Genomic DNA, 115,343 nt, shown 5'->3' on the forward strand with positions numbered 1-115,343 from the left:
CATGCCGCCCTCCTGGTCGATGGAAATGAACAGCGGAATGTCCGGCAGGCTGCGCGGAAGCCGCTGCAAATCGGCGGACAAGGCCGCCAGTTGGGGAACGGATTCCACATTCCGGCGGAAGTATACAGTACCTCCGACATGGTAATCCTTGACCAGCTTGCGAATTTGTTCATCGGCTTCCAGGCTGTGAAACCCGCATATGAAGAGCTGGCCGATTTTTTGGTCCAAGGTTAGTAAGGACAGATCCATACTTTTTCACCCACTTTCTTTAAGTTACGCGCGATTGCTGCATTCGAAAATCCGAGGGCGTCATGCCGGTATATTTCTGAAAGACTTTGGAAAAGTAACGGCGCTCCTGGTAACCGACGGCCAAGCAGATTTGCGCGATCGTTTTGTCGCTGCCGCTTAGCAAATCCTTAGCCATTTCCATCCGCTGCCGAGTTAAATATTCCACAAAGGTTTCGCCGAAATGGTTTTTGAAGAGCAGACAAAAATAGCTGCAGCTGATTCCGAGAAAATCGGCGATCTCCTCGATCCCGAAATCATCGGCCAAATGATCGCGGATGTAGCTCTGCGCCGAGTGCATCAGCATCTCTGCCGATTTCCTGCCGACGTGACATGTCAAGGCTCGATTCAGCAGCGATTTGGCCAACGCGAGCAGATCTTTTAAGCCGAGGGATTCCTGCAGCCGTCCCCAAACGACGGCCTCATCCTCCCCTGTCAGCACCCGCAGTTCACGCAGCTCGCGCATCAGATGGATCAGCACATAATTCAGCATTCGTTCGGCTTCGCCCGTCCGCTGTGTTCCGGCCATGCGCTCCGCATACTGGGTAAGACCGTCGGCGATTCGGTTTAATGCATCCGGGGGGCCATGACGGAGCGCGCTCCCGAGCTCTTCGATATAGACCCAACGGCCGGCTTCCTCTTCTTCCGCGGGAAGCCCGGCCTCCTGTGAAGGCAGGTCATCCGCCCGCAAAAACCATTCCTCCGCCGGCCCCGAGAGCAACAATCGCTGTAGGCGCTGATAGGCGGAGTGCAGGTCCGACCTTGCCAGGCAACCCGCTTCGAGACACATGCGGATCGCCATTCCTCCCTTCTCCCCCCTTACCCACGCTTGCAACCGCTCATAAAAAGGCCGAAATCGTTCCTTTGATAAATCCTCTTCCGTACCCACGGGATAGAGGAGACACCATTCTCCTTCCCTCAACTGGGTAATGATATACTCCCTCAATAAAGGCTGGAACAAATCCTTTAACTGCTGTTTGATTTGTAAATTCCAACTTTTTCGTTCGGTGAAAGACCAGGATAAGGACCTTCCGGCATACCCTTCCGCCTCCAGCAGCAGCAGGCTGTAATGATTGGGCTTCGGAGTTAGGATGGCTTCCCCGTTCCGGCCGGCGCTCCCCTCAGTTCGTTCGGTCTCCCGTTCCTCCTCCTCGTCCCACCACCCCCGGTCTTCCTCCGTTACCTGTCCCAGCAGCGAATAAAGGAGGTATTTTTCGCTCAACCAGTGGGCCATCCGGTTTAAATGCCGCTGCCGGAATTGCCTGTTTCTTTTGTCCGCAATCTGACCCGCCAGCCGCCGCACCGTTTCCTCAAGGGCGTAATAATCGATCGGCTTGCAAATATAATCGCGGACTCCGTACTTAATGCCGGTCCGGGCATACTCAAACTCCTGGTACCCGGTCAGCAGCAAAATTTCGCTATCCAAACCATGTTCCCGGACTTTCCGGATTAAGGTCAGCCCATCCATCACCGGCATCCGGATATCGCTCAAAATCAAATCGGGCCCGTGCAAGAGGGCTGCTTCCAAAGCCTGGTTCCCTTCCCTGGCCAAACCGATCACTTCGAAATGCAAAGCTTCCCAGGGAATCACTTTCGCTAAGTTATTCAGAATCGGCGGCTCATCATCCACCAGCAAAACCTTCAGCTTCATCTCGACTCCCCCCATTCGGATTTCGGGATAACACATTGGATGATCGTACCGCTACCGGGATGCGAACAAATAAACAGGCCGTATCTGCTTCCGTATTGAAACCGCAAACGGTCATAAACGCTGCGCAACCCAAGCCCTCTTCGCTCTTGATCTGTTCCGCTCTTGGCCTCCGGCTGATTACCGGTATCCGCATAGTGGATGAGCGACAACTGCTCCCGGCTTATTCCGATGCCGTTATCCTCAATCCGCAGGATAAGACGCTCCCCTTCGGAGTGCCCGGACACCCGCAGGACCCCTTTGTACGAAATCCCTTCAAAACCGTGTTGAATACTATTTTCCACCAGCGGCTGAAGCGTCAGCTTTAGCACCATACAGTCCATAAGCTCAGGGGGGATGTCGATCCGATATTCGAACAGGTCCTCAAATCTGAACTTCTGAATCTCGAGATAGCTCCGCATATGTTCGATTTCCTCGCGAAGCGGAATCTCTTCTTTGTCCTGAATGCTGATCCGTAAAATCCGGGCAAGACGCAGCACCATCTCGCTTACTTTGCGGCCCTCGTTTTGAACCGCGAGCACATTGATGGATTCCAGCGTATTAAACAGAAAATGCGGCTTAATTTGCGCCTGCAGCACCCGAAGCTCGGCATTCGCTTTTTGATGCTGCTCCTTTTTGACCTGTTCGAACAATGCGTTGATTTTGTCCATTTGGCTGTTAAAGCCTTGCTGCAGCAGCAACAGCTCATCATCCCCCTTTTCGTCCACCCTGGCGTTCAGGTCCCCGTCCTCGACTTTTCTCATAAAGCGCACGATCACGCCGATCGTTCCCGTAATCCGGTTCACAAACAGCACATTGAACAGCATTGCCGTCAGGACGCAAACGAGAATAATCGCCACAAACCATTTGGCAAAAGTCATCACTTCCTGGGACAAATAACGCCAGGAGGTCACGGATACCACCTTCCACGGATAATCCTTTAATCGATGTATGGAGATAACGCTCTCTTCTCCGTTGAATTTGCCGCGGTAACTGAAGGCGTCCCGAGCGCCGACAAGCCTTTCCCGGAGATCCTTATCCAGCACCTGCCCCGTCAGCTCGGAGGGATAATCGTACAGCACCTGCCCTTTATCGTTGACCAGATAAAAGCGCGTATCCCGCAGCTTGCTGCCGAGGGTCATGCTTTGAAATATTTTTTCAAACTCCCAGCTTTTGATCTGGACGAACAATACCCCTACCCGCTTAAAGCTCTCCAGGTCTTTAATCAGCCGGATCTGCGTAAACACGCTGTCCGTTCCGGTAAGTTCGGGGTACTCCAGCGGCGCGATCCATCGCGGCACCCCGTTCAAGTCCACGACCTCCCGGTAAAGGGTATGCTCTTTGAATTCCTCATAGGGCAGAGTCTCGAAATTTTCCTTATTAAAAATCGTAATGACCTGCGATTCCCGGTCGCTTTGGACTTTGTACAAAAATGCATAGTCAATGGCCGGATGATTGTACAGCAGCGAACGGAAATTACGCTGGTTGGCGTTCAGCTCCAGTTGGTCGGCTGCCGTCAAATCCTGGGCGTCCGGGTCCCGCGAGTTCAACGCTTCCTGAAAAACTCCCTTGGCGATCCCGTTATCCGTCACATTATCCATCTCATGAAACACATTCGTAATGCTGTAACCGATCGCCTTCAGCGAGTATTCGGCCTGCTGACTGTATTTCGTCTCGATCGACCGGAACGTCACAATAAAGGTGATGATACCGAGGATAAACAAAGGTATAATAACCAGACCGAGAAACGCCGTAAACAGTTTGATGCGCAGATTCATTGGCGCTCCGCTCCCGATAATGAAGTGCGCAATTCATGAGTTCTTCCCGTCTCTAAAAAGCGCTCTATTAACCTTTGACACTCCCGGCCGTAACTCCTTCTATGATTTTCTCCTGGAGAATGGCATAGATGATCATGACCGGCAGCACGCTGAACACGATGCCGGCGGACATCTGGGCATAGTTCGTATTGTAGGCGTCCCGGAAACCCACCATTCCGACAGGCAGCGTCCGGAGCTCGTCGCTCGACAAGAAATAGTTGGCGAGCAAAAACTCGTTCCAGTTCCCGAGGAAATTGATGATAAAAACCGTGACGATCGCGGGTACGGTGAGCGGGATAACAACCTTGGCGAAGAGTCCGGCCGAGCCCAGCCCGTCGATCACGGCCGCCTCCTCGATCTCTCCGGGCAGCGAGCGCATGAATGCCGCCAGAATAATGACCGAGAACGGAATGGCATTGGCGATATACGGCAGGATCAAAGCCATATGCGTATCAAGGATGTTCAAGTTTCGCATGACGCCGTAGATCGGCAGCAGGAGCGAATTGTTCGGGATGAGCATCCCGAGCAAAATCAGTTGAAACAAGGCGGCGCTGACCCGGTTGTAGCGCATCCGGGTTACGGCAAAAGCCAACATGGCCGCGAACAGGATAGATAAACAGGCGGAAACAACACCGATATATAAACTGTTGAAAAAGTAAGTGTTGATCTTGGCGTTAACCCAAGCATTAACATAGTTATCAAAAGTCACCGAACCCGGCAAACCGAACGGATTCGTCGCGATATCCTGGTTGTTCGTTTTTACGGAAGAAAACAGGACGAACAGGAACGGATACAGGATGATAAGCAAATAACCCATCAGAAAAATATGCGGAACGATTTTTTTAAATGCTCTCATCAGTATTCAATCCTTTCTGTCCGTCTTGCCACCACCAGTTGATAAAGCGCGGTTAGGACGATCGTGAAAATAAAGATCAGCACGGCGATCGAATTACCGTAACCATGCCTGAAGCTCGTAATGGCATAGCGAATCATGTAAGTGGCCATGACATCCGTCGAACCGGCGGGCCCCCCCTTGGTCATGACCAGCACGATATCGGCCGCCTTCATGGCCCCGGCCATGGACAGCATGATGACGACGGAAATGATCGGCATCACGAGCGGAATCGTAATCCGGGTGGCCCGCTGAAACCCTGTGGCCCCATCGATCGCCGCCGCTTCTTCCAGCTCCTTGGGAATGGAAATGATGGCGGCCAAAACCATCACAATATAAAACCCGGTCCATTGCCAAGCATTCGTAATCAAAATGGACAGCATCGCCCAATTCTTATCCGACAGCCAGTAAACCTGCGGGATGCCGAACGCGCTTAAAACTTCATTAGCCAGCCCGAAATCGGGATTGTAAATGAAGCCCCACAATATGCCGATAACGGCCGTGGACATGATGGACGGCATGAACACCGCCGTTTTGTACAAGCCTTTTAGGCGTTTCACATTGGCAATCAGCAGGGAGAAGAGAATAATCAATGGAACTTGGATCAAACAGGAGAACAATATGAAATAAACATTATTTCGTACCGATTTCCAAAAGGCCACATCTTGAAAGGCGGTATAATAGTTCTCAAAGCCGATGTAAGTGACATTCTTGGAAATCCCGTTCCAGCTCGTGAAGCTGTTGTTGATCGCACCCAAAATCGGATAGATAAAGAAGGCGAGAAACAGCACGAATGCCGGAAGCACAAACAATACATAGATCAGCGGATTTCTTAGCGCTTTATTCATAGTAACCTCCGTGGCGGATGCCTAAAATTTTATGAAAAAAGAGCGCCCCCTAATCGAGGCGGGAGGCGCCCTTCATCTACGTCAGTCGCTTTTGGCGGGCCTTATTACTGCTCGGCCGCGTTTGCCGCATCCTGGGCCGCCTGGATATTTTCCAGCATTTTAGCCGGTTCGATTTCACCGCCGATGATTTGCTGGATTCCCAAGCTGAGCGCCGTATTGACCTCCGCTTGCACAAGCGCGTCAAAAGCCGGGAACGAGGTTCCGATCTCACTCACCGCCTTGAAAATATCCTGCATAAGCGGATCGTCCGAAGTGGTCTTCATTTGTTCCAGATCCATTTTCATGGCCGGCAGCACGCCGTCTTCCTTCAGCCCGCGAAGTTGCATTTCCTCCGTCCACATGTTTTTGATAAACTCTTTGACGGCCTGCAGCTTCCGCGGATCTTCCGCAACCTTGCTGGAGAAGCCGTAACCGTTGTTCGCGTCCTGCATCACCACGACCGGGTCTCCTGCTTTCATTGGCGGCATGTTGAAGAATCCGATTTTGCCGACCATATCGCCCGCCTGCGCGGGATCCCGGAACACCGAATTGGCCCAGGAGCCATCCATCATCATGATCGCTTCGCCCGTAATGATCTGATTCCGCATATCCGCATATTCAAAACCGAGCTCGCCTTTCTTGTAAAAACCTTTCTGCACCCACTCCTGGTGTTTGGCTACGGCCTTGACCATATTTTCATCCGTCCATTTCGTTTCGCCCGTTTTGAAGCCGTAAGTAATTTCCGGCCCTCCATAGTAAGACCACAAGTTGTTGGTCGTCATTAGCGGAATCCAAGCATCCTTGGAGGATTGAGCAAATGGAATTTTGCCGTCCGCCTTGATCGTCTCCGCCAGCTTTTCCAGTTCATCCAGCGTGGTTGGTACTTTCAGTCCTTTTTGCTCAAAATACGCTTTGTTATAGAAAAATCCTTCAATCGATCCACCGATCGGCAGCCCATAAATTTTTCCGTCATGCGTGAACGGGGCCAAGGTTGTGAATTTATCTTTGAGGCCGAGTTCCTCCAGAATTGGCGTCAGATCCAGCATCAAGCCTTCTTTAGCGTAAAGGGCGGCATCCGGACTGCCGAAGACGTCGAAGATTTCCGGCGGTTTTCCTGCGGCCATTTCGCCTCTCAACTTCTCCTTCCGATTCACCTCGGAATCTACGGCATCCAGCTTAATCGTGAGTCCCGGAACCGCTTCTTGCGTCTTTTTGACCACATCCTCCAGCAAAGCCAGCCGGAATTTTTTGGATTCTCCCACCTGGGTATGACGGATCGTAATCTCAAACGGTTCCGAGCTGGCTTGCGGTTCCGCCCCTTTGTTATTGGCCGCAGGCTGCTCCCCGTTCGTTCCTGAAGCTCCCTCATTTGCGGCTTTTCCGCAACCGGCCAGCAGCATCGAGGTCAAAAGAAATAAACTTAACAGCATAACGAAGCTCTTTTTCATCTTTCTGTGACCCTCCTCATGATCTGGTTTTGCTACACCTTTATTATAGAAAGCGCATTCTTTGTTGGTAAGGAGGACATTTTTCTACTCAGGGGATAAAATCATCTAACGAAAAAAGAAAACGGCTGAACCTAAGTTCAACCGTTTCATCGTTAATAACCATATTCAATTATTCTGTTCGTTGCGCTGCGAATTCACGATTTCGCAGCGGCTACTTGCTTCCGACCCTCTTCAATCAGCCGATCTGCCCGCTCGATCTCCTCCGATGTCGGCGAAGGAACTCCATCCAGCGGATAATCCCAGCCAAGCTCCTGCCATTTGTAGATCCCCATCTGGTGATACGGGAGTATTTCAAACTTCTCAACTCCCTGCAATCCACCGATAAAGCGGCCGAGGTTCAGCAAATCCTGCTCATCATCATGGATGCCTGGAACGAAGACATGGCGGATCCACATTTTGCGGTTATGCTCCGACAACCACTCTGCCATTCTCAGCATCCGATCGTTTGGCTTGCCGGTAAGCTTGATATGCTTCTCGTTGTCAATATGCTTCAAATCCAGGAGGACAAGATCCGTAACATCCAGAAGGTCGCGAATCTTATCGCCTTCGTTGTAACCGTTGGTATCCAGCGTCGTATGGAGATTCCAACGCTTCTTACATTCACGGAATAGCTCGGTTACGAAGGCGGCTTGCAGAGTAGCCTCTCCGCCGGATACCGTCAACCCGCCGCCTGATGAACGGTAGTAAGGCAGGTAAGGCTCGATTTCGGCCAAAACCTCTTCTACGCTCATCTCCTTCCCGTCCGTCAGGCTCCAGGTATCCGGGTTATGACAATACTGACATTTCAGCAGGCAGCCCTGCATGAAGAGGACGAAACGAATACCCGGGCCATCCACCGTTCCGAAAGTTTCCAATGAATGTATACGACCTTTAAGCATATTTCGTCACTCCTTCTAGGTTTAAGCTGCCGTTTGTCCAAGCTGCTATCTCTACTATATTCCTCTGCTTACATGGAACCGTGGAACGTCCGGTTGATAACATCGAGTTGTTGCTCACGGGTCAACTTAATGAAGTTTACAGCATAACCCGAAACGCGGATCGTCAATTGCGGATAGTTCTCAGGATGCTCCATAGCGTCCATGAGCTGTTCACGGTCAAACACGTTTACGTTCAAGTGGTGAGCCTTGCTGCCGAAATAACCGTCCATCATCGATACCAGATTGGACTTGCGGCCATCCGACTCCTTACCCAGCGCCTTAGGCACGATCGAGAAGGTGTTGGAAATCCCATCCAAGCTGTGTTCGTACGGAAGTTTGGCTACGGAGCTGAGCGAGGCAAGCGCGCCCTTCTTATCCCGGCCGTGCATCGGGTTGGCCCCCGGTGCAAAAGGTTCTCCCGCTTTGCGTCCGTCCGGCGTGGAGCCTGTTTTCTTACCGTAAACTACGTTCGAGGTAATCGTCAAGACCGATTGTGTCGGCATCGCATTACGGTAAGTTTTATGTTTGCGAATCATACCCATAAACGATTCTACAAGGCCGACGGCGATTTGGTCCACGCGGTCGTCGTTGTTGCCGTAGCAAGGGAAGTCGCCTTCGATTGCAAAGTCAACGGCAACGCCTTGTTCGTTGCGGATCGGTTTTACTTTGGCGTATTTAATTGCGCTAAGCGAGTCGGCCGCTACCGACAGCCCGGCGATACCGCAAGCCATCGTACGAAGAATATCGCGGTCATGCAGTGCCATTTCAATGCGTTCATAGCAGTATTTGTCATGCATGTAGTGAATGACGTTAAGCGTATTTACATAGAGCTTCGCAAGCCATTCCATCATCGGTTTGAAGCGTTTCATGACTTCATCGTATTCCAGATATTCGGAAGTGATGGCCGGGAATTCAGGGGCAACTTGTGCTCCGGATTTCTCGTCTTTACCGCCATTGATGGCGTACAGCAACGCTTTTGCCAAGTTGGCGCGGGCACCGAAGAACTGCATTTGTTTCCCGATTTCCATTGCGGATACGCAGCAGGCGATGCCATAATCGTCACCGTAGATCGGGCGCATCAAATCATCGTTTTCATACTGGATCGAGCTGGTTTCGATAGAAACCTTGGCGCAATATTTCTTAAAGCCTTCAGGCAGCTTCTCGGACCAAAGAACCGTCAAGTTTGGTTCTGGCGCAGGTCCCAGATTGTACAATGTATGCAGGAAACGGAAGCTGTTCTTGGTTACTCTTGTCGTACCGTTTACTGCTGTCCCGCCGATCGATTCGGTTACCCAGGTTGGGTCACCACTGAACAGCTCATTGTATTCCGGAGTACGGAGGAATTTAACGATCCGAAGCTTCATTACGAAATGGTCGACTAGCTCTTGTGCAGTTTCCTCGGTAAGTGTGCCTTCGGCCAGGTCGCGTTCAATATAAGCATCAAGGAAAGAAGATACACGGCCCAGGGACATCGCGGCGCCGTCTTGTTCTTTGACAGCTGCCAAGTATCCGAAGTACAACCATTGGAAGGCTTCCTTCGCATTTTCCGCCGGTCTGGAAATATCGAAGCCGTACATTTCGCCAAGTTGTTTCAATTCACCCAAAGCGCGGATTTGCTCGGACAGTTCCTCGCGAAGACGAATTACGTCTTCATCAATCACGTCGACCTCGAGATCCTTCAGTTCTTTTTGTTTTTGTTTAATCAAGAAGTTAATCCCGTAAAGGGCAACACGGCGGTAGTCCCCAATGATCCGGCCGCGGCCGTAAGCATCCGGAAGCCCGGTAATAATCCCCGCTTTACGGGCAGCTCTCATATCGGATGTATAAGCATCAAATACACCTTGGTTATGTGTTTTGCGAATTGAGGTGAACATATCTACAATCTCGCCAGGCAGGTCGAAACCATATGCCTTGCAAGAATTGATTACCATGTTAATACCGCCAAAAGGATGAATCGTGCGTTGGAAAGGAGCATCCCCCTGTACGCCTACGATTTGTTCCTTCTCTTTGTCCAGATAGCCGGGTGCGTGGGAGATGATCGTCGATGGTTTATGAACATCAACATCAAGAACGCCGCCCGCTTCTCTTTCTTTCTTGGACAAATCGGAAATAATATCCCACAGCGCCTTTGTATTGGCTGTGGCGCCTTTCAGGAAGGACTCATCTCCTTCATAAGGTTTAATATTCGTGTCGATGAAGTCGCGTGTATTCACTTCCTTCATCCATTTGCCTTTCTTAAAGCCTCTCCAAGCCGTTTGAACTTCTTGCGTGTTTTGTACTTCTCTCTCAATCACCGACATCTGTAATCCCTCCATATATATTTGAAGTACGCGGCGTTGAAGGATAATGCCGCGCCTCATGATCCCTAAAATTTGTGATAATTTTCACATTTTAGACACCGATAAGTCCTTGATCCGTTGTTGATGATCTCCTCTGAACTTACCAACGTACTAGGGATCATTTATATTTTTATGATATAACAATCCCTATAGAAAGATTGTGACAAATATCACATCAAGTGATATTTGTCACGTTTTCACAGCCCATTGTTCACTTATTCTTCAAATCTTCCATAGAAAGCATCGCGGTATACTTCGGCAAGTTCGCTAACGAGCGGAAGCTTCGGATTGGCCGTAGTACATTGGTCTTCGAAAGCGCGATCCGCCAAATAGTCAACGCGCGATTCGAAGTCTTTCGGATCGAAGCCAAGCTCTTGGAAAGTTTCCGGAATGCCCAGTTTTCTGTTCAGATCGCGAATGGCTTTGATCAAGCTCTTCACGCCTTCTTCCGTTGTGCGGGCCGGCAATCCCAGAATGCGGGCGATTTCTGCATAGCGTTCGTCGGCAACGAAGTTGGTATATTTCGGCCATGCCGCGAATTTGGTAGGTTTCTTGGCATTGTAGCGGATGACATGCGGCATCAGGATCGCATTGGTCCGGCCATGTGCGGTGTGGTACTGTCCGCCCCATTTATGAGCCAAGCTGTGGTTGATCCCAAGGAACGCATTCGCGAAGGCCATACCTGCCAGCGTCGAAGCGTTGTGCATTTTCTCGCGAGCCAGTTTATCGCCGGTCAAAGCCGATTTCTCAAGGTATTGGAACACCAGTTGAACCGCTTTGATCGCGAGACCGTCCGTATAGTCGTTAGCCATAACCGATACATAAGCTTCAATCGCGTGCGTCAATACGTCCATCCCTGTATCGGCCACCGCGGTTTTCGGCAAGCTGTACACGAATTCCGGGTCGATGATCGCTACATCCGGTGTCAGCTCGTAGTCGGCCAAAGGATATTTGGTGTTGCCGTTGATTTTATCGGTGATAACCGCGAACGAGGTTACTTCCGAACCGGTACCCGAAGTCGTAGGGATCGCTACGAATTTAGCTTTTTGGCCAAGACGCGGATATTTGTAAATCCGTTTGCGGATATCCATAAATTTTTGCTTCAGGTTATGGAAATCGGTGTCCGGATATTCATAGAACAGCCACATGCCTTTCGCGGCATCCATTGGCGAGCCGCCACCGAGAGCGATAATGCAGTCCGGCTGGAATTTCTCCATGAGTTCGGTACCGCGCTGTACTGTCGTTGTGGATGGATCCGGCTCTACATCCGAGAATACTTCGATAGCTACAGGCGTTTGGCGTTGACGCAGGTAATGTTCCACTCTTTCCACATAGCCCAGTTTCACCATCATTGGGTCGGTTACGATCAGGACGCGGGAAATGTCCGGCATTTTGGCAAGATATTGGGTCGAGTTTTTCTCGAAGTAAATCTTGCTCGGTACTTTGAACCATTGCATATTCACGGTACGATGATTCACCCTTTTCACGTTGATCAGATTTACAGCCGTTACGTTCGACGATGTCGAGTTGCGACCATACGATCCGCAGCCCAGCGTCAGCGACGGCAGGTTCGTATTGTAAATGTCGCCGATACCGCCTTGCGATGATGGCTGGTTCACCAGGATCCGGCAGGTTGGCATGCGGTCGGAGAACTTCTGAATAATTTCTTCATTATTTGAATGAATGACCGACGAGTGTCCCATGCCGCCGAATTGAACGACTTCCAGCGCGCGTTCGATCCCTTGCTCGGCGTTTTTTACTTTATAGCAAGCGAGTACCGGGCTCAGTTTCTCTGCGGACAACGGGAATTTAGGACCTACGCCCTCGATTTCGGCTACGAGAACTTTGGTTCCGGCCGGTACATCGATGCCGCACATTTCTGCAATTTTAACGGCCGATTGACCTACGATGCTAGGATTGACCGCACACTTCTCGGCGATGATCGCACCGGCGGTCAATTTGGCGGCTTCGTCTTTATTTACGAAATAGCAGCCATTGGCAATCATTTTCTTCTTCACTTGGTCAAAAATCGGTTCTTCTATAATAACCGCTTGCTCGGATGCGCAAATCATGCCATTGTCGAACGTTTTCGACAGAATCAGGTCATTCACCGCTTGATCCAGGTTTGCGCTCTTCTCAATGAAGCAAGGCACGTTACCAGGACCTACGCCGAGAGCCGGTTTCCCGCAGCTGTATGCGGCCTTCACCATCGCCGAACCGCCTGTAGCCAAGATGCAGGCCACATCAGGATGATTCATCAACGCGTTCGTACGATCCATCGAAGGGTTCTCGATCCATTGAATACAATCGGCCGGAGCTCCGTGCTTGATTGCGGCCTCGAGCAAGATCTTCGCCGCTTCCGCGCTACACTTCTGAGCGGATGGATGGAAGCCGAAGATGATCGGGTTACGTGTCTTGATGGCGATCAACGATTTGAAAATCGTGGTGGACGTTGGGTTCGTTACCGGAGTAATCCCCATGATGATGCCCACCGGTTCGGCGATTTTCTGGAAGCTGTCGAATTGGTTGTCTTCAATAACACCTACCGTTTTGTCGTATTTGATGCTGTGGTAAATGTATTCGGTCGCGAACATGTTCTTGATGATCTTGTCTTCATAAACGCCGCGTCCGGTCTCCTCAACGGCCATCTTCGCCAGATACATATGCTTGTCGAGTCCGGCCAAGGCCATCGCTTGTACGATTTTGTCAATTTGCTCTTGATCCATGCTCATGAACGCTTCGGATGCTTTCTTTGCCTTGTCGATCAAAGTTTGGGTGTACTGCTGTGCGTCTGGGGCTGCTTTCGTCGTCGCATCATTCTTAACGGCCATTTCTCTCATCCTCCTAAGTGGGGTTATGGATAAACCTTTTATATATTGTGAATAATTTCACTTTCTGGTTTATCCTTGTGAAGCCTTGCGCTTCTCTTGATGGTTAAAGCATACCACATCCGCTTAAGTTTGTATAGTGAATTTTTTCACGTAGTTTAAAACAATTGCTTTTATTTCATCTTGGTGTTTGTTTTTTCACAATTCGTTTTCATATCTTCCTTACATCACGGGTTTATTCTCCGTCTTGGTTGCCGGCATTTCAATGTATCATGAATCACATGGTTAGTGAAATAAATCAACTTCAAAAAGTGAAAATAGTCACAATGTTGAAATTTCGACACTTTTTCAGTCTTTACAGGCCACTCAAATACGAAGAAACGTTATATAATTAATTTAAATTTTCAGATAAATTTAGGAGTGCAAAGGGGAAATTAAAATGAGTGAAATGGTGAGCGCCACACAACCCCGCGGCAATACTAGCTGCTTTACGGAGCAAAACTTTAACCGGCTACTTGTTACGATGAAAGATAAGACGTATCCCGAAGGAACCCATCTTTTCTGGGAGGGCGACTTTTCCGATAAACTGTTCTATGTTAAGCGTGGCCGGATCAAATTGACTAAATCCACCGACGAAGGCAAAGAGTTGATTCTATACATGTACGGTCGCGGCGATATGGTCGGCCAGGCCGATCCCTTCTTCAGCACCAAGCACAGCTTCACCGCCGAGGTGATCGAGGATAGCGAAATCGGCGTCATCGAGCAGAAGGACCTTGAAATTATGATTTGCCAACACTGCGATTTCGCCATTGACTTCATGAAATGGATGGGTATCCACCACCGCCTGACGCAGACCAAATTCCGCGACCTGATGATGTACGGCAAACCGGGCGCCCTCTGCTCAACCCTGATCCGTCTGAGCAACACGTACGGCGAACAGCATGGCGACAACATCCTTATCAACAAGAAGATTACGCACACCGACCTGTCCAACATGATCGGCGCTACCCGGGAGAGCGTAAACCGGATGCTGAGCGATCTGCGAAAGAAGGACGCGCTGGAATACGAGAACGGCATGATTGTGATCAAGGATTTGGTCATGTTGCAGGATATTTGCCATTGTGAACTATGTCCGAATGAGATTTGCCGCATCTGATTGGACTTCGAAAACAGCCTGGGAGAGATCCCGGGCTGTACGCTGCAGCGTCATCCATTTGAAACCTCAGTTGCTATATGTTTTCAACCAGTCATGCTGCCATTCCTGGAAAGGCTTAAGCTGAATTTCCTCCAGCGTTTTTCCCTCTAGAGACCAATAACCACCCATTAATTCTTCTCCGGATGGATTTGATGTTCCCCCAAAGGGCTTCCCGTCGACTACGTAAACATAAACCTCAACTTTCCCTTGTGCCAGTGGATGATTCTTCACCGTAAACTTTTCAACGTACACCGTTTTACCAAAATAGTTGGAAGGATCAACGGTTTGTAGGCCCCAATAGATCATATGAGGAAGTGTGACTATTTTTTGCTTGGTTAATTGGTAACTATCAACGCGTCCTTCGTAAGAAAGCACCCGATATCCTTTTTCCTCAAGATAGCTTTTGAGAGCGGATTGCTCTTTCGAGATTTGGGTACAACCAACGACTAAAATGAGCAGCAATACAAGCATATACTTCAAGCGCTCCCCTCCCATCGTCGCTCACTCTTATACATATAACGGATTTGGATTCACTAGTGTTGCAGAGAATAAATATCCTTTGACCATAAAAACAGCCCCAACGGATTTATCCCGTTGAGGCAGCCTTTGATATTCATCTATTCGTTTATTTTTTCCGAACTGGCGAGATGAACCAGTAAGCCATGCCGACGAACACGGCGCCGCCCACGATATTCCCGAGCGTGACCGGGATCATGTTGTGAAACCAGCCGGCCAGGCTTACCGTTTCCGGATGGTTCGGCAAGAGCACGGACAAGCTGAGCAACGTCATGTTTGCGACGCTATGCTCATAGCCGCTGGCGATAAAGGCATAAAGACACCACCAGATCAGCACCAGCTTGGAGATGTCGTCCTTAGCCCGGTTCGCCATCCAGATGGCGAGGCAGACGAGCCAGTTACACAAAATGCCGCGGAAGAACAATTCCATTACAGGAGCGCCCATCTTCTTCGCCGCGGATGCAAACAGGAGATGCTCCGGCGCAGCGGTTTTAAAGAGCCCCGAACCTACGATAAGTAAACTTAGGATAACCGCTCCCGCCAGATTGCCGAGGAACACAATCCCCCAGTTTTTCATGGTGTCCCCTACCGTCGTTCTTTTGGCCAGCGTACTTGCCGTAAAGAACATATTGTTTCCGGTAAACAGCTCGGAACCGGCGAAGATGACCAGGGTCAACGCAATCCCGAAGGACATCCCCATGACCATCGTCTGGAACGGGGATTTGGCCGCAGCCAGCGGGGCCCCAACGCTGAAAATCAGGATAATCCCCAAGCCTACGTAAGCGCCCGCCAATAGCGTGGATACGAAATATCTTAGCAGGCTTTCATTCATTTTCTCTTTCTTCTTAACGGCTGCTTCTACAATGGTCTCGACACTTTGCGTAAACATCGTCTCTTCCTCCCCAAGCTCTCTCCTCAAAAATGTACTGCTCTATTGCGGTTGGAGCGCCCCCGCCGCGATCCAGACTTGACCCTCTTCCACCTTCACCGGGATCATTTCCGCACACCCGGTATCCGGGGCCTGGACAAGTCCCGTGGTCAAGTCAATCTTCCAGTCATATAGCGGATCGTACAAATAGTGTCCGGACACGATTCCTTCCGCAAGCGGTCCGCCTTTGGGATGGGGACTCTTGTTCGACGCGGCGAATACCCGTCCGTCCGAGAGGCGGAAGACGGCGATCTGCCGTCCCCCGATCTCCACCACGCGGCCGATTTGAACGAGAAACTCCTCCAATGCTCCGACAGGGTAAAACTCCTTCTCTTTTTCCATGATCACACTCTCTCCTCTCTTTCGCGCGATGCTTATAGTTGGTTACTCATTTCGAGACGGTTGAACAGCTTGCCGCTTTGCTCGTCTTCGCGAAGCATTTTCTTCCATGGATCCTCCACTTGCTTGAGCGCAAATTCAATCCGTTCCATCAACGCTTTACGGTTCTCGGCATCATCCACCACCGCAGCTTTGATGGCATCCAACCCGATACGTTCCACCCATTCCGAGGTTCTTTCCAGGTAGTTCCCGGTTTCCCGGTAGTACTGCATGATAGCACCGACAATTTCAATCAGTTCGTCGTCGGTTTTCACCTTGCAGAGCGAATCCGCAAGCCGCGCTTTAATCCCGCCGTTGCCGCCGACAAAAATTTCCCAGCCGCCGTCGTTGCCGACGATCCCGATGTCTTTCGTGCACGATTCCGCACAGTTCCGCGGACATCCGTTCACGGCCAATTTAAATTTCGCCGGGAAGTCGAGCCGCTCGAATTTGCGCTCCAGCGTAGCGCCCATGCCCATCGAGTCCTGCGTGCCGAAGCGGCAAAATTGCGAGCCGACGCATGTTTTAACCGTGCGCAGCGATTTGGCGTAAGCGTAGCCCGACGGCATATCCAGCTCTTCCCAAACCTTCGGCAAATCTTCTTTCTTCACGCCGATCAGATCGAGCCGTTGACCGCCGGTTACCTTGACGACTTTCACGTCGTATTTCACCGAGACATCGGCGATCCGTTTCAATTCCTCCGGTGTTGTAACGCCGCCATACATCCGCGGAACGACGGTATAAGTTCCGTCCTTTTGAATGTTGGCGCTCATTCTTTCGTTGACGAAACGCGATTCCTTTTCATCCTCATGCGTATCCGGATGCAGCATACCAAGATAGTAGTTGATGGCCGGCCGGCACTTCGAGCAGCCTTCCGGCTGGCTCCAGCCGAGCACATTCATGACCTCTTTGGTAGTTTGGAGTCCTTTTTCCTTAATTTCCGCCACGATTTCATCCCGGCTCAGCGTAGTACAGCCGCAGATGCCTTGTTTTGCGGTTTCCTTGAAACCATCTCCGAGAACATACTGCAGAATTTGCTCCACCACCGGTTTACAGCCGCCGCACGAGCGGGTTGCTCCGGTGCACGCTTTGATCTCATCGACCGTCGTCAGCCCTTGGTTCGTAATGACGTCGACAATCGTTCCTTTCGTTACCCCGTTACAGCCGCAGACAATTTCTTCGTCCGGCATCGTTTCGACCGAGGTCGTCTTCTTGCCACCACCGCCGCAGCACCCGGTTCCCATCAGCGAATCGTACAACTCATCCGTCATCACCGTTTTCTGCTTAATCAGCTTCTGCAGTTCCGCCGAGTCGGTAATGTCCCCGAACAGGACAGCACCTACCATAACGCCGTCTTGCAGCAAAATCTTCTTGTAAGTGCGCTTCCAGTCATCCTTGTTGGCGATCACGGTATGTTCCGGACCATCGATAAATTCGCCGGTCGAGAATACGTCGACTCCCGAAATTTTAAGTTTGGTCGACACTACCGAACCTTCATAAGGAGCCGTCTCCACGCCGCTAATATGTTTGGCAAGCACCATGCCCTGTTCGAAGAGGGGAGCAACCAGGCCATAGCAAACTCCGCGATGCTCGGTACATTCGCCGACCGAGTATACGCCGTCCACCGAGGTTTGCAGGTAGTCGTTGACCACGATCCCCCGGTTCACTTCGATCCCGCTTTCCTTGGCCACGGCCACGTTAGGTTTAATCCCCACGGCCATAACAACGAATTCGGCCTCCAGTTCGGTACCGTCCGCAAAGCGCAGGCCGCTTACTCGGGTATCACCAAGCAATTCCGTCGTTTGGGCGCCCATTTTGAATTTGATGCCCTGACGCTCAAGCTCCGCCTTCAGCATCGACGCGGCCTGGTGGTCCAATTGACGCTCCATCAGATCCTCCATCAAATGAACGACGGTGACATCCATTCCGAGCTGCACAAGCCCCTTGGCCGCTTCCAGACCCAGCAAACCTCCGCCGATGACGGCAGCCGTTCGGCAAGTTTTCGCCGCTTCAAGCATTTGATTGCAGTCTGCGATATCGCGGAAACCGACCACACCTTCCTTATCGCTGCCCGGAATCGGCAAAATGAACGAATTCGAGCCGGTCGCGATCAGCACCTTATCGTAAGGTACGCGCATTCCGTCTACGGTCACTACTTCTTTGGCCTGTTCGTCGATTTTCGATACGGTCGTTCCCGTATGCAACGTAATTTCGTTGTCGCGATACCAATTCAGATCATTCAGCACGATATCATCGATCGTTTTGCTGCCTTCCAATACATAAGAAAGCATGATCCGGTTATAGTTCGGGTGCGGCTCGCTCCCGAAAACCGTAATGTCAAATTTCTTGGTCAATTTCAAAATCTGCTCGACGGTGCTGATCCCCGCCATCCCGTTGCCGATCACCACAAGCTTTTCTCTATCAGTTCCCATTTCGGATTTGCCTCCTTCAAAATGACGCGAACTCTAACTGCATCGTCCTTGTTTTTGTTCTTATGTTTCGATTATATCATTAAAATTTAAATAAATGTGTGATCTATTTCACGATAAATGTGAAAAATATCACAAAATTGTTCATACTTTCTTACAATTCTCTATTGAAAAATAGAAAATCACCCTCCTACCCGGTTTTCACCCCTGCGGCCAATAAATTACTAGCTCTAAACTACGATATAAAAAAAATAAACTTTGTGATTGCAGTCACTTTGATTTTGTCAATTCTACGCCAAAAGCCCCCTGATTCGGAAGCTCGGGAGGCTTTTGACAATAAGTATGATGGCATTCTCAGTTTTTCAATACATCGTGATCAACGTAGCGCTCGCCATTTAGCTCGCTGATAATTTCTATGGCTACCTTCACCCCGTCACCCGCCGTAACAATTGTGTGAACGCTTACACCGGCGGCCGTACCCGCCGCCCATACACGGGGCTTGCTTGTGCGCCCGAAGCCATCGGTTTCGATGACCGTCTTGATTCGCGGCTCGCGGCCCTCCACCAAATTCAGGCCGATGGTACCGGCCAGTTCAGTCAGCGCACCGGTTGCCAGAATCACATGAGCAGCCTCATAACTGCGGCCGTTCTCCGTTTTCACCGTCACCTTCGAACCGCCATTCGTATCGACAACCGTTACCTTCTCCTCGATAAACTTGGCGCCGAATTTTTGGGCTTGCTCCCGACCGATTGTCAGCAGATCCGGACCGGAGATATCCTTGGCCCCATAATGGTTCTCAATCCAGGCTCGCTTCGTCATGCTGGCGTTGCTGTCCAGAACCAGGGTCTCCTTCCCTGCCTTAGCGAGAAACAAGGCTGCGCTGGAACCGGCCGGTCCCGCTCCGATTACGATTACCTCAGCCACAAGTACACCCACTTTCCATATATTTCGTGCCGCCTCCCCGCAGGATAACGGCACGTTTCTTTACTCGATCCACGCCTCCGCCCAATTTTGAACCTGTTCCATTACCGGACTAAGCGCCATCCCTTTCTCCGTAAGCTCATATTCGATGCGTACCGGCGTTTCGGGATAGACATGTCTTACTACAATCCCTTCGTTCTCCAGATCCTTCATCCGCTCGGACAGCATTTTATCGCTCATGGCCGGAATGCCGTTGGATATGTCCTTAAACCGCTTCGGACCGCTCATCAGCGTATGAATAATCAAACCGTTCCAGCGTTTCCCGAGAATGACGAAGGCCGATTCGAAACGCGGACACATCGCAAACTGGTTTTCTTCCATAACGTTCTCACCCCATCGTTGTTAAAACCGGATTTTTCGGTGTTAGCTTACAATTAGTTAGTATATTTCATCATAGCATATTTTTGTGCAAAAAAACACCAAGGGAAAGGGTGTGAATTTTACATGCTCCCAAAAAAACGGCTGCCGGGCGGCAGCCGCTATTGCTAAATTATATTCCCTTTTCCGCCAGTTATACCCACCACATCTCGGATGCCGAATCTTCGATCAACACTTGCTGAAGATTCTTCACCGCTTTGGTGAAACCTTCCTCGGTAGACATCAGGCCGTCTTCATGCTCGATGCTTACTACATAATCATAACCATGCAGACGGAGTGCGCTGATGATGTCCGCCCAGGTCTTCATGTCATGCCCGAAGCCGACGGTCCGGAACTGCCAAGCGCGATCCAGCATGGCCGTATACGGCTGCATGTCCGTAATTCCGTAGCGATGCACATTCACGGGATCGATCGTCGTATCTTTGGCGTGGAAATGATGAATCGCACCCGCCCGGCCGAGAATCGAGATAGCTTGAACCGGATCGATGCCCTGCCACCACATGTGACTCGGGTCCAGATTGGCCCCGATCACCTCGCCCGCCGCCTCGCGTAAGCGAAGAAGCGTAGCCGGCGTGTGCACGGAGAAGCCGCCGTGCAGCTCCAGCCCGATTTTCACATGATGGTCGGCCGCGTATTTCCCCCACTCGGTCCAGTAAGGAATCACTTTGTTCTTCCACTGCCAGTCCAAAATTTCCTGGAAGTCGTTTGGCCAAGGGGCCACGGGCCAGTTCGGATACTTGGCGTCCTCATGATCACCCGGACAGCCGGAGAAGGTATTCACAACCGGAACTTCCAGTTGTTCGGCCAACTGCACGGTTTTTACGAAAACATCGTGAAACTCTTGGGCTACCGCCTTTTGCGGATGCAGCGGGTTTCCGTGGCAGCTTAGCGCGCTGATGGTTAAACCGCGGGATTCCACCGCTTTCTTGAAGTTGCTGAGAGCCGTTTTATTTCCCAACAGTTCGTCCGGATTGCAGTGCGAATTGCCGGGGTGTCCGCCCGTGCCGATCTCAACCGCTTTCAAGCCTTGGGCGGCGATGAGATCCAGTGCCTCCTCAAACGGGCGGCCGCCGAACAGAACCATAAAAACACCTAACTTCATGTCCTTACCTCCTAGATCAAGACGTTTTGTGTGTCCTGTTATAAATTAGTCAAAATATACCGTTTTTCCTGTTTTCGCCGATTCGTAAATCGCTTCAAGAATCTCTGTGACAACGAGGGCCTGCTCCGGTTTTACGAGCGGCTCCTTATCCTCGAGAATGGCCTCCACCCAGTATCTGGCTTCGCGGGTAGCGTCGTTTTCCTGCTGACCCTCGAAGAACGCTACGCCTCCGGACCCGAAATCGACTTTCGTTTCATAAAGCCGGCTCAGCTTTTCGCCGTTCAAACGCAATCCGTCGTTCATATCCGCGCCGCCTTCGGTGCCGCACAGCAAGGTTCTGGCTTCCCCGAAGTCGATGACGTTCAGCGCCCAACTGGATTCCAGCGCGATCGTCGCCCCGTTCTTCATCGTAATGAAGCCAAAAGCGGAATCCTCCACTTTGAATTGTTCCGGATCCCAAGGGCCGAACGCATTGGCCGCATTCGCACGGCTGCCCAGCTTATGGAAGACCGATCCGGTTACGCTTTTCGGTTCGTAGTTATCCATCAGCCACAGCGTCAAGTCCAGCGCATGGGTACCGATATCGATGAGCGGACCTCCGCCTTGCTTCTCCTCGTCCAGGAAAACGCCCCATGTCGGTACCGCCCGGCGGCGGAGCGCCAGCGCTTTGCCGAAGTAGATATCTCCCAGTTCGCCGTTTTCGCAAACTTGCTTCAGGAACAAGCTGTCGTCGCGGAAGCGGTTCTGGTAGGCGATGCTCAGCTTTTTACCGGTCCGCTTGGCCGCATCCAGCATTCGACGCGCTTGCTCCGCCGTTTTGGCCATCGGCTTCTCGCACATCACATGTCTGCCGGATTCCAGCGAAGCGACCGTGATTTCCGCATGGGAGTCATTCGGCGTGCAGACATGGACTACGTCCACATCCGTTTCTTCAAGCAGTTTGCGGAAATCCGTGTATACTTTTGCCCCTTCCGCGCCGTATTCCGACGCCGCCTTGGCCGCACGTTCCTCCACGATATCGCAAAAAGCCGTCATTTGAACCTGCGGCTGTTTCGCCAGGCTTGGCAAATGTTTGCCGTTGGCGATGCCGCCGCATCCGATAATCGCTACTTTCAAAATTTTAGACATGGATTTGTCCTCCCTTGTTTGCATAGTCTCGCAGCCAATCCCTACTCGTTTCGATGCTCTCCATCGCATCTCCCGCGCAATGATCCTGCTCTACGACAAGCCATTCCACGCCTGCGGAAATCGCGGCGTCCGCAATTTCCTTGACCGCCACTTCCCCTTGTCCAAGTTCCACGGTCTCCGCGCTTCCGTCGCTTTTGATTACCATGTCTTTAAGATGAAGCAAAGGCAGACGCCCACTGTATTTTGAGATATACTCCAGCGGGTCGAAACCGGCGTAACTTACCCAGCAGGAATCCAGTTCCATCTGGATCAGATCAGCAGGAATTTTGGCAAATATGGCGTCCAGCACAGGCTGCCCGTCCAATTCCTCGGTCAGCTCAAATTCATGGTTATGATAGAAGAGAACCATGCCTGCATCGGCGCATTTTTTGCCGATCGTCTTCATGTCCTCCAGCACTTCTTCCCAGCGCCCGCGGTCTTTCTCCTCCAGATAAGGCAAAATAAGATAACGGTTGCCGATCGCTTTGTTGAAGGCAATCTCCTCGTCCAAAGCATGAAGAAGCCGGTTGTAAGACGTATGGGCTCCCAGCGCCGTCAAGCCGGTCTCTTCCAGAATCGCCTTGACCTCGTCGGACATCCGCCCGATGAATCCGGCAAACTCCACACCCTGGTAGCCAAGTCCGGCGATCTTCCGCAGCGTACCTTCAAAGTCGCGCTCCATGGCCTCGCGTACGGTATAAAGCTGTAAACCTACTTTAACCATGATCATTCACCTCTTCATTTTCATTTTTTGTGAGCTGCATAGAAACTGCTTATTTTTGGGGTTTTGCAGCAATTTCTCTAGGGTGCATACGTTTACAAGACCAAACTCAACTCCCCGCTCATGAGCCTCTCGGACGCAGACCGGCAAGGGCATACACCTCGACGATCTCGCTCTGGGCGAGGTACGTTAAATAAGCAGGGCTAATGTTCCCGCAGCCGATGATTCCGATTTTCATATTTGTCATTCTCATCACTCCTCCCAGGAAGCGATCGTGGTGTCAAAAGACTCAACTACATGGTATTTCAAATTGTCTTATTGTAAAATGAATAATATGATTGAAACATGAACAATCTGGTCATTATTTTTGAAAAAGCACAGGGGAAAGCCACTTATGGATCACAAAAACCTGCAAATATTGCTAGCTGGTTATTCGCTTCACAGCAAGCCCTACCACATCTTCCAGCCGGAAGGCCTGGAGAGCTACCTGATTCGGCTGCAGGCCTCCGGCCGCTGCCGAACCCGCCTGTCCGGCAGCCTGGAGTTGCTGGAACCGGGAGATCTCTTGCTCGTCGCTCCCGGCCAGCCCTATGAACTGCGGATTGACGCCGAGGAGACGGTGCTTGGGGAACCAGTGGTGAACAGCGGGGACTATCATATTTTTTTGGCCGGGGAATGGGTGGAGTCCTGGTGGAATCGGGAAGATCGTCCGCGAAAAGTCAAGGTCCCCCTGTCCGAAGGAATTCTCGGGGTTTTCCGGCAGATCATGCTGGAGCAGCGGCGGATTTCCAATCCCTCTCCCGAGATCGCCGAATACTATCTAAAGATCCTGTGTATGGATATCGACCGGAATTTGCTGCAGCAGCCGCTGCCAACCACGTATCCAACCTATCTTGCCCACCGGATCAAAAATTATATCGAAGAGAACGCCGCCATTCCGTTCAAACTGGAGGACGCGGCTGCTCACGTCGGGGTCAGCGTTTCCCGCGCCGTCCACCTGTTCAAGGAAACGTTCAATACGAGCATTATCCAATATACTCTTGAGGTCCGACTAAACATGGCCCGTGAGCGAATCATCTTCAGCCCGCTGACCTTGGAGCATGTGGCCGAAAGCTCCGGATTTCCGAGCTATAACTACTTTCACAAAGTGTTTCGCAAACGTTTCGGCATGTCGCCGAAGCAGTACCGCCAGACCGCCCGGAATACCGGCGCCGAACTGAACTAAAATAGGAAACGCCGCCGTCCCTTCCTTACGGAAGCCGACGGCGGCGTGCATTTCAGCGGGTTTCCCGGCCTTAAGTCGGCTGGTTGCCCTGCTTTAACTTCTTATCGATTTGATCCAAACGCTCTTTCTTTCTCTTCATCATAAGCCCGATGCCCACGACCACGATAATGGCGATGATCTCAAAACCGTATTTAATCCATGCCGTAGCGAACCAGTCATGAATCAACGGCTCTTCAACGAGCATTTTCGCGGCGGTCCAAGCCAGGACGGCTGCCCCGATCGTAATAACGACCGGAAAACGTTCCGTAAGCCGAAGAATGAGCGTACTCCCCCATACCATAATCGGCACCGATACGGCCAGTCCGATAATGACGAGAGTGAAATCGCCATGTGCGGCGCCTGCGACGGCCAAAACGTTGTCGAGGCCCATCATTGTATCGGCGATAATAATCGTACGGATCGCCGCCCACATCTGGCTCCCTGCGTTAATTTCGTGGCTCTTGTCTTCGACCAGCAGCTTGTAAGCGATCCATAAGAGCGCAAGCCCCCCGACGAGACGAAGTCCCGGAATATTGAGCAGTTGCAGCACCAGAACCGTCATGATGACGCGAACGATGATCGCACCGACGGTCCCCCACAGAATCACTTTTTTCTGGTCCGCCTTTTGAACGTTTCTTGCCGCCAGTCCGATAACAATGGCATTGTCACCGGCTAGGACGAGGTCGATCAGAATGATGGAAAACAGGGCGGCCCAAAAATCAACACTAAAAAAATCCATGCTCTCTCCCCTTTCTGTCCTATCCATACTCTGGCTTCCGGCGTAAAAAAAATACGCCGTGTCTGTATTGGGCACGACGCATTTTAAGCATCAAAAAGACCTTTACCCAATACTCGCACCGGGCAAAGGTCTCGCTAACAACGAAGGTTGCCAATAAAGCCGGGGCTGAAAACCCGTAATGACGACTTTATTGTATCAGCTACTCCCCTTTGGGAACCATGCATGTTAAATTTGAGACTATTATAGCATGGAGAATAAAAATGCGCTAGATTTTTTCGCCGACAAGTTTGAGAGATAAATGAACTGTTATAGTATTTAAGATAGAATGAGATTGAGAGGAGTTTTCATGAAAAAATGGATCGCGCTGGCGGTTTATGCCGCCGCCTTTGTTCTGGCTTTCGCCTATAGACACGAGCTTGCCGGCTGGTTGACCGCAGGTCCTCCGCTTTGGCTGCTCTTCGTCCTGTCCGCCTTGTTTGCCGTTTTCCCCGTGATGCCTTATCGGCTGGTCATCGCGGCGGCGGGCTTTGCCGCGGGTGCTTTCTGGGGCGGTTTCGTCACCCTGATCGGCTCGACCTTGGCGGGCGCGGTATATTACTGGGGGGCCGCCTACGGTTGGGGAAACGCCGCGCGCGGATGGAGCGACCGGTTCAAGCCGCTGGAACGCATAACGGCGGCGATTGACCGGCGTCCTTTTATAGCGATCGTCGTCTGCAAATTGATCCCGATTCTGCCGCAAACGGCCGTCAACATGTACGCCGGCGCTTATGGCATCCGGTTCCGGGTTTATCTGGCCGCATCCGTTGTGGGCAAACTGCCGGGCGTGTTCTTCTACGCTTTTCTGGGCGCTTCCCTGTTCAATAAACCCTGGGTTGCCGCCGGGGCTATCGCCGTTTATATGCTGTTCATTTTTGCCATTTTAGCTTTGTATAAAAGATGGGCTGAGATCTAGCCCCGGCGGTTTTGGGGTTTCGGCCAAAAAACGATATAATGGAAGCCGGAATCACCCTAACTCCTTTACAAAAACTTATCGCCAAATTGAAACGGAGGGATCAGCATGAATACATCGCAGGCTTCCAATCTGGAGCTGGCTACCTTTGCAGGGGGGTGCTTCTGGTGCATGGTTTCGCCCTTTGAGGAACTCCCGGGCATCCACGGGATCATCTCGGGATATACCGGCGGAAGGACGGAGAATCCGACCTACGAGGAAGTGTGCTCCGAACAAACCGGCCACTATGAAGCCGTACAGATCACGTTTGACCCGGCTGTCTTTCCTTACCGCAAGCTGCTTGAGCTGTATTGGCAGCAAATCGACCCTACCGATGAGGGCGGGCAGTTCCACGATCGCGGCGAATCTTACCGGACGGCTATTTTTTATCATAATGAACGGCAGCGCGAGGAAGCCGAACAATCGAAGCGCGAACTAGCCGAAAGCGGCCGGTTCAGCAACCCGATCGTCACGCAAGTGTTGCCCGCCGCTCCGTTCTACCCGGCCGAGGAATACCATCAGAAGTACCACAAGAAGAACCCGGGGCACTACAAGCGTTACCGCAAGGGATCGGGCCGTGAGAATTTCATCGAACGCCATTGGTCCCGGCCGGCCGATCCCGAAGAGCTCAAGAAACGGCTGACCCCGATTCAATTCGAGGTAACGCAGAACAACGCCACGGAACGCCCATTTACCGGGGAGTTTTGGGACCACACGGAAGAAGGCATCTATGTGGATATCGTTTCCGGCGAACCCCTGTTCAGTTCGCGCGATAAATACGATGCCGGCTGCGGCTGGCCGAGCTTTACGCGTCCTCTTCGCGAGTACAGCATCAAGGAAGAGACCGACACGAGCCACTTTATGGTTCGCACGGAGGTCCGCAGCCGGCAGGGCGACTCCCACCTGGGACATGTGTTCGAAGACGGCCCCGAACCGACGGGACTGAGATACTGCATCAATTCCGCGGCGCTCCGCTTCATCCCGAAAGAGAAGCTGGAGAAGGAAGGCTACGGAGAATATCTTTTCTTGTTTGACTCTGCTTCCGCAAGCGAATAATCGCGGTTTACCCCTTAACAAGGCAAAGCGGCGGCCCGACGGGAAGAATTCATCCCCCGGGCCGCCGCTCTTTTCTCAAATGAATCCCGGGTATCAAATCGGCGATGGAAATTCCAAGACAGCTTTAAGCCCGCTTTGCTCCCCGCCGCTTTCAAGCGTAAGCCGGCCGTGGTGCGCCTGCACGATCCTTGCCACCATGGGAACCCCTAAACCGTGGCCTTGCTGGACAGGTCTCTTTCTCCTCGACGAATACGGCAGCTCGGTAATCTCCGCCAGCTGCTCCTGCGGGATTCCCCTCCCATCATCCCTTATGATCAGACGATAAAATGAGCGGTCCTCGGATAGAGCACCTTCTATTACGATCCTGCAGCCTTCCGGGTTGTGGCGCACGCTGTTGTGCGCCAGATTCTCGATAGCCCGAAGCAGCAATTTCCCGTCTCCTTTGATTTGAAACGCCTCGTCGGCCAGTTTTAATTCAATGTCATAGCGCTCGTCCAAACCGTTATTCAATAAATCAGCAACAACCTGTCTCGCCAACACCGCCAGTCTCACGGGTTTCAGATGCAAAGGCTGCATTTCATATTCGAGCATGGAGACCAGATTCAGGTCGCTTACAAGCGAACGCAGCTTCTCGCCTTGGCGCCGGATAATCCCGGCCTGGTGCCTCTGTTCCTGCGGCAAGTCGGGATGATCCTCCATTTCGCTGGCGTAACCGAGGATCATCGAGAGGGGGGTCCGGATATCATGAGAAATCCCGGCAACCCAGTTGGAGCGCGCTTCATCCCTCGCCTTCAACGCGGCCGTCTTCTTCTGAAGGATTTCCGACGCCAAATTAATGCTTCGGGCCAAATCGCCGAATATCCCTTTGGCGTCGAGCTTGACCGTTTGTTCCCTCGGAAGACGATGCACTCCCTCCACAAGAGGACGTATCCTTCTAATAAGCCGCGTACCGATCAGGACAGAAACTACTAGGGCAAGTGCCACATTGATCAGAAGAAGCGCCAGAAGCCGCAGAGGCAACGATCTAATCCATTCGGGCAGAAAATCCAGTTGATACTTCCAGTGGCTTGTCTTGGGGTACCCTACCACAACCAAGCCATCCTGATGCTTCCAGATATAGACCGGATATTCCAATAAATAATAGCGTGAAAATTGGCTTACCTCGATCAAATTGTAGCTCCGCGGCACATCAGGGGGCAGATGATAGTCCCACGCCACATGGCCTTCCGCTCCGAGCAGCATGGCCCAGGCCTTTTGATGCGAAAGCAGCTCGGATGCGCGCTCGTCCAGAAGATAGCCGCCTTCCTGGTTGCTCAAGCCTTGGGACACCCGCTTGACTACATCTTCGGGAGATGGAGCCTGATTGATTTCCTTAAACACCAATACGCCAAGCAATACGAAGTTAAAAATAAGCACACCGATCGAGACGAGGATGGTCATGGCGACAAAGCGGCGTAATATGCGAAGAACCGCTTCCACTCAACGGGTCTCCTTGACCAGCAGCTTATACCCCAGGCCCCTTACGGTGAGAAGATACACCGGGTTGGAGGGATCCGGCTCGACTTTTTCGCGGATTCGCCTGATATGGACCATTAATGTATTTTCGTAGCCAAAACTGTCGTCTCCCCATACCGCCTGGCAAAGCGCATCGTTTGTGACGATCCGGTCGCGGTGTTCGTACAGCTTCACAAGAATACCGTGCTCCTTTGCAGTTAGCGGCATCTCCTTCCGGTCTCCGCGTATGGTGGCGCCTTCCAGATCGATGGTCAGGTCCCCTAGTCGGAAAACGGGCAGATGCACCTCTCTGGCGGGGGAATATACCCGCTTTAAAATCGCCATCAGGCGCAGAACCAACTCGCGCGGCAGGAACGGTTTCACAAGGTAATCGTCGGCCCCTAGTCCCAGCCCCAGCAATCGGTCTTCATCCTCGCCCCGGGCGGAAAGGAAAAGAACCGGCATACTGGAGAACTGCCTGATGGAAGAAAGAAGCGAAAATCCGTCGCCATCGGGCAGCATGATATCGAGGATCGCGATGTCCGGTTTGTTTGCGCGGCAAATCGCCAGACCCGAAGCGCAATCCGCCGCTGTGAAAATACGAAAAAAGCCCTCTTTTCTCAAAAATCTTTCGATCATCATCCGGATTTCCGGTTCATCATCCACTACTAATATTTTTTTGTCTCTCACTTGCTCCATGCCGTATCACCCGACTTCAATTATACATGAACATGGTGAAGATCTGTGCCGCTCCCATCCATTTAAGGTTGATGTAAGGTTCTCTTTACCCCCGGGAAAGGCGGGTTCCTTAAAGTGGAGTCAAGAAGAAATTCAAATCTAACCGGATTGGAGTCGACTTGCCATATGAGTGCTTCGGCAATCGTGCAAACGCAAAACCTGACCAAAACCTATGGAGGCGTCAACCGCGTAAATAAAGTTGATCTTCACGTGCAGGAGGGGGAGATTTATGGATTTCTGGGACCGAACGGAGCCGGAAAAACAACAACCTTAAAAATGTTGCTCGGACTCATCAAGCCAACGGAGGGAACTCTTCAAATCTTTGGGCAAAGCCTGAGCAAACAACGATCCTTCATTCTTAAGCGTACGGGATCGCTGATCGAATCCCCCTCCTACTACGGACATCTGACAGGATTGGAGAATTTGAAGGTCATTCAACGCCTGCGAAACGTGCCTGACCGCAACCTCGATGAGGCGCTCCGCATCGTACGGCTGGAGAATCAGAAACACAAGAAAACCGAACAGTATTCGCTCGGCATGAAGCAAAGGCTGGGTCTCGCCATGGCCTTGCTTTCTTTTCCCAAACTGCTGATTCTTGACGAACCGACGAACGGCCTGGACCCCGCCGGCATCGGTGAAATCCGGGAGCTCATCAAGTCATTGCCTTCGCGCTACGGTATGACGGTATTGCTTTCCAGCCATCTGCTGTCGGAAGTCGAACAGATCGCTACCACGGTAGGCATTATCAGCGAGGGAAATCTGCTATTCCAGGGCAGTATGGAGAGCCTGCGAAAAAAAAGCAGAACATCCATCGCGCTGAAAACAGGGGACTATGCCGGCGCAGAGCGCTTGCTTCTTGCCCGAGGCTACAATCCGCTCCAAAACGGCAGCTGGCTTGAGCTTGGCGATCTTGAAGATACGGAGGTGGCGGAGATCAACAAGCTGCTGGTCACCTATGACATTCCCGTTACAAGAATCGAGGAGCACCGCAAAAGTCTGGAGGATATTTTTCTGGAGCTGACGGGAAAGGGGCGGAGCTTGTGAACCTGTTACGACTGGAATACTTCAAAATCCGCCGAAAAAAAATAGGGCTCATGATTCTCTTGTTTCTTGCCGTAGAGATGCTATGGACCTTCTTGTCCGTCAGCCGTTCCATTGCCCGCAACCCGGATCATGCCGTATGGGAGTCTGTCCTCTTTACGATAGCCAGCATGAACGGACTGTTTATGCCGATTGTTTCGGCCATCGTCGTCTCCCGTGTTTGTGATATGGAACATAGAGGGGACACCTGGAAAATGCTTGCGGCCACCAATGTGAGCCGCGCCGGTCTGTATGCGGCAAAGTATATGTGCGCCAACAGTCTGCTCTTTTTCGGCCTTCTTGGGCAGGCTCTGCTTATGATCGCGTTCGGTTTTAGCACGAATATGTCGGAAGCTCCTCCTATCGGCATGCTGGTTGGGTTTCTTGCCGGCGCCATGCTGACGACTTTTGCGGTTACGGCACTTCAGCAGTGGATTTCCCTGGCCGTCAAAAATCAGACTTTCGCATTGTGCCTCGGCATGTTGGGCGGACTTATCGGAATGACTTCCGGGCTTTTTCCGGCTGCGTTCAGACATGTTTTGGTTTGGTCTTATTATCTGGATCTTAGTCCCGTTACTTACCGCTATGCCGATTCATCGGGCATCTATATGGTACAGCCTATGGAGTTCGGAATAGTTGCGGCCGCATTGACGATAGCACTCCTGTTCTATACCGCCGGAAGCCTTCACGTCGCCCGGCAGGAAATCTGAGGGGGAAAGTTAATGATACGAAGTGTTTTCGCTGAATGGCTCAAATTGCGGCATTCCCGGATCGGCCTTGCGCTCGCTGTGCTTCCGATCGTAAGCCTGCTCATCGGATGCGCCAATTTTTATTTTAATCAAGGCGTCCTCAACAACGGCTGGTATAGTTTATGGACCCAGGTTAGCCTGTTTTATGGCGAGTTTTTCCTGCCTATTCTGATTGCCATTTGCTGCTCCTATGTATGCAGACTGGAACACCTGAACCGGAATTGGAATGTGATGTTAACCGTTCCCGTCCCGATCGTCAGTGTCGTACTGGCCAAATGGATGGTCGTCGGCCTGTTGATTTTATTCGCCCAACTACTGTTTATGGGCTTCTACTGGCTTGCAGGCACGCTTTTTTCCCTGTCCGGGCCTTTCCCTATGGAGACAGTTGGCTGGATATTGCGGGGATGGTATGCTTCCTTGTCCGTGGCGGCACTGCAATTGGGGTTGTCGCTGCGGATCCGCAGCTTCGCTACGCCTATCGGCCTCAGTCTTTGTGCGGTCATGATCGGTTTGGGGATGTATGTCGCCAAGCTGGGCCTGTTTTTTCCGTTCTCGCTTCTCACAATCGGGATGGGCGCGTTGAATCAAAATAAGCTGACCGACACCCAGAACCTGCTTTTTTGGACGGTAAATTTGGCTTACATGGTGATCTTCTTTTCGTTATCTGTTCGCCGGTTGAATAAGCGGGATATCGTCACATCTTGATAGCCTTATTAAGGCTTGCCTGCCTGAATTCCGCGTATCTTCATAGAAGACCCGGCGGCAGTCGGGGTTTTCGCAAACGCGTAACCTAAGCTTTAAGTTTTCCGCTTCCGTCAGTCGGGTAATGAGATAAAAGATTTTGGATAAAGGAGATGATCGCCAATGCCCTGGAATAAAAATGATTATCCGCCGTCCATGAAAAACCTCAGCCCCCGAGTGCGGAACAAAGCGGTCGAAATCGCCAATGCCCTGCTTGATGAAGGTTATGAGGAAGGACGCGCGATCGCCATCGGCACCGCCAAGGCGGAGGAGTGGGATAAGAATCACCCCGAGGATGAAGAATAGCGCGTCATATATCTAAAAAATGCACAAAAAAACAGCCCGGGCTTCAAGCCCGAGCTGTTTTCTTCTTCATGCCGTAAGGAACACGTCGCGGTGCGGCCTCTCTTCTTCCGTAATGCACGGTCCAGGTGATCATCTTGCCGGCGATCAAAACGGCCATCACGGTGTACATCGTTTCTCTAAACGGTAAATACAGCAGCGAAATGGTAAGAACCACCGCATCGAGAAGAATAAACACCGTTCCGATCTTGATGCCGGACCACTGGCTGATCAGCAGGGACAAAATGTCATCCCCGCCTGTGGCGCCGCCTTTCCGTATAACCAGACCCGCCCCGAAGCCGGTAAGCAGGCCCGACAGAAGCGCCGCCAGGGGTAAATTGGACCCGAGATTTAAATGCAGCGGCGAGAATCGCTCACAAAGTTCATAGAATAATGAGAAAGCCATTGAGGCCAGCAGCGTATTCACGATGAATGTTCTGCCTCGCAAGAACAGCGCCGCAATAAAAATCGGAATGTCCATCAAGATCATCGAGAGCGCCGGAGGCACATCCAGCAAATATTTTCCCAGCAGGGCCAAACCGACAAATCCGCCTTCGGACAAGCCGTTCTCAAAATTAATATGATAATACGCAAATGCCAATATAAACGTACCGAACAACATCGTTATCCATGACTTGACGTCAATCTTCCAACCAGTCCATTTCCTCATTCGGAATCCCTCTTATCGTAGTTTGGTTGACCTTACAGCCACACCCTACGCCAAAGAAGGTCCTGGAGGACTTCATCCTTCGCATCATCACACGCTTCTTTCGTAGGGTTGTGGGCCGTAAACCGACGCTCCACGAAAGAAGCTAAGTATAAGAGAGATCATAACGTTTCCAAATCGTCCTTGGGGAATTCGTCCTTCGGGAACACATGGTATCCTGATCCTTTCTGTTTTTTATCTAATTTTATTATAACACAGACTCCATGATGACTAAACAGCCTGCTCCCGGTAAATATTAAATTATCCCGAAAGTGTGATAATTTTCATTGCGTTTTCTCTGAATTCACATTTCGGAAATTTTTAATGTGACCGAACTCACAATTCTGCTGTAATTGGGCTGCCTATACTGATTACGTAAAGGAATATAGAATATGCTAAAAGAAAGAGGGTTTGATCGTGTTAGATGCCAAAACGATTGAAGTAATCAAGTCCACCGTTCCGGTGCTTGAAGTCCACGGACAGACCATTACCAAACAATTCTATCAGATGATGTTCAAAAACCATCCCGAGCTGCTTAACATCTTCAATCACGCCAATCAGCGTCAAGGCAAACAGCCTACCGCTCTGGCGAACGCCGTTTACGCGGCGGCCGCCCACATCGATCGGCTGGAGGAAATTCTCCCGGTCGTTCGCGGGATCGCCCAAAAGCACCGCGCACTGGGCATCCTCCCGGAGCATTATCCGATCGTCGGAGAAAACCTGCTTGCGGCGATCAAGACCGTGCTCGGCGACGCCGCGACGGACGAAATTATCGATGCCTGGGCCAAAGCCTACGGCGTTATCGCGGATGTGTTCATCGCGGTGGAAGCGGAAATGTACAAAGAAGCCGAGCTGAAAAAAGGGGGCTGGCGCGGCTGGCGCCGTTTCGTGGTGGACCGCAAAGTCAAGGAGAGCGACGTGATCACCTCCTTCTATCTGAAGCCCGAAGACGGTCAGGAGATCGCCGACTATGAGCCCGGTCAGTATATCACCGTTCGCGTCAAACCGGAGGGTCAGGAATTCACGCATCTCCGCCACTACAGTTTATCGGCGGCTCCCGGCCAGCCTTACTACCGGATCTCGGTCAAGCGCGAAGATACTATCGGCGATAAGCCTGCCGGCATTGTATCCACTTATTTGCACAACCGGATTCAAGAGGGCGATCTACTGGAAATCAGCGCTCCGGCCGGAGATTTCACGCTGGACCAAAATCAAACCTTGCCGGTTGTGCTGCTGAGCGGCGGGGTTGGCTTGACACCGATGGTCAGCATGCTGGAAACGCTGCTTCAGAAAGGCGGCAGCCGTAAAGTAACTTACATTCACGCCGCCCGCTGCGGCAGCCACCACGCCATGAAGGACCATATCGACCGGTTGGCCCGGGAGCATAGTGATCGGCTCACCGCCTATCATATTTATGAGACGCCGGCTCCGGGCGAAAGCTGCAACAAGACCGGTTACATCGACCTGCCTTGGCTCCAATCGGTCGCGGGCCCCGAAGCGGATTTCTATTTCTGCGGTCCCGTTCCCTTTATGCGGGCGATCAACCGCGCGCTCAAGGAATGGGGCGTGCCGCAGGAACGGATTCATTTTGAATTTTTCGGACCGGCGGACAGTCTGGAGAATGAATTGAATTAAGCGCCAAATTAAACAACCCCGGGAAAGATCCGCAAGGGCGGTTCTTTCCCGGGGTTGTTTTATTGCGAGGCCGCGTGCTGCCGCAGCAGCCGGTTCACGGTTTCGCGCCGGACACCGATCAATTGCCCGATTTCCTCCTGGGTCAAGTATTCCGTCAGCGGTACGCCATGAGCGTGTTGTCCCAGCCATTTGGTGAGCAATTCCAAACGCTCCGCCGGGGTACCGACGGTCAAATGATCCAGTCGTTCCTGCATAAACCGGACTTTCTCCTGAAGCAGCCGCGCGATCTCCAGCGGCTTCTTCGGATCCTCCTGCAATTCTCTGTACCATTCCTGCGCCGGGATGGCTTCCACCTCGCTGCGCATCAGGGCAATGGCCGTTCCATGTGTCTCTTTTGGCGAAATAAGAGAATGATGGGGAACCGTTTCACCGGGATACAAAATATTGAACAGAACCATATTGCCGTTCTCATGCAGCCGGGTTACTTTAAACAGGCCGCTCTTGATATGGTACAAAAACAGCCCTTCATCACCCTGGCGAAATAAGATTTCTCCTTTATGCAAAATCATGTCATCGCTCCATTTCCCGTAGACACTATCACTTATCATTATAGCAAAAAATATAAATGTCTTCCTCCCGCCTTTCCCTATTCTTGCCTCTTAAATGCGAACAACCCGGAGCCCTTGCGCTCCGGGTTGTGGTATGGCTGAACGCTTCATTCCTTAAGCGATTGTTCCCACAGGCCCTGCTTGTTTCTCCAAGGCTCGTAGCTATGAACCGCAATGCCGGCAAAGGAGGAATGATCCTTCATCAGCTTCACCAGTCTATTCATTTCTCCGATCAGAGAGACGAACGGTTTTTCGTGAAACGACACGCCCGGCCCTTCCTTGCTCTGCCCAACCTCGACTCCGACCCATACCTGTTTCTTCTTGCGGTCTCCTTCCTCCAGGGTCGCCCGGGCCGCCTGATAGATCCGGTCCGCCTCATCCCGATAGGACATGATGGCCACATAGTCAAACTTTTCCAGCATCCACTGGTTTAGCCGTGTTTTGGATCCGGGATAGTTCATATCGTTCAACCAGAAGGGAACAGCGGCGCCAATTTCAAAATCGCTGCCTTTGCCCGCTTCGATCCAGACCCGGATATTTTCCACCCACTGCTCAACGATGGATGCCTTGCGCCGCTCCCAATTATCCAGCAGGTAAGGTTCCACATCGAACTGTATGCCGGCGAACTTTTCCTCCGGTGCCGCTTTCCGGTTGTACTCCTTAACCCATTCGAGGAATTTATTCGCTTCTTGCTGGTATTTTTGCAAGGCCCATTCCGGCTGTCCATTCAACGCATGAACCTCCAAGCCCTCTGAGGAAGCCAGACGTACGAAGTCCCGGTAACTCTCCTCTTTCACGTCCCCGCTGATTTGCAAAAAAATAACTTCTATGCGCTGCTTTTTGGCAAAATGAATGATATCTTCGCCGTTTTGCTGGATCAGCTTCGTATTCCAAAGCCAGGTTGCCTTGGCTTCCGAGGGGGAAGGACGGATGACGAGCAGAAGAAGGGATAACGCGATCCCTCCGCACAGGATCCAAAGCCGTCTTCTCCGGTTCGCTCCAGCGTTTTTCATTTTCATCACCGCCTTCCGTGTCTACGCAAACCCCTTATCCGACGATCAGAGCCTCGCTCGTTTCAGCCACCGATTGTACCGAATGGCCGATTTTGTAAATGTGCGGCAGGCGGAAATCGCGGAATGCGTTGCGCGTATCCACGATCGGCACGCCGAGGTTAGCGATGGCTCCGTAATCCAAGTTGCTGTGGTTGGTCACCAGCACAATGCAGTCGTACGATTTGAATTTTTCCAGGTCGTACGCCACGCTTGGCACACTAATTCCGTGTTTGTCGCGGAAGCTCGTCGCGTAAGGGTCGTAGTACTCCACTTTCGCCCCGCTGTCCTTGTAAAGTTCATAAACCTCCAGAGCCGGCGACTCGCGCAGGTCGCTGATATCCGGTTTGTAAGCCATCCCCAGGATGAGGATGTTCGATTTTTTGATCGACTTCGCGTATTCGTTCAAAATTTTGGATGTTTTGTTAACTACATAATATGGCATATTGTCATTGGTCGATTGAGCCAATTCGATAAACTGGCTATAGAAGCGGAAGCCTTTCGCCTTCCAGGACAGGTACATCGGATCCAACGGAATGCAATGCCCGCCGATTCCCGGCCCCGGATAAAACGGCATGAATCCAAACGGTTTGGTTTTCGCCGCGTCGATCACTTCCCAGATGTCGATGCCCATCCGGTCGCACATCATGGCCATTTCGTTAATAAAGGCAATGTTGACGCTGCGGAACGTGTTCTCCAGAAGTTTGGACATTTCGGCCACTTTTGGCGAACTGACGGGAACGACCGTTTGAACATACTTGCTGTAAAGCGCCGTGCCCAAAGCCAGGCAGGCTTCCGTCGTTCCTCCGATTACCTTTGGCGTATTGAAGGTATTGAATTTCGTATTCGAAGGATCGACACGTTCCGGGGAGAAGCAGAGGAAGAAATCCTCGCCCACGACATACCCCAGCTTTTCCAGCTCCATCTGGATCAGTTCTTCCGTCGTTCCAGGGTAAGTCGTGCTTTCCAAGGTGATCAGGATGCCCTTCTTCATGAAACGTTTGATTTGCTCCACAACCGTTACAATATAGGAGGTATCCGGATCCTGATTTTCGCTGAGCGGAGTCGGAACGCAGATACTGATCGCATCAATCTCACGCAGGGAAGCATAGTCCGCCGTTGGCTTGAACCGTCCCGTGGCCAAGACTTCGCCGAGAGTTTCGTCAGAAATGTCATGAATATAAGATTCCCCGCGATAAAGTTTGTCGACTTTGGCGGCATCCAGGTCAATACCCACTACACGAAATCCTTGCTTCACCATTTCGACAGCCAGAGGAAGGCCGACATACCCAAGACCTACCACACCCAAAACTGCGTTTTTCGATTCGATGGCTTCCAGTAATTTCTGATATTGATTATTCACTGCTCCAACCTCCATTTTTGTCTATATAGATTTTTATTTTAACTTTTGGGAGTACAAAGCTTGCGGATCCATTCTCAACGAATGCAGCGAACGGCGAATACGGGCATCCAGTTCCACAGGTGAAAACGGCTTGGTGATATAATCGTCCACTCCGTTTTGGAAGCAAAGGCTAATCGTCTGCTCCACCCTTTGCTCGGTCAAGACTACGATTCTCGGCACCACGGGAACTTGCAGCTGTTGAATATGATGTATATAGGGCAGACCGTCGATACCATAAAGATTAAGCTCCGTCAGGACCAAATCAGGCTTCCAGGACTCGATCATTTCCAGGGCGGACAAGCCGTTGTCGGCCACCGCGGTTTCGTAGCCCTGCATCTGCAGGCGAATTTCCAGAAACTCGCGGACTGTCGCATCCCCCTCAACAATCAAAACGCGGCTGCGCATGGTTTTCATTTCCTCACGGGTAAAAATGTGGATTTCCCCGGAAGCCTGATGCTTCACCGAGTCTTCCATCTTAATCAGCACTTCCTGCGTGAGTTGCTTTTTCTCGGGAAAGCTCGTCAGGGTTATCCGCGCATTCAAATCCGGAATGCTCTCCTGCAGCCGCTGTTTGAGTAGCAGCCCCTGAAAGTGCACCGCGTCCAGCGTCTGCCCCGGGAAAAGGATGAACAGGGAGCCCGGCTCTTCGCCGCCCCAGAGCTTGTGGTTCACCCCGGGTTGGGATTCCAAAATGCCACGCACTTGCTTCTCCAAGTAAGATGGCCCGCCTGCGCAAGAAATGAACAAAATCCCGTTGGTTTCATAGGTCGCTTCCTTTACGCTTTGCTCGATGTCCATATATAAGCTGGTCTGCTCTTGCTTACTTTGCAATGCCGTATTCAGCATCTCTCATCCCGCCTTCTTTCTATAATAGATTTTTGTCTCAGCCAAGGATTTGGCCGGTTCTGACCTCTGCATCAACTCCCTTCAGGGAATGCGGATTACGCCGGTTTGGCCTTGTCGCTCTTCTCTTGCCAGCTTTGCCGGGTCATCGTCCCCCAGGAGTTGTTGTTGCGCAAATATTGAATGTGCCCTTGAATCCGCCACAGCCCGCCGAGCTGGGCGTATCCGAAAAATTTAAACATGGAATAAAGCATCATCCGAACGAGGTCGGACAGCTTGCGAAACCGTTTGAAAGCCAATTCCTCCAGCAGCAGCGCCCCGATACTGAGCAAATAGCCGCTGAGGAAGTTGATCAGCCAGAAAACCGCGAGTACTCGCCAATGCGTCATATCCATCATCGTGTAACCGATCAGTGCCAGAAGACCCGTAATCTTGAAGTAAGGGTTCAGCGCCTCAAAAATAATGTTGTAAGGCATCGTCAGCAGGCCCATCACCTTGTACCTCGGATTGAACGCCATGTCGTAGTTTTCGATCATATTTTTAAGATTTCCCCGGCCCCAGCGTTTGCGCTGGTTGGAGAGAATCCGGTACGTGTCCGGAGCTTGGGTCCAGCAGACCGCCTCCGGACAGAAGGCGACGCGGTATTTCAGTTTGTTTTCCAGCATATAGCGGTGCAGCTTGATAATAATGTTCATATCCTCTCCGGGATATCCGCCCCGGTAGCCCCCGACCGCAATGACGTAATCTTTGCGGAAAAGACCGAAGGCGCCGGACACGATGATCAAGCCGTTGATAGAGCTCCAGCCGATCCGGCCGCCAAGGAAGGCCTTGAGGTATTCGACCGCCTGGAACATCGGCCACATTTTACGCGGCAGCGATATTTCCTTGACCGCCCCGTTCTCGATCACGCAGCCGTTTGCGATGCGAACATCGCCGCCGATGGCCACGGTTTCTTCCGGGTTCTCCATATACATCCGCGCCATCCGGATCAAGGCGTCCTTCTCCAGCAAGGAGTCCGCGTCAATGGAAGAAATCAGCGGATAGTGGGACAAATTAATGCCTGCGTTGAGCGAATCGGCCTTGCCTCCGTTCGGTTTATCAATTACATACAGATGCGGATACTGAGGATTGTGATAGACCGCTTTAATCGGCTGGCAGTCGATCGAGTTTCGCATCTCCGGATTCGGCAGCAGCTCAAGCCCGAATTCTCTCCGCAGCACGCCGAGCGTATCATCGCTGGAGCCGTCGTTGATGACGATGACCTCATAGGTCGGGTAATTCAGGGTCATTAGACATTTCACATTTTCAATGACCGTCAGTTCCTCGTTATACGCCGGAACCAATAGAGAAATGGACGGCACCAGCTCGGACCCGGAAAGCGTATTGTACTTGGAATACGCCGCCCGACGGAAAATCGTCATAATATTGCGGAACGAAAAAGTCATGATCGAAAAATAGAGTACATTTACGGTCATCACGTAGTACGTCGCAAATAGGCCGTAAATGAGCAAGATATCCCTAAGCAGTATAATCCCCTCCGACCGCTGCGACCTGCCGAACCGGCTTTGCGTCGGCAACGCCGAAATACCGTTCGTACAGCAGCTTCTTTTTGTTGTGGGCAACCATCTGATCCAGCTTCTGATGTTCGCCCTCTTGCGCCATCGTCTTTTCCACATAATACAAAGCGGTTTCGCGCTCGACCCCGGAACCGTGCTTAGCGATTTGGCACAGCACCTCAAATCCGGTTTCACCCAGCTTGGCCAAGCTTTCCGCACTGTTGTTGCGCACCCGCCAATGCGGATCCTGCAGAGCCGTACGGAGCAGCGGCATGCTGCCGGCGGCATGCATATTGCCCAGCGCTTTGGCTACGGCGGCCCGCACTTCCCAATCCGTGTCCGACATCAATTGACGGATCGTTTCGTCCTTCAGAACGGGATTAGAGCTTAAATAAAGTTTGACCGCGCTTGCCCGTACCTCTTTCTCCTCGGCTCCGACCAGACGGTCCAGCGAAGGGACAACCTCTGGCACGGCCTGCCCCCACATGGCGACGAGCGCCACTTTGACAAAGTCTTGATTGTCGTCATCCAGCAGCTTCAGCAGAAGCCGGCTGGCATCCAGGCTCGTTTCCGTCAGGATATCCGCCGCCAGATTATGAATCGGCTTGCCGTGCCGGAGCAGATGCTTCAGCATCTCCGTAAGCTGCTCCTCGCGTTCCGCGCACTTGGCGATCGAGCGGGCGATCACGATCGACAGCGGGCTGTACTTTTGCTGCTCCAGCATGAGCAGCATTCTCGGCACGGCTTCCGCCGCCCGCATTCCGCCGAGGCGGTAAGCCGCCGCGATCCGCCGGCCGTAGAGCAAGCTGTCCAGGAGCTGGATATCGTCGTCGACGAACCCCGCATCATGACACAGCTTTATCAGCTTGTCGCGCAAATCGCCTTTCAGCTGCTCGATCCATTCCATCAGCCTTTGCTGAATGACCCGCCGTTCCAGTGGGGTCAGCTTGCCCGGAGGCAGCGGCAATTCGGAAACCCCGTTTAAGTGGGTTTGAACAAATCTGAAATATTCCTGATGTTTCTGCAGATACATCTCCGTCTTCTTTGCCGTGCGGATCGCTCTGATCCGGCTCCAGAACAACGTCAGTATCCCTGTGAGAATTAATCCTAGGCAACCGTAAACGAAATAGATCGCTACGGTAAGGTGCGAATACATAAAGAATAGCTCCTCCTTCCTGATACAAGCACGATGGTCTGTGTCGTCATAGCTATGGGGATCTGTGATCCGGCAGAGTTTCGTAAAACTCCTTCAAAGCATAGTAGCCTGACTTTAAATGCTCCGTATATTTGACCGTTTCCCAAGGGGACCAAGTATATTTCGGCTGTCCGCCCAGATCGAGCGTTCCGCTTGCGCCTCCCGGCCAGGATACGTTTCCGCTGGCCCGGTCTTTGATCCACGGAACGAAGGTAATGCCTTGCGTTTTCGTCGTGGCGAAGGTGCGGTCTTTCTTAAGCGGTCCGTAATCGATCACCTGCAAAGAGCTCGGATCCGCGAAGCCCAGCAGCATCCATGGAATGCGCAGCTCTACCTCATTGCCGCTGTATTGCCATGAAGTCAGCGAGTTGAACGCATCGCTGTTCCGGTCCGATGTGCCCCTAAACAGCTTGCCGACCGTCATATCCTTGAACGGGTTGGCAAAGCGGGTATCGGGAGGCGTCATCGTCAAACTCACCGCCAGTTTCCATGGCTGGAACTGTTTCTTCCGTTCCGCAGTCGGATCCTCCAGCATCCAGTAACCGTATCGACCGTATAAGCGCTGGTGGAAATCGTAGCTCGGAGCTACTTTCACCTGGGTTTCTTCGTCCGCCCCGACCACGATCATGCCTTCCAGACCTTCGCTCAGCGATTTGCCGGGCAGTTCGGTTACCGGCTGGTCGCCGCCGGGCAAAATATCAGTGCCCAGGTACACCTGACTGCTTTTCGGATCAAACGGCTTTTCCAGCGTCATGCCCACATAAACGTAAGCTTCGTCATGCGTTACGCGGAGCTGCTTCATGCCGGGGGCAGGATTTTCCCACGACTTAACTTCCCCTTCGCCCAAAGCGGCCCAGTCGTTCAAGTTACCGTCGATGACAATTTGGTCCTCTTTGCCGGGTCCCAGCGACAGCAGACCGAAAAGTTTTTCGTTGGTCAGCACGTTCAGCCAGTACGAGCGCCGGTCTTCCGGAATTTCAAAGCGCATCGTGTTCCACGTTTTCTTAAACCATTCGTCCTGCCACATGAACAGAATCGCACCCGCATACCCCTCATCGTAGATGTCCTTGGTCAAAGACACGTTGATTTCGCCCTGCTCCTCCTCACTGTGGCCGCCCTGATTTCGTCCGCCGCGGCCCAAGTGCGATACGCCGAGCGAAGAAGGAACACCGTATTCCGTAACCATGACCGGGATATCCTTGTAATGCGCCTTCAATTGCTTCAGATACGCCTTGTACGTGTTATAATCGTTCCCCTCCGGAATCGTCTCCAGCGTTTTATCAAGGTGGAAGAAATCCGGATAGTACGGGTAGACGTGATACGCCGCAAAGTATCCCGCTTCCCAGTGGACCGGCTCGATTTTCGTCGCATCGACGCTGGCCAGATCCTCTTCGAACAGCGGTTCCCCCGGATGCTTCAGCACGTCCGTCGTCACCCAGTTAGTAAAGGTGATCGGGTGCTCCCAATCGTATTTTTTCTCCAATTGGGCCGTATGGTCAACCAGTTCGGCGAGCCAGCTTTCGAACGGACTTGCATCCGCCTTGGCCGAAAAGTGCTTGCCTTTGTAAGGTTCCGTTCCCGCATGCACTTTGTTGGTATTGTCGACCATCTCGGGATCCCATTCGGTTCCGATGTGCCAGCCCATCAGAAAAGGACCTGCGTTGGCGGTATATTTTCCTCCCGATTCTCCGGGAACCGGGTCGATATTCAAATCGCCGTATACCGCTTTGACCGCCTTTTCGATCTCCTTGTGGAATTTTTCCTTAATCCCCGGATTGTACGCGTCCTGCAGCTCGATCAGCTGTTCCTCCGGAGACCAGATTCCCTGTATAAAATACAACGGGTCGTCTACTTTATCCCGGTTGTATTTCACCAGCGACTTATAAAACACCGGATTGTGTACCGTATAAATCCGGATAACGTTGGCGCCCATATCGTCAATTTGCTGGAACCAACGCAGATAATCCTCTTCGGTGATCGGGAATTCTCCCGGAAAATGCCCGGGAACCGTCGCGCCCAAATTAACGCCCTTTACGAAGATCTCCTTCCAGACCCCGTCGCCCCGGTATTCCATGAACTTGTCTCCCGAGGTTTGGAATTTCATGTTAGCCCCATCGGAAGTGGCGGAGCTGACAGGGATCGGCGGCTTCATCCATAAGTATAAAGCAATCCCCCCGGCGATCAGGGCCGCGCCGAGCGCAATCCAAATGGCTAGCCTTTTTCGCGCTAATCTTGTCATCGGTCCTTAAGAGATCAATAAATCGCTGACCCCTTTTTTTCACCTCGCTATCTTTTTGTATGCAGGCGATGATCAGTACGGTCCCTCACACACCTCCACTCCTGAAATTACTTCTATCATTACCCAAGTGAACATGGAATGTAACTAGGCTGATGGAAGTGTTTTGTTTTTGGGTCCTTTCCGGGAAAACCGCCGCGTCTTTGGCACCTATTTCCCAAAATTAGGAATCCCCCTGTCCCAACCGCCTGCCTGGTTTGTTCGTGAAAACACTTTTGAAAACCCCTACATTTCATGAGATATTTCCAAACGATTGTTTTCACGAGAAGTAGCCTGAGCCTTTTCGCCCTAGTTAGACGCAACAAATAATTCGAAGTTTCGCTCTTTTTTTACACGCATTTCCATAAAGGTTACAAAATTGATACCTAAGTCTTAGCTGAAAATCGCATAATACCGCGGATTTTTGCAGGTTTGAAGTTTACAGTCCATGTGATAAAAAGCATACCTTGGTCCCATTTTAGGCCCTTTGGTTGATTGACCCACCTTCACCCCATTTTCGGTCGATCTGCATTTTATCCGGATTAGCGACTTCCTTCCCAGATTTGCAGAGGACTTCATTCCCGTTTTTTTCTTTCTCTGCGCCTCCTGCTCCAATCCCTGGACAAAAAAAGAACAGCCCTTTGGCTGTTCAAAGTTCTTTTCCGTTTCTTCTCCCGTTGTCATTCCGCCGAAACGATATCCGTAAACGCGATCCATTCCACGTCCTTACCCGTATTCAGCCGGAAACGGCGCTCCCCCGGCCGCACTGCCTCCACAACTCCCCGGACCCGCCGGCCCTCGAATTCTCCGTAAAGCTTCAAGCCAATCTCTCGATGCTCTCTTAACGACCGGGCAATCCGCCGGGAAATTTCCTCCATCTCCTGCTCATCCAATAGGACACGCGCATGTCGGTGTAATCTGCGGTTATATTCTAAAATCGCTTCTTTATGCTCGGGGAGCATCATTCTCGACGACTCCCACAGCCCGTTGCCGTGCAGCTTTCCTTTCACCGGTAATGCCCTCCTATCTTGCCGGCCCGATCCCGGGCCTGGCCTGGTGCGGTCAGGGAAACCGCCCGCAATATCGCCGATTCCCCGTATTTCCGTTTGATTTCATCCGTGGCCTTCTCCAAAGCCTGATATTTGGGGCGCTCGTCAAAAAGCAGCAGCTGATACTCATCGTCCCGCACCAGCCCCGACAGGGTCACCCCCACCTTCCGCACGGGCTGGCCGTCCCAATGTCGGCGAAAAAGGCTCATCACCGCAGGATAAATCTGGTTGGTGATATTCGTCGGATCCCCCAGCTTCATCTGGCGGGAAAATCCCGTCGGATGATCGAAATCCGCTCCCCGGCAGCCCACGCTCACTACGCCGCCCATGTACCCCTTGTCACGGCAGCGCCGGCAGACAAGCTCGGTCAGCTCCAGGAGCGGGACCGCAATTTCCCGGAGCGTGTGGTAATCGCGAGGCAGCGTCATTTCATGGCCGACGGATTTCTCGCCCTGGTGGCTGCCCGGATTCACAGGCGAAGGGTCGATCCCGTTGGCGATGCGCCACAGCACTTCGCCGTTTACGCCCCAGCGCTGCCGCAACCGGGATAGCGGCGTCGCCGCAAGCTGTCCGATCGTGCGGATGCCCATCCGCTGAAAGTGGCGCTCCATCCGGGACCCGACCATGAACATATTCCGGATCGGCAGCGGCCAGAGCTTCTCCGGCAACTTTTCTTTAGACAGAACAAAGATGCCGTCCGCATTTTTTTTGGCGAAATTATCACAGGCCATTTTACTGACTGCCTTGTTATAGCTAATGCCAAACCGGGTATATACCCCCGTCCTTCTCCGAATCTCCTCCTGAATTTGGCGGGCCAGCAAGATGGGATCGCCGAACAAGGCAAGACTCCCGGTAACATCCAGATGCTGCTCATCGATGCTGTAAGGCTCAACCAGGTCCGTGAACTGCTTCATAATGTCCGTAATCTGCATCGAGACCTGGATATACCGCTCCATCCGCGGCCGCATCACGACAAGGTCCCGGCATTTAGCCAGCGCCGTGCCCAGCGTTTCGGCCGTCGTAATCCCGTACTGCTTGGCTTTGGGGCAGGCCGCAAGCACGATACCGGAGCGGCGCTCCGGATCCCCGGCGACGACCAGCGGGCGGTGCTTGTATTGGGGGTGGTCCGCTTTTTCCACGCTCGCATAAAAGGACTGGCAGTCTCCCAGCATCACGATTCGCTCGTCCGCCTTCATGACCCTATCCCCATCTCCGCAATGTCAATGCCCAAATAAGCGCAAAACCGCTGCAGCATCTCCGCTCTGATGAGCCCCCACAGCATAGAAAATTCATAATGGTAGCCCCGGCAGAGATACCGCGCTTCCATTCCCAATGAAGTACGCCGTTCTTCGTATACCTTCATCCCGTGTTCCCTCATTCCTTTCCGGGCTTGGGCCAAGTCGGCGGTAACCGCCTCCTGCAACAGCCGGATCAGAACACCGTAGACCTCCGGCATTTTCAAGCCCGCCCTGCCCATCGCGATCCGGTCCCGCTCCAGCACATCCAGCATCAGGGGGAGCAGCAAGTAGTCCTTCACGAATTCCGCCTCTTCCGGCGTTTGCCAAGGAATTTTCTTCATGCGTCCCCACTCCTAACAACCCATCCCATACTTTCACCTTCCATAAGAACGTTTGTTCTTATTATATTCATAATACGAACAAACATTCCCTTTGACAACAGGTTATTGCTGGATATAAAGCAGGGAACTGGGGCTACAGACAATACGCATAAAAAAAGCCGAGAACCTGTTGTCCTCGGTTCCCCGGCCTTTGTTTCTCTCCCCGCTAATCAGTGAGCGGTCAAAATAAGCGGTCCATCTGCGGTCAGCGCCACGGTATGCTCGTACTGGGCCGAAAGTTTGCCGTCCGCCGTCCTGGCCGTCCATCCGTCCGCATCGATTGATATCCGGAAAGTTCCTTCGTTGATCATCGGCTCGATCGTAAAAACCATGCCTTCCTTGAGCCGCACGCCTTTTCCGGCGACCCCGACATGCTCGTAGCTCGGCTCTTCATGCAGCGAGCGGCCGATCCCGTGGGCCAGAAGGTCGCGGACTACGGAATACCCGTGCGATTCCGCGTGCTTCTGGATGGCCGAGGTAATATCCCCGAGCCGGTTGCCCGGAATCGCCTGCGCAATGCCCAGCTCGAGGCATTCCTTGGTGACCTTGAGCAAGCGCTCCACGGCAGGACTGGGCTTGCCGATCGTATAACACCAGCAGGAGTCGCCGAACCAGCCGCCGTATTCCGCCACGATATCCAGCTTGAGCAGATCGCCTTCCTGCAGCGGTCTGGAGGACGGAAAGCCGTGAGCTACCACATCATTGACCGAGGCGCAGGTTTCCGCGGGGAATCCGTTGTAGCCTTTGGTAAACTGCTTGCCGCCCAATTTAATGATGTGCTTGGCGACAAAATTGTTGATCTCGAGCGTGGTGATGCCAGGCTCGATCAGTTTGGCGACCTCTCTGTGGCAATCGGCCACAATCTGGCTCGCCGCTTTCATTTCTTCGATTTCCCTGGGGGATTTCAACATAATCATTGCCTTCGCTCCACTCTACAAAAAATGAAATTCAAAATAAAAATCCCGCGATCTGGACCGCCTCGTCGCGCAGCGTCCCCCGGCGGAGTGGGGCCAAGGCGCAGCCGGTCAAAGCGGCGAGCAGCCATTCGGCCCGGCGGCCGGGATCCCCGCCGTCCGCCGCCGCTTGCGGGCCGGTGGGGAGGACGCCGAGAATCGCGGCCAACGGGCGCAGCACCTGCTCGCGGAAAGCGGCCGCGAGCCGCTCCGCCTGCGCTTCGGGAAGCGGGCGGAATTGCTCGCTCCCCAGGCGGCAGGCCAAGTAAAGGGCATGGTCGTCCGCCCAGGCCTGGAGCAGTTTGACGGCGAGGGCCCTCTGCGGCGGCTCCGCTCCGTTTGCGGCCGTGCGGGGGGCGGCCTGCGCGTCCGCGTAAAGGCCCCGCCCGGACACGGCCGGCGCCCGAGCGCCGCTGGCGGCGCCGGCCACAGGTAGCCCTGCCGCCAGCATCTCCTCCGCCCGGCTCATCGCCTGCAGCAGCAAATCATGCAGGAGATCGGTTTTATTTTTGTAATAATGGTAGACCGTTCCGTAGCCCAATCCGGCCTCAGCGGCCACATCGCGGATCTCCATCAGCAGGCCCCGATCGAGATAAACATCGGCCGCCGCCCTTAATATCTGCGACATCCGAAGGTTCCGGATCTGTTCGTTCTGTTCCTTCGTCCGAGGGGTCATGGATGTGTCACCACCTGCGTTTTATTTTCGACCTACTACCATGTCAATTTAAAAATACAACAAATCTTCTCTCTACGCAAGGGCAATTCTCCAACCTAACCTTCATTTTTACATGCCCATTAAATTTATCGTTCCCGCATCTCCGGTTAAAATCCCGTTAACGCACTACCTAACCTTTACACCGGACAGACCCATCGCCCCAATTCCCCTTACCTTCCGTTAATGAAAAATCAGCCGGAACATTCCGGCTGACCGAGTTTGCCGACAATGGCTTCGGCAAGAAGACATATGTTTGAAGTCTAGCGAAACATGCTCCACAGCCTGATCAAGTGGAGCGTGCTCTGCGGATCGATTCTTTGGGCCACAACAAATTGAACGATCTGCTCCTCCTGGACGCCGCTCAACCTTTCGTTCAGCAGCGCGGCTGCCGATTTGACCAGCCGGCGAACCTTGACACGATCCTGCAGGTCGGCTTTGGTCAACCCTTCCACCAGTTTTTTCACCCGCTCTTTGGTCGCCGGATTCTTCATTTTCAGCTTGACCCGTTCCACCAGCTGCGGACTGATTCCATATTGATGATAACTCAACGGCACTCTACACCTCCCGTCCCTCAAGGCCTTCTCTCTACTTATATGCGGGAATGGCTGTACATAGTGCCGAAAAAAACAGGGACGGCGTCCCTCCCTACTGCGTCGGATCGCAGACGAAAATACCACGCCCCTGATGGCGTGGTATTTTGGGGATTGCCGGGCTAATCGATCAGCTCGCCCTGCAAAATCTGCTCCCGCCGCAAAAACTCCCGCAGCGGTTCATACTGCGGCGACGTCCAGAAGGACGGGTCGCCGACCAGCCGGGCGGCATCGTCCCGCGCCGCCTCCAGCACGGCATAATCGCTGACCATGTCCGCGATTCGAAACTCCGGAACCCCGCTCTGCTTGGTGCCGAAGAAATCCCCGGGACCGCGCAGCTCCAGGTCCCGCCGGGCCACTTCGAAGCCGTCGTCCGTATCGGTCATGACCTTCATCCGTTCCTGACCGACCTCCGACTTCGGATCGGCGATGAGCACGCAATAGGACGCGTGCTCCCCCCGGCCTACGCGGCCGCGCAGCTGGTGCAGCTGCGACAAACCGAAGCGGTCGGCATCCATGACGATCATCAGCGTCGCGTTCGGCACGTCCACGCCGACCTCGACGACCGTCGTCGAGACGAGCAGCTGCACTTCGTTGTCGTAGAAGGCGCGCATCACTTCGTCTTTCTCCGCGGCCGTCATCCGTCCGTGCAGCAGGCCGACCTTGAAATCCGGGAAGGCCTGCTGCATGCCGACATACAGGTCGATGGCGTTCTGCACATCCAGCTTCTCCGATTCCTCAATCAGCGGACAGATGAGATAGGCCTGCCGTCCCTGCGTGATTTCCCGCGAAATAAACCCGAGGACCCGGTCCATCATCTCTTGCTTGACCCAGTAAGTCAAAATCGGCTTCCGCCCTTTCGGCCGTTCCGACAGGGTGGATACGTCCATGTCCCCGAAAGCCGTGATCGCCAGCGTCCGCGGAATCGGCGTGGCGGTCATCGTCAGCACGTCCGGATTGAAGCCCTTGCGCCGCAAGATGCTCCGCTGATTTACGCCAAAGCGGTGCTGCTCATCCGTGACGACCAGGCTGAGTGAACGAAAAAACACATCCTCCTGAATCAGCGCATGCGTGCCGACGACGATATCCGTCATGCCCATCTGCAGCGAAGCCAGCAAGTCCTTGCGCTTCCGTCCTGTCACGCTGCCCGTCAGCAGGCCGACGGTAATGCCGAACGGCTCGAACAACCGGGTCAACGAGCGCATATGCTGCTCGGCCAAAATTTCCGTCGGCACCATAAAAGCACCCTGGTGCCCGGATTTAACCGCCGCAAACAGCGCGATCGCGGCTACCACCGTTTTTCCCGAGCCGACATCCCCTTGCAGAAGCCGATTCATGCAATATGGCGAGCGCATGTCCTTCAGAATCTCCAGCTCGACCTTTTTCTGCGCATCCGTCAGCTCAAAGGGCAGGCTGCGCACGAATTCGCGCACGGTCGCATTGTCGACCTCATGCTTGACGCCGTCCATCCGCTCGTGGTTCATGGCCCGGTAGGCCTGGAGCTTCAATTGGAACAGAAACAGCTCCTCATAGACCATCCGGCGGCGGGCCTGCTGGCCTTCCTCGCTGTCCTGGGGCTGGTGAATCCGCTGGATCGCCCGGCGCCGGGCCATCAGATCATACTGACGCAGCAGCTCCGGCGGCAGATTCTCCGGAATCATCTCCCCATACTGCTGCAGTGCCTGCCCGATCGTTTTGCGCATCCACGCCTGTGTAATCTTGCCGCCGACGGAGTAGACCGGCTGCAGGCTCCCGCTTCGCATCGTCCCTTTATCCGGGAATTCCGATTCGGACACCGTCATCTGACTGCGCCGCAAATCCCATTTGCCCGTCAAAATAATATCCCGCCCCGCCGTCAGCTCGCTCCGCAGGAAATGGCGGTTGAACCACGTCGCCGTAAACATCCAGTCCTCGGCTACCATCTTGCAGGTCATTCTGGATTTTTTGCCGTAACGCTGCAGCACGGGGACGCCCATAATTTTGGCCTGGACGGTAATTTTATCCCCGTCCTTCGCCTCCGTTAAAGAGCGAAGCCGGTAGTCTTCGTAACGGAACGGATAATATTCGATCAAATCGTTCACCGTAAAGATGCCAAAGGCGTGAAGCTCTTCTGCTTTAAGAGCACTCACGCCGTTGACTTGCTTTACCGGGATGTCGTTTAAGTTCATCTAGATCCCTCGCTTTAACAACCCTGATGCATGATATCCCGCGAAGGGTCACGCTCCATCCGGGGTTCTAGGCCGGCCACACGAACACGGCCACGGTTCCCGGTCCCACATGGGTGCCGACCACCGCTCCAATGCTTGTGCGGACTACCTCATGCAATGTAAAGTGTTCGGACATCAGCCGGATGATCTCCTCGGCCCCTTCCGGGTTTACCGCGTCGCAGACCGCGATATGAACATCCTTGTGATCACCAAAGTCCTTTTTGAACAGCTCGATCACGCGGGATACCGCCTTTTTGTGACCCCTGACTTTGTCGACCGCATAAATAATGCCTTCCCGGTCTACCGACAAAATCGGCTTAATGTTGAGCAGCGTTCCCAGAATGGCCGCCGCCTTTCCGATCCGGCCGCCCTTCTGCAAATATTCCAGCACATCCACCAGAAAATACAATCTGCGTCCTTTGCCGACGCGTTCCACCTCGGCGCGGATTTCCTCGGCGGTTGCGCCCTGCTTGGCCATCCGGGCGGCCAGAACGACCTGAAGGCCGAACCCGTATGTCGCGCACAGCGAGTCGATGACCGTGATATCGGCCGGCTCCCCGGCCTCCTCTTCCAGCATTTCCTTGGCCAACCGGGCCGACTGGTACGTTCCGCTCATGCCGGAAGAAATATGGATCGAAATGATCGGGGAACCGGGGTGCTTCCGCATCAGCTCCCGGTATACCTCAACATACTGGGACGGAGAGGTTTGTGAAGTCGTCGGCAGTTCACGGGACTTGGTAAGTTTATCGTAGAACTCCGAGGCGGTAATGTCGATGCCTTCCAGATAGGACTCGTCTCCAAAGGCGAGCCGCATCGGCACGATGTGAATCCCATATTCCTCCACCATGCTCTTTGGAACATCGGCCGTACTGTCGGCAACGATAACAGCCTGCTTCAAATAGAATCCCCCTCTTCTCTTTCCCCGCCTTAAGATTCGACAGAGAACAGATAATAATAAATCGGCTGGCCGCCGTTGTGTACTTCTACTTCAACATCGGGATAAGTATCATGAATCCAGGCGGAAAGAAGTCCGGTGATTTCCGGAGTGGCTTCTTCCCCGACCAGAATCGTAACGATTTCGTCTCCGCCGGCCAGCATTTTCGCAAGCAGCGCTTGGCTTGTCTCCAGCAGCCCTTCCTCCGTGCTTACAATTTTGGAATCCGTAATGCCGATATAATGGCCCGCGGTAATTTCCAGGTCGTCGAACACCGTGTCCCGCACAGCGTAAGTGACTTGTCCCGTCTTTACATGCTGCACGGCGCGGATCATATTGTCCGAGTTGCTCTCGGCGCTCTCCTCTTCCTGGAAGGCAAATGCCGCGGCAATTCCTTGCGGAATGCTTTTGCTCGGAATGACCGTCACGCTGCGCTCCCCTTCCAGCAGATCTCTGGCTTGTTGCGCCGCAAGCACAATGTTGGAATTGTTGGGTAGGACAAAAATGTGCTGTGCCGAAATCGAATGAATGGCCTTCACGAAATCCTCGGTGCTCGGGTTCATCGTTTGACCGCCCGACAGAACGACGTCGACGCCCAGGCTTTTGAAAATATCCGTAATCCCTTGCCCGGAAGCCACGGCGATAAATCCATAAGGTGCGATCTCGTGGGCCGGCAGTTCGGCCGGATCATTTTCGCGGACCGGTTCGGCCGGGATTTCGGCAAACAGTTCCGGCATCGGTGCCGCATCCATCCCCGCGGTCAACAGATCGCGGTGCTGCTCGCGCATATTCAAAATGTGAATCTGCGTAATTTCCCCGTAGCGCAGTGCCAGATTCAGCACTTCGCCTGGCTCTTTGGAATGGACATGGACCTTGATCACTTCGTCATCGGCGATCACGATAATCGAATCGCCGTTCACTGACAGCGCTTTCCGGAACTGATCCTCATCGAAATTGCTCCCCGGTCCGGCGCCCAGCTTACGGTTGATGAAAAATTCCATATCGTATAAAAACTCGATATCCTCAGTATCCAATTGGGCTTGTGCGGACGCGTGATGGGCAGGATGGTTGACGGCCGCTGCCGGCGCCTCAACCGGGCGCGCCGGAGACAAGACTCTGCTTGCCGCTTCCTGAGCAGGTATGTACGGCTGCACTTTGCCGGTCAATTGCTCCAGAAATCCCTCATAAATATATACCAGTCCCTGGCCGCCCGAATCGACGACGCCTACCTGTTTCAAGACAGGCAGAAGCTCCGGCGTGCTGGCCAGCGCTTCCTTGGCTTTGCCCAGGACTTCGGTCATCAGCTCGGTGATATCCGTGGTGCGACGGGCATAAAATACCGCATGCTTGGCGGCTTCCTTGGCCACGGTAAGAATCGTTCCTTCCACCGGCTTCACCACCGCTTTATAAGCGGTATCAACGCCGTTTTGCAGAGCTGCGGCAAACTGAACAGTATTCAGTTCATCGTAAGCGGCAACGGAACGGCTGAAACCGCGGAATAACTGGGAAAGAATAACCCCTGAATTTCCACGCGCGCCCATCAGCAACCCTTTGGACAAAACGCCCGCCCGGCTGCCTACGCCGCCCGTTCCGTTATTTTTCAGCTCGGCCACGCCGGCTGTCATCGTTAGATTCATATTGGTCCCGGTATCCCCATCGGGAACCGGAAATACGTTCAGGGAGTTGACATGCTCGGCATGCCGGCTCAAACGCTCCGCCCCGGCAAGGACCATGGCGGTAAAATCTGTTCCATTAATAGAACGCTTACTCAAGAGAATTCCCCTTCCTAGCTTGATACACGTACGCCTTGAACGACGACGCCCACCTCGGCCACCTCAAGCCCGACGACTTCATTCAACACGTATTTCACTTTTTGTTGGATGTTGTGTGCTACCTCGGAAATTTTCGTGCCGTAACTGACTATAATATAAAGATAAATTGCCAATCGGTTATTATCCAGCTTGACTTCCACACCGCGGGCCAAGTTTTCGCGCCCCAGCAATTCGGCGATGCCGTCTTTAAATTGCTTTCGGCTTGCCATTCCCACGAGTCCATAACATTCCATGGCGGCCGATCCGGCGATAACCGCGATCGCTTCATCCGAGATATCGATGCGTCCATATGGAGTATCCAATTGTATAGCCACGTCTGCACTCACTCCTCCCTTGAAATTATTATGGACTAAACAATATTGTACTATAAGAATAAAGAGAAATAAATAAAAGATGGGAATAGCCCCGAAATAATGTTTGCGGATCGGTTGACGGAGCTTTTTTTACTATGATATTATATTTAAGTATTGTTTTATGAGGTTTCCTCTGCCTGTAGGCAGGGTCCAGGAAATCACCCGCCCTCACGGCCGGGTTGAACAATAACCGTGAACTTGATAATGAACCTTATTTCAAGACAGGTGTATTTGGAACAGGAGGTGTAATGAAATGTCTCGCAAATGCTATGTAACAGGCAAAAAGCCAAGCAGCGGTAACCATGTTTCCCATGCCAACAACCGTAACCGTCGTTCTTGGGGCGTGAACGTGCAAAAGGTACGGATCTTGGTAGACGGTAAACCGAAACGCGTATATGTCAGCACCCGGGCTTTGAAATCCGGTAAAGTGACTCGCGTGTAAGGCTCAAATAAGCATATAGACAAAAAGCACCTTTTCTAGTAGAGGTGCTTTTTTGGTGCTTCCCGATTTCTCTGATCCGTTTCAGGGATGCGCCTGCCCTAGTTTTTGTGAAACGTGTTCAAAACAGCCTTAACAAAACCTCCCAAAAATTTAGGCAGCTTGAATGTGTAAAATTTCATCGTTCACCCTCCCCATCATTCTCATGCCTTCACCCATATTGTATGTTTCGCGCCTCTTCCTCGTGTATTTTTTCCCGCAAAAAAAAGGCTACATGAGAACTCTGCTCATGTAACCCATTGTATGCGCTATGGCGCAGCCCTATTCCACTGGACAACTACTTCACCCGGTTTCTGATTTCCGCGATTGCCTCGCGCCGATCAGGCCGTCCGAATACCGCGTTTCCCGCAACCAGCACATCCGCTCCCGCTTCCGTCACGAGCGGCGCCGTTTCGGCCGAAATGCCGCCGTCGACTTCGATGCGCAAATGGTTCAGCCCCAGCTCCTGTTTCCAAGCGTGCAGTTGGCGGATTTTCCGCAACGTTCCCGGAATAAACGCCTGTCCGCCAAATCCCGGATTCACGGTCATGACCAGCGCCAGGTCGATATCCTCCAGCACCTCGCGAATCGCCGCGGCCGGTGTGGCCGGATTGATAGCTACGCCGGCTTTGACACCATGCTCCTTAATCAGGTGAATTACGCGGTGCAAATGCACGCACGCTTCGGCGTGTACGGTGAGCACATGGGCGCCGGCATCGGCAAATGCCGGAATGCATTGCTCCGGCTTCTCGATCATCAGATGCACGTCAAGCGGGAGATTGGTCAGCGGCGCAATCGCACCCATGACGAGCGGTCCGAACGTCAGGTTCGGCACGAAATGGCCGTCCATGACGTCGACATGAAGCCAATCCGCTCCTCCGCGCTCTACGTCGGCTACTTCTTCGCCGAGTTTGGCAAAATTCGCCGATAAGATGGATGGGGCAATATAGACATTGGACATGAAGCTAATACCTCCGTTTTTTGTCTTTCATCTCTTCATGGAACTGCACATAGTGTTCGTAGCGGCTTGAGGCGATGGCTCCCTCGGCGGCGGCTTCCCTTACTTTGCAGCCCGGCTCGTGAAGATGGCTGCAGCCCCGGAATTTGCACGCGTCCGCATAATCGTGGAACTCCCGGAAACAGGAGGACAGTTCTTCAATCCCGAGCTCCAAAAAATCAAGCTGGCTAAACCCCGGCGTATCCGCCACATACCCCCCGTTTTCAAGCTCGATCAGTTCCACATGCCGCGTGGTATGACGGCCGCGTCCCAGCTTCATGCTGATTTCGCTCGTTTCCAAGGAAAGGCCCGGCAGCATGGCGTTCAGCAAAGAGGATTTCCCCACGCCCGATTGTCCCGAGAACACACTGATTTCCCCGGCAAGGCTGGCCTTGACTTCCTCTGTCCCAAGCCCGGTCTTTGAGCTTGTAATCAGAACCTCGTAGCCGATTCGTTGGTACATTTCCTGCACCTGGGCGGTCAGATCCTGAATATTGCCGTCCTCCGATTCTCCCAGCAAATCTTCCTTGGTCAGGCAAATCAACGTTTTAAGGCCGGCATGCTCGATATGGACCAGGAACTTGTCCAGTAACTGCAGGTTCAAATCCGGTTCCTTCAAGGAAAAGAGCAGCACGGCCAGCTTCGCATTAGCGATCGGAGGCCGGATCAGCTCGGTTTCACGGGGCAAAATTTCATCGACTGTCCCCTCGCCGTTTTCGGTAGGCGAATATAGAACCCGGTCGCCTACCAGCGGGGACAAGCCCTTTTTCTTAAAAATCCCCCGTCCGCGGCACTGGATGGTTTCTCCGGGCGCCGCGGCGTCGGGCTTCACATAGTAATATCCGCTCAATGCCTTAACAATCAAGCCTTCAGGCATATAGGCTGGCCTCACTTTCGCGTCGATCTGCCTTATTTGTCTTTGTTGCCATTTCCCTTACCTCTTCCGTTTGCTTTGCCGCTATTCTTCTCAGCTTTGGCCAACGAATTGGCTTGGATCATGCCGGTGTCCGGAATGTCGTCCATCGGTTCCTCATATTCGGACTGTTCCTCCGTCTGCTCGCTTCCCGGAAGCGGCAGAACCGGCACGGTTCCCTGTTTGGCATCGATATAGGATACAGGATAAGCCTCCAGGAACGCCCCGTCACGGTATACCTTGACGACCCCGTCCTTGTTCGGAGCGAGGATCATATTCACCGACAGGTACTGCGGTTTGCCTACTTTCGTGGTCCCCATATCCTGATTCTCTCCCCGGGCGTCCTCGACGATCAGCCCGATTTTACTCATCTGGCCTTCGGCGGCGGGAGCGACCGGCACCTCAAAGGTATATTCGATCGCTTCAGGCGGGTAGCCCGAGCTGATGAACAGCGTCACTTCTTTGCCGGGCTCGACTTTTTCGTTAGGATTATACGGCCATTGCTCCACCACTTTACCGGCGGCAATTTCGTAGCTCTGCTTCTCCTTGATCCCGTCTTTCGCCAGAACGAGGCCTAGCTTCTTCAGTTCCGCTTCCGCCTGCTCCCGCGTCATATTTACGAGATTCGGCATAACCACCTCTTTCGGTCCCGAGCTGACTTTAAGTACGATACTTACTGCCTCCGGATCGTAATCGGTGTTGGCATCCGGACTTTGTCCGAACACTTTGCCGGCTTCCACCTCATTGTTCTGTTCCTCGACCTTGCTGATACGGTCTTCATCAATCCCCAGGCCGGTGAGTTCCGCGACTGCTTCCTCGTAAGTATAAGTGCCCCCCGTCAATGAAGGCATTTTCTTCGTCTCGATCGGCTTGGCCGTACTTACCGTGAAATCGAGAGTTGAGCCTTCCCTCACAATCGTTCCTTCGGGCTTGCTCTGTTCGTAGACGAATCCCTCGTTTACGCCTTCCTTGTATTCCCGTTTAATCGTGCCTACCGCAAGACCTGCGTCAGTAAGACGACTGCTCGCATCCTGTTCAGACATATTCAATATGCTTGGCACCTTGACCTCAGGAACGGTCACCATTTTGTTCACATACCAAGCAACGCCGAGCATGGCGATAAGTAAAATGACAGTAAGACTTATCCACAAGATGGCTTTTTTCTTGTCGGCGGATTTCTTGGCGGTATTTCGCGGCTCCTCCGGAGCCTGAGCGTCGCGCGATCGCTTCGTGCCTCCGGCAGCCGACGCACTTTGCGGCTTGATCGCCGGCACAATGCGCGTACTGTCCTCATCCTCCTCGTCGGAGAACGAGAGCTTGGACTCCAGCCGTCTTTCCGGCAGCAGGCAAGTCTCCAGGTCACGCAGCATCTCTTTCGCCGACTGGTATCGCTCGGCAGGGCTCTTGCGCATCGACTTCAGAATGATATTCTCCACGCTCTGCGGGATCATCGGATTGACGGCCCGTGGCTCGTCAAAATGCTCCTGAAGGTGCTTCAGCGCCACGCTGATCGGACTTTCCCCCAGAAAAGGAAGGCGGCCCGTAAGCATTTGATAGAGCACGATCCCCAGCGAATACAAATCCGATTTCTCCCCGGTAGCCACGCCTTTGGCATGCTCCGGCGAGAAGTAGTGTACGGATCCCACGACCGACCCGGTCTGGGTGATGGTCGCCGAGGTTACCGCGCGGGCAATCCCGAAATCCGTCACTTTTACGCGCCCATTTTTGCCGATCAAAATGTTATGAGGTTTAATATCACGGTGAATAATCTGGTTCTGATGGGCATGATCCAGCGCGTCCGCAATTTGCGAAGCGATCCGTACGGATTCTTCCACCTGCAGAGGCGCACGTTCCTTGATGATCTCGTTTAAGTTTTGGCCCTCCACGTATTCCATAACGATGTAATGGACATCCTCTTCCTGCCCTACATCATAAACGCTGACGATATTCGGATGGGATAAAGATGCGGCCGATTGCGCTTCCCGGCGAAAACGTCGAATGAACTCCTCGTCATTCACAAATTGCTGTCGCAGCACTTTTATGGCCACGAAACGGTTTAACAGGATATCCTGCGCCTTGTAGACCAGGGCCATCCCGCCGCCTCCGACCCGCTCGATTATCTGATAACGACCGCCCAATTCGTGTCCGATCATGTGTTCCACTCCTTTACCCCGTCTTCCCCGGAATGCTCCAGCAAAGCCACGGTGATGTTATCGTCGCCTCCGGCGATCAAAGCAAGCCGCAGCAAACGGTCGGCGCGATCATTCAACTCCAGATCCTCCGCTCCGAGCGTTCGGGTCATCTGTTCCAGGGTTACATAATTGCTGAGCCCATCGCTGCAGAGCAGTAAAATCTCGCCTTGCTCCAAGGAAACGGGGTACAGGTCAACGGCCACTGTCGGGTCGGTTCCCAAAGCCCGGGTTACCACATTTCTGTGGGGATGCACCTGGGCTTCCTGCTCGCTGATCTGTTTGGTTTTCAGCAGTTCGTTGACCAAAGAGTGGTCCTCGGTGAGCTGGACCAGCTCGCCCCGGCTGAATTTATAAACCCGGCTGTCGCCGATATGTCCGATTCGGCCCTCATTTTCGCCTAGAAGCACGGCGACCACCGTCGTTCCCATATTGCGGTATTCTTCATGCTCCGAAGCTTCACGATATACGACTTCATTCGCATGTAAAATCGCCCGCTCCAAGCTCTCGCCGCATTCCTCGGCCGATAGGCCGGAGGGCAGTTGATGCAGATCCTGGACGATGGTATCCACCGCCAGCTTGCTCGCTCTGTCCCCGGCTTGATGTCCGCCCATCCCGTCGGCCACAATGGCTAACGTGTACCCCTGTTCCAACCGCTCAACCCAGGAGCTGTCTTCATTGACCGAGCGCACCCGCCCGATGTCACTCACAAAAACAGTCTTTATCAAATTTGATCACCTCGCACCAGACTCCATATGCTTCGCCCGCAATTGACCGCAGGCAGCCGCGATATCATGGCCTTGCTCCCGGCGGATCGTGACGTTGATGCCCTTTTCCGCCAAAATGCGTTGAAACTGAAAGATGTCATTTCTTGATGTCCTGACATACTTACGTTCCGGCACATGATTGACCGGAATCAAGTTGACGTGGCAGAGCATGCTCTTAAGAACACTTGCCAGTTCCTCCGCATGTTCCGGGCGGTCGTTGACGCCCCCGATCAAGGCATATTCAAAGGTAACTCTTCGTCCCGTTTTGGCGATATAGTAACGCAGCGCCCCCATCACGTCATCGAATGGAAAACGGCGGTTGACCGGCATCAGCTTGGATCGCAGCGCATCATTCGGCGCGTGAATCGAAATCGCCAGATTGATCTGTGTATCTTCATCGGCAAATTTATAAATATTCGGGACGATCCCGCTCGTTGATACAGTAATATGCCGTTGACCGATGTTCAAGCCCTTTTCGTGAATCATAATCCGCAAAAATTTCATCGTGGCCTCATAATTCTCAAACGGCTCGCCCGTCCCCATAATCACTATGCTGCTAACCCGTTCGCCTCGGGGATCGAGAATTTTTTGGGCTTGGACAACCTGGGCCACAATTTCTCCGGGCGTTAGGTTTCGTTTGAGCCCCCCCAAGGTGGAGGCGCAAAACGTGCAACCCACCCGGCAACCCACCTGGGTCGTCACGCAAATGCTGTTGCCGTAGTTATGTTTCATGATAACCGTCTCAATTGCATGGTCGTCATGCAATCCGAACAAGAACTTAACGGTTCCGTCCTTCGATTCGTATTTCGTGATTTCATTGAGCGTCACAAAAGCAAACTGCTCGTCAAGCTTTTGGCGCAGCGTTTTGGACAGATTGGTCATTTCATCAAAAGAATTAACCCGCTTCACGTAAAGCCAATCAAAAATCTGACCCCCGCGAAAAGCCGGTTCCCCCTGGGCTACCGCCCACTCCTGAAGTTCTTCCAAGCTGTAATCATATATAAAGGGTTTCATTCTCACACACCTATTCGTTTAAATTTACAATCGTTTTGCCCTACTCATTCTTCCTATTTTAGCATAGATCACGGTGACACTAAAGAGCACCCGTACTTCCAGGCCGAACCCCCCAGTAAATCCTTTCCTAAATTAGAGCAAAAAGGCCGGGGCTTCAGTCACAAAACCATCACCCCGACCTTGCCTTTTGGCAAGCTTTTCAGTTGTAGTTTCTGTACCCGCCGGCTTTTAATGCGTAACCAGGGAACGAAAGTCGTCCCTGCTGGAACGGTCCGCTTCATAGAAGACAACGTCGCCGTCCATGAAAGAGAACCTACGGCCGTAGGAGTCCGTCTCCTGACGCCCAAAGCCCTCCATGTCAAACCATTGGTTCATCAACGGGGCATGGATGTATTGCAGGTGAGGTCGGCCATTTTCTTCGTTTCGGACCGTCTCCACATTAAAATTGACGACGATGTACCCATTCCGCAAAAAAATCGGCGACCGATCCGTGAGACCGTTATGGGTCCTTCCAAATTCGGCAACATTCGTTCCCGCTTTGACGGCATAAACGTCGGCGGGAAGACTGTATTCGCCATACCATTTCTGCACGGACGCGTTGGCTCTTGCCGGGTCTACCCCCGCAGGGATTCCGCGTTTGGGCCCGATCAGTGTACGGATGCGGGAGTTCAACTGCAGCAAACTAAACCGGCCGACAGGCGATTTCTGCCGCGCTATCTTCTGCATATAGATTTGTACATATTGACTTCTGCTGATCCCCGCAATCTGGTCAAACGAATAATCGTGATCGTATTTATACAGGGCCGTATCGATCAGTTCTTCGGCAGGAACATGGCGCAGCCGGTCGTTCAAAATAACATAGCGCTGTACACGGTCCCCGGCCGAGCCGATTTTAACATAGCTTCGCTGACCCGCGTGATAATATAAATCCACCGGGATCCTTGACCCGTCTTGGGCGCCGACAAAATAAAAGGACGGAGTTATCCGGATGGAATCCCGCAACCCAAACATGTTGCCCTTCGTTTTTAGGTCGAATTTAAAATGATATCCGGTTTTGACGACCGCATTTCGGTAAAGTGGATGGCTCCCCGGCCGGATAGGCAGCGTAAAAGGCGCCAGGTTTCCCCGCTTCCCCCCATCGATACCATTGAGTCCAACCCAATAGGCGGCACCTGTAGGCGCAGCAGCGCCGGGGGAAGCCCGAAAAACCGTCTCCCAATTGTAATCGGCGATGTCCGTAACCCGTAAATCATAAACCCGGCCGATTACGTCAACCGGTACCGTATCATAGGCGACATGGTGATTCAGATCCAGATTGGCGTTGATCTGTCGGCTCGCACCACCAGGAGCATTGTGGGCCACCGTCATAAACTCGACCTCATAATACCCTTCATCCACCCAAACCGGAAGATAGAACAAAAAGGACTCCCGGGCCTTGTCCACCTCGATCCAAGTATTTTTCGGATAAAACACAGTTCGGCTCTCACTGTACACGTCGAAAGGGAAACGCACCTGCTTGCTCCCGATATACTTAAAGTAATCATTGTAGCCGTACCCTTTATAGTTGGTGTGCTGTCCGCAGTTTGGCATCTCCACCGTAAACGGCCTGTCCAAAATCACCGCCGAACGCCCCCGTGCAGGGTTGGTCTTCTGATTGTGGGCACGATCGTCCGAAATATCCGGATACATGACCACAGGGGTATGCACCGTAACCGGGTTGATTCCATAGATGGGATAGCTCACGTCGGCCCCGCCATTGATATTACCGCTCATCAGGGAGTAATAAATCGTACCGGTACTAGGCTGATCCGCCCGGTTTGTTTTGCTCATCGGAATGAGGTTGCCCGGAGAATACAGCACATTCTCGCCGATTCTGGCGGCCACGGGAATTTTTCCCGGCATTAGTCCCGTTTGTTCGGTTGGAGAACCGTTCATAACCGTTCCGCCGTTAAAAGAGAAAGAATCATTCTGGACCTTCACCTTTTTAACGACGGATTCCGCATAGGACTTAAGATTCTCCGTCGGTACACCGGGTTTCGAGCGGCCGCCTGAAATACTCCTTGACGGAGCCTCTACGCTGCCAGGCGGGGATGGCGGCGTAAACCCGCTGGTTTTAGAAGTTGCAAAGCTGGGAGGTTGATAGCCCGCAGGCCGAATTCGAATGCCGCCCCCCTCAAAAGCATAATTCCAAAGCGCGGCCTCGCTAATCTTATAGACTTCCAGGTTGTCGATGACCCAATAAGAATAGGACCTTTCAATCGTATAATCGTAAGACCTCTCCACAGTATCCGACTGCGGATTAGGTGCGGTGTAGGTTGATCCGTCCGGCCGGGTCACCTTTTTCCCGGGATCCCAGGAAAGGTGATACGTCCGGTTTACAGTGACAGGAAAAGTACATTTCCCGCTCATCTCGACAAACCTATTTTGAGATAGATAGCTCTTGGCAAGGACGTTCCCGTATAGACTCTCCGTCGTCGGAATACCATCCAAAACCTCAAACCTCTCCCTTCCGCGCGAATCCGCCCGAATAACCCCGGAAGGATCGGGTGAATTCAAAGTGGCCTCCATTACCTTTCCGGGCACGGGAACCGTGCAGCCGCCTTGGGGAGGAGGGCCATTAGGTGTGTAATAGAAGTAGATATAGTATATCGGGAAGGTTCCATCGTAAGTAAATTGCTGAGGATCGCCATTACTTATAGATCCACCAGAAGGAGCTGAGACTGTGCTCTTTTTATATCCTTCATACTTATAATTTAAAGTTTGAGGACTATGAAAGTATTGGTAGAGTCGGTCTTTAATTAGCTTCTCTGTCCGGTCTCGAAAACCATCTATTCCATCAAGAGACTGGCCGGTAGTAGTAAAGTGTTTTATTACCGCCTCACCCTGCTGGGGTTCCAATTCAATCGTCAACATAGTCGGGAAATAATACCTATAACCTATAACTCCAGGCCCTAGTTCTTTTGGGGATTCGTTTGAAACATCCTTGGAAATATTACCGTTCAACGTTGTAGTCAATGAACCATTAACATTTACCCGAAAATTTACAGTGCTAGTTCCTAGACCATTTACAGTTCCGTTTGAGGATGAGGAAAATTGAGTGCTTATATAATCAGCCATTCTGCCCCATAAAAAATCAGGATTTTCGGAAGTATATCTGGATGTATTCCAAATGTTTTCACCATTACTCCAATCAAGCGGGTTATGAAAGTCATTGACCTCAACTTTCTTGATCTTTCTATTAGGAAAATCAAATGAATAGTCAAAATATATTTTCACGTGGTCACCGGGTCTTCCTTCTTTAGTCCAAGTAGTTCCGTGCCATATATCATATGAAAATAATGCTACAAAGTAATAAACATTTGGATTTGTAGTATCCTGTGTAACAGGCAAACTACTAGACTCAATTTTGTTCGGAGAGAAATGTGAAGCGATTAGGACAAAAATTAAGGCTGACAAGGAAGCAATTATGAAACGAACCCTCATAAAATTATCTCCTTATAGCAAAGGGCATTTAATCATTACAACTGAATCTACAGGTTCCCGCAAATAAATATACTCAACATCTTTTAATTTGTAGTTCTTGTAATTTGGATCATTAAACATGTCATTTCCGTTTACTATAGGATAACTCGAAGTTCTGGTTCCATCCGAATTCTTAATCAAGAGTCCCTTACGTTCTTGCCTTTGTCTTGGTTGTGAGTTCTCACTCAACAAGTACGTAGTAAAACCATTAAAAGAGGCTCGAATTTGTACCCCCTCAACATCCCCTTGTTTGATTGGCCATATGTCATAAATCGTTAAAGTATCATTTATTTTTAAGGGAAGCTGCAAATATGAAATAACTCTGGCATCAGAATATGCTTTTCCTTCAACATCCTTCAGTAACACATCAAAATTCTGAAAGTACTTCCTGTAAGGCTCCAGTGGCTCTGTCTTCACTATATCTTCCAACCTAGGTATTACTCTCTCACCAATCCAGACCCAATTACCGACAGAATCCCAAACCACATTCTCACCTAAATTCTCACTTATAAATCGAAGGGGTACATAAGTACGCCCCTTAATAGCTGTTACCTGTGAGTCCATTGTTACCAATTCACCACCAATGGATGCGGACTTACTGCCTAATTCAAGTTTGATTTTTCTCTCTTCCTTTTCGTAAAGAATAGTGTTTTTCTTAAACTCAACCTTCGCATTAAGAGCTTCTCCTATTCCACGCAGTGGGATCAATATTCGGCCATTTTTTGATACGGGATCACCGCCGTCAAAAATTACTTTTTTACCATTTACCAAAACAGATAGTTTAGGGCTTCCAACGATAGGCTCGGCCCCATTCGCAATTTGAGTCATGTAACTTTGATTAAACGCAAATACCAAAGAAAAACAAAGGAAGAATTTTACCATTTTTCTCATCCTCAACACATCCCCCATCTTTTCTTCATTCCGATCTCTCATACTAATTCGTGAAGCAGGTCACAACCACCTCCTTATAAGTTACACTTTTGATAATATAAGGGAATTTTCTCACATAAAAAAACACACCCTTATGTATCGCATTGCGATTCTAAAGGTGTGCTTCACCAATTCCATTATATACCAACTCGTATGTCTCGTAAATGGCTAGATCAATCAAACTAATTGTTTTGCCTAACTGACTTTGATTGCTTTAATGTGCTGCAGCATGCATTGAAAAGAGACAAAACCCAATTAACGGGATTTCCTCACTTTAATTGGGTGCGTAGCCAGCACCACAGATGAATTAGCTGGAGAACCTCCCGCTAATTTTCAGGAATTGGCTAGTTCGGCGGCTCAAGTCGCGTAATAGCTGGAGTTTTTCCAGCTAAATCCGATCCAAGGGCCTAAAGCCGATATCTTAACGTGAGGTTTTCCCGTTATTAAGCTTACTAATCATTAACACGTAATCTTACTAGCTTTTCACAAGCCGCGCAATGTAAAAACCGTCCGAATGCGCGTCCTGCGGCAAAATTTGCAGACCCATGGAGCTTCGGGCTTCCGCCTCTGGTATAGCTCGTCCTCCATCCGGCTGTTCCTCGTCCAATGTGAATTCCGGATGACGGTCCAGAAAGTCCCGTACCATGTCCTCATTCTCCGCCTTTTCGATCGTACAGGTGCTGTAAACCAGTACGCCGCCAGGCTTGACCAGCCCGCAGACGGCATCAAGCAGCTGCCGCTGAACGCCGGCAATCTCGTTAATATCCCCCTGGGTTTTGGCCCATTTCAAGTCAGGTTTGCGGCGAATGACCCCCAGGCCGGAGCAAGGAGCGTCCAACAGAAGGCGGTCAAAAGACTCCGGAGCAAACTGGTCCGCGAGCTTCATCGCATCCCCGGACACGGTCCGCACATTGCCGAGGCCAAGCCGCTCGGCATGCTCCTCGATCAGCTTGGCTTTGTGGGGATGGATATCGTTGGAAACGACTTCCCCTTTCCCTTCCATAAGCTCAGCCATGTGACAAGTTTTTCCTCCCGGAGCGGCACAGCAGTCGAGCACGGACATCCCCGGCTCCGGGCGGACGGCCCGCCCCACCAGCATGGAGCTTTCATCCTGCACGGACAGCAGGCCCTGCCGGTACCATGGGGTCAGCGCCATATTTCCTCCGCTCCGGACGAGGATCCCGTCCGGCGATAGCCCGGAAGGCGCCGCTTCAAGCCCCGCCTCCTGCATCCGCTCCAGCAGCGCCTCCCGGCTAATTCTGGCCCGGTTGACCCGGACGCTGACCGCGGGAGGCTCATTGTTGACCCGGCAGATCGCCTCCGCCGCAGCTTCTCCGTATTGTTCCACCCACCGGGCAACAAGCCATTCCGGATGGGAGTGCTCCAGGGCGATCCTTTCCACGGGAGGCAGGTCCTTCGGCAGCGTCAGCTCGCTTTTGCGCCGCAGCACATTACGCAGCACGCCGTTGACCATCCCGGAGATTCCCTGATGCCCGCGGCGCTTGGCGATGTTCACCGCCTCGTTCACGGCCGCATGCGGAGGAATCCTGTCCAAATAATAAATCTGGTAGAAACTGAGCCGGAGCAAGTTACGAACCCACGGCTGCAGCTTGGCCAGCCCCTTGGTGACAAACGATGCCAAAAAATAATCGATCGTGTTCAACCGGGAAATCGTCCCATAGACGAGTTCCGTAGCCAGACCCACATCCGCGCCGGTGAGGCCCGACTTCTGAATCGCGCCGTTAAGAAGCAGATTGCTGTAGGCTCCTTCCTGCTCCACCGCCGTTAAAACCTGAAGCGCCGTATCCCGCGCCGAAGCGCCGCCGGCCTTGCCCCGGCCCTTTCCGCGATTTCCGCCTTCGGCCGCGCTCATGCGAGAACCGTCCCTTTTTTCATCACGCCGCCACGGATAAACTCGGAAGCATCCATCGCCTTCTTACCGGCAGGCTGAACCCGGGTGAGCAGTACCGAGCCGTCGCCCGTCTGCACTTCAATCCCGGCGGGAGACAGGTCCAGCACCGTTCCCGGAGCTTGTTCGGGAGCGCCCACCGAAACGCCAGGCTTCGCGACAGCCCATACCTTGAACACTTCCCCGTTCCAAGTTGTAAAGCCGCCCGAAAAGGGCACCAGTCCGCGCACCCGGTTGAAAATCTCGCGGGAAGTCGCATGCCAATCGATTTTTTCGTCTTCCCGGGTCAGATTCGGGGCATAGGTGGACTCCTCGTCATTTTGCGGAATCCGCTCCGCCGTTCCGTCCAGAATCATCGGCAGCTGCCGAATCAGAAGCTCGGCCCCAACCACGCTCAGCTTCTCGAAAATCGTCCCCGCCGTATCCTCATCTTCTATCGGCACGACCGCTTTTGCGATCATATCCCCGGTGTCCAGGCCCTCGGCCATGTACATCAGCGTGACTCCCGTCTCTTTTTCGCCGTTAATAATCGAACGCTGAATCGGCGCCCCGCCGCGGTATTTCGGCAAAAGCGAGCCGTGCACATTCAGACAGCCATACTTCGGCAGATCCAGAACCGATTTGGGCAAAATCTGCCCGTAAGCGGCCGTCACGATCAGGTCGGGCTTCAGCGCCGCAAGCTCTTCCACCGCTTCGGGAGCGCGCAGACGCTGCGGCTGCAGCACGGGCAAGCCGTGCTGCAGAGCCGCTTCTTTTACCGGCGTGGGGGTCAGCACTTTTTTTCGCCCTTGCGGACGATCCGGTTGCGTCACCACCCCCACCACGTTATATCCCTCCTTCAGCAGCGCCTCCAGGGAGGGAACCGCAAACGCGGGTGTTCCCATAAATACGATATTCACGGAAGAAGTCACTCCTTCTCTTCCCCCTCCGGGGTAATTTCATAGACACGCTCGGCGATATCCGTATACAATACGCCGTTCAAATGGTCGATTTCATGCTGAAACGCCCGGGCCAGCAGATCGGATCCCGTATAAGTCACTTCGTTGCCGTTCCGGTCCAGCCCTTTCACGGTCACCGTTTGAGCGCGGCGGACATCCCCGCGGTATCCCGGAATGCTCAGGCAGCCTTCGGGTCCGAACTGTTCCCCTTCCTTCGAAACGATCACGGGGTTAATCAGCTCGATCAATCCGTTCTCATCCCCAACATCCACCACGATCGCGCGTTTTAAAATACCGATTTGCGGAGCGGCTAACCCGACGCCCTCGGCCTTGTACATCGTTTCGGCCATATCGGTCAACAGTTTTTGTACGTTCGGCGTAATTTTTTTGACTTCTTTGGCCACCTGATGCAGTACCTCATCGGGTTCCAATACAATAATTCTTAAAGCCATGCTGTCCACCATCCTAACTCTCGAGTTGTTTCTTCTATCATATAAAAAATATGCCCGATTTGATATTTCTACATCAACATCTGCGGATCCACGTCAATACTGATCTGCAGCGAGGCGTCCCGCAGCTGGTCCAGGGTTTCCCCCGCCGTCTCCCGCACCAAACGCACCGCGTCAAGCGCCCCGCGGTATTTCACCATGCATTGGAACCGGTAGCGGTTCTTGATGCGCGGGATCGGCGAGGCGACGGGACCGAGAATGTCGAGCGCCTCCGCCGCAAACCGGTCGAGATTGCCGTACCAGCCGAGCCGCTGGGCTTTAAGCCGCAAATCGCCGGCAAAATTCTCGGCCATCCGCAGCAGCACCGGCAGCTTTTCATGGGACAACGTGACAAGGATCAGCCGGCTGTACGGCGGATAATGCATCGCCTTCCGGTGGTTCAACTCCTCGCGGACGAACGAAGTGTAATCATGGCCGCTGGCATGAACGATGGAGTAATGATCCGGCATATAAGTCTGGATAAACACCTCCCCGGGCAGTTGATGCCGCCCGGCACGGCCCGCCACCTGCGTAAGCAGTTGGAACGTCTTCTCCGCGGACCGGAAATCGGGAAAATTCAGGGCCGTGTCCGCGGCGATGACGCCGACCAGCGTCACCTCCGGAAAGTCGAGGCCCTTTGCCACCATCTGCGTGCCGAGCAGGACGTCTCCCTTTTTCTCCCGGAAAGCTTGCAGCAGCTTCTCATGCGACCCCTTTTCCGTCGTCGTGTCTACATCCATCCGGATGACCCGGATGCCGGGAAACAGCTTGGCGAGCTCTCCCTCGACCCGCTGCGTCCCGGTCCCAAAGTAGCGGATGTGCTCGCTGCCGCATTCCGGACAGATCGATGGCGCCGGTGCGGCATACCCGCAATAATGGCAGCGCAGGTTATTTGACTTCTGATGGTACGTCAGGGAGATGTCGCACTCCGGACAGCCCGCCACATAACCGCAGGACCGGCACATCACGAACGTCGAGTGGCCCCGGCGGTTCAAGAACAGCACCGTCTGCTCTCCGCGTTCCAGCCGGGCGGCGATGCCCGCATGCAGAGCCCGGCTGAACATCGACCGGTTGCCGTCGCGCAGCTCCTCGCGCATATCGACGATATGCACGCCGGGAAGCCGGCTTCCGGCAGGCCGCTGCTTCATCTCCAGCAGCAGCGGGGCGAACTGCTCGTCCGCCTGGGAACGCGCCGCATGATAGCTTTCCAGCGACGGCGTAGCCGAGCCCAAAATAACGGCGGCGCCATATTGACGCGCCCGGTACACCGCCACATCGCGCGCATGATATTTCGGCGTCTCTTCCTGCTTATAGGAAGTTTCATGCTCTTCGTCCATGACGATCAGCCCCAGATCGGCAAAAGGCACGAACACGGCGGAACGAGCGCCGATCGCCACCTGAACCCGGCCTTCGCGGATTTTCCGCCATTCATCGTAGCGTTCTCCGGTGGACAGACGGCTGTGCATCACCGCCACCTTATCGCCAAAGCGTCCTTTAAAGCGCTCCACCATTTGCGGGGTGAGCGAGATTTCCGGGACGAGGACGATCGCCTGGCGGCCGAGCGATATGCACCGCTCAATCGTCTGCAGGTAAACCTCCGTCTTGCCGCTGCCGGTTACGCCATGAAGCAGAAACACTCCATGACTCCGCGCATCCAACGCTTCCGTTACCTTGCGGTAAACCTGGTCCTGCTCGGGCGTTCGCTGCAGCGGCTCCGAACCTTGAAAACGGCGGTTCTTGTATGGATCGCGGAACACTTCCGCCTCTTCGATCACCGCGTAGCCCTTTTCGGCCAGTTTTTGCACGGTCCCGGCGGTCACCCGCAAGGTCTGGAGCACTTCCTGAAGCGATAGCGGGACCCGGACTTCGAGCAAAAATTCAAGCACTTCCTTCTGGCGCCGGGCTTGCGCGCTGAAGGAAGCGAGCGCCGCCTCCGCCGCCTCTCCCGAGACGGATGCGGCGACGGTTTTGATCATTTTTTTTCGTAACTTATCCTTGATCATTTGAGTTTCGGACAGCAGCCCCCGTCCGATCATGCCCTTGATCTCTCCGGCTCTGCCGGGATAACGCTTGCTCAGATGTTCCATAGTCACCTGGCCCGAGGCCTTCACGTAAGCGAGTATCTCTTCCTCCTCGCCGGTAAGCAGCACAGGACCGGCAAGTCCGCCGCTCTCCCCGTCAAAAGCCGGATCCCCCTCACCGTCGTCCGTCTCCGGAACGGTTACGTACCTTTCCGCCTTGCCTTTAAGCGCTGCCGGAATCATCGCCTGCAAGGCGGAAATCATACTGCACGCATACTTGCGGCTCATCCAGCCGGCCAACTTCACGAGATCCTGCGGCAGCGGGGGCGTCAGATCGAGCAGCTCCTGGATCGGCTTCAAACGCTTCGAATCCATCTCCGTATCCTCATGCAGCGACAGCACAAATCCCTGAACCGTCCGGCGTCCGAAGGGGACGCCTACCCGGCTTCCGATTTCGATCCAGCCCTGCATCCCGGCCGGAATCAAATAGTCAAAAGGCCGATCGGTTTCCCGGCTCGGCACATCGACAATCACTTTCGCTATTCGGTAACTCATTCCGCAGCTCCAGCCAGCCTGGAAGCAGCCAGTTCCATAATCCGCAAACCCAGCTCCTCCTTGGACAGCAGCGGCAGCGAAGTCACAAGTCCGCTTGCGTCGTAGAGGCTGACGACATTGGTGTCGGTGCCGAATCCCGCCCCTTCCCGGGTCACATCATTGGCAACCAGCAGATCGCAATTTTTTCGCTGGAGCTTGTCCATCGCGTACTGCTCCACATCGTTCGTTTCGGCGGCAAAGCCGATGAGGAACTGCCTGGTCTTTTGCTTACCCAGCGTTTCCAAGATATCGATGTTTTTAACCAGCTCCAGCGTCATGGTTTCGCCGGTCTTTTTAATTTTGCGATCCGCCGGCGTTTTTGGCCGGTAATCCGCAACGGCCGCGGCCTTCACCAAAATATCCGTATCGCTCCACTCGCCGAGCGCCGCTTCGTACATGTCCCGGGCCGACTCCACGGGGACGACCCGCACGCCTGCCGGCGGAACAAGCCGCGTGTTGGCGGCGATCAGCGTGACCTCCGCGCCGAGTTCCACAGCGGCTTCGGCCAGCGCATAGCCCATTTTACCCGACGAATCGTTGGAAATGTAGCGGACCGGATCGATCCGTTCGATCGTGCCCCCCGCGGTCACAACGACTTTTTTACCGGCAAGAGGAAGAGCGGACCGCCGCTCCTGACGCGCAAAGAACCCCTTCACCACGTCGACGATCGTCTCCGGCTCCTCCATCCGTCCTTTCCCCGTATAACCGCAAGCCAGCAGGCCTTCCCCCGGTTCTACCAGCAGAACCCCGCGCGAAGCGAGCTCCGCCAAGTTGCGCTTAACGGCAGGATGCGCGTACATATGCACATTCATCGCCGGAGCCAGCATGATCGGCGCTTCCGTCGCCAGCAGCGTGGTGGACAGCATATCGTCGGCCAGCCCCGCGGCCATTTTGGCGATAATGTTGGCTGTAGCCGGCGCGATCAGCACCAGGTCCGCCCAATCGGCCAGAGCGATGTGGGCGATAGCGCCCGGATCTTTTTCATCAAATGTATCGGTATAGACCGGATTTTTAGACAATGCCTGGAGCGTCAGTTCGGTAACGAATTTCGTCGCGGACTCTGTCATGATCACCTGGACTTCCGCCCCCTGCTGCACAAGTTTGCTGCACAGCGAAGCGGCCTTGAAAGCAGCGATCCCTCCGGTAACGCCAAGCAGAACCTTCTTCCCTTTTAACAATGTCCTTCCCCCGCTTTCTCCCAAGACTTAAAACTTCATCCGAACGAAAAAAATAACAACCTCGCGGTTGTCCTGAAGAGGTTGTTATTTTATGCCTCGACCCGCGAGGTCCAGAAATCTATTTATTTTCGTCCGGTTCCGTGGTCGGAATTTCTTGTTTCAACCGTACGTAATCGCCGTAAATCTCCTCCAGAGCAACGCCGACCTGCTTGTGCGATTTCGGCTGCTTCAGCTCGCTCTTGGCTCCTTCTCTCAGCAATCTCGCTCTGCGGGATGCCGCCACAACCAGCGAGTATTTGCTGCCGACTTTCCCGAGCATCTTATCAATCGATGGATACAGCATTAGGAAAACACCTCTTCTTTTGGACTCAAATGCCTAATTGCAATTCTTTCGCCTTGTTTTTAACCTTACAATGTTCGGCAACGATGATGGATTCTATTCTTTTGCAAGCCAAATCGATTTCATCGTTGACGACGGCGTAGTCGTAATTCTCCAACAGGCCGATTTCGTAAGCAGCTACGGACATCCGGTGATCGATCGTCGCCTGGTTCTCCGTTCCCCGTCCTTGAATCCGTCCCTTCAACTCGTCAAGCGAAGGCGGAAGCAGGAACACAAAAACGCCCTCCGGAAACTTCTCCTTCACCTTGAGCGCGCCTTGGACCTCGATCTCGAGAATGATATCCTTGCCGCTCTCGAGCGTCTGCTCAACGAAGTCGCGGGGAGTCCCGTAAAAATTGCCCACATATTCCGCATGCTCCAGCAGTTGATCCTTCTCGATCATCTCCAGAAACTGCTCGCGGGTCTTAAAAAAGTAATTCACGCCGTTCTCCTCGCCGAGGCGAGGACCCCGCGTCGTTGCCGATACGGAATAGACGAGCCCGGGCATGCGTTGCCGCAGTTCGGTGCACACTGTTCCTTTACCTACACCCGAAGGTCCTGATAATACAATGAGTAACCCTTTAGCCATTTTTCTCTCCATTTTATTCGTCGTTGTCGTCATCTTTCGCGGACAGGCGGTGTGCTACCGTTTCCGGCTGAACCGCCGACAGGATGACATGGTCGCTGTCGGTAATGATGACCGCACGCGTGCGGCGACCGTAGGTAGCGTCAATCAGCATATGGCGATCCCTTGCCTCTTGAATAATCCGCTTAATGGGAGCCGATTCCGGACTCACAATGGAAATGATCCGATTGGCGGATACGATGTTTCCGAAGCCGATATTAATAAGTTTAATTGCCATCTAAGGTATTTCCCCCTATTTTACTTGACTCACCAGTGTCAAATGTGACGTTATTCGAGATTCGCGGCTTGCTCGCGAATTTTCTCCAGTTCCGCTTTCATTTCAACGACACGGTTGACCAGAGCCAAATGATTGGCTTTCGATCCAATCGTATTCGTTTCCCGGTTCATTTCCTGTATCAAAAAATCCAGCTTGCGCCCCACCGGTTCGGTGGAACGGAGCAGGGTCCGGCATTGTACGAAATGGCTGCCTAGACGGGTGAGTTCTTCGTCAATATTGGACCGGTCCGCAAAAACGGCGATCTCCATGGCGAAGCGCTGCTCGTCAAAAGCGCCCTCCACCAGCTCGGTTAAACGACCCTTGAGCTTGGTCCGGTAGTCGCTCACGACCTGAGGCGCATAAGTCCTCAGTTCGGCGTGCAGCTCTTCCAGCCTGGCAAGCCGCTGCTCCAGGTCGGCCGCAAGATGCAAGCCTTCCTTTCCGCGCATATCCAGCAGTCCGCCCAGCGCCTCTTCCAGCCCGTCATGAAGGACGTCTTCCCAACCTTCGCCGGTAAAGTCCCCTTCACCAAGCGGATCGGGCGGGATTAAAACATCGGGCAGCGAGAGCAGGTCCTTCGCACTGAACGAAGCTTCCAACCCGTACTTGGCATGCAGCTCTTCCGCCGCCCGCAAGTAGGCTTCCACCCTGCCGGAATTCAGGACAAAAGGAAGGGAACTCTCATCATCCCGCTCCTTGCCGATATATACATCAACCCGTCCCCGCTTGACATCCCGCTGAATCCGTCGCCGAAGGCTGTCCTCATAGCAAGCCCATTCCCTCGGCAAACGTAGCACGATTTCGGCATAGCGGTGGTTGACGGACTTTATCTCAAATTGAATCATATATCCGCCGAAGACTCTGGCGGCGCTGCCGTATCCTGTCATACTGTGAGACATAGGCATCACATCCGTTATCCTATTGTAATTGATAATTATGAACGAGACAAGTGGGACGCCTTCTGTTTCGATTTCTCGAGAACGTGGCGGGTTAAAGCCACATTCATCTCATAAAACATGAAAGGTGTCATTAAATAAATTCCATTAAAATGCTCCATCGCGGTATCGAGCAGTTCCTTGGCGATCTCCACGCCCATGGCCCGCCCTTCGGCGCCCTGAAGCCCGTCCATGCGGCGGCGGACCTCATCCGACAGCTGGATGCCCGGTACTTCATTATGAAGGTACTCGGCGTTCTTTCCGCTGGCCAGCGGCATGATGCCGATAAAGATCGGGATATCCAAATGGGCTGTCGCCTGCTTGACGGCAACGATAAGCCCGGGATCATAAACCGGCTGGGTCATGATATAGTCCGCGCCCGATGCGATTTTCTTCTCAAGCCGCTCGACCGCCTTGTGCAGATGTTTGACGTTCGGATTGAAGGCCGCTCCGACCACGAATTTCGCCTTTTGTTTCAGCGGCTTGCCCGAAAAAGCCACGCCCTCGTTCAGCTGTTTGATCATCCGGATAATTTCAAAGGAAGTCATGTCGTACACGGAGCTGGCTCCCGGCAAATCCCCGAACCGGGCCGGGTCTCCTGTCACCGCCAGCACATGGTCGATACCGAGCGCGTCGAAGCCCATCATATGCGACTGCGTACCGATCAAATTGCGGTCCCGGCAGGCGATATGGATCAGCGGTCTCAGACCGAACTTGGACTGCACCAGATGCCCGAGCGCCATATTGCTCATCCGCGTTACGGCCAGGGAGTTGTCCGCCAGCGTCAGCGCATCCACTCCCGCTTCCTTCAAGGCGGCGGCGCCTTCCATAAATTTGCCGATATCCAGATCCCGCGGAGGGTCCAACTCGACGATAACGGTATGGCGTTCCTTCACAAGCTCCGTTATGGCCGGGATTTTTCCGTCTCGGGAGGAGCCGCCGTCAGCCCCCTCCGGGATTCTTACAAAAACGGCGGATTCGCTCGGATTCGGCAGCGGCTTGCCTTCCTGCAGCGGGATGGCCTGGTATGACGCCAGCGCCTTCACCGTCGCGGCGATATGCTCGGGCGTCGTTCCGCAGCAGCCGCCGATCAAACGGGCTCCCAAATCCCCGAAAGCGGTCGAACATTCGCCGAAATACTCCGGGGTTGCTCCATATACATACTCCCCATCTACATAGTCGGCCAATCCCGCATTAGGGAAAACGGATAGCGGCACATTGAGCGGGCCGCCCAGCCGGGACATCACGCTCATGATTCCCTTTGGTCCCGAGTGGCAGTTGAAACCGAGCACATCGGCGCCCTCCTCCAGCAAAATGCCGAATGCGTCGGAAATCGTATATCCATCCAGCGTGCGGCCGACCTGGTCAACCGCAAACTGGCAAATAACCGGAACGTCCGTCAAATAGCGGGCCCGCCCCAGAGCAATACGCATTTCACCCAGATCATAAAAAGTTTCCAGCAATATCGCGTCCACTTGCTCGTCCAGCAAAGCGGCCATTTGCTGTTCGTAGTACCGGTTCAGTTCCTGATCCGTTACGTTAACACGCTTCCCGCCCCGAATCGAACCGACCGCTCCGGCTACGTACGCGCGCCCGGCCGCCGCTTTTTTGGCAATGCGGACCGCGGCCCGGTTAATCTCCTCCACCTGGGCTTCCAAACCGAATTTGGACAGCTTGTAATAGTTGGCGGAAAAACTGTTCGTCTCCAGCATCTCGGCTCCCGCCTCGATATACCGGCGATGGACGTCCCCGATGACTTCAGGCTGAAGCAAATTCAACTCCTCAAAAGAAATGCCCACGGGAAAACCGAAATGGTACAAGTAAGTACCCATGGCACCGTCCCCAACAATGACTCCGTTCTCCCATCTTTCGCGCAAATCAGGTTTCATCCCCGTACCTCCAAAGCCCGTAATGTTATTATAAATGCCGGTTCTCGGCTCCTACTGTGCATAATTTCATTCTAATGTATCATAAATCCACCGGATTGATAAGAATTCCGTCTGACAAATGATTTTACCGCCGGACAATAACCGGCTCAAAAGCCGGGCCGAAGCGCCTCAAAAAAAACGGACAGCCTCCGGCCGCCCGTTTCTTATTTTCTAAATCTCAATACTCCCTTTATATACCGTCTCCGCAGGCCCTGTCATATACACGTGGTTATCCCGTTCATCCCATTCGATGAACAAGTCCCCGCCCTTCAGTCCGATCCAGGCCGCGCGGTCCGTCAGCCCGTTCAGCACGGAGGAAACCAGCGTCGCGCAAGCCCCGGTTCCGCACGCCAAGGTCGGCCCCGCGCCGCGTTCCCACACGCGCATTTCCACCCGGTCTCGCGAGGTTACGGTCGCGAATTCCACATTGATTTTTCGCGGAAAAAAGGGGTGCACCTCCAGCTTCGGCCCCCAGGTACCCAGATCGAAGTTCGGGGCATCGTCCACGTAGATGACGCAATGCGGATTGCCCATGGAGACGGCCGTAAACTCGAACCGGCGCCCCTCCGCTTCAATCGGCCGGGCGAGTACCGGGTTCCCCTCCAACGTGGTCGGTACGGCCAATCCGTCCAGAATCGGCTCGCCCATATCCACCCGGACGGTTTGAACGACCTCCTCCTCGATTTGCAAAGAAACCTGCTGCACACCGGCGCCCAGCGTTTCGATGGTAATCCGGTCCTTATCCGTGTACCCGTGGTCATACACGTATTTGGACACGCAGCGGATGGCATTGCCGCATTGTTCGGCTTCCGTGCCGTCCGAATTGATAATCCGCATCCGGAAATCCGCTTTCTCCGAAGGAAGGATGAAGACCAGCCCATCCCCTCCGACACCGAAAAACCGGTTGCACCATGCTATCGCCAGCTCCGAGACCCGCTCCGGAAGCTCCTTCTCTCCGTAAAATACGAGAAAATCATTGCCTAGTCCATGCATTTTAGTAAATTCCATATATCTTTCCACCCCTCACATGCATTGCCGAGCTGAGCTTGCTCCATGGGATTAGTCTATCGGCTTGAGGGGTGGAATGGTATTGATTCTATGCACGAAGATTTGTACTTTTCACCGTGGCCATCGGACGGGGGCCGTTGTAATTCCGGCGCCGTCTGCCGGACCATACGCTGCCCGCGCCGAGCAGGAAGGTCGGGATGCCGGCGGCGACGAGCGAAATGGCCCATTCGCGCGTACCGAGCGGTACCGTTTTGAAGATCGGCTGCAGCGCCTCGATATACATCACACCAAGCAGAAGCAGCACGGACGAAAGAACGGCCACGACAAGGTAGCGGTTTTGCAAAATATTGCGGTGGAAGATCGATCGCGAACTGCGGCAGTCGAAGACGTGAATCAGCTGTGCCATGACCAGCGTCACGAATGCAACCGACTGGGCTTCGGCCAATTGGGCCGGATCGTTCGGCGCTATCCGGTAAGTCAGCCAGAACGCGCCGAGCGTACACAGGCCGATCAACAAGCCGCGGCTGAGGATTTTCCAGCCGAGCCGCCGGGCGAAGATATTTTCGTTCGCTCCTCTCGGCTTGTGTTCCATCAAATCCTTCTCGGGCTGGTCCACGCCGAGGGCCATCGCCGGCAAGCCGTCCGTGACAAGATTGACCCACAGAATCTGAATCGGGAGCAGCGGCAGCGGCAAGCCCGCCAGCATGGCGAAAAACATCGTTAAAATTTCGCCTACATTCGAGGCCAGCAAATAACGGATAAACTTGCGGATATTTTCGTAGATGCTTCTCCCTTCTTCTATCGCGGCTACGATCGAAGAGAAGTTGTCGTCGCTTAAAATCAGCGACGAGGCTTCCTTGGACACATCGGTCCCCGTGATGCCCATCGCAATGCCGATATCGGCGGCTTTGATCGCCGGCGCATCGTTGACGCCGTCCCCCGTCATCGCGACGACATGCCCTTTGCGCTGCAGCGCTTTGACAATGCGCAGTTTATGCTCGGGAGCCACGCGCGAATAAACATAGGTCTCGTCGACCCGCCGGTCCAGCTCTTCATCGCTGAGCGTTGCCAGTTCCTGTCCGGACATGGACACGCCTCCGCGCGGCAAGATGCCGAGCTCCGCCGCGATCGCTTCCGCCGTAAGGCGGTGATCCCCGGTGATCATCACAGTTTTGATTCCTGCCCGGCGGCAGACGGCAATGGCATCCCGCGCCTCGCGGCGGGGCGGATCGATCATGCCGGCCAAGCCGACGAAGATCAAATGCGATTCCACGGCGCCTTCATCCGCCAACGTCTCATGCGGCTTCAGCTCGCGGTAAGCCAGCCCCAGGACGCGCAGCGCGCCGCGGGCCATCTCCTCGTTCTCCGCCTGCACCCGGCTGCGCAAGGTGCCCGTGAACGGAACGACCTTGCCCTCCCAGAGGATATAGGCGCATTTATCCAGCAGCATATCCGGAGCTCCCTTGACGAGAGCCATCTTTCCGCCCTGGTGGGCCACCACGACCGACATCATTTTTCGTTTCGAATCGAACGGAAACTCCTGCTCCCGGTGATATGACGTGCTCAAGGCGGCGGGGGTAAGTCCCATTTTGGAGGACAGGACAACGAGCGCCCCTTCCGTCGGATCCCCCTTCATAACCCAATGGGTTCCCGGCGGTTCTTCCTTGTTTTTTTTGCGGCCACGCACATCGGCATCCTCTTCGGAAATTACCGCGTTGGAGCAAAGCGCGCTGACCTGCAGCAAACGCCGAAGGCTTTGATCCATTTTGATGTCGATCGGCTGCTTATTCTCCAATATATGTCCGACCGGTTCATAGCCCTCCCCGGTGACCTCCAGCGAACGTCCTTCCAACCACAGCCGGGTCACCGTCATCTTGTTTTGCGTCAGCGTTCCCGTTTTGTCCGAGCAAATGACCGAGGCGCAGCCCAGCGTTTCAACGGAAGGCAGTTTACGGACAATGGCCTTGCGCTTGATCATCCGCTGCACGCCGAGCGCCAGCGCGATCGTGACGATCGCCGGCAAACCTTCGGGAATCGCCGCCACGGCCAGACTTACCCCGGCAAAGAACATCGCGCCAGCAGGCTGTCCGTGCAAAATCCCGACGACCACGACGAGCACCGTGAGAGCCAGCGCCAAGTAAATCAGTATTTTTCCAAGCTGCTCAAGCCTTCTTTGCAGCGGCGTTTCCTGGGTATCGGTATTTTGGATCAGGTCGGCGATTTTGCCCATCTCCGTATCCATCCCCGTACGAATTACCACGCCCCGGCCGCTTCCCCGTGTAATCATCGTGCCCATAAAGCCGATATTCTTCTGATCGCCCAGCGGCACATCCGCTTCGCGAATCGTTTCGGCATGCTTTCCGACCGGATGCGATTCCCCGGTCAATGCCGATTCCTCGACGTCGAGGCTGTGGGCGGTCAGCCAGCGGATATCGGCCGGTATCCGGTCCCCGTTTTCCATAATCACGATATCGCCGGGAACGAGATCCTTCGCGGGGATATGGCGTACCACGCCTTCCCGGAGCACATTGGCATGGGGGGCCGACAACTGCTTCAACGCCCGCAGGGAACGCTCCGCCCGGAATTCCTGCACAAAGCCAAGCACCCCGTTCAGGACGATAATCGCTATAATGGTAACGGCGTCCAGATATTCGCCGAGGATGCCTGAGATCAGCGTGGCGCCCATCAGAATGAGCATCATGAAATCCTTGAACTGGTTTAAGAACAGCAGCCACGGGGAAATGCGCTGCCCCTCCGCCAGCTCGTTTGCTCCGTACTGCTCCTGTCTGCGAGCCGCTTCCTCCTGGGTCAGGCCCTGTTCACGGGTGACGCCGAACCGTTCAAGAAGCTCATCGCCACTCCACTGGTGCCAGTTTTTTTGTTCCATCCTCCCAATTCCCCTCCCGTATTTTATGCGGTATACAGCGTGAAGGCTTTTCCACCTAGGGTAAATGTATTCCGGCCAGTCCCAAATTATCACAGCATGGCCCTTAAGTTTTTGCCGGAAGTATGGCATCATAGAGGGAAGCACGGAGTAATTTATATTGAAATAAGACGGGAGATTATATTGTTATGGCACTTGACGGAATCGTTACCCGATCGATCGTTCACGAACTGCAAACCATCGTGGGCGGACGCATCAATAAAATACATCAGCCCTCATCCAGCGATATCATTATGCAGCTTCGCTCCGCCGGCGGAAACAAGCGCCTGCTGCTGTCGGCGAATCCGACTTACCCCCGGGTGCATCTGACGGAGGAATCTTTTCCGAATCCGCTGGAAGCGCCAATGTTCTGCATGCTGCTCCGGAAGCACTGCGAAGGAGGCATTATCGAAGCGATCCGGCAAGTCGGGATGGAACGGATCATCCATATCGAGGTGCGCCAGCGCGATGAGCTCGGCGACGTTTCGGTCAAACGCCTGATCGTGGAATTGATGGGCCGGCACAGCAATATCATTCTGGTGGATCCGGCAACAGGCGTACAGCTCGACGGCATTCATCACGTGACCCCCGCGATCAGCGGGTACCGCGTCGTTATGCCGGGTTTCTCCTATACGGAGCCACCGCAGCAGAACAAACTGGATCCTCTGCATACGGGTAAAGAAGGCTTCTTCAGCGCCTGGCAAGCCGCTGCCGAGCAGAACGAAAACGGGGGAACCGGCTGGATCGTCGGCGCCTATAGCGGCCTGAGTCCGCTGATTGCGGAGGAGATCGGGTACCGCGCCTACGGCGGCGATCGGCCACCGCAAGGAAGCGGGGATCCCGGGAAGCTCTGGGCCGCCTTTGACCAGCTTATGGAGGATGTGCGGAACCACCGATACACGCCGGTGACCGGGGATAACGAAGCGGGGAAGCCGGTGTTCTCCGCCGTCCGGCTGACGCTGATCCGAGGGGAAGCGAAAACTTACGGCTCCATCAGCGAATGCATGGAGGATTATTTCGGGGAAAAAGCGCTGCGTGATACCGTGAAGCAGAGGACCAGCGATCTGCTGCGTTTTTTGCAGAATGAACGGAACAAAAATATCAAAAAGCTGTCCAACCTGGAGAAAGATTTGGGGGAAGCGGAGGATGCGGAGCGTTACCGGATCTGGGGCGAGCTCCTGCTGCCGTCCCTGCATATGATCAAGAAAGGCGATCGTACGGCCGAGTTGATCAACTATTACGACGAAGAGCAGAAGACGGAGCGGATTCCGCTCGATCCGCTGCTCACCCCGTCGGAGAACGCCCAGCGTTATTTTAAAAAATACAACAAGTTCAAAAACAGCCTTGCGGTCATCGACGAGCAGATGCAAAAAACGCGGGAGGAGATCGTGTACATCGAAGAGCTTCTCCAGCAGTTGTCTTACGCCTCGCTTAACGATGTCGACGAAATCCGCGAGGAATTGATTCAGCAGGGATATTTACGGGACCGCGCGAAAAAAGGCAAAAAGAAGAAAAAGAACGACCGCCCTACCCTGCATGTCTATACCTCTTCCGAGGGCTTCGAAATTTGCGTCGGCAAAAACAACCTGCAAAACGAATACCTCACCAACCGGCTCGCCGGACCGAACGATACCTGGCTGCATACGAAAGACATTCCGGGTTCGCATGTGGTTATCCGCGGCAGCGGTTTTGGCGATGCGACACTGAATGAAGCGGCCCAACTGGCGGCCTATTTCAGCCAAGCCAGGGAATCGAGCAGCGTCCCGGTGGACTGCACCCTGATTCGCTACGTCCGCAAGCCGAGCGGGGCCAAGCCCGGCTTCGTCATTTACGACCATCAGCGCACCTTATTCGTGACGCCGGACGAGCAGTTGATCAAGAGCCTGCCGAACGCGGTGAAGAACGGCTGATAACGCCGGAAATAAGCATGCGAAAGAACCTTCCTAAGCGCAGACCTGCTGTGTTAGGAAGGTTCTTTGTTCAACGGCCGCCGGGCTCCGCGGCGTTTTTCAATTGTCGGACGCACTCCCCGTCGGCGTACCGGCTGCCGAGATCGCCGTGAAAGACGACGCCCTGCCGGGCTCCGTGATAATCCGAACCGCCGGTAGCGATCAGTCCGTATCGCCGCGCCAGCGCAAGATAACGTTCCTCGGCCTCCGGCCCGTGGTCGGAGTGGTACACCTCGATTCCCGCCGGCCGCCCCCGCTCCACGATCGCTTCCACCAGCTGGTCATCGCCGTACAAACCCGGATGGGCCAACACCGGCACACCTCCGGCCTCGCGAATCCATATCATTGCTTCCTCCGGCGAGATCCGTGGCAAGGAAGCGTATCCGGGCTTCCCTTCTCCAAGGTACCGGTCAAAAGCATCCCTCATATCGGCGGCCAGCCCTTTGCGAACCAACGCGTCGGCGATGTGGGGACGGCCCAGGCTTTCATCCGGCCGCAAGGGCCGCCCTAGCCCCGCTTTGACTTCGTCCAGCGTGATGGAAATCCCCAGGCCCTGCAGTTTTTCTATGATTTGGACGTTCCGGGCCTCACGGGTCTCCCTTAAACCGGCGAGTCTCTGCAACAACAACGAATCGTCCGTTTTGATAAAATACCCCAATACATGAATGTCTTTTCCGGATGACCGGGTACTGATCTCCACCCCCGGAATCACGGTGATCCCCTGCCGCTCGCCCTCCGCCATCGCTTCCTTGATCCCCGCTACCGTGTCGTGGTCCGTGATCGCCAGCCCAGCAAGGCCATGTTCTCTGGCCAGGCGAACGTTATCGGCGGGGGCATTCATCCCGTCCGAAGCGCGCGTATGGGTATGCAAATCGTATCGTTCGCGCTGCCCCGTTTCGTTTTGGTTTTGCATCTTTTCTGCTCCTCCTTCGGTATGCTGCTCCAAGACTCGGATCTAGAACGTTTTTTTGAACCCGCGCAAATACGTTAAAAAGGTAACCGCCGAGACCGGCAGCAGCGTAGATTTTAAATGGATGGAATAAAATTGCCGTTTGAACTCGGCATCCTCGATATCCACGACCTTCAGGAGGCCTAGGGCCTGCTCATGCTTCACCGACGACGGGGAGATGATCGTGACGCCAAGGCCCGCTTCCACCGCCGATTTCACCGCGCCCGTGCTGCCCAGTTCCATCACCGTTTCCATCCGCTCCGCCGCGATGCCCAACCGTTCCAGTTCGGCCTCCATCACCTGGCGGGTCCCGGAGCCTTTTTCCCGCAGCACGAAGGGATAATCCATGACCCCACTCAGCTTCACCCGCTCCTCCTTCGTCAGTGGATGCCCGGCCGGAACGATCAGCTTCAACTCATCCTCCATCACGGGCTCAGACACCATATCGGGGTGATACACCGGTGCTTCGACGAGGCCGAAGTTCAACTGATGCCCGACGATTTCCTCAATAATCTGGGTCGTATTCATGACCTTGAGCGCAATGGAGATATCCGGGTATTTCACCGCGAATCCTCCGAGCAGCCTGGGCAGTACATACTCCCCGATTGTCAGGCTGGCCCCGAGCTGCAGCCTTCCTTCCAGCATCGAGGCGTATCGCGACATGGCCCTCTCGGTTTCCCGCATCAAATCGATGCTGCGCTTGGCATAGGGAAACAGCGTATGCCCCGCTTCGGTCAGCTCGATTCTTTTCGTGGACCGGACCAGCAATTTGCTGCCGAAATGATCCTCCAGCGCCTGAATCTGCATCGTAACCGCCGGCTGGGTCATGTGAAGCGCCTGGGCCGCCGCCGAGAAGCTTCCCCGCTCCGCAACCGTATAAAAAATATGAAGTTGATGATAGTTCAACGCCATCCTTGCCCACTCCTTCTTCTCCCCTACCATACCACGAGAATGAATACAAAAAAAAGCATGCCCCTGTTGGAACATGCTCATTCTATTTACGTTTCCGTGTATTCTTCATCAAGGTCATGCGCCGGGAATGCCGCAGCCAGGAATAGTAAGATTTCAAGTCGCGAAGCTCGATCGTCTCCGACATCCTGCCCAGAAAGGTGACGATAATCATTTTGTATACCGGCTTGGCGTGCTCCTTATACAGTCCGGGAATCTCCGTAAACTCCGCCACGAACACCAGATCGTCATCGACGAGGTAAACGTCCTCCCCGTTTCGGTAGTACGGCTTCATCCTGCCTTGCTTCAGCCATCCCCATGCCCAGCGGGCTATCTCATGCGTCGCGGGATTGCGGCGATCGATCCGATCCTGATATCTTAACTTGGCATGATGGGTAATAACGATGTCGGCGATGGCCTTGTCGCCCAATAAAACAGGCTCCCTTCCGTAAGTTGCCCGCCGCTCCGTAACCGTGTTTCTCATTTGCGCACCTCGAGATTTAGGACTTTTTAACTAAGTACAATTACCCATTATATTACAACATAACTTACCGTTCGACAAGATTAAAGAAAGGAAATTCCCAGGAAAATTTGCCCCCATGGATCCTGCAAAAGTCAGGCTTTCCGGCTGGTGCTAACGCCTGCGGGAAGTCTAACGGCTGTGGCAACCGCTATTTTGTGAAAAGTAACCCTTTCAAAATTCTAACGGTCGCGAGCGCCGTTATTTCCTAGATTTACTCCTATAACAGCCCGGTTTATGCGAAATAAGCGCCGTGGCGACCGTTAGAATTGGAAATCGGCGTTTTCCGGGTAAATAACGGCTGTGGCAGCCGTTAGCGTAATTTCGTCTTGTCAAGGTTGATTTCAGCGCTAGTGCGCATCAGCCTCTTATTCACCGGTCCGGCTGCAAAGGAAAGATAACCGCCGGCAAATCCACCTTGCTTTATCAATAAGGAATGACCCGCTTATGGCGATAGGCGTTCCCCCCGGTCAAAAAAAGAGCGGCCCGAGGGCCGCCCTTTCCTGCAAACTACAAACCGTAATAACGGGTTTTGTCCGGAACATCCTTGCTGTATTCCGTCTTGATTTCGTTCCGGTAGGAACGTTCAATTTTACGTACATAGGGGAGTTTGCGGACGTTCTTCATCGTCTCCTCCGCCCGGTCCGCGTTAACGTACATGACTACATAATGCATCCGCCGCGACAAATAATGCACGCTTCCGTATTTCTCCAGATTTCTTGCCGCTTTCAGGTCGCTGACCCAAATAATATAACCGGTCCGCTCCGGAAACATGATTTCTCCCCCTTCTCTTCAACATAATGCACCTGATGATCCTCGGAGCCGATCCTAGCCGCAACCGCACGATCCCCCGCCACCGCAGCCTCCGCCCTTCGGATTCGGATCATTGCTCGGCACCTTGATGCTGTCCGAAACGGAATAAGCGATGATTTCGGACATCTGGTGCAGGATATCGTCCAATTCCTTCTCTGCAGCTTTAAAGCGGCGGACCGCTTCGAACCGCTCCAACTCCAGCTCCACCTCGGTCACTTTGTCTTTGGCTTCGTGATAATTGGGGTGAAAATGGCCGAATCGCTGCGTTTCTTCAAAAAGCTCCTTCTTGGCAGCCAATTTCTTGACGAGGGCCCGTATATCGGCATCCTCTTCAACCCGGCGTTTCCAGAACAAATAGTCGGAAACCGCGGCGGATTTATTTATCAAATCGCCTAATTCATAGGCGTTTGTCAGCAGCTCGGCCATATCGACCGTGTTGATCTCCGTTACGCTCATGAATTATCATCTCGATTCCTTACAAGAGTAGTCCACCAAAGCGGTAGACGAGATAATCATACCATAATCTTGTGCCAAGAAGAAGGGGGAGCCCCCGGCGATCAAGGGATATCGGACATCATCAGCCGCATGGCTTCACAACGGTCCGCTGTCAGTTCGAGCTCCTCCTGCAAGGGACCGTTACCGTCTCCCCGCTGAGTGGGAGGTTTCAGCAGCCGTCCGACAACCGTCCACTTTTCATCGCCCTTCAAAGAAAGCGGGTAAAACTCCTCAAGCGAACCGTTCATTTTCAACTCTACTTTAGTCCTCCAGCCGATGGCCTGCTCCATTATTTTTCTTGCCGTTGAGGCGTGATAGTGCCGCAGCTCCTTCAGCCACATCCCCGGTACATCCTCATATCCCGGAAAAAGCTCCGAAATCTGCGGAATCGCCTCGGACGGCTCATAAAAATGAAGATTCCGGCCGTTAAAAATCCAGGCCCGCTCGGGCTGTGTCCCTCGCAGTGCCGTCAGCGCATGCCCGGCCCCTTCTTCCAGCCGGGGGTAGTCCGGCGCGACCGCGCCGGAGCCGCCTTGCTTGGGCGGAGCCAATCTCGCTTCCTCCAGCACCCTGCGGACTTTGGCGGCCTGAGCGGCATCCACAATAAAATCGCGTGGGCCGATCCGCTCCAGAAGCCCGGCGAGTGCCGGCAAGACAGCCACCATGCCCGCCGCCGCCTCGTCGGCGCAGCGCAGCAGCAGCCGCTCCTCGAACGAGGTCCGGCCCAACTCCCGGGACCACTGCTCAAGCGCCGATCGGACGTTGTCCGGCACCGCCTCCGCGTGGGCCTCCAGCAGTTCCAGCACCGCCCCCGGGAAGCGTCCCAGTTCGGCCGCTTTGGATACACTCTGTCTGCTCAGCCGATAGACGGACATCCTGTCCATCGTCAGATTTTCGCAGCAGGCTTCCAATTCCCAGCGTACCCGATACGATACGTCCGGGGGCACCAGAATCTCGAAATCCGGCTGCACAATGATGAAAGGGGGCGAAGACGGCGTAGTCCCGCCCGGCTTGCCATCCCCCGCACCTCCGCCGGGCAGGGCCCTCCCTGCGGCCGATTCCTTCTTGGGCAAGCGCCGCAAATCCGGCTTTTGCCGCCAGCGGAAGCACCCTTTGTCTTCCCCGTGGGTTCCAAAATCCAGCCAGCCGAATCCGGCCAGCGCTTTAAGCCACTTCTCCATCCATCCTGTGAGAAATTCGGGGAGGCTGCCGGGAAGCAGCCCGATGGATTGCAGCGACTCGAATACGCTGCCAAGCGAATACCACATGCCCTCCCGCAAGTCCGGCTGAATCAGTCTGTATACGCAGTGCTGTACGGACACATCATCGGGAATATACCGATGAAGCAGCTCCCGGCACAACAGAGCGTCCATCTCCTCTTGTTCCAGCGCAAGCCAGGCCGACAGTTCCCGGGAATTCAGGCTCCAGCTTGCGCGCTCCTTCATGATCAGCTCCAAGGAAAGCAGCAAATCGAGCACCACGGCCAGTTGGGGAGGATAGACGTCATGATGGGGATAACGCAGATCAAGGCCGGCAATATCGTTTTCCTGCAAGTACAGATAACCCGCCAGCTTGCTAACCGACCGTTGGTGAAGGGTTCCCTTGGAGGTGACGGGCAGCCCGTTCCGGCCGGCCCAGGCCAGAGCCCGGAAAAGGTCCAGCGCCAGACCGGGACCGGCTTCTCTTTGCAGGCGGGCATCGGAAGCGGCCAAAGGCTCCGGCTCGGGAAAATGCGCCTGTTCCCACAGATCCGGCAGCAGTTCCGCCGGGATGTAGTACAGCATTTCGCCCCACGCCTTTTTGACCGCGGCCAACTGTCCGCTCCGCAACAGCCCGGGGAGGGCCGCTCTCAGATCGGCTCCGGTCAACTGGCCGACCGCCGCCTCATCGAGCTTCTCCAGCTTGAACGGAAGTCCGGCGAACCGCCGGAAAATCGCTTCGATCATGCGCCTTCCCCCCGCTCTCCCGTCACGGCGTATTCATACCCTTGCTCGATCAAGAACAGTTGGCGGCGCAGCGCAAAATCCTGTTCCCGGGTTTCCTCCGAAACCAGGGTGTAAAAATAAGCTCCCCCTCCATCCTGCTTGGGCCGCAGTATTCTTCCGAGCCGCTGCGCCTCCTCCTGGCGGGAGCCATAGCTTCCGGAAATCTGGATCGCGACGGACGCATCCGGCAAGTCCACGGCAAAATTGGCCACCTTGGAGACGGCCAGCACCGGGATCTTCCCCTCCCGAAACCGGGCGAACCATTGTCCCCGTTCCTCCTGCGGCATACTGCCGGAGATAAGCGGAACACGGAGCGCCGCAGCCACCTCACGCAGCTGGTCCAAATACTGGCCGATGATGAGAATTTGCCGCCCTGCATGACGGTTTACCAGTTTCAGCACCATTTCGGTTTTTCGCGGGTTCTCCGCCGCAATTCTGTACTTCTCTCTTCCCTCCGCGCTTAGATAGCGCTCCCGGATGGAATCCGGCAGGCTTACGCGGACTTCCCGGCACTCCACTTGAGCGATGAACCCCCGCTCCTCCAGCGCCTTCCAGGGAACCTCGTAACGCTTCGGTCCGATCAGCGAAAAGACGTCCCGTTCGCAGCCATCCTCCCGCACCAGGGTGGCGGTCAAACCGAGCCGGCGAGTCGCCTGGATATCGGCCGTCGCCCGGAAGACGGGGGCGGGGAGCAAATGCACCTCGTCATAGATGATCAGTCCCCAATCCCGCTGATTGAACAAGCTCATATGTTTGAATTCATCCTCTTTTCTACTGCGGTGGGTCAGGATCTGATAAGTCGAAACCGTAACCGGACAGACCTGCTTCTTCTCCCCCGAGTACTCTCCGACCGCGCCCTCCGGCAGCGTCGTTTTATCCCGGATTTCGGCAATCCATTGGCGTACCGAAGTAACATTGGAGGTCAAGATCAGCGTTTCGCTCTGAAAATGGGCCATTGCCGCCAGGCCGATGACCGTCTTCCCCGCGCCGCATGGCAGTACGAGGACGCCGCTGCCTCCGCCGTCGCCTCCGCAGGCAAAAGCGTCGACCCCGGCTTTTTGATAGGTTCGGAGGACGAAAGATTTCCCGCTTTCCGTCACGTCCCGCAGGGCCATGGGCAACGATTGGCCGTGATGATACCCGACCTCGTCCAACACCGGGTATCCGAGACGAGCCAGGGACTGCTTAAGCGCTCCACGCCATACCTGGGGCAGAAAACAGCGGTACTCGTTACCCGGTTCGAGCTTGTACGGTGCAAGAGCCTTCTCCTTCAACAGCCGGGTCATCAGGCCTTCCTTGCCGCCCACGTATTCCAGGCACAACCGTCCCGGCTCTTCCGCCCTGTACAGCTTGAGACTGCCGAATCTAGAAACCCACATCCGGATCTCCTCGTCCACTCCGCCCGGCAGCTCCCATCGGGACAACCCCCGCAGCTCCTCCAAAATCTCCTCCGCCGTCATTCCGGCAGCGGCGGCGTTCCACAAGGACAGCGGGGTAACGCGATATGTATGATAATAAGCCGGGCTCTTCACCAGCTCCGCAAAAATAGCCAACCTTTCCCGGGCAGGTTCATAGCCGGGATGGTTTTTTTCGAGCAGAATCGTCAAATCCCGCTGCACAATGCACGATCCTTCCCTGTTCATCGGGAGCCTCCTTTTCACACAGATAAAAAAACAAGAAGCCCGCAAGCCGGTCGGCCGCGAACTTCTTCTCCCGCGCCTCCCCGTTAGCCGGGGGCCGGCTGTCTTAATGCACTTGCTCCGATATTTCCGACAACGCCTCGCCGGCATTGTCGGCGAAGATGCCCCGCACGGCGAGGTCGCCGATCGAAACGACCCCGACCAGCATTTCCCCCTCGGTAACCGGCAGCCTCCGGATTTGCTGCTCGGCCATCAACTCGGCCGCCTCGTCCACCGAGGTGTCCGGCGTAGCCGTTCTAAGGCCGCGGGTCATGACGGTCTCGACCGCGGTGGAACCCGGATGCTTCTCGGCGATGCCCCGGATCACCAGGTCGCGGTCCGTAATGACCCCGAGCAGCCGGGTGCTTCCTTTTTCGCAAACCGGAATAAAACCGGTGTCATGCTTCTTCATTTTGACCGCCACTTCAAAGACGTTGTCTTCGGGAGACACCGTTACGACATCTCGGGTCATAATTTCGTTGACTTTTCTCATGTTGATCCCTCCTTCGGTCAATAGAATTCCAAAGGGGGAGCCGGTTTATGCGCCCGATGCGGACGCATGCTCCGCCAAGTAGGAATCGGCCATCGCCACCAGGAGCAAGGCGGCATGCAGCATCGCCTCCTCATCGATATCGAACCTCGGGTGATGATGAGGGTAGACCGCCCCCTTCTCCGCGTTTCCCGCCCCAACCAGCATGAAGCAGCCCGGGATTTGCTGCAAATAGTAGGCGAAATCCTCCGCCGGCATAATCTTTGGCGAGACAGCGGGCTTTAAACCCGCGGCGGCGGCCCCGGACTCATAAAAGCGCTGAAACTCGTCGGGATGATTAACCAGGCACGGATAACCCATCATATATTCCACGGCGGCCGTAGCCCCATAAGCTGCCGCCGTGCCCGCAGCCAGTTCATGGACCCGCGTCCGGATCAGCTCCCGCGTGTCCGCGTCGAAGCAGCGTACGGTCCCCGATAGCCGGCAGCGGTCAGCGATCACATTCTGCGCCGTCCCCCCTTGAATCGACCCGATGGTAACCACCGCCGGATTGAGAGGATCGACCGAGCGGCTGACTACGCTTTGCAGTTGCAGAACCAGCGCTGAAGCCGCTACGACACTGTCGATCGTTTTATGCGGCATCCCGCCGTGCCCGCCTTTCCCTTGAACGTCGATGAAGAACTCATCCGTGGAGGCCATCAGAGGACCGGCAGCGCTCATCGCCGTTCCCGCGGAAATCGGTGTCCATAAATGGACCCCGTAGATCACATCCGCTCCGTCCAGTGCCCCAGCCTCGATCATCGACACCGCGCCGCCCGGACAAACTTCCTCCGCCGGCTGGAACAACAGCCGTACTTCTCCGCTCAGTTCTTCCCTCCGGCCGCTGTAATATTCCGCCAAGGCCAGAAGAACGGCCGTGTGGCCGTCATGGCCGCAGGCGTGCATGACTCCGGGAACGCCGGACGCGTAATCGCAGTCCTTTTCGTCCTGAATGGGCAGCGCATCCATATCGGCTCTCAGTGCCACCGTTTTACCCGGGCGACCGCCTCGAATCCGGCCGATGATGCCGAAGCCGCCGACGCCGGCAGTTACCTCCACGCCGAGTCTTTCCAGCCGCCCCAGCACAAAAGCCGATGTTTCTTTTTCCATAAAAGACAGTTCCGGATGCCGGTGCAAAAAGCGCCGGTCCTCCACCATGCCTTGAAATAAAGCCCGAAGCGCTTCGCTATCCATTCGCCCACTTCCTTCTTCTAAATCGCTGATTTCATTGTATCAGAAAACAGGCCTTCTTAATATGCGCGGTCTTCGGATGCAAAAGGCCGAAACTTCACTTTTCATAAGGCTTTCCGTGCTTGCACAAGAGGTGGAAACATACTATCATGGGGAGAGAACTCATGACTTTTTTACGAACATTATTTAAGGAGGCCTTCCGACAGATGATAGTTGAAAATACAGGTTTGGATGGACTGAAGAGCGATTTGGCCTATTTGGACGAATCTGCCGAGAAAGTTGGCTTTATTCGCTGGCAGTGGGAATACTATCGTGCTACATACGATTATAAAATCGAATACAACAACGACGAATACTACCTTCGCATCAATACGCGAGCGATTGAAGGCAAGCTGGAGCGTCCGGAGACAATTCTGTCCATTGAAGCGGTCTATATGGGGCGGGCCACTTTCCCACACGGGCTGGAATATGAATCCGAAATTCCGGCGCTCGTCATGAAGACGGCGACGCATAAAATCGCGGAGTTGAAGGAACTCCTCGAGGCTTAAGCCCGGCTTTCATGAGAGACAACAAAGAAGAGCCCCGACGCGGAACCCCTGATTTTCAGCTTCTCGTACTGACGCTGCTTATGGTGGGGTTCGGGATTGTGATGGTGTTCAGTTCCAGCTCCAGCATCGCCATGGTCAACAAAAATTTCGGCTACGATCCGATGTATTTTACCAAACGCCAAATTATCTTCGCCTTTGCCGGCCTGATCGGCATGTTCATAGCGATGAACATTCCCTATGAGAAATATAAGAAACTGTTTGTACCGGTTTTTATATTCGCCATTGCTCTCTTGATGATCGTTCCGTTCTCCGGCGGCATCAACGGGGCCAGCAGTTGGCTGAACGTCGGCTCGCTCGGGATTCAGCCCACGGAGTTGGCCAAGGTGACGACCATTATGTATTTGTCCGCCCTTATTTCCAAGAAAGGCGAACGTTTTCGGGATCTCCGCACCGGCTACATTCCGGTCATGGTTATCGTGGGCTTTGTAGCCGGTCTGGTCATGCTTCAGCCTGACCTGGGTTCCTGTATGATTCTCGTCGCCACGGCGGGCCTGATCATCTTTGCGGGCGGCGCCAATCTGAAGCATATTATGGGCTCCATCGCGCTATTGGTTCTGGGGGCGAGCATCGTGATGGGGGTCGGAGCGCTTTGGGACAAGATTAGCCCAAGCGACACCGCGGCCGCGGGGAGCGACTACAAGATGGGACGGATTCAGGCTTATCTGAATCCGTGGGCAGATCCGCAGCATACCGGATATAATCTTATTCAATCCCTGACGGCTATCGGACATGCCGGCGTCACCGGCACCGGTTTTGGACAAGGCATTCAGAAGCTGCATTATCTTCCGAACGCCTATAACGACTTTATCTTCTCCGTCATCGGAGAAGAGTTCGGCTTTCTGGGGACGTTGATTTTCCTGCTGTTTTACATTTACTTTATTTGGAGGGGGCTGCTCGTCTCCCTTCGCTGCCAGAGCGCCTTCGGAACTTTGATGGGCGTGGGAATCATGGGCCTGATCGCGATTCAGGCTTTCGTCAACATCGGCGGCGTCACCCGTACGATTCCGGTCACGGGCGTCACGCTCCCGTTCATCAGTTATGGGGGTTCCTCTCTGCTCGTGATGATGGTAGCCATGGGCATCGTTTTGAGCATTTCCCGCCAATCCGCCCTTCCGGCCAAACAGGAGCGCACGAAATCCGTGGTCACGAAGGAATCGGCTAGTTATGATTGGAGCCATCGCAGACGGCGTCAAGGCTAACGAACATACGCGACAAAAAAAGACTTCAGGAATTTTCCTGGAGTCTTTTGATTTTGCAGTGAAAAAATGCCGCAGGATCTTCTCCGCTCGTGTTGTTAGACCTCGTCGTCTTTAAAGGCGACGCCTTCCACCTTCACGTTTACTTCCACCACTTTCAATCCCGTCATGTTCTCAACGGCTTCACGGACATTCTGCTGCAACATCCGGCAGACTTCGTGGATCGGAGTCTCATAAAGCACGATGATTCGCAGATCGATCGCCGCTTCCAGTTGACCGACTTCTACGGTGACGCCTTTTTGCACATTTTTACCGCTTAGCCGCTTGGCCCATCCTTCGGACAGCCCGCCGGACATCGCCGCAATACCGGGGGTTTCCAGGGCCGCCATTCCCGCGATTTTGGAAACTACATCATCAGAAACCCGAATAACCCCCAAATCCAGTTGCAATTGCTCGGTCATGGTATATCCTCCTTCAAACCTCATTATTACCCATTGTAATTGCTAATTTCTTATTAAGCAAATATGGACCAATTTTCGCGTTTCGTTTATAATCATCACGTTATTGGTTATATTGAACTTGAAGTGTAGTTATTTCCTACACAAGCCGGTCTACTGCCAATGCAAAATAAAACAACAGGGGTGTAAAAATGAAGAAATATTTGTCTCCAGGTTTACTCATTCTTTTCTTCGTACTCAGCGCCATCGGTCATTACGCCCACTGGCCCGCCACTTTGGAATTCTTTATCGCCGCGATCGCGGTTATTTTTGTCGCGGGGTTTCTGGGAAAAGCGACGGAGAGCGTGGCCCATTATGCCGGACAGCGGCTGGGCGGCTTTCTGAATGCCACCTTCGGTAATGCGGCCGAACTGATTATCGCGATATTGCTGGTAAGGGAAGGCCTCTTTGATATGGTCAAGGCCAGCATCACCGGCTCGATTATCGGGAATCTGCTGCTCGTCCTCGGACTTAGTCTGTTCGCGGGCGGATTAAAGTTCAAGGTGCAGAAATACAACGTCACATTGGCCGGAATGAACGGCTCTCTAATGATCGTCGCCATTATCGCCTTGTTCGTGCCGGCCATATTCCTGAACACGCATGTGCTCCATGAGGAAGACCGGACCTCGCTAAGCCTTGTCGTTGCCGGAATTCTGATCGTGGCCTACCTGCTGTGGCTGGTGTTCTCCATGATCACGCATAAGAACTACTTAGCCGATGTGACGGAAAGCGCGGATCAGGAGCTCCCTCACGAACACGAACCCGCCTGGTCCAAGAAAAAATCGATTCTCTACTTGGTGGTTGCCACCGTCATGGTCGCCTTGGTTAGTGAATGGCTGGTACATACGCTGGATACGCTCACTTCACGCTTCGGGCTCAGCGAAATCTTCGTCGGCGCCTTCGTCGTTGCCATCGTGGGGAACGCTGCGGAACACAGCGCGGCTATCATGCTGGCGATGAAAAACAAAATCGGGGCCGCGGTGGAGATCGCCGTCGGCAGCAGCTTGCAGATCGCCCTCTTTGTCGCGCCGGTCCTCATCTTCGTCAGCCATTTGTTCGGCAGACCGATGGACATCGTGTTTACGGTGATCGAACTTGCGGCCATCGGGGTATCTGTCTTTATCGCCAAATCGATTACACAGGACGGTCAGACCAACTGGTACGAGGGGCTGCTTCTGCTGGCTGTTTATTTGATTCTCGGCGTGTCATTCTTTCTCGTCTAATAAAGACCGCAAAAAAAAGCGCATGGCCCTTTTGAAGGGTCATGCGCTTTGTGATTTAACCGCTGTATCAGGCTAAACTACTGCTGCCTATTGTTCATCGCTTCGTAAAGCGAAGCCAAGTTCCGCTCCAGCTTGCTCAGGATTTGTTTGCCTGTCGTTTCCTGAACGAGTCCGACGCGCACCGCATAATCGACTTGTCTGGAGAAACCGTACATCTGGGTATCCAATACTTCCTCATAGAGAGGGCAGTAACGTGTAGCCAGATTCTCCATCTGCACTTCGATCAGCTTTTCTATTTTATCGGCATCTTCTTTCAGAAGATTCAGCGCCTTGAGATTCAATTGCTCCTGCAAATCAGATGAAGTCATGTTCATCCCCCCTATGTCCTCCAAGTCTCCACACATTCATATTCTTAATATTAGACGAAATCGGGGGCCAATACAAGAACCTCGCCAAATAATCGCCGCCCGGGAACTCTTGACAATCGGCGCATGGACAAATAAAAAAAGCACTTCTGCCAAAGAAAGGCAGAAGTGCTTCTTAGACCCGCTTACTCGGCCACTACCTTCACGTCCAAACCGTGTTTCGCGAATACTTCCGATACCGCCTTCTTGGCTTCATCCGCGTCCGGCCCGTGAACATGCAGTTCATAGCTCTTGGTATTCACCAGGGTTGTGAAAAGACCCAGAATACTCTTAACATCGATATACTTGTTGTCTGCCTGCAGCACGATGGATGAAGTAAACTTCCCCGCCGTTTGAGCAATTTCCACAACTGCTTGATTATTTGTGGCCATAGCGATCCCTCCGTGTCAACTTTGAGATAAACATATTATCATGATACATTGAATCCGCTTTCCAGGCAAGGAATTTTCTCTTTATTTCAGGTTCTCCGGATTCAAGGCTTCGAGTTCCGGAATGACAAAGATTCCGTCTTTACGAATCAGGCGATCGTCAAAGTAAATTTCGCCGCCGCCGTACTCGGGACGTTGAATCAGGACGAGGTCCCAGTGGATCGACGAGCGGTTTCCGTTATCCGTGTCTTCATAGGCTTGCCCCGGGGTGAAGTGCAGGCTGCCCGCAATCTTCTCATCGAAAAGAATATCCTTCATCGGATGCAGGATGTACGGATTAAAGCCGATCGCGAATTCACCGATGTATCTGGCGCCTTCATCCGAATCGAGAATGTCGTTCAGCCGCTTCGTATCGTTGCTCGTTGCCTCTACAATCTTGCCGTTTTCAAAACGGAACTTGATGTTCTCGAACGTAACTCCGTTGTACAGGGTAGCCGCGTTATAGCTGATCGTCCCGTTGACGGAATCCCGTACGGGCGCGGTGTATACCTCGCCATCCGGAATGTTTTTCTGCCCGGAGCACTTTTCCGCCCCTATGCCTTTGATGGAGAACGTCAGATCCGTACCCGGTCCGGTGATGCGTACTTTGTCCGTGTTTTTCATCAATTCGGCAAGCGGGTCTTGGGCTTTATCCATTTTGGCGTAATCCAGATTGCACACGTCGAAATAGAAATCCTCAAAAGCTTCCGTGCTGACGTTGGCCAGTTGGGCCATGCTGGCGTTCGGATAGCGGAGTACGACCCATTTCGTATGCTTGACCCGCTGCTCGCTATGTACGGAATGTGAATACAGGGCATTGTACATCTTCATCTTGTCTTCCGGGACATCAGAAAGGTCGTTGACATTGGAACCGGCGCGGATACCGATATAGCAATCCATCAATTTCATCCGGGTCAGATCGTATTCCGCCCATGTCTTCATGCCTTCTTCGGTGGCGTATTTCAGTTGCGTGCGCTGAACGGTTTTGTCCGTAAGTTCTACAAACGCATGGCCGCCCTTTTTACCGATCTCCTCAATCACGGCTTTAAGCAGGTCGCGTTCTTCCCCGATCATTTCCACCAGTACGTTTTCCCCCGGCTGGACGTTTACCGAATAACCTACCAAATTCTGCGCCAGCTTCTGGATTCTTGGATCTCTCATTACAGCTTCATCCTCCTCAATGTAACGGGCTCCCATAAAGCCCGGCGGATTCAATACATGGATCCTAGTATATGTTGAACAATGGTTAATTCTTCTTACTTATTGTAGCACGGTGTTTGCCCGAAGTCAGCCTCGGGGGATTATCGGTAGTTTTCAAAGCGGTTATCCGTCAGCAGGATCTCCCTTTCTTTAAGCCCCAGCCTGTTCGGGTAAACCAATTCGGTTTCCGAGGTCAACCGGACCGGCAGCCCGTTATGACGATCGATGGTCAGGTGGAACACCGCCCTGGCTTCGGATTGATCGAGCATCGTCATCAACCGCTCTCTTCCGTTCATCCATTCCCGGTTCAGTTCGGCTTCCAGCCGGGCGCGGCGCCCCGATTCAACCTGGGTCAGGCGATCCTCCCAGCCTTTCTTCACCGCGTCCATCTCCCCCGCCAGCTTCGCTTTGAGCCGGGTTCTGGCCTCATCCGGGTCCAGCTCGATCCGCAACACTCTGGTCCCCCGGGCCGCTCCTGTTTCCGAGGTCATCACTTTCTGTGCCGACCGAATCTCTTCCAGCTGGTCCAACGGGTTCAACCGGGCGAGCCCTTGGATGACGGCATCGCCGCCTTTGGCCTCAAGACTCCAGTTCCCCCTCTTCCACAGCAGGTTCACTTGATAAGCCTTCGCCTTGGACTCCGCAGCCCGCGGCATCCGGCCTTTTCCTGCCCCCTCCGCCGGAACGGGAAGGACCGTGGATATTTGCAGACGGCGATGATCCCTTAATTGTCCCGAGTAAGCGAAGGACTCCGTCAGTTTGTTGTCCTCTCCGCGAAACAACGCCGCATCGCCCCGAAACGTAAGCGAGTCGCATCCGGCTAGACCCGACCAAGTGACACGGTACCATTGCTCGGGGGTTTTATTGTCACGAAAGCCGCAGGAAACCAACAAAAGAACGGCAAACAGCAGAGTTACGAAACTATAGTATACGGTTTTCATTTTACTCTTGCGCCCCTCTACTTCCGGCAGACAGGATGATCCGGAAAAACGTATTTACGCTGTAGCCTTTCCCGCCCGATAGAATCTATGCGCAAACAAAAAGAACGTCCCTTTAAAGACGTTCCCGCCATCACGCTGCTGTTTGCCTATTCCTCGGGGCTAAGGCCGATTTGCGTTTGATTCCGGCCATTCTTTTTCGCTTTGTAAAGCGCCATATCCGCCAGATAAAAAAGTGATTCGACGCTGATTTTATCACTCTCCCGGTTCCATTCCGCAATGCCGCAAGTAACGGTAACCCGGGGTTCACACTCCGCGGCCACCTGAAGACGAATCGTCTCGGCGATCTGGTATCCACTGCGAACGTCCGCCCCCGGCAAATAAATGGCGAGCTCTTCACCGCCCCAGCGGGCGGCGATATCCGTTTTGCGCACCGTACGCTGAATGATCGAACAAACCTGCTGCAAGATTTTATCCCCGGTCTGGTGGCCGTACGTATCGTTGACTTGCTTGAACAGATCGATATCCACAATGATGAGGGACCCGCCTTCATCCTGCTTCTGAAAATGCTGTATCCGGTCATCCAGATAGTGCCGGGCGTACAGCCCCGTAAGCATATCGTGATTGGCCATTCTCTGCACCTCGGCATGCAGGGATGCATTGGCAATCGCCAGACCGATGTGGGAGGACAGCACCTGCAAGAGCCTGTAATTCTCATACGAGAAAAAGCGTGCCTCCCGGTGGGCCAGCATAATCGCTCCCGTCACCTCTCCCCGCACCATCAGCGGAGCCACGATCAGCGAGTTGGAATCCGTCTCGTCCATCAGCTTGGAGCTGATCTTTCCGTAGGCCTTGTAATCGGACAAAATCACCGATTCCTTCGTTGTCAACACGAGACCGCTATAGCCGTAATTCTTGGGAAAAAACGATTTGGAGAGGGCCGGGACGTTACACGCCATAACTTCAAATACTTCCCCGCCCTTGTCCAGTTGAGTGATGCAGCAAAACTCCGCCCGGAAGATGGAAAGAAGCTCCTCGGTAGCGAATTTGAAAACTTCCTTCAGCCGTAAACTTTGATTCAGGCGCTTGGTCAATTCGTTAATAAGCCGGAGCTCGCTGACCAGAAGGTTCGACTGCTCATACAGCTTGGCGCTCTCAAAAGCGGACCCCGCGATATCCGCCAGCATACTGACCAATTGAAGGTCCACCTCTTCAACATCCCGGGGAGGCGTAACCAGGTGAAAAACGCCATAAACCCCCTGTTTGCCCACAAGCGGGACCGCGATTTCCAGGCAATCTTCCCCGTTGTCTTGACTTCCCCCCGAACGGAGCGTCACGCCCTCCATAAAGGCCCGGGCGCAGATGTTATCCCGGGTCTCCCGCAACTGCAGGGATTTAACCCGGGGATCCCGACTCAGGTAATCCTGGGACATCAGCAATTCGACTCGGGCTTCCGGAAACAGTCCGGCGATTCGGCCGAATACCTCGGTAAGCACGGAATCCACTTCTTTCTTATCGTGCAGTTCCTGAATGACCTGAAACAAAATGGACCTGCGATATTCTTCCCGCTTGGCCAGCCCTTGCACATGCAGCAAATCGGAGATAAACAGCGTCTCGAGCCCTTTATAGAAGCAGGTCTTGAAAAACTGGGCCGCCATCACGACCCAAGCTTCGGCGAAATCCGCCGCCGCCGCGCCATAAACCGTACATCCCAGTACGGCGAACAGCTCGTTCGTATGCCTGGTCAGCACCGGGGCCGCTATGCAGAAACCCTCCGGAAAGCGGGAGATTGCCACTTGAATTTCCCTTAGGCAACTTCGGGTCACCTCGTCGATCGATTGCTCCGTTTCAGGAATCCGGGAATCCCCGCTACGATTTACGAACTCCCCGGCCGAATCAGCAACAAACCATTCCACCCGGCAGGAAACCGGCGGCTGCGGCAGCTGGGAAGCCCAATCCCGGCAGGCATTCTCAAGCAATGCCATAATGTATGGGTAGTCATGGGTCGTAATATCCATCAATCCGAGCCAGTTAATAGGATCCTGATCTTCCTCGGGATTCCAACTCGGCAGAGTGTAGGTCGGTGTTGGCATGAACGCTTGCATCGAGTCGTCTCTAGTTTGTTTTGTCATGTAAAAGCTCCTTTTCGCCGCACCCAGCCCGCAGCGAGATAATTTAATCGAAGCCGTCTCACTCTGCCTTTAGTTACACGAGTATCATAGTAATATTTGTTCCGTTCCTTGTTTATATGTTTATTTTACTATCTTCGTAGCCGTTTTGCATTATAATTTACTTCATTTTCAAAGTAATATTAGGTCCAAAGGCCTATCGTCAAAATCCTTTATATTTAAACAAAATCCACCGCTTGACATTATCCGCCCGTTTCTTATAATATATATTGTTGATAAAGACTGGATAGAGTCTTTGATTAGGGGCGTAAATCATGCGAAGCACCCTCTCGGTTTTTGTTGCTGACAAGACAGCGGCTGAACTTTCTTGTCAGAGAGCGGATTATCTATCCTCCGCCCGCCCAAACAAAGCCCGCGCAAGTAGAACCCTACTTAAAATTTTATGATAAAAGGAGTCTACCTATACAATGGCACGTTACACTGGTCCTAAATTTAAACTCAGCCGCCGCCTTGGCATTTCCTTGAGCGGAACAGGCAAAGATTTGAAACGCCCTTTCCCTCCGGGACAACATGGCCCTAACCAACGGAGAAAGGTTTCCAACTACGGTATGCAGCTTTTGGAGAAGCAAAAACTGCGCCACATGTACGGTTTGGGAGAAAAGCAGTTCCGCACTTTGTTTGCCAAAGCGCAAAAAATGCCGGGTATTGCCGGTGAAAACTTCATGGCGTTGCTCGAAAGCCGCCTGGACAACCTGGTATACCGCCTTGGTTTCGCTAACTCCCGCGCGGGTTCCCGTCAATTGGTTTCCCACGGTCACATTACCGTAAACGGCAAGAAAGTGGACATCGCTTCCTACCGTGTAAGCATCGGCGATGTAATCAGCCTTCGCGAAAGAAGCCGCGGCTTGTCTTCCGTTAAGGAAGCTCTGGAGAACCGCACGCACCTTCCGGCTTACCTTGAATACAACGATACGGCTATGGAAGGCAAATACATTCGTTTGCCGGAACGTTCCGAGCTGTCGCAAGATATCGACGAGAAACAAATCGTCGAGTTCTACAACCGTTAAGATTTGCACAAAAAAACCGACCCAAGTCGCTCCGACTTGGGTCGGTTTTTTTGTGCAAATTTCTCTATCCCGCCACTCCAGCGATTAACGGGAATTTCTCCCGTTAATTTTGCTAATTTTACCCACTCGGCACGATTTAGCAGGATTTTCTCCAGCTAATTCTATGCCTGAGAGGCGATCAAAGCCTCGACTACGTAAATTAGCCGGAGGTTTTCCAGCTAATGCGAAATTCGAGCGGCGTATGACCGAATTAACGGGAGGTATTCCCGTTAGTCGTGCTATATTGAGTGTGCGAATCAATAGTTCAACTATACAGTGCTAACTGCAACAAAACGGAAAAGACCTGACCCGGACACTTATCCGGATCAGGCCAATCAGGCATTACAAATATATTTTTCGCAATTTATTTAACCAACAGCTTGGCGAATTTGCGTTTGCCGACCTGAATGACTTCTCCGCCGGACAGAGCGATCGCCGCGTTTACATCGGTCAGCTTCTCCTCATTGATTTTCACGGCGCCCTGCTGAATGCTCCGTTTCGCCTCTCCGTTGGATGAAGCGAATCCGATTAACGTCAACAGCTTGATCAGTTTGATCGTTCCGTCCTCCAGTTCAGCGGCAGACACCTCAATCTCCTCGATATCCTCAGGCAGCGCGCGCTGTTGGAATACAGTAACAAAATGCTCCTGCGCGGCTTCCGCGGCGCCTACGCCATGGTACATGCGGACGAGCGTATGCGCGAGCTTCATCTTTGCGTCGCGGGGATGAACCGTCCCCGATTTGACGCCCTCGCTCAACGTCTCCAGCTCCTCGTTCGTTAAATCCGTAACCAACTCGTAGTATTTGAGCATCAATTCATCCGGAACCGACATCGCTTTACCGTAGATTTCATTCGGCTCCTCATCGATGCCGATGTAGTTTCCGAGGCTCTTGCTCATCTTCTGCACGCCGTCAAGCCCTTCGATGAGCGGCGTCATGATGGTGACCTGCGGCTCCTGGCCGTATTCCTTCTGCAAGGTTCGGCCCATCAGCAGGTTAAACTTCTGATCCGTTCCGCCTAGCTCGATATCGGTGTGCAGAGCGACGGAGTCCATTCCCTGCATCAGCGGGTAGAAAAATTCGTGAATGCTGATCGGTTGACCGGTGGAATACCGTTTGGTGAAATCATCCCTTTCCAGCATCCGGGCCACCGTCACCTTCGCGGCCAGCTTGACCACATCCTCGAACGTCATCGGTGCCAGCCACTCCGAATTGAAGTGTACCTTGGTCTTCTCCGGATCCAGAATTTTAAAAATTTGCTGGCGGTACGTTTCGGCATTCCGCTGCACATCCTCTTCCGACAGCTGTTTCCGGGTTTCCGATTTCCCGGTCGGGTCTCCGATCCGGCCGGTAAAATCACCGATAATCAGTTGAACCTGATGTCCCAGCTCTTGGAATTGGCGCAGCTTTTGCATGACGACCGTGTGGCCGACATGGATATCCGGCGCGGAAGGATCCAGCCCCAGCTTCACTTTCAGCGGCGTTCCCGTAACCACCGATTTCATGATTTTCTTCTTTAATTCGTCCTCCGGTACGATTTCCACCACGCCGCGGGAGATCACCTTGAGCTGACGGTCGACCTCCGCTTGTTGAGCCTGTGTCAATTCTTCCCACTTCATTCTTTCATTCCTCCACATATGATTGTGATTTGATTTTTTTGTGCGCCGAAAACGACAAAAAAGCTCCTTCTCATCCCAAGGGACGAGAAGGAGCCGCTCGCGTTACCACCCTAATTAAAACCGTGCTTCGCCACCGCCGCCAATCGGGCGGGCATGTCGATGCCGCGGTTTTCACCTCATTTCCATAACGGTTTCCCGGTACCGGACTACTGACAGTGTGCGCGTGGCCCATGTGCGTTCCCCCGGACGGCTCCAGACGGTAATTCAAAGGAGATCCGCCCATTCGGTTCGCAGCGACCACCGATTCTCTGAGCGGCGGGATTCCGCCTTCTACTATGTCTATCCAAGCCTTTAGCGATATACAATTAGCTATTTTATATCACAGGTACATTTCCAAAGTCAAACGGAATAATATGCGAAAACCTTGGCGAATACCTGGCAAGTAGGGTGGAAAATCAACCAAATCCCCTTTTTTATGCTATAATGTTGCTGTTAAAAAGGAGGAGCATCCATGGTTCATGAGAACGAAAACAATTCCGGAAAGCTGCAGAGAAAAAACCGGAACAACAAGCCTTCCGCCAAGCCTGCTCCCAAACGCAAACGGGGACGCTGGGTATGGTCCACCCTCGGCTGGCTTGTGCTGCTCGGTTTTGCCGGAGCTTTGTTTGCCGGAGGGGTTGTATTCGGATACGTCTCCTCGATCGTCAAAGACGAGCCGGTGAGATCGCGTGCCGATATCGAGCAAAAAATCAACCATAACGACATAACCGGATTCGCCTACTTCCGGGACGGCCAGCCGATCGGCCAGCTCCGTTCGGAAGAAGACCGGCGGCCTGTCGCTTACCAGGAGATCCCTTCCTCCGTGATCGATGCGGTCATCGCCATTGAGGACAACCATTTTCAAGAACATAAGGGCATCGACTTTAAGGGAACCCTGCGGGCCGTGAAACAAAAACTGCTCAAGGAAGACATCCAGACCGGCGGCAGTACGCTGACCCAGCAGTTGGCGCGCCGCGTATTTTTGAATCTGGACCGGACGGATAACCGGAAGGTCAAGGAGATTTTGCTGGCTTTAAGACTGGAGCGTTTCCTCTCCAAAGAAGAGATCCTTACGGCGTATCTGAACAAGGTTCCTTTCGGCAACGGTTCGAACGGATATCAAGTCTATGGGATCAAAGCGGCGGCCAAGGGAATTTTCAACATTACCGACCTGAAAGATCTGAACATTGCGCAGGCCGCCTATTTGGCCGGGATGCCGCAGCGGCCATCGGCCTATTCGGCCTTCAACGGCAAGGGCGAGTTTAACGAGGAGAACTTTGACCGCGCGATAAAAAGACAACAGCTTGTGCTTCAGCGAATGCTGGAGGAGAACAAAATTACTCGAGCTCAATATGACGAGGCGCTGACGTTCGATATTAAGGCCTCTCTCGCGCCCAAGACGAAGAAGGCCTATGAAACCTTCCCTTACCTGATGCTTGAAACGGAGCGCCAGGGGGCGATTGTGGTCGCGATGATGAACAACCCGGGGATGTCCAAGGAGGAGATCGCCAAAAATCCGCAAATCCTCGAAGAAGCGCGGCAGGAACTGCTTACCGGCGGATACCGGGTATACACCACGATCGACAAGCAGGTATACAACTCCATGCACAAGGTTGCGGAGGATAAGGATAACTTTTCGCCATACAGCAAAACCAAAGGGTTGGAGCAGGTCGCCGGCATGATGATCGATAATCGCACCGGGGCGATTCTGGGCATGATTGAAGGCCGTGATTTTCACACGGAACAGATGAATTACGCCACGCAAATGGTGCGTCAACCCGGCTCGACGATGAAGCCGATCGCCGCCTACCTGCCGGCCATGGAGGCCGGATTGATTCAACCGGCCAGCATCATCGACGATTCGCCGGTGATTTTGCGGGACGGTTCGAAAGGCTATCATATCCCGGTCAACTCCGGCGGCGGCTATAAAGGACTCGTTACCGCCCGGACGGCGCTGAACGAATCCCGCAACATCCCTGCCCTGAAGGTGTTCAACGATGTAGTCGGCATCGATAAAGCCTGGGATTTCGCCAAAAAACTCGGCATTACGACGCTGGATGAGCGGGATTATACCGCGCAGACGGGAGTTCTCGGCGGTTTGCGATACGGGGTAACGGTCGAGGAACTTACGAACGCCTACAGCGCCATCGCCAATGGCGGAGAGTTCAACGACGCCTATATGATCGGCAAAATTGTGGATTCGCAAGGGCATATCGTTTACCAGGAGAAAGCCGAACCCAAGCGCGTTTTTTCCAAGCAAACCGCTTACCTGATGACGGATATGCTTAGAACGGTGATTACCAGCGGTACAGGTAAATCCATCAAAAGCGATTTCAAGAATTACAGAAAAATTCCGATCGTCGGCAAAACGGGAACGACACAAAACTACGCCGATGTCTGGTTTATGGGTTACACGCCGGACGTGACGCTCGGCATTTGGATCGGTTACAAAGAGCCTAAGAACACCCTGTCCGATGCCGGCAAATCGCGGGCCCGCTCCATCTGGGCCAAGGTGATGAACGAAGTCACCGAGCATGAGAAAGACCTGTTCGTCACACCGGAATTCACCAAACCGGACGGCATTGTCACCGCCACGGTATCCGGTTTCAGCGGCAAGCTGCCGACCAAGCTGACCCGGGAGGCCGGCAAGATGGTCACGGATATTTTCAATGCGAAATACGTCCCTAAAGAATCCGACGATGTCCTGGTCCGTATGAAATATATCACCTATAACGGAGTTAATTATATTCCGAAGTCCACCACACCTTCGGACATGGTCCGCGAGAAGGTAGTCATGAAGCGGGAGAAACCTATCAAAGAGTTGATCGACGACTTGCAGAAAGCATTCGGATCGATGCGGGGCGGTCACCGGTCGCTGAGCTACTATATTCCGAGGGACGCGGGCGAGGATGCGCCCACGAAGCAGGATCCCCGGACAGATGACGGGGCGCCGCCGACAGCGCCAAGCAATGTGGCGCTCCAGTCGGGAAGCGTGAGCTTCAGCAAAAGCACCCAGAAGGACGTAGTCGGCTACCGCTTGTACCAAGCCGTAAACGGAGGCACCTTCAAGTATACCGGGCAAGCCGCGTTGGCCGGGGAATCCACTTCGATCAGCGTGGGAGAAAAGGGCGGCTATTCCTATTACGTTACGGCGGTCGATGTGGCGGGCAAAGAATCCCAGCCTAGCGCCATCGTCGGAGCCAACCAGACGACTCCACCGGAGGAGAACGAAGGCGAACTCACCGATCCCGCCGGGGAAGCCGAGGAAGGGGACGGCACAGCGCCGGACCTCACGGTTGCTCCCAGCACGCCGGGTCAGGTTGAAACACATGTCAGCGACAAAGATGTAACGGTGAGCTGGGGAGCGAACGCTTCCGCGGAATTCGTATCCGGCTACAATATCTATGTCGCCGAAAACGCGAGCGGGCCGTTCAACAAGCTGGGCAGTACTTCAAGCACCCAGTTCAAGTTCAAGCATGAAGCCGTCAGCGGGTGGATTCAGATCACCGCGGTGAACGAGGTCGGTGAATCGACGCCTTCGGCCGCGGTTCAATACGGCAAGTAAACAAATAAACCTCCCCTCCGTCCATGGATTGCTCGTATCCATGGAACCGGAGAGGAGGTTTTCTTAATTAAGCGGCTCAATCCTCAATCGTGGACAAATCGCCTGCCGGCAGATTGAGCTCCCATGCCTTCAGGACGCGCCGCATAATTTTACCGGAACGGGTCTTCGGCAGTTTATCCTTAAACTCGATCTCCCGCGGGGCCGCGTGCGCCGACAAGCCTTCCTTCACGAACCGGGCGATCTCCGCTTTCAACTCCTCGGATGGCGTGTAACCCTCACGAAGCGAAATGAATGCCTTGATGATCTCGCCGCGCGTCGGATCGGGCTTGCCGATCACGCCGGCCTCGGCTACTGCGGGGTGTTCGACCAGCTTGCTCTCCACCTCGAAAGGCCCGATCCGTTCCCCGGAGGAATTGATGACGTCATCGATCCGCCCCTGGAACCAAAAGTATCCGTCCTCGTCCACATAGGCCGTATCACCGGAAATATACCAGCCGGGGATACGGAAATATTCCTCGTACTTCGGCGCGTTGTTCCAGATCAGCCGCATCATCGAAGGCCAAGGCGTCCGCACAGCCAAGTTCCCCATCCGGTTCGGCGGCAGAACTTTGCCGTTATCGTCAATGATGGCCGCCTCGATGCCGGGAACCGGTTTTCCCATCGACCCCGGCTTGATCGCCATCGACGGATAATTGCAGATCAATTGCCCCCCGGTCTCGGTCATCCACCACGTATCATGGATACGGTGTCCGTAAACCTTATGCCCCCAACGGACCACCTCGGGGTTGAGCGGTTCCCCGACGGACAAGATATGCCGCACACTGGAGAGGTCATACTGCTTGACGATATCCTCCCCGGCCCCCATCAGCATCCGGAATGCCGTCGGCGCGCTGTACCAAACTGTAACCTTGTTCTGCTGCAAGGTTTCGTACCAGTCGCCGGGGCTGAATCGTCCGCCGCGAACAACATTGGTTACGCCATGCAGCCAGGGGGCGAAGATGCCGTAGGATGTACCGGTGACCCAGCCGGGATCGGCCGTGCACCAGTACACATCATCCTGGCGAAGATCAAGGACGACCCTTCCCGTGTGGTAATGCTGCAGCATGGCGTTGTGGACATGATAGACGCCCTTGGGCTTTCCGGTCGATCCGGAAGTATAGTGCAAGATTAAACCATCCTCCCGATTGACCCACTCGATTTCCGTCTCCTCGGAGGCGGCTTCCATAGCCAGATGGTAATCTACAATCCCCTCTTGGGGAGCCACATCATCTCCTACCAGAAAAATCGTCTTCAGCAAGGGAAGCTCATCCCGCTTGACCCGGGGCAGTAGTGCTGGCGTGGTCACGAGCGCTGCCGCCCCGCTGTCCTCCAGACGGTCCTTGACGGCCGTCTCCATGAAAGCTTCGAATAGCGGGCCGACCACGGCGCCGATTTTAATAATGCCAAGAATACTGACATATAATTCCGGGCTGCGCGGCATAAATACAAATACACGGTCCCCTTTGGAAATCCCCTGGCCGCGGAGCACATTGGCGAACTGATTGGACTTGCGCTGCAGGTCCGCAAACGTATACGACTCGTTCCGTGTCGAATCGCTGAACAAAAGCGCAGGGCGGTCACCCTGGCCGGCATCGACATGCCGGTCAATCGCTTCATAGGCAAGATTGACCTTCCCGGTCACATACCAGGAGAACTGCTTCTCCACATCCTCCCAGTTGAAATTCGCATACGCCGCTTCATAATTACCCAAATTCGATGAAGGCGCGTCCGTCGAAATAATTTCACCTTGCAATTGGCTCATCGTTCCATCCTCCCTTGATCTTTGCAAAACATATAATAGAATAGATCAAACTCATGAAAACGGATACAAAGTTGATTGCGTAAGCAGGACAATTTTTGTTCGGGGAATTGGACAAATAGTTGAATCGAAATAATGTTACAAAAATCACGATGTCAAGTTATATTTATGAATAAATTATGTCGGAAATCATTATATCACACGTCTTTTCCCCCGGCTATACTTTTCAATTTTGCATTTTTCTGCTATATGTTAGGGGAACGAGCAAAGGAGGCGGCAATGATGGAACACCGAAAAACGTATATCCGCCATACCCTGCCCCAAACCGATCGTGAGCTCATTTTGGAAGGTCCTGTTACTCCTTCTCATTTAGCCTCGCTTCGGATGCACCCGGATCTCGACGCTTTCCGCCGTCCCGAAGAACAGCTGGAAGCGTTGATTGAGATTGCGGGACTGCCGGAAGGGCGGATTATTATCGCCCGGGACCAGGAGGTCATTATCGGCTATGTAACGTTCCATTATCCCGACGAGATGGAGCGATGGTCGCAAGGAAATATGCCCGATTTGATCGAGCTCGGGGCCATCGAGGTTTCCAATGAATACAGATCCCGCCGTATCGGGTCAAGTTTGATTCGTACCGCTTTTGAGGACGGTCAGATGGAGAAATACATCGTATTTACGACGGAGTACTATTGGCACTGGGATTTAAAAAGCAGCGGCCTTTCCGTCTGGGATTACCGTAAAATGATGGAGCGGCTGATGCAGACCGTCGATATGGTCTGGTATGCGACGGATGATCCGGAAATTTGCTCCCACCCCGCCAACTGCCTGATGGTCCGGATCGGCAAAGAAGTTCCGCTCGAATCGAAGGAACAGTTTGACCGGATTCGTTTCCAGCAGCGCTTCATGTATTAACCAAGACTTACGTGAAAGGACGCGTGACGCCATGTCTGGAAACGCTTTATTTGTCCATCATGAGCAATCGATGAATTACCGTTTCCACGATCATCACCCGTTTCACCCGATCCGGCTGCGGCTGACGCTGGAGCTTCTGCAAGCCTGCGGCGCGCTGAGTTCCGGGCAGATGCTTGTCTCCCGTCCCGCCACGGAGGAGGAGCTTCTCTGGATTCACCAGCCCGCCTACGTCGAAGCGGTTAAGGCGCTCAGCGACTCTCCGCCTGATCCGGCGTGGACGGAGCGTGCGGAGCAGTACGGCCTGATGGACGAGGACACGCCGTATTTCCCCGGCATGCACGACGCGGCCTCTTACGTTGTGGGAGGCACGATCACCGCGGTGGACGCGGTCCTGTCGGGCCGGGCGGACCACGCTCTGCATTTGGGCGGCGGTCTGCACCATGCCCTGTCCGCGAAAGCCGCCGGCTTCTGCGTCTATAACGATGCCGCCGTGGCCATCGCCTACGCGAAACACCGCTTCGGGGCCCGGGTGCTGTACGTGGACACCGACGTTCACCACGGCGACGGGGTGCAGTGGAGCTTCTATTCCGATCCGGATGTGTGTACATATTCCATTCATGAAACGGGAAAATATTTGTTTCCCGGAACGGGATTTCTTCATGAACGGGGTGAACATTTGGGCTACGGAGCCTGCTTGAACATTCCGCTCCAGCCCTATACGGAGGACGCCTCCTGGATGGAGTGCTTCGAAACCTCCATTACGCGGCTGGCAAACTATTTCAAGCCGGATTTGATCGTCAGCCTGCATGGCTGCGATGCCCATGCTTTGGATCCGTTAAGCCATATGCACTGCAGTATGGCCATATACAGCGAGATGCCGGCGATTCTCCATCGGCTGGCCCATACGCATTGCGGGGGGCGATGGGTCGCCGTCGGCGGAGGCGGCTACGATATGTGGCGGGTCGTTCCCCGTGCCTGGAGCCTGCTTTGGTTGGAAATGAGCCAACATCCGCTGAAACGGGTGCTTGACCGGGAAGACCGGCCGCAAACCAAGCTGCCGCAGAGCTGGGCCGAGAAATGGCAGAGTCAAACGCCGACGCCCCTCCCCGCGTTTTGGCTCGACGATTTAACGCGTTGGGAGGCGATTCACCGCAGGGCGGAAATTACGGCAAAAAACCGCGAGAATCTCGCGGTTGCGCTTCAGGATTATCCGCCGGCCCCCTAAAGCAGGGTCTTGATTAGTTTAGAGAATCCACATGTTGGATCATGTCTTCAATAATCTCAAATGAGCGCTTAGAAGCGATCACGGTAAACTCGGCGAAATTCACGTCCGCCGTTCCGTCCGCTTTGTCGGACATCGAGCGCAGCATCACATAAGGCACGGCGTTCATATGGCAGACTTGACCGATCGCCCCGCCTTCCATCTCCACGCAGGTTCCGTCCATGCTTTCATAGAGAAAGCGGACGACTGCCGGATCGGCGATAAACTGGTCACCCGACAAAATTCTCCCGACCCTGTAGCCGTTTTCCCGGCAAACGCGGGAGCAAGCTTCCTCCGCGAGCTTGATCAGCCGGGGGGCGGCCGGAAAATCGGACACCTCTTGAAACGGAGTCACCCCGCGGGGGAATCCGATCGGCGAGCAGTCCATATCGTGCTGCTGGCATGACGACGAGATCACGATATCGCCGATATCCAGCGAAGGATGCAACGCGCCAGCCACCCCGGTAAACCAGATCATCCCGACGTCAAAACGGTCGACCAGCACCTGCGTGGTTATCGCGGCATTCACTTTCCCTACGCCGGATTTGCACACCACGACGTCTTTGCCGTGGAACTTCCCTTTCACAAAGGAAAGCCCCGCCTGAGCTACCGGTTCCTTGGCTTCCATGCCGTCCAGCAGCAGCGCCAGCTCTTCATCCATCGCCCCGATGATTCCGATTGTTTTCAGCATGTTCAATCGCTCCTTTATCGATTTATGTAAGCTTAACTTGCCCTACAGCCTAAAAAAAGCTCCTTCATGAGGAGCTTTTTTCCGTTATAACCTTTTTCATATATTTGTCTATCTAATCTTCTCTATAATTGAAAGCAGCCTAAACGTGGCTGACGGACAACCGCAAAATCGTTTCGTGCGGCAAAATGACCCGAGGATTCTCCACGGTTTCTTTCTTCATCAGTTTCGTCAGAAGGCGCATGGCTACCGCTCCCAAGTCATACATCGGCTGGGCGACCGTCGTCAACTGAGGACGCACCATGGAAGCCATACGAATATTGTCGACGCTGATGATCGAGAAATCATCCGGCACTTTCAAGCCTTCATCCTGAATGCTGTGAATCGCACCGATCGCCATCTCGTCCGTAGCGGCAAAAATCGCGGAAGGCCGTTTCTTGAGCCCCAGGAAATATTTCATCGCTTCCACCCCGGATTCATACCGGTAATTGCCGATCCGCACAAGATCCTCGTCATAAGGAATTCCCGCGGTTTCCAGGGCGCGTTTGTACCCTTGGAAGCGCGCATAACCGTTTGCCGGATCCTGCAGCGTGCCGCTGATCATTGCAATGTGCCGATGGCCATGGCGAACCAGCGTGCTGACCGCATCGAAGGCCGCTGCTTCATGGTCGATATCCACCGAGGGAATCATCCCGTCTTCGTCGCTTGTTGCGCAGAGAACGATCGGGACAGCCGAAGTCTGAAACGCCTGAACATGCTCTTCCGTCACGGTTCCGCCCATGAACAGAAGCCCGTCCACTTGTTTCTCAAGCAACGTGTTGATGACCCGAATTTCCTTCTCTTTCTTCTTGTCCGCATTACATAAAATAATATTATAGTGGTACATGTTCGCGATATCTTCGATACCTCTTGCAATCTCGGCAAAAATCGAATTCGAAATATCTGGAATCACCACTCCGACCGTTGTCGTCTTCTTGCTGGCAAGACCTCTTGCCACCGCATTCGGACGATATCCCAAACGTTCAATCGCTTCGTACACTTTTTTCCGAGTTTGCGGCTTCACATTGGGATTGTTATTCACAACCCGGGAAACCGTAGCCATCGAGACGCCCGCTTCACGAGCCACATCGTAAATGGTAACCGTCACATTATTCTCTCCATTGCCAATAGATTTTCACTCATTACTCCGCGAGCCCAATGTTTCAATTAAATTTATGATACGACAAAATACTACTTTGTGCAATGATAACGCTTCATTTACACAAGAATTCCTTGCAGGGCCTCTGCGGTGATCCTGGAATGCGAAGTATGCCATACCGCTTGTCCGTCCTTTACCAAAAGAGCCTGCGGCGATTCATGCTTGACGGCGAGAACCTCGGCGGCCTCATTGGAGACCTCGCGGTCCTCCACTACATAAATCAGTCCGTATGTAATCTTCTCGTTGGGAGAGCCCTTCAGATAGTTCTCCAATTCCCGGTAGGCGCCGGAACTGATCGGGCAGCGCGTACTGTGCTTAAACAGCAGCAGCGGCTGACTCGCCGAATGTTCCAAGACACGGTGCAGATCCTCTTTTGACGTGATTCTCCTCAATTCAGGCATCTCGCATCCATTCCTTTCAGAAAATCAATTTTCATTTTCCTAAATCATATCTTACCAAAAACGGCACGCGAAATACAACTCATGGCGACAAATTCATTAAGATTATCTTTTATTTCGTGCTCAAAAACTGACGATCTTTTACAAACTTCGACAAAGTTGCCAGCCTTGCCGCGATTTCTTTCATCCAGTTTTCATCATTCATCTTTTGCGCACAGCCGTATAAATCAAGCAGCAGATTGATGCGCTCTTCACAATGCTGTTCCAGCATAGCTTCAAACAATACGGAGTCCGCCTTCGTCCATTTGCGGGACAACTCATAAAGCACATCCGCAAGTTCATTGACTTCGGTGAAAAATACGCGTCCTTTAGCGTTCTGTTGTTTCAACTGATCCAGCAAGTCCAGCAGATCCGGCTTGACGAACGGCAGCACTTCGTAGAAGTTGCAGTCTTCGCATTCAAAGATCGGCACCCGATCGATTTGAAATTTGTTTTCAAACACGACCAGCCGGAATCCGAAATTCATTTTTTGTCCGCAGCGGCAAAGCCTGCGCATAGGAATCACCTCATAAATAGTCCATCACGTTTTGAGTCGGATAAAGATTCCAGCGCAAGAAGGATTATCCTTGCGCTATGAGCATGAAGAAGAACATCATTTTTGATACAATTAAAATATTGAAAACGATTTTCGTCAAGAGAAAAAGCAGACAGGAGGAGACGAATTTGAGATTATCTGGTAAAAAGGTGATCGCCCTGGTCGATGAGGAATTTGAGGACTTGGAGCTGTGGTACCCGATTTATCGCGTTCGCGAGGAAGGGGCCGAGGTGCATCTGGCCGGGTTGGAGAAAGGCAAAAAATACATCGGCAAATATGGAGTCCCCGCCGTGACGGATATGTCGTTTGAGGAGGTCCGTTCCAGCGATTACGACGGGATCCTTGTGCCCGGAGGCTGGGCTCCCGATAAGCTGCGCCGGTACGGGAAGGTGCTGGAGGTCATTCGGGAGTTGAATGAAGCAAAGAAGCCGATTGGGCAAATTTGTCATGCGGGATGGGTTCTGATTTCCGCCGGCATCCTGAAAGGCGTCACCGTCACCTCCACGCCGGGAATTCGCGATGATATGGAAAATGCCGGAGCCGTATGGAAGGACGAGCCCGTCGTGGTCGATGGACATATCGTCTCCGCCCGGCGCCCGCCCGATTTGACGGAATACGGAAAGGCATTCGTCGATGCTTTGGCGGACTCCGCACAATAGTTTTAGCAAACAGTTAAGCTGAGAAAGACCCGGGAATCGTCCCGGGTCTTTCTCAGCTTTTCATATATTCGATGTGGCCGTAGCACCGCCTAGCGGCCAAGTACCGGGTCCTTCCCCAAATAGCGGGTAAGCTCGGCTTCGATTTCCTCGCTCGTCGACAAGCCGTAGCAGTAACGTCCCTCTTCCTCGGCTTCCTTCACCGAACTGTTTAAAATCCGGTGTTTAACCCGCAGCAAGGACTGCGGCGACATACTGAGCGTATCGACCCCGAGGTACAGCCAGATCGGCAGCACTTTTTCGTCGCCGGCCATCTCGCCGCACACGCTGACCGCTATGCCGGCTTCCTTTGCGGCCGTTACGGTTTGGCGAAGCATGCGAAGCACGGCCGGGTGGTAAGAGTTGTACATGTGGGCGATCTTTTCGTTCATCCGGTCGACCGCCAGCACGTACTGGACCAGGTCATTCGTACCGATACTGAAGAAATCGGCTTCTCTGGCGAGCAGATCGGCTATGGCTGCCGCAGCCGGAACTTCAATCATCACGCCGACTTCCACTTCGCCGGAATACGGCAGCCCGCGATCGGACAGCTCCCGCTTAGCTTCTTCCACAAACCCTTTGGCCCGTTTCAATTCCTCCAACGAGGACACCATCGGCAGCAAAATTTTGATTTGGCCGTAAACACTGGCCCGCAAAATCGCCGTCAACTGGATTTTGAACAGCTCTTTGCTGTCCAGACTGATGCGGATTCCGCGATAGCCGAGCACCGGATTCTCTTCCTCCGGAATCGTAAAATACTCCAGCTGCTTGTCTCCGCCGATATCCAGCGTGCGAATGACGACCGGGTGGCCGTCCGCCTTCTCGACAATTTGGCGGTAAACCTCAAACTGCTCGTCTTCGCTCGGGAAAGCCGGGCGGTCCATGTACAGAAATTCCGTGCGGAACAGCCCTACGCCCTGAGCTCCGTATTTGATCGCCTGCTCGAAATCCTTGACCGAGCTGATATTCCCGGCCAGCTGCATCCGGTAGCCGTCCCTTGTCACCGCATCGACGGAAGCGAGCAACTGCAGCTGCTCCTTGCGGCGGCGCTGCTTCTCGGCGATCTCGGTGTACCGGTCGATAATTTCCTGCTCCGGATCCAGGTAAAGCCAGCCTTCATCGCCGTCGACGACGAGCAGGTCCCCGGTCTGCAGCGGTTTCGTCAGCTTATGCTCCAGACCGGATACCAGCGGAATGCCCAGCGCCCGGGCCATGATCGCGGAATGCGAGGTTTTGCCCCCGGCCATCGTTACCATCCCCAGCACGTTCTCGGGATTCAGATGCACGAGCTGGGACGGTGACAATTCCTTGGCTACCAGAATGTAAGGCTGGGTATCCGACGGCAGCGTAATCTCCGGCGTTCCCAGCAAATGCTTCAACAGCCGGTTGCCGACATCCTTGATATCCAGCGCCCGCTCCTTCATATATTCATCATCCAGCAGATCGAACATCGTGACAAAGTGATCGATCGCTTCCTTTACCGCAACCTCGGCAGCCTTATACTGCCGTTCGATAATGCCCTGAATCTCGCTCATAAATACAGGGTCTTCCAAAATGGCGATATGCGCATCAAAAATGCTGGACTCCGCGACCCCCACCGTTTCCTTGATTTCGTTCTTCATGAACTCAATCTCGGTCTTGGAGGTTCGGATCCCCTCATATAGTCTCTCGAACTCTTTGGCGAGATCCACCTTCTCCATCCGGCGATCCGGCACATCCCACTCCCAGGCGGGCAGCACGAACGCCTTGCCGATGGCGACGCCAGCCGCTGCTCCGATACCCTGTATCATGTTTCGACCCCCTAAGTCCTTACTGTGAAGTATAGGATACCCTCTCTCTAATACTTTATGGTAAGCCCAGCTTCGTAAATTTGTCAAAGGAATTTACGCAAAGAAGGCATCCCCGCCATCTCCGATGACTTCAGGACGCCCATCCTTTATTTATTACAACAAATTACCTTTTGCCGATCAAAATGCTGTCCTCCACTTTAATGCACCGGTCCATAATCACTGTCAGACCGCCTTTCGAGGCAATTTCATACGCTTCATCGCTCGCGATGCCGAGCTGAAGCCAGAGCACATGCGCCCCGATTTCCACCGCTTCGCGG

General features: G+C 53.5%; 103 protein-coding genes (2 of these 103 cut by a window edge). 19 read left to right on the forward strand and 84 right to left on the reverse strand.

Annotation, left to right across the window (positions count from 1 at the left end; genetic code table 11):
- From nagZ to adhE, 9 genes are all read right to left on the reverse strand, one after another.
- Positions 1-249 carry the 5' end (the start) of a beta-N-acetylhexosaminidase gene (gene nagZ, locus V4U88_RS02850; RefSeq protein WP_334071709.1) on the reverse strand. The gene continues 1,383 nt to the left of window position 1, outside the view, so 249 of the gene's 1,632 nt are visible here — the first part of the coding sequence; the start codon lies at positions 247-249; the stop codon falls past the left edge of the window.
- A 19-nt stretch (positions 250-268) separates the two neighbouring features.
- Positions 269-1,936: a response regulator gene (locus V4U88_RS02855; protein ID WP_334071710.1), complete on the reverse strand. Its 1,668-nt coding sequence runs from the start codon at positions 1,934-1,936 to the stop codon at positions 269-271.
- Positions 1,933-3,750 carry a cache domain-containing sensor histidine kinase gene (locus tag V4U88_RS02860; RefSeq protein ID WP_334071711.1) on the reverse strand — a complete coding sequence of 606 codons (1,818 nt, stop codon included), beginning with the start codon at positions 3,748-3,750 and terminating at the stop codon, positions 1,933-1,935. Before V4U88_RS02860 ends, V4U88_RS02855 begins: the two co-directional genes overlap by 4 nt.
- Positions 3,751-3,817: 67 nt before the next feature.
- Positions 3,818-4,645 carry a carbohydrate ABC transporter permease gene (locus V4U88_RS02865; RefSeq protein ID WP_334071712.1) on the reverse strand — a complete coding sequence of 276 codons (828 nt, stop codon included), beginning with the start codon at positions 4,643-4,645 and terminating at the stop codon, positions 3,818-3,820.
- Positions 4,645-5,529 (reverse strand): carbohydrate ABC transporter permease, encoded by an 885-nt coding sequence (locus tag V4U88_RS02870; protein ID WP_334071713.1) that lies wholly within the window; start codon positions 5,527-5,529, stop codon positions 4,645-4,647. Before V4U88_RS02870 ends, V4U88_RS02865 begins: the two co-directional genes overlap by 1 nt.
- Positions 5,530-5,633: 104 nt before the next feature.
- On the reverse strand, positions 5,634-7,016 hold the full coding sequence (locus tag V4U88_RS02875) for an ABC transporter substrate-binding protein (RefSeq protein ID WP_334071714.1): 1,383 nt from the start codon (positions 7,014-7,016) through the stop codon (positions 5,634-5,636).
- 194 nt (positions 7,017-7,210) lie between these two features.
- Complete coding sequence (pflA, locus tag V4U88_RS02880) at positions 7,211-7,954, reverse strand: pyruvate formate-lyase-activating protein (RefSeq protein WP_334071715.1); 744 nt, start codon at positions 7,952-7,954, stop codon at positions 7,211-7,213.
- A 68-nt stretch (positions 7,955-8,022) separates the two neighbouring features.
- Positions 8,023-10,293 carry a formate C-acetyltransferase gene (gene pflB, locus V4U88_RS02885; RefSeq protein WP_334071717.1) on the reverse strand — a complete coding sequence of 757 codons (2,271 nt, stop codon included), beginning with the start codon at positions 10,291-10,293 and terminating at the stop codon, positions 8,023-8,025.
- A gap of 254 nt (positions 10,294-10,547) precedes the next feature.
- Positions 10,548-13,163, reverse strand: coding sequence for a bifunctional acetaldehyde-CoA/alcohol dehydrogenase (gene adhE, locus V4U88_RS02890; protein WP_334071719.1), 2,616 nt, complete (start codon positions 13,161-13,163; stop codon positions 10,548-10,550).
- A gap of 436 nt (positions 13,164-13,599) precedes the next feature.
- Between adhE and V4U88_RS02895 the strand changes: the two genes are divergently transcribed.
- Positions 13,600-14,316: a Crp/Fnr family transcriptional regulator gene (locus tag V4U88_RS02895; protein ID WP_334071720.1), complete on the forward strand. Its 717-nt coding sequence runs from the start codon at positions 13,600-13,602 to the stop codon at positions 14,314-14,316.
- Positions 14,317-14,382: 66 nt separating this feature from the next.
- Here the strand turns inward: V4U88_RS02895 and V4U88_RS02900 are convergent, their stop codons facing one another.
- The 10 genes from V4U88_RS02900 to V4U88_RS02945 form a co-directional block, all read right to left on the reverse strand.
- Positions 14,383-14,826, reverse strand: a complete 444-nt coding sequence (locus V4U88_RS02900) for a hypothetical protein (protein WP_334072056.1) — start codon at positions 14,824-14,826, stop codon at positions 14,383-14,385.
- Between the two features lie 154 nt (positions 14,827-14,980).
- On the reverse strand, positions 14,981-15,760 hold the full coding sequence (locus V4U88_RS02905; RefSeq protein WP_334071721.1) for a formate/nitrite transporter family protein: 780 nt from the start codon (positions 15,758-15,760) through the stop codon (positions 14,981-14,983).
- Positions 15,761-15,802: 42 nt separating this feature from the next.
- Positions 15,803-16,141: a nitrite reductase small subunit NirD gene (gene nirD, locus V4U88_RS02910; RefSeq protein WP_334071722.1), complete on the reverse strand. Its 339-nt coding sequence runs from the start codon at positions 16,139-16,141 to the stop codon at positions 15,803-15,805.
- A 32-nt stretch (positions 16,142-16,173) separates the two neighbouring features.
- Positions 16,174-18,609, reverse strand: coding sequence for a nitrite reductase large subunit NirB (gene nirB, locus V4U88_RS02915; protein ID WP_334071723.1), 2,436 nt, complete (start codon positions 18,607-18,609; stop codon positions 16,174-16,176).
- Positions 18,610-18,960: 351 nt separating this feature from the next.
- On the reverse strand, positions 18,961-19,530 hold the full coding sequence (locus V4U88_RS02920; protein WP_334071724.1) for an FAD-dependent oxidoreductase: 570 nt from the start codon (positions 19,528-19,530) through the stop codon (positions 18,961-18,963).
- A gap of 60 nt (positions 19,531-19,590) precedes the next feature.
- Complete coding sequence (locus V4U88_RS02925; protein WP_334071725.1) at positions 19,591-19,908, reverse strand: winged helix-turn-helix transcriptional regulator; 318 nt, start codon at positions 19,906-19,908, stop codon at positions 19,591-19,593.
- Between the two features lie 190 nt (positions 19,909-20,098).
- Positions 20,099-21,067: a sugar phosphate isomerase/epimerase family protein gene (locus tag V4U88_RS02930; protein ID WP_334071726.1), complete on the reverse strand. Its 969-nt coding sequence runs from the start codon at positions 21,065-21,067 to the stop codon at positions 20,099-20,101.
- Positions 21,068-21,112: 45 nt separating this feature from the next.
- The gene (locus V4U88_RS02935) at positions 21,113-22,195 is read right to left on the reverse strand and encodes a Gfo/Idh/MocA family protein (protein ID WP_334071727.1); all 1,083 of its coding nucleotides are present in this window, start codon (positions 22,193-22,195) and stop codon (positions 21,113-21,115) included.
- Positions 22,188-22,958, reverse strand: coding sequence for a sugar phosphate isomerase/epimerase family protein (locus tag V4U88_RS02940; protein ID WP_334071728.1), 771 nt, complete (start codon positions 22,956-22,958; stop codon positions 22,188-22,190). The genes V4U88_RS02935 and V4U88_RS02940 overlap by 8 nt, the downstream gene beginning before the upstream one ends.
- A gap of 118 nt (positions 22,959-23,076) precedes the next feature.
- Entirely contained in the window at positions 23,077-23,202 is a 126-nt protein-coding gene (locus V4U88_RS02945) for a hypothetical protein (RefSeq protein ID WP_334071729.1), read from the reverse strand.
- 147 nt (positions 23,203-23,349) lie between these two features.
- Here V4U88_RS02945 and V4U88_RS02950 point away from each other — a divergent pair, with 147 nt between their 5' ends.
- Positions 23,350-24,180 (forward strand): AraC family transcriptional regulator, encoded by an 831-nt coding sequence (locus V4U88_RS02950; RefSeq protein ID WP_334071730.1) that lies wholly within the window; start codon positions 23,350-23,352, stop codon positions 24,178-24,180.
- Positions 24,181-24,250: 70 nt separating this feature from the next.
- On the opposite strand, the gene V4U88_RS02955 is transcribed toward V4U88_RS02950, so the two are convergent.
- Positions 24,251-24,958 carry a TerC family protein gene (locus V4U88_RS02955; protein ID WP_334071731.1) on the reverse strand — a complete coding sequence of 236 codons (708 nt, stop codon included), beginning with the start codon at positions 24,956-24,958 and terminating at the stop codon, positions 24,251-24,253.
- Positions 24,959-25,304: 346 nt separating this feature from the next.
- Between V4U88_RS02955 and V4U88_RS02960 the strand changes: the two genes are divergently transcribed.
- A complete protein-coding gene (locus V4U88_RS02960) occupies positions 25,305-25,910 on the forward strand; it encodes a TVP38/TMEM64 family protein (protein WP_334071732.1) in 606 nt (201 codons plus the stop codon).
- Between the two features lie 105 nt (positions 25,911-26,015).
- Positions 26,016-27,002 carry a peptide-methionine (R)-S-oxide reductase MsrB gene (gene msrB / locus V4U88_RS02965; RefSeq protein WP_334071733.1) on the forward strand — a complete coding sequence of 329 codons (987 nt, stop codon included), beginning with the start codon at positions 26,016-26,018 and terminating at the stop codon, positions 27,000-27,002.
- A gap of 93 nt (positions 27,003-27,095) precedes the next feature.
- On the opposite strand, the gene V4U88_RS02970 is transcribed toward msrB, so the two are convergent.
- Positions 27,096-28,481: a sensor histidine kinase gene (locus V4U88_RS02970; protein ID WP_334071735.1), complete on the reverse strand. Its 1,386-nt coding sequence runs from the start codon at positions 28,479-28,481 to the stop codon at positions 27,096-27,098.
- Positions 28,482-29,195, reverse strand: coding sequence for a response regulator transcription factor (locus V4U88_RS02975; RefSeq protein ID WP_334071736.1), 714 nt, complete (start codon positions 29,193-29,195; stop codon positions 28,482-28,484).
- Between the two features lie 165 nt (positions 29,196-29,360).
- Between V4U88_RS02975 and V4U88_RS02980 the strand changes: the two genes are divergently transcribed.
- From V4U88_RS02980 to V4U88_RS02990, 3 genes are read left to right on the forward strand one after another with little or no spacing between them, the layout of a single operon-like run.
- A complete protein-coding gene (locus tag V4U88_RS02980; protein WP_334071737.1) occupies positions 29,361-30,278 on the forward strand; it encodes an ABC transporter ATP-binding protein in 918 nt (305 codons plus the stop codon).
- Positions 30,275-31,024, forward strand: coding sequence for an ABC transporter permease (locus V4U88_RS02985; protein WP_334071738.1), 750 nt, complete (start codon positions 30,275-30,277; stop codon positions 31,022-31,024). Before V4U88_RS02980 ends, V4U88_RS02985 begins: the two co-directional genes overlap by 4 nt.
- 12 nt (positions 31,025-31,036) lie before the next feature.
- Positions 31,037-31,768, forward strand: a complete 732-nt coding sequence (locus V4U88_RS02990) for an ABC transporter permease (protein WP_334071739.1) — start codon at positions 31,037-31,039, stop codon at positions 31,766-31,768.
- Here the strand turns inward: V4U88_RS02990 and V4U88_RS26925 are convergent.
- On the reverse strand, positions 31,724-32,011 hold the full coding sequence (locus tag V4U88_RS26925) for a CGNR zinc finger domain-containing protein (protein WP_416367247.1): 288 nt from the start codon (positions 32,009-32,011) through the stop codon (positions 31,724-31,726). The two genes, V4U88_RS02990 and V4U88_RS26925, sit on opposite strands and share 45 nt — an antisense overlap.
- Between V4U88_RS26925 and V4U88_RS02995 the strand changes: the two genes are divergently transcribed.
- Entirely contained in the window at positions 31,928-32,110 is a 183-nt protein-coding gene (locus tag V4U88_RS02995; protein WP_334071740.1) for a hypothetical protein, read from the forward strand. The genes V4U88_RS26925 and V4U88_RS02995 overlap by 84 nt on opposite strands.
- A 43-nt stretch (positions 32,111-32,153) precedes the next feature.
- Here the strand turns inward: V4U88_RS02995 and V4U88_RS03000 are convergent, their stop codons facing one another.
- Entirely contained in the window at positions 32,154-32,816 is a 663-nt protein-coding gene (locus V4U88_RS03000; protein WP_334071741.1) for a YitT family protein, read from the reverse strand.
- Positions 32,817-33,269: 453 nt separating this feature from the next.
- On the opposite strand from V4U88_RS03000, the gene hmpA reads away from it, so the two are divergent.
- On the forward strand, positions 33,270-34,487 hold the full coding sequence (gene hmpA, locus V4U88_RS03005; protein ID WP_334071742.1) for an NO-inducible flavohemoprotein: 1,218 nt from the start codon (positions 33,270-33,272) through the stop codon (positions 34,485-34,487).
- Between the two features lie 59 nt (positions 34,488-34,546).
- Here the strand turns inward: hmpA and V4U88_RS03010 are convergent, their stop codons facing one another.
- From V4U88_RS03010 to V4U88_RS03090, 17 genes are all read right to left on the reverse strand, one after another.
- Complete coding sequence (locus V4U88_RS03010) at positions 34,547-35,056, reverse strand: Crp/Fnr family transcriptional regulator (protein WP_334072057.1); 510 nt, start codon at positions 35,054-35,056, stop codon at positions 34,547-34,549.
- Positions 35,057-35,202: 146 nt separating this feature from the next.
- Positions 35,203-36,108, reverse strand: coding sequence for a hypothetical protein (locus V4U88_RS03015; protein ID WP_334071743.1), 906 nt, complete (start codon positions 36,106-36,108; stop codon positions 35,203-35,205).
- Between the two features lie 34 nt (positions 36,109-36,142).
- Positions 36,143-37,507: a nucleotide sugar dehydrogenase gene (locus V4U88_RS03020; protein WP_334071744.1), complete on the reverse strand. Its 1,365-nt coding sequence runs from the start codon at positions 37,505-37,507 to the stop codon at positions 36,143-36,145.
- Between the two features lie 33 nt (positions 37,508-37,540).
- Positions 37,541-38,392 carry a response regulator transcription factor gene (locus V4U88_RS03025; RefSeq protein ID WP_334071745.1) on the reverse strand — a complete coding sequence of 284 codons (852 nt, stop codon included), beginning with the start codon at positions 38,390-38,392 and terminating at the stop codon, positions 37,541-37,543.
- A 95-nt stretch (positions 38,393-38,487) separates the two neighbouring features.
- Positions 38,488-39,864, reverse strand: coding sequence for a glycosyltransferase family 2 protein (locus V4U88_RS03030; protein WP_334072058.1), 1,377 nt, complete (start codon positions 39,862-39,864; stop codon positions 38,488-38,490).
- Between the two features lie 43 nt (positions 39,865-39,907).
- Positions 39,908-41,101 (reverse strand): HEAT repeat domain-containing protein, encoded by a 1,194-nt coding sequence (locus V4U88_RS03035; protein ID WP_334071746.1) that lies wholly within the window; start codon positions 41,099-41,101, stop codon positions 39,908-39,910.
- Positions 41,102-41,153: 52 nt separating this feature from the next.
- Positions 41,154-43,379 (reverse strand): hypothetical protein, encoded by a 2,226-nt coding sequence (locus V4U88_RS03040; RefSeq protein WP_334071747.1) that lies wholly within the window; start codon positions 43,377-43,379, stop codon positions 41,154-41,156.
- Between the two features lie 716 nt (positions 43,380-44,095).
- Positions 44,096-44,425: a YolD-like family protein gene (locus V4U88_RS03045; protein WP_334071748.1), complete on the reverse strand. Its 330-nt coding sequence runs from the start codon at positions 44,423-44,425 to the stop codon at positions 44,096-44,098.
- Positions 44,422-45,660, reverse strand: coding sequence for a DNA polymerase IV (locus V4U88_RS03050; RefSeq protein WP_334071749.1), 1,239 nt, complete (start codon positions 45,658-45,660; stop codon positions 44,422-44,424). Before V4U88_RS03050 ends, V4U88_RS03045 begins: the two co-directional genes overlap by 4 nt.
- Positions 45,657-46,043, reverse strand: coding sequence for a hypothetical protein (locus V4U88_RS03055; RefSeq protein WP_334071750.1), 387 nt, complete (start codon positions 46,041-46,043; stop codon positions 45,657-45,659). Before V4U88_RS03055 ends, V4U88_RS03050 begins: the two co-directional genes overlap by 4 nt.
- A gap of 209 nt (positions 46,044-46,252) precedes the next feature.
- Positions 46,253-46,999: a type I methionyl aminopeptidase gene (gene map, locus V4U88_RS03060; protein ID WP_334071751.1), complete on the reverse strand. Its 747-nt coding sequence runs from the start codon at positions 46,997-46,999 to the stop codon at positions 46,253-46,255.
- A gap of 31 nt (positions 47,000-47,030) precedes the next feature.
- On the reverse strand, positions 47,031-47,711 hold the full coding sequence (locus V4U88_RS03065) for a TetR/AcrR family transcriptional regulator (RefSeq protein ID WP_334071752.1): 681 nt from the start codon (positions 47,709-47,711) through the stop codon (positions 47,031-47,033).
- A gap of 299 nt (positions 47,712-48,010) precedes the next feature.
- Positions 48,011-48,298 (reverse strand): stage VI sporulation protein F, encoded by a 288-nt coding sequence (locus V4U88_RS03070; protein ID WP_334071753.1) that lies wholly within the window; start codon positions 48,296-48,298, stop codon positions 48,011-48,013.
- Positions 48,299-48,462: 164 nt separating this feature from the next.
- Positions 48,463-50,508: an ATP-dependent DNA helicase RecG gene (gene recG / locus V4U88_RS03075; protein WP_334071754.1), complete on the reverse strand. Its 2,046-nt coding sequence runs from the start codon at positions 50,506-50,508 to the stop codon at positions 48,463-48,465.
- Between the two features lie 67 nt (positions 50,509-50,575).
- Positions 50,576-51,445, reverse strand: coding sequence for a DegV family protein (locus tag V4U88_RS03080; RefSeq protein WP_334071755.1), 870 nt, complete (start codon positions 51,443-51,445; stop codon positions 50,576-50,578).
- Between the two features lie 29 nt (positions 51,446-51,474).
- Positions 51,475-53,253: a DAK2 domain-containing protein gene (locus tag V4U88_RS03085; protein WP_334071756.1), complete on the reverse strand. Its 1,779-nt coding sequence runs from the start codon at positions 53,251-53,253 to the stop codon at positions 51,475-51,477.
- 14 nt (positions 53,254-53,267) lie between these two features.
- On the reverse strand, positions 53,268-53,627 hold the full coding sequence (locus V4U88_RS03090) for an Asp23/Gls24 family envelope stress response protein (protein WP_334071758.1): 360 nt from the start codon (positions 53,625-53,627) through the stop codon (positions 53,268-53,270).
- Between the two features lie 292 nt (positions 53,628-53,919).
- On the opposite strand from V4U88_RS03090, the gene rpmB reads away from it, so the two are divergent.
- A complete protein-coding gene (gene rpmB, locus V4U88_RS03095) occupies positions 53,920-54,108 on the forward strand; it encodes a 50S ribosomal protein L28 (RefSeq protein ID WP_044479170.1) in 189 nt (62 codons plus the stop codon).
- Between the two features lie 98 nt (positions 54,109-54,206).
- Here the strand turns inward: rpmB and spoVM are convergent, their stop codons facing one another.
- From spoVM to V4U88_RS03195, 20 genes are all read right to left on the reverse strand, one after another.
- Positions 54,207-54,287, reverse strand: coding sequence for a stage V sporulation protein SpoVM (gene spoVM, locus V4U88_RS03100; RefSeq protein WP_036621610.1), 81 nt, complete (start codon positions 54,285-54,287; stop codon positions 54,207-54,209).
- A gap of 155 nt (positions 54,288-54,442) precedes the next feature.
- A complete protein-coding gene (rpe, locus tag V4U88_RS03105) occupies positions 54,443-55,105 on the reverse strand; it encodes a ribulose-phosphate 3-epimerase (RefSeq protein ID WP_334071759.1) in 663 nt (220 codons plus the stop codon).
- Positions 55,106-55,109: 4 nt separating this feature from the next.
- Complete coding sequence (gene rsgA, locus V4U88_RS03110) at positions 55,110-56,018, reverse strand: ribosome small subunit-dependent GTPase A (RefSeq protein ID WP_334071760.1); 909 nt, start codon at positions 56,016-56,018, stop codon at positions 55,110-55,112.
- A 32-nt stretch (positions 56,019-56,050) separates the two neighbouring features.
- Positions 56,051-58,207 (reverse strand): Stk1 family PASTA domain-containing Ser/Thr kinase, encoded by a 2,157-nt coding sequence (gene pknB, locus V4U88_RS03115; RefSeq protein WP_334071761.1) that lies wholly within the window; start codon positions 58,205-58,207, stop codon positions 56,051-56,053.
- Positions 58,204-58,971: a Stp1/IreP family PP2C-type Ser/Thr phosphatase gene (locus V4U88_RS03120; RefSeq protein ID WP_334071762.1), complete on the reverse strand. Its 768-nt coding sequence runs from the start codon at positions 58,969-58,971 to the stop codon at positions 58,204-58,206. The genes pknB and V4U88_RS03120 overlap by 4 nt, the downstream gene beginning before the upstream one ends.
- A gap of 6 nt (positions 58,972-58,977) precedes the next feature.
- Complete coding sequence (gene rlmN / locus V4U88_RS03125) at positions 58,978-60,024, reverse strand: 23S rRNA (adenine(2503)-C(2))-methyltransferase RlmN (RefSeq protein WP_334071763.1); 1,047 nt, start codon at positions 60,022-60,024, stop codon at positions 58,978-58,980.
- A 228-nt stretch (positions 60,025-60,252) separates the two neighbouring features.
- Complete coding sequence (locus tag V4U88_RS03130; protein WP_334071764.1) at positions 60,253-62,580, reverse strand: DUF5704 domain-containing protein; 2,328 nt, start codon at positions 62,578-62,580, stop codon at positions 60,253-60,255.
- A gap of 939 nt (positions 62,581-63,519) precedes the next feature.
- The gene (locus tag V4U88_RS03135; RefSeq protein WP_334071765.1) at positions 63,520-64,437 is read right to left on the reverse strand and encodes a copper amine oxidase N-terminal domain-containing protein; all 918 of its coding nucleotides are present in this window, start codon (positions 64,435-64,437) and stop codon (positions 63,520-63,522) included.
- Positions 64,438-64,951: 514 nt separating this feature from the next.
- Positions 64,952-66,349 (reverse strand): 16S rRNA (cytosine(967)-C(5))-methyltransferase RsmB, encoded by a 1,398-nt coding sequence (rsmB, locus tag V4U88_RS03140; RefSeq protein WP_334071767.1) that lies wholly within the window; start codon positions 66,347-66,349, stop codon positions 64,952-64,954.
- Complete coding sequence (gene fmt / locus V4U88_RS03145) at positions 66,346-67,284, reverse strand: methionyl-tRNA formyltransferase (RefSeq protein ID WP_334071768.1); 939 nt, start codon at positions 67,282-67,284, stop codon at positions 66,346-66,348. The genes rsmB and fmt overlap by 4 nt, the downstream gene beginning before the upstream one ends.
- Before the next feature lie 8 nt (positions 67,285-67,292).
- Complete coding sequence (gene def, locus V4U88_RS03150; protein WP_334071769.1) at positions 67,293-67,775, reverse strand: peptide deformylase; 483 nt, start codon at positions 67,773-67,775, stop codon at positions 67,293-67,295.
- 68 nt (positions 67,776-67,843) lie between these two features.
- Positions 67,844-70,387: a primosomal protein N' gene (gene priA, locus V4U88_RS03155; protein ID WP_334071770.1), complete on the reverse strand. Its 2,544-nt coding sequence runs from the start codon at positions 70,385-70,387 to the stop codon at positions 67,844-67,846.
- Positions 70,384-71,604, reverse strand: coding sequence for a bifunctional phosphopantothenoylcysteine decarboxylase/phosphopantothenate--cysteine ligase CoaBC (gene coaBC / locus V4U88_RS03160; RefSeq protein ID WP_334071771.1), 1,221 nt, complete (start codon positions 71,602-71,604; stop codon positions 70,384-70,386). Before coaBC ends, priA begins: the two co-directional genes overlap by 4 nt.
- A gap of 118 nt (positions 71,605-71,722) precedes the next feature.
- The gene (rpoZ, locus tag V4U88_RS03165) at positions 71,723-71,947 is read right to left on the reverse strand and encodes a DNA-directed RNA polymerase subunit omega (protein WP_334071772.1); all 225 of its coding nucleotides are present in this window, start codon (positions 71,945-71,947) and stop codon (positions 71,723-71,725) included.
- Positions 71,948-71,972: 25 nt separating this feature from the next.
- Entirely contained in the window at positions 71,973-72,572 is a 600-nt protein-coding gene (gene gmk / locus V4U88_RS03170; RefSeq protein WP_334072059.1) for a guanylate kinase, read from the reverse strand.
- Between the two features lie 13 nt (positions 72,573-72,585).
- Complete coding sequence (remA, locus tag V4U88_RS03175) at positions 72,586-72,846, reverse strand: extracellular matrix/biofilm regulator RemA (protein ID WP_044479181.1); 261 nt, start codon at positions 72,844-72,846, stop codon at positions 72,586-72,588.
- A 50-nt stretch (positions 72,847-72,896) separates the two neighbouring features.
- Positions 72,897-73,784: a YicC/YloC family endoribonuclease gene (locus V4U88_RS03180; protein ID WP_334071773.1), complete on the reverse strand. Its 888-nt coding sequence runs from the start codon at positions 73,782-73,784 to the stop codon at positions 72,897-72,899.
- A gap of 35 nt (positions 73,785-73,819) precedes the next feature.
- Positions 73,820-75,709: a bifunctional homocysteine S-methyltransferase/methylenetetrahydrofolate reductase gene (locus tag V4U88_RS03185; RefSeq protein WP_334071775.1), complete on the reverse strand. Its 1,890-nt coding sequence runs from the start codon at positions 75,707-75,709 to the stop codon at positions 73,820-73,822.
- Between the two features lie 210 nt (positions 75,710-75,919).
- Positions 75,920-76,756, reverse strand: a complete 837-nt coding sequence (gene dapF, locus V4U88_RS03190; RefSeq protein ID WP_334071776.1) for a diaminopimelate epimerase — start codon at positions 76,754-76,756, stop codon at positions 75,920-75,922.
- Positions 76,757-76,844: 88 nt separating this feature from the next.
- Entirely contained in the window at positions 76,845-79,643 is a 2,799-nt protein-coding gene (locus tag V4U88_RS03195) for a calcium-translocating P-type ATPase, SERCA-type (protein ID WP_334071777.1), read from the reverse strand.
- 185 nt (positions 79,644-79,828) lie between these two features.
- Here V4U88_RS03195 and V4U88_RS03200 point away from each other — a divergent pair, with 185 nt between their 5' ends.
- A complete protein-coding gene (locus V4U88_RS03200) occupies positions 79,829-81,589 on the forward strand; it encodes an Rqc2 family fibronectin-binding protein (RefSeq protein ID WP_334071778.1) in 1,761 nt (586 codons plus the stop codon).
- A gap of 70 nt (positions 81,590-81,659) precedes the next feature.
- On the opposite strand, the gene V4U88_RS03205 is transcribed toward V4U88_RS03200, so the two are convergent.
- The 9 genes from V4U88_RS03205 to V4U88_RS03245 form a co-directional block, all read right to left on the reverse strand.
- A complete protein-coding gene (locus V4U88_RS03205) occupies positions 81,660-82,541 on the reverse strand; it encodes a PHP domain-containing protein (protein WP_334071779.1) in 882 nt (293 codons plus the stop codon).
- 42 nt (positions 82,542-82,583) lie between these two features.
- Positions 82,584-83,489, reverse strand: coding sequence for a selenium metabolism-associated LysR family transcriptional regulator (locus V4U88_RS03210; protein ID WP_334071781.1), 906 nt, complete (start codon positions 83,487-83,489; stop codon positions 82,584-82,586).
- Positions 83,490-83,571: 82 nt separating this feature from the next.
- Positions 83,572-84,009, reverse strand: a complete 438-nt coding sequence (locus tag V4U88_RS03215; protein WP_334071782.1) for a hypothetical protein — start codon at positions 84,007-84,009, stop codon at positions 83,572-83,574.
- Between the two features lie 546 nt (positions 84,010-84,555).
- Positions 84,556-84,819 (reverse strand): YlbG family protein, encoded by a 264-nt coding sequence (locus V4U88_RS03220; RefSeq protein WP_148451702.1) that lies wholly within the window; start codon positions 84,817-84,819, stop codon positions 84,556-84,558.
- 54 nt (positions 84,820-84,873) lie between these two features.
- Positions 84,874-85,314 carry a YlbF family regulator gene (locus V4U88_RS03225; RefSeq protein ID WP_334071783.1) on the reverse strand — a complete coding sequence of 147 codons (441 nt, stop codon included), beginning with the start codon at positions 85,312-85,314 and terminating at the stop codon, positions 84,874-84,876.
- A 101-nt stretch (positions 85,315-85,415) separates the two neighbouring features.
- Complete coding sequence (locus V4U88_RS03230; RefSeq protein WP_334071784.1) at positions 85,416-87,299, reverse strand: helicase-associated domain-containing protein; 1,884 nt, start codon at positions 87,297-87,299, stop codon at positions 85,416-85,418.
- Positions 87,296-88,981, reverse strand: coding sequence for a DNA repair helicase XPB (locus tag V4U88_RS03235; RefSeq protein WP_334071785.1), 1,686 nt, complete (start codon positions 88,979-88,981; stop codon positions 87,296-87,298). Before V4U88_RS03235 ends, V4U88_RS03230 begins: the two co-directional genes overlap by 4 nt.
- 103 nt (positions 88,982-89,084) lie before the next feature.
- Positions 89,085-89,510 (reverse strand): CBS domain-containing protein, encoded by a 426-nt coding sequence (locus tag V4U88_RS03240; RefSeq protein WP_334071786.1) that lies wholly within the window; start codon positions 89,508-89,510, stop codon positions 89,085-89,087.
- Between the two features lie 45 nt (positions 89,511-89,555).
- Positions 89,556-90,740, reverse strand: a complete 1,185-nt coding sequence (locus tag V4U88_RS03245; protein ID WP_334071787.1) for an amidohydrolase — start codon at positions 90,738-90,740, stop codon at positions 89,556-89,558.
- Between the two features lie 203 nt (positions 90,741-90,943).
- Here V4U88_RS03245 and V4U88_RS03250 point away from each other — a divergent pair, with 203 nt between their 5' ends.
- A complete protein-coding gene (locus V4U88_RS03250) occupies positions 90,944-91,285 on the forward strand; it encodes a YugN family protein (RefSeq protein WP_334071788.1) in 342 nt (113 codons plus the stop codon).
- Between the two features lie 11 nt (positions 91,286-91,296).
- Positions 91,297-92,544 carry a putative lipid II flippase FtsW gene (ftsW, locus tag V4U88_RS03255; RefSeq protein WP_334071789.1) on the forward strand — a complete coding sequence of 416 codons (1,248 nt, stop codon included), beginning with the start codon at positions 91,297-91,299 and terminating at the stop codon, positions 92,542-92,544.
- Between the two features lie 95 nt (positions 92,545-92,639).
- Here the strand turns inward: ftsW and V4U88_RS03260 are convergent, their stop codons facing one another.
- Positions 92,640-93,002, reverse strand: a complete 363-nt coding sequence (locus V4U88_RS03260; RefSeq protein ID WP_334071790.1) for an Asp23/Gls24 family envelope stress response protein — start codon at positions 93,000-93,002, stop codon at positions 92,640-92,642.
- 188 nt (positions 93,003-93,190) lie between these two features.
- Between V4U88_RS03260 and cax the strand changes: the two genes are divergently transcribed.
- Positions 93,191-94,261, forward strand: coding sequence for a calcium/proton exchanger (cax, locus tag V4U88_RS03265; protein ID WP_334071791.1), 1,071 nt, complete (start codon positions 93,191-93,193; stop codon positions 94,259-94,261).
- Between the two features lie 77 nt (positions 94,262-94,338).
- Here cax and V4U88_RS03270 read toward each other — a convergent pair whose 3' ends face one another.
- From V4U88_RS03270 to V4U88_RS03290, 5 genes are all read right to left on the reverse strand, one after another.
- Entirely contained in the window at positions 94,339-94,629 is a 291-nt protein-coding gene (locus tag V4U88_RS03270) for a YlaN family protein (protein ID WP_334071792.1), read from the reverse strand.
- 182 nt (positions 94,630-94,811) lie between these two features.
- A complete protein-coding gene (locus V4U88_RS03275; protein ID WP_148451691.1) occupies positions 94,812-95,057 on the reverse strand; it encodes an HPr family phosphocarrier protein in 246 nt (81 codons plus the stop codon).
- 81 nt (positions 95,058-95,138) lie between these two features.
- The gene (locus V4U88_RS03280; RefSeq protein ID WP_334071793.1) at positions 95,139-96,254 is read right to left on the reverse strand and encodes an aminopeptidase; all 1,116 of its coding nucleotides are present in this window, start codon (positions 96,252-96,254) and stop codon (positions 95,139-95,141) included.
- 140 nt (positions 96,255-96,394) lie between these two features.
- Positions 96,395-97,234 (reverse strand): hypothetical protein, encoded by an 840-nt coding sequence (locus tag V4U88_RS03285; RefSeq protein ID WP_334071794.1) that lies wholly within the window; start codon positions 97,232-97,234, stop codon positions 96,395-96,397.
- 146 nt (positions 97,235-97,380) lie between these two features.
- Positions 97,381-99,363, reverse strand: coding sequence for a sensor domain-containing diguanylate cyclase (locus V4U88_RS03290; RefSeq protein ID WP_334071795.1), 1,983 nt, complete (start codon positions 99,361-99,363; stop codon positions 97,381-97,383).
- Between the two features lie 464 nt (positions 99,364-99,827).
- On the opposite strand from V4U88_RS03290, the gene rpsD reads away from it, so the two are divergent.
- Positions 99,828-100,427, forward strand: coding sequence for a 30S ribosomal protein S4 (gene rpsD / locus V4U88_RS03295; protein ID WP_334071796.1), 600 nt, complete (start codon positions 99,828-99,830; stop codon positions 100,425-100,427).
- A gap of 403 nt (positions 100,428-100,830) precedes the next feature.
- Here rpsD and tyrS read toward each other — a convergent pair whose 3' ends face one another.
- Positions 100,831-102,084, reverse strand: a complete 1,254-nt coding sequence (tyrS, locus tag V4U88_RS03300; RefSeq protein ID WP_334071797.1) for a tyrosine--tRNA ligase — start codon at positions 102,082-102,084, stop codon at positions 100,831-100,833.
- Positions 102,085-102,595: 511 nt separating this feature from the next.
- Here tyrS and V4U88_RS03305 point away from each other — a divergent pair.
- On the forward strand, positions 102,596-105,688 hold the full coding sequence (locus V4U88_RS03305; RefSeq protein ID WP_334071798.1) for a transglycosylase domain-containing protein: 3,093 nt from the start codon (positions 102,596-102,598) through the stop codon (positions 105,686-105,688).
- A gap of 76 nt (positions 105,689-105,764) precedes the next feature.
- Here V4U88_RS03305 and acsA read toward each other — a convergent pair whose 3' ends face one another.
- Positions 105,765-107,489: an acetate--CoA ligase gene (gene acsA, locus V4U88_RS03310; protein WP_334071799.1), complete on the reverse strand. Its 1,725-nt coding sequence runs from the start codon at positions 107,487-107,489 to the stop codon at positions 105,765-105,767.
- Between the two features lie 279 nt (positions 107,490-107,768).
- Between acsA and V4U88_RS03315 the strand changes: the two genes are divergently transcribed.
- Both V4U88_RS03315 and V4U88_RS03320 read left to right on the forward strand, forming a co-directional pair.
- Positions 107,769-108,401, forward strand: coding sequence for a GNAT family N-acetyltransferase (locus tag V4U88_RS03315; RefSeq protein ID WP_334072060.1), 633 nt, complete (start codon positions 107,769-107,771; stop codon positions 108,399-108,401).
- 31 nt (positions 108,402-108,432) lie between these two features.
- Positions 108,433-109,626 (forward strand): acetoin utilization protein AcuC, encoded by a 1,194-nt coding sequence (locus tag V4U88_RS03320; protein WP_334071800.1) that lies wholly within the window; start codon positions 108,433-108,435, stop codon positions 109,624-109,626.
- Positions 109,627-109,639: 13 nt separating this feature from the next.
- Here V4U88_RS03320 and V4U88_RS03325 read toward each other — a convergent pair whose 3' ends face one another.
- The 4 genes from V4U88_RS03325 to V4U88_RS03340 form a co-directional block, all read right to left on the reverse strand.
- Positions 109,640-110,353 (reverse strand): 5'-methylthioadenosine/adenosylhomocysteine nucleosidase, encoded by a 714-nt coding sequence (locus tag V4U88_RS03325; RefSeq protein WP_334071801.1) that lies wholly within the window; start codon positions 110,351-110,353, stop codon positions 109,640-109,642.
- Positions 110,354-110,492: 139 nt separating this feature from the next.
- A complete protein-coding gene (gene ccpA, locus V4U88_RS03330) occupies positions 110,493-111,497 on the reverse strand; it encodes a catabolite control protein A (RefSeq protein ID WP_334071803.1) in 1,005 nt (334 codons plus the stop codon).
- Positions 111,498-111,607: 110 nt separating this feature from the next.
- Positions 111,608-111,949 carry a bacillithiol system redox-active protein YtxJ gene (gene ytxJ, locus V4U88_RS03335; RefSeq protein WP_334071804.1) on the reverse strand — a complete coding sequence of 114 codons (342 nt, stop codon included), beginning with the start codon at positions 111,947-111,949 and terminating at the stop codon, positions 111,608-111,610.
- A 109-nt stretch (positions 111,950-112,058) separates the two neighbouring features.
- Positions 112,059-112,448, reverse strand: a complete 390-nt coding sequence (locus V4U88_RS03340; RefSeq protein ID WP_334071805.1) for a hypothetical protein — start codon at positions 112,446-112,448, stop codon at positions 112,059-112,061.
- A gap of 221 nt (positions 112,449-112,669) precedes the next feature.
- Here V4U88_RS03340 and V4U88_RS03345 point away from each other — a divergent pair, with 221 nt between their 5' ends.
- Positions 112,670-113,200, forward strand: coding sequence for a type 1 glutamine amidotransferase domain-containing protein (locus V4U88_RS03345; RefSeq protein ID WP_334072061.1), 531 nt, complete (start codon positions 112,670-112,672; stop codon positions 113,198-113,200).
- An 89-nt stretch (positions 113,201-113,289) separates the two neighbouring features.
- Here V4U88_RS03345 and ptsP read toward each other — a convergent pair whose 3' ends face one another.
- A complete protein-coding gene (gene ptsP / locus V4U88_RS03350) occupies positions 113,290-115,026 on the reverse strand; it encodes a phosphoenolpyruvate--protein phosphotransferase (protein WP_334071806.1) in 1,737 nt (578 codons plus the stop codon).
- 163 nt (positions 115,027-115,189) lie between these two features.
- A protein-coding gene (locus tag V4U88_RS03355) for a CoA-binding protein (protein ID WP_334071807.1) crosses the window boundary here: on the reverse strand, positions 115,190-115,343 show its final stretch. 272 nt of this gene lie beyond the right edge of the window; only the last 154 of its 426 coding nucleotides appear in the window; its start codon lies beyond the right edge, outside the window; the stop codon is at positions 115,190-115,192.

Origin of the sequence: Paenibacillus sp. A14 (assembly GCF_036864815.1) — a bacterium.
GTDB classification, from domain to species: domain Bacteria; phylum Bacillota; class Bacilli; order Paenibacillales; family Paenibacillaceae; genus Fontibacillus; species Fontibacillus sanfengchensis.

Coding starts and splice junctions, on each gene's coding strand:
- V4U88_RS03180 (WP_334071773.1), bottom strand. CDS start 73,784: ATGTCTCACAGTATGACAGGATACGGCAGCGCCGCCAGAGTCTTCGGC.
- rpsD (WP_334071796.1), top strand. CDS start 99,828: ATGGCACGTTACACTGGTCCTAAATTTAAACTCAGCCGCCGCCTTGGC.
- V4U88_RS02955 (WP_334071731.1), bottom strand. CDS start 24,958: ATGGATTTTTTTAGTGTTGATTTTTGGGCCGCCCTGTTTTCCATCATT.
- nirD (WP_334071722.1), bottom strand. CDS start 16,141: ATGGAAAAAGAGAAGGAGTTTTACCCTGTCGGAGCATTGGAGGAGTTT.
- V4U88_RS02860 (WP_334071711.1), bottom strand. CDS start 3,750: ATGAATCTGCGCATCAAACTGTTTACGGCGTTTCTCGGTCTGGTTATT.
- V4U88_RS03235 (WP_334071785.1), bottom strand. CDS start 88,981: ATGAACAGGGAAGGATCGTGCATTGTGCAGCGGGATTTGACGATTCTG.
- rpmB (WP_044479170.1), top strand. CDS start 53,920: ATGTCTCGCAAATGCTATGTAACAGGCAAAAAGCCAAGCAGCGGTAAC.
- V4U88_RS03225 (WP_334071783.1), bottom strand. CDS start 85,314: ATGAGCGTAACGGAGATCAACACGGTCGATATGGCCGAGCTGCTGACA.
- V4U88_RS03315 (WP_334072060.1), top strand. CDS start 107,769: ATGGAACACCGAAAAACGTATATCCGCCATACCCTGCCCCAAACCGAT.
- V4U88_RS03290 (WP_334071795.1), bottom strand. CDS start 99,363: ATGACAAAACAAACTAGAGACGACTCGATGCAAGCGTTCATGCCAACA.
- V4U88_RS03285 (WP_334071794.1), bottom strand. CDS start 97,234: ATGAAAACCGTATACTATAGTTTCGTAACTCTGCTGTTTGCCGTTCTT.
- V4U88_RS03280 (WP_334071793.1), bottom strand. CDS start 96,254: ATGAGAGATCCAAGAATCCAGAAGCTGGCGCAGAATTTGGTAGGTTAT.
- V4U88_RS03200 (WP_334071778.1), top strand. CDS start 79,829: ATGGCACTTGACGGAATCGTTACCCGATCGATCGTTCACGAACTGCAA.
- adhE (WP_334071719.1), bottom strand. CDS start 13,163: ATGGCCGTTAAGAATGATGCGACGACGAAAGCAGCCCCAGACGCACAG.
- V4U88_RS03025 (WP_334071745.1), bottom strand. CDS start 38,392: ATGCTGAATACGGCATTGCAAAGTAAGCAAGAGCAGACCAGCTTATAT.
- rsgA (WP_334071760.1), bottom strand. CDS start 56,018: ATGCCTGAAGGCTTGATTGTTAAGGCATTGAGCGGATATTACTATGTG.
- V4U88_RS02875 (WP_334071714.1), bottom strand. CDS start 7,016: ATGAAAAAGAGCTTCGTTATGCTGTTAAGTTTATTTCTTTTGACCTCG.
- V4U88_RS02945 (WP_334071729.1), bottom strand. CDS start 23,202: ATGACAAATATGAAAATCGGAATCATCGGCTGCGGGAACATTAGCCCT.
- V4U88_RS02950 (WP_334071730.1), top strand. CDS start 23,350: ATGGATCACAAAAACCTGCAAATATTGCTAGCTGGTTATTCGCTTCAC.
- spoVM (WP_036621610.1), bottom strand. CDS start 54,287: ATGAAATTTTACACATTCAAGCTGCCTAAATTTTTGGGAGGTTTTGTT.
- V4U88_RS03210 (WP_334071781.1), bottom strand. CDS start 83,489: ATGGCGTTGAACTATCATCAACTTCATATTTTTTATACGGTTGCGGAG.
- rlmN (WP_334071763.1), bottom strand. CDS start 60,024: ATGAAACCCTTTATATATGATTACAGCTTGGAAGAACTTCAGGAGTGG.
- V4U88_RS03010 (WP_334072057.1), bottom strand. CDS start 35,056: ATGATTTTGCATAAAGGAGAAATCTTATTTCGCCAGGGTGATGAAGGG.
- V4U88_RS03325 (WP_334071801.1), bottom strand. CDS start 110,353: ATGCTGAAAACAATCGGAATCATCGGGGCGATGGATGAAGAGCTGGCG.
- recG (WP_334071754.1), bottom strand. CDS start 50,508: ATGAACTTAAACGACATCCCGGTAAAGCAAGTCAACGGCGTGAGTGCT.
- cax (WP_334071791.1), top strand. CDS start 93,191: ATGAAGAAATATTTGTCTCCAGGTTTACTCATTCTTTTCTTCGTACTC.
- V4U88_RS03195 (WP_334071777.1), bottom strand. CDS start 79,643: ATGGAACAAAAAAACTGGCACCAGTGGAGTGGCGATGAGCTTCTTGAA.
- rsmB (WP_334071767.1), bottom strand. CDS start 66,349: ATGAGCGCGGCCGAAGGCGGAAATCGCGGAAAGGGCCGGGGCAAGGCC.
- V4U88_RS03230 (WP_334071784.1), bottom strand. CDS start 87,299: ATGATCGAAGCGATTTTCCGGCGGTTCGCCGGACTTCCGTTCAAGCTG.
- remA (WP_044479181.1), bottom strand. CDS start 72,846: ATGGCAATTAAACTTATTAATATCGGCTTCGGAAACATCGTATCCGCC.
- V4U88_RS02865 (WP_334071712.1), bottom strand. CDS start 4,645: ATGAGAGCATTTAAAAAAATCGTTCCGCATATTTTTCTGATGGGTTAT.
- pflB (WP_334071717.1), bottom strand. CDS start 10,293: ATGTCGGTGATTGAGAGAGAAGTACAAAACACGCAAGAAGTTCAAACG.
- V4U88_RS03215 (WP_334071782.1), bottom strand. CDS start 84,009: ATGAGAAACACGGTTACGGAGCGGCGGGCAACTTACGGAAGGGAGCCT.
- V4U88_RS02940 (WP_334071728.1), bottom strand. CDS start 22,958: ATGGTTAAAGTAGGTTTACAGCTTTATACCGTACGCGAGGCCATGGAG.
- pknB (WP_334071761.1), bottom strand. CDS start 58,207: ATGATCGGACACGAATTGGGCGGTCGTTATCAGATAATCGAGCGGGTC.
- V4U88_RS03260 (WP_334071790.1), bottom strand. CDS start 93,002: ATGACCGAGCAATTGCAACTGGATTTGGGGGTTATTCGGGTTTCTGAT.
- V4U88_RS02925 (WP_334071725.1), bottom strand. CDS start 19,908: ATGGAAGAAAACCAGTTTGCGATGTGTCCGCGTTTCGAATCGGCCTTC.
- rpe (WP_334071759.1), bottom strand. CDS start 55,105: ATGTCCAATGTCTATATTGCCCCATCCATCTTATCGGCGAATTTTGCC.
- msrB (WP_334071733.1), top strand. CDS start 26,016: ATGAATACATCGCAGGCTTCCAATCTGGAGCTGGCTACCTTTGCAGGG.
- V4U88_RS03000 (WP_334071741.1), bottom strand. CDS start 32,816: ATGAGGAAATGGACTGGTTGGAAGATTGACGTCAAGTCATGGATAACG.
- V4U88_RS02895 (WP_334071720.1), top strand. CDS start 13,600: ATGAGTGAAATGGTGAGCGCCACACAACCCCGCGGCAATACTAGCTGC.
- V4U88_RS02900 (WP_334072056.1), bottom strand. CDS start 14,826: ATGCTTGTATTGCTGCTCATTTTAGTCGTTGGTTGTACCCAAATCTCG.
- V4U88_RS02905 (WP_334071721.1), bottom strand. CDS start 15,760: ATGTTTACGCAAAGTGTCGAGACCATTGTAGAAGCAGCCGTTAAGAAG.
- V4U88_RS03185 (WP_334071775.1), bottom strand. CDS start 75,709: ATGAAACCTGATTTGCGCGAAAGATGGGAGAACGGAGTCATTGTTGGG.
- V4U88_RS02930 (WP_334071726.1), bottom strand. CDS start 21,067: ATGAAGTTAGGTGTTTTTATGGTTCTGTTCGGCGGCCGCCCGTTTGAG.
- V4U88_RS03245 (WP_334071787.1), bottom strand. CDS start 90,740: ATGGATAGCGAAGCGCTTCGGGCTTTATTTCAAGGCATGGTGGAGGAC.
- dapF (WP_334071776.1), bottom strand. CDS start 76,756: ATGGAATTTACTAAAATGCATGGACTAGGCAATGATTTTCTCGTATTT.
- V4U88_RS02995 (WP_334071740.1), top strand. CDS start 31,928: ATGCCCTGGAATAAAAATGATTATCCGCCGTCCATGAAAAACCTCAGC.
- priA (WP_334071770.1), bottom strand. CDS start 70,387: ATGAGTTACCGAATAGCGAAAGTGATTGTCGATGTGCCGAGCCGGGAA.
- V4U88_RS03220 (WP_148451702.1), bottom strand. CDS start 84,819: ATGTTTCCGGAGCGGACCGGTTATATTATTTGGGTCAGCGACCTGAAA.
- nirB (WP_334071723.1), bottom strand. CDS start 18,609: ATGGGAACTGATAGAGAAAAGCTTGTGGTGATCGGCAACGGGATGGCG.
- V4U88_RS03250 (WP_334071788.1), top strand. CDS start 90,944: ATGATAGTTGAAAATACAGGTTTGGATGGACTGAAGAGCGATTTGGCC.
- V4U88_RS03270 (WP_334071792.1), bottom strand. CDS start 94,629: ATGACTTCATCTGATTTGCAGGAGCAATTGAATCTCAAGGCGCTGAAT.
- def (WP_334071769.1), bottom strand. CDS start 67,775: ATGGCTTTAAGAATTATTGTATTGGAACCCGATGAGGTACTGCATCAG.
- gmk (WP_334072059.1), bottom strand. CDS start 72,572: ATGGCTAAAGGGTTACTCATTGTATTATCAGGACCTTCGGGTGTAGGT.
- V4U88_RS02935 (WP_334071727.1), bottom strand. CDS start 22,195: ATGTCTAAAATTTTGAAAGTAGCGATTATCGGATGCGGCGGCATCGCC.
- V4U88_RS02990 (WP_334071739.1), top strand. CDS start 31,037: ATGATACGAAGTGTTTTCGCTGAATGGCTCAAATTGCGGCATTCCCGG.
- V4U88_RS03320 (WP_334071800.1), top strand. CDS start 108,433: ATGTCTGGAAACGCTTTATTTGTCCATCATGAGCAATCGATGAATTAC.
- V4U88_RS03305 (WP_334071798.1), top strand. CDS start 102,596: ATGGTTCATGAGAACGAAAACAATTCCGGAAAGCTGCAGAGAAAAAAC.
- V4U88_RS02975 (WP_334071736.1), bottom strand. CDS start 29,195: ATGGAGCAAGTGAGAGACAAAAAAATATTAGTAGTGGATGATGAACCG.
- V4U88_RS03055 (WP_334071750.1), bottom strand. CDS start 46,043: ATGAAGAAAATTCCTTGGCAAACGCCGGAAGAGGCGGAATTCGTGAAG.
- pflA (WP_334071715.1), bottom strand. CDS start 7,954: ATGCTTAAAGGTCGTATACATTCATTGGAAACTTTCGGAACGGTGGAT.
- ftsW (WP_334071789.1), top strand. CDS start 91,297: ATGAGAGACAACAAAGAAGAGCCCCGACGCGGAACCCCTGATTTTCAG.
- V4U88_RS03275 (WP_148451691.1), bottom strand. CDS start 95,057: ATGGCCACAAATAATCAAGCAGTTGTGGAAATTGCTCAAACGGCGGGG.
- V4U88_RS02855 (WP_334071710.1), bottom strand. CDS start 1,936: ATGAAGCTGAAGGTTTTGCTGGTGGATGATGAGCCGCCGATTCTGAAT.
- V4U88_RS03030 (WP_334072058.1), bottom strand. CDS start 39,864: ATGACCGTAAATGTACTCTATTTTTCGATCATGACTTTTTCGTTCCGC.
- V4U88_RS03065 (WP_334071752.1), bottom strand. CDS start 47,711: ATGACCCCTCGGACGAAGGAACAGAACGAACAGATCCGGAACCTTCGG.
- tyrS (WP_334071797.1), bottom strand. CDS start 102,084: ATGAAGTGGGAAGAATTGACACAGGCTCAACAAGCGGAGGTCGACCGT.
- V4U88_RS03040 (WP_334071747.1), bottom strand. CDS start 43,379: ATGACAAGATTAGCGCGAAAAAGGCTAGCCATTTGGATTGCGCTCGGC.
- V4U88_RS03050 (WP_334071749.1), bottom strand. CDS start 45,660: ATGAAGGCGGACGAGCGAATCGTGATGCTGGGAGACTGCCAGTCCTTT.
- ytxJ (WP_334071804.1), bottom strand. CDS start 111,949: ATGCCTGAATTGAGGAGAATCACGTCAAAAGAGGATCTGCACCGTGTC.
- map (WP_334071751.1), bottom strand. CDS start 46,999: ATGATTATGTTGAAATCCCCCAGGGAAATCGAAGAAATGAAAGCGGCG.
- V4U88_RS03035 (WP_334071746.1), bottom strand. CDS start 41,101: ATGTATTCGCACCTTACCGTAGCGATCTATTTCGTTTACGGTTGCCTA.
- acsA (WP_334071799.1), bottom strand. CDS start 107,489: ATGAGCCAATTGCAAGGTGAAATTATTTCGACGGACGCGCCTTCATCG.
- V4U88_RS02870 (WP_334071713.1), bottom strand. CDS start 5,529: ATGAATAAAGCGCTAAGAAATCCGCTGATCTATGTATTGTTTGTGCTT.
- V4U88_RS02960 (WP_334071732.1), top strand. CDS start 25,305: ATGAAAAAATGGATCGCGCTGGCGGTTTATGCCGCCGCCTTTGTTCTG.
- V4U88_RS03205 (WP_334071779.1), bottom strand. CDS start 82,541: ATGCAAAACCAAAACGAAACGGGGCAGCGCGAACGATACGATTTGCAT.
- V4U88_RS02980 (WP_334071737.1), top strand. CDS start 29,361: ATGAGTGCTTCGGCAATCGTGCAAACGCAAAACCTGACCAAAACCTAT.
- ptsP (WP_334071806.1), bottom strand. CDS start 115,026: ATGATACAGGGTATCGGAGCAGCGGCTGGCGTCGCCATCGGCAAGGCG.
- rpoZ (WP_334071772.1), bottom strand. CDS start 71,947: ATGCTGTATCCATCGATTGATAAGATGCTCGGGAAAGTCGGCAGCAAA.
- V4U88_RS03240 (WP_334071786.1), bottom strand. CDS start 89,510: ATGAGAAAAGTCAACGAAATTATGACCCGAGATGTCGTAACGGTGTCT.
- V4U88_RS03135 (WP_334071765.1), bottom strand. CDS start 64,437: ATGAGAAAAATGGTAAAATTCTTCCTTTGTTTTTCTTTGGTATTTGCG.
- V4U88_RS03015 (WP_334071743.1), bottom strand. CDS start 36,108: ATGAAAAACGCTGGAGCGAACCGGAGAAGACGGCTTTGGATCCTGTGC.